At 63.9% G+C, this 112,691-nt stretch carries 112 protein-coding genes (1 of these 112 running past the window's edge); 67 read left to right on the top strand and 45 right to left on the bottom strand.

All coding sequences use genetic code 11. The features are described from left to right. From pqqC to AWB82_RS10315, 8 genes are all read right to left on the bottom strand, one after another. A protein-coding gene (pqqC, locus tag AWB82_RS10350; protein ID WP_086967037.1) for a pyrroloquinoline-quinone synthase PqqC crosses the window boundary here: on the bottom strand, positions 1-539 show its 5' portion. The gene continues 208 nt to the left of window position 1, outside the view; the window shows 539 of its 747 coding nt (coding positions 1-539); it begins with the start codon at positions 537-539; its stop codon lies off the left edge, out of view. 32 nt (positions 540-571) lie between these two features. Continuing rightward, complete coding sequence (pqqB, locus tag AWB82_RS10345; protein WP_086967036.1) at positions 572-1,492, bottom strand: pyrroloquinoline quinone biosynthesis protein PqqB; 921 nt, start codon at positions 1,490-1,492, stop codon at positions 572-574. Then, the gene (locus AWB82_RS10340; RefSeq protein ID WP_086967035.1) at positions 1,489-2,061 is read right to left on the bottom strand and encodes a cytochrome b; all 573 of its coding nucleotides are present in this window, start codon (positions 2,059-2,061) and stop codon (positions 1,489-1,491) included. The genes pqqB and AWB82_RS10340 overlap by 4 nt, the downstream gene beginning before the upstream one ends. 46 nt (positions 2,062-2,107) lie before the next feature. Beyond that, on the bottom strand, positions 2,108-2,929 hold the full coding sequence (locus tag AWB82_RS10335) for a formylmethanofuran dehydrogenase subunit C (RefSeq protein WP_086967034.1): 822 nt from the start codon (positions 2,927-2,929) through the stop codon (positions 2,108-2,110). Continuing rightward, positions 2,926-3,867: a formylmethanofuran--tetrahydromethanopterin N-formyltransferase gene (gene fhcD, locus AWB82_RS10330; protein WP_086967033.1), complete on the bottom strand. Its 942-nt coding sequence runs from the start codon at positions 3,865-3,867 to the stop codon at positions 2,926-2,928. Before fhcD ends, AWB82_RS10335 begins: the two co-directional genes overlap by 4 nt. Before the next feature lie 3 nt (positions 3,868-3,870). Next, a complete protein-coding gene (locus AWB82_RS10325; RefSeq protein WP_086967032.1) occupies positions 3,871-5,565 on the bottom strand; it encodes a formylmethanofuran dehydrogenase subunit A in 1,695 nt (564 codons plus the stop codon). Continuing rightward, a complete protein-coding gene (locus tag AWB82_RS10320; RefSeq protein WP_086967031.1) occupies positions 5,562-6,830 on the bottom strand; it encodes a molybdopterin-binding domain-containing protein in 1,269 nt (422 codons plus the stop codon). Before AWB82_RS10320 ends, AWB82_RS10325 begins: the two co-directional genes overlap by 4 nt. Positions 6,831-7,042: 212 nt before the next feature. Further along, positions 7,043-7,777: a HisA/HisF-related TIM barrel protein gene (locus AWB82_RS10315; protein ID WP_086967030.1), complete on the bottom strand. Its 735-nt coding sequence runs from the start codon at positions 7,775-7,777 to the stop codon at positions 7,043-7,045. A 13-nt stretch (positions 7,778-7,790) separates the two neighbouring features. Between AWB82_RS10315 and AWB82_RS10310 the strand changes: the two genes are divergently transcribed. The 3 genes from AWB82_RS10310 to AWB82_RS10300 all read left to right on the top strand — a co-directional run bounded on the left by AWB82_RS10310 (position 7,791) and on the right by AWB82_RS10300 (position 10,623). Then, entirely contained in the window at positions 7,791-8,831 is a 1,041-nt protein-coding gene (locus AWB82_RS10310) for an ATP-grasp domain-containing protein (RefSeq protein ID WP_086967077.1), read from the top strand. Then, on the top strand, positions 8,828-9,964 hold the full coding sequence (locus tag AWB82_RS10305) for a hydantoinase/oxoprolinase family protein (protein WP_086967029.1): 1,137 nt from the start codon (positions 8,828-8,830) through the stop codon (positions 9,962-9,964). The genes AWB82_RS10310 and AWB82_RS10305 overlap by 4 nt, the downstream gene beginning before the upstream one ends. A gap of 71 nt (positions 9,965-10,035) precedes the next feature. Continuing rightward, positions 10,036-10,623, top strand: a complete 588-nt coding sequence (locus AWB82_RS10300) for an amino acid kinase family protein (RefSeq protein ID WP_086967028.1) — start codon at positions 10,036-10,038, stop codon at positions 10,621-10,623. A 12-nt stretch (positions 10,624-10,635) separates the two neighbouring features. Here the strand turns inward: AWB82_RS10300 and AWB82_RS10295 are convergent, their stop codons facing one another. The 3 genes from AWB82_RS10295 to pqqA all read right to left on the bottom strand — a co-directional run bounded on the left by AWB82_RS10295 (position 10,636) and on the right by pqqA (position 12,084). Next, positions 10,636-11,325: a (5-formylfuran-3-yl)methyl phosphate synthase gene (locus AWB82_RS10295; protein ID WP_086967027.1), complete on the bottom strand. Its 690-nt coding sequence runs from the start codon at positions 11,323-11,325 to the stop codon at positions 10,636-10,638. Positions 11,326-11,361: 36 nt separating this feature from the next. After that, positions 11,362-11,928, bottom strand: coding sequence for a DUF447 domain-containing protein (locus tag AWB82_RS10290; RefSeq protein ID WP_086967026.1), 567 nt, complete (start codon positions 11,926-11,928; stop codon positions 11,362-11,364). A gap of 81 nt (positions 11,929-12,009) precedes the next feature. Continuing rightward, positions 12,010-12,084, bottom strand: coding sequence for a pyrroloquinoline quinone precursor peptide PqqA (pqqA, locus tag AWB82_RS10285; RefSeq protein ID WP_008354335.1), 75 nt, complete (start codon positions 12,082-12,084; stop codon positions 12,010-12,012). 396 nt (positions 12,085-12,480) lie between these two features. Here pqqA and AWB82_RS10280 point away from each other — a divergent pair, with 396 nt between their 5' ends. The 7 genes from AWB82_RS10280 to fba are packed head-to-tail and all read left to right on the top strand — an operon-like array spanning position 12,481 to position 20,560. Continuing rightward, the gene (locus AWB82_RS10280) at positions 12,481-13,974 is read left to right on the top strand and encodes a form I ribulose bisphosphate carboxylase large subunit (protein WP_086967025.1); all 1,494 of its coding nucleotides are present in this window, start codon (positions 12,481-12,483) and stop codon (positions 13,972-13,974) included. Positions 13,975-14,029: 55 nt separating this feature from the next. After that, on the top strand, positions 14,030-14,446 hold the full coding sequence (locus AWB82_RS10275) for a ribulose bisphosphate carboxylase small subunit (protein WP_086967024.1): 417 nt from the start codon (positions 14,030-14,032) through the stop codon (positions 14,444-14,446). Positions 14,447-14,458: 12 nt separating this feature from the next. Further along, positions 14,459-15,388 carry a CbbX protein gene (gene cbbX, locus AWB82_RS10270; protein ID WP_086967023.1) on the top strand — a complete coding sequence of 310 codons (930 nt, stop codon included), beginning with the start codon at positions 14,459-14,461 and terminating at the stop codon, positions 15,386-15,388. Between the two features lie 10 nt (positions 15,389-15,398). Further along, positions 15,399-16,493, top strand: coding sequence for a class 1 fructose-bisphosphatase (locus AWB82_RS10265; RefSeq protein ID WP_086967022.1), 1,095 nt, complete (start codon positions 15,399-15,401; stop codon positions 16,491-16,493). Between the two features lie 47 nt (positions 16,494-16,540). Next, positions 16,541-17,413, top strand: coding sequence for a phosphoribulokinase (locus AWB82_RS10260; protein WP_086967021.1), 873 nt, complete (start codon positions 16,541-16,543; stop codon positions 17,411-17,413). A 37-nt stretch (positions 17,414-17,450) separates the two neighbouring features. Then, the gene (gene tkt, locus AWB82_RS10255) at positions 17,451-19,493 is read left to right on the top strand and encodes a transketolase (protein ID WP_086967020.1); all 2,043 of its coding nucleotides are present in this window, start codon (positions 17,451-17,453) and stop codon (positions 19,491-19,493) included. 29 nt (positions 19,494-19,522) lie between these two features. Then, the gene (gene fba, locus AWB82_RS10250) at positions 19,523-20,560 is read left to right on the top strand and encodes a class II fructose-bisphosphate aldolase (protein WP_086967019.1); all 1,038 of its coding nucleotides are present in this window, start codon (positions 19,523-19,525) and stop codon (positions 20,558-20,560) included. 39 nt (positions 20,561-20,599) lie between these two features. On the opposite strand, the gene AWB82_RS10245 is transcribed toward fba, so the two are convergent. Together AWB82_RS10245 and AWB82_RS10240 are read right to left on the bottom strand one after the other, a co-directional pair. Beyond that, positions 20,600-20,980 (bottom strand): type II toxin-antitoxin system VapC family toxin, encoded by a 381-nt coding sequence (locus AWB82_RS10245; RefSeq protein WP_086967018.1) that lies wholly within the window; start codon positions 20,978-20,980, stop codon positions 20,600-20,602. Then, positions 20,977-21,276 carry a hypothetical protein gene (locus AWB82_RS10240; protein ID WP_086967017.1) on the bottom strand — a complete coding sequence of 100 codons (300 nt, stop codon included), beginning with the start codon at positions 21,274-21,276 and terminating at the stop codon, positions 20,977-20,979. Before AWB82_RS10240 ends, AWB82_RS10245 begins: the two co-directional genes overlap by 4 nt. A gap of 98 nt (positions 21,277-21,374) precedes the next feature. Between AWB82_RS10240 and AWB82_RS10235 the strand changes: the two genes are divergently transcribed. Continuing rightward, entirely contained in the window at positions 21,375-21,923 is a 549-nt protein-coding gene (locus tag AWB82_RS10235) for a thioredoxin family protein (protein ID WP_086967016.1), read from the top strand. Here AWB82_RS10235 and AWB82_RS10230 read toward each other — a convergent pair. The 3 genes from AWB82_RS10230 to AWB82_RS10220 are packed head-to-tail and all read right to left on the bottom strand — an operon-like array spanning position 21,920 to position 25,952. Next, on the bottom strand, positions 21,920-23,320 hold the full coding sequence (locus AWB82_RS10230) for a DUF6513 domain-containing protein (RefSeq protein ID WP_086967015.1): 1,401 nt from the start codon (positions 23,318-23,320) through the stop codon (positions 21,920-21,922). The genes AWB82_RS10235 and AWB82_RS10230 overlap by 4 nt on opposite strands. Beyond that, positions 23,299-23,898, bottom strand: a complete 600-nt coding sequence (locus tag AWB82_RS10225; protein WP_086967014.1) for a flavoprotein — start codon at positions 23,896-23,898, stop codon at positions 23,299-23,301. The genes AWB82_RS10230 and AWB82_RS10225 overlap by 22 nt, the downstream gene beginning before the upstream one ends. Next, on the bottom strand, positions 23,895-25,952 hold the full coding sequence (locus AWB82_RS10220; RefSeq protein ID WP_086967013.1) for a sigma-54-dependent Fis family transcriptional regulator: 2,058 nt from the start codon (positions 25,950-25,952) through the stop codon (positions 23,895-23,897). The genes AWB82_RS10225 and AWB82_RS10220 overlap by 4 nt, the downstream gene beginning before the upstream one ends. 340 nt (positions 25,953-26,292) lie before the next feature. Here AWB82_RS10220 and AWB82_RS10215 point away from each other — a divergent pair, with 340 nt between their 5' ends. Beyond that, positions 26,293-26,784 (top strand): dihydroneopterin aldolase, encoded by a 492-nt coding sequence (locus AWB82_RS10215; protein ID WP_235023253.1) that lies wholly within the window; start codon positions 26,293-26,295, stop codon positions 26,782-26,784. Between the two features lie 67 nt (positions 26,785-26,851). Here AWB82_RS10215 and AWB82_RS10210 read toward each other — a convergent pair whose 3' ends face one another. The 9 genes from AWB82_RS10210 to AWB82_RS10170 form a co-directional block, all read right to left on the bottom strand. Continuing rightward, positions 26,852-27,250, bottom strand: coding sequence for a hypothetical protein (locus AWB82_RS10210; RefSeq protein ID WP_086967012.1), 399 nt, complete (start codon positions 27,248-27,250; stop codon positions 26,852-26,854). An 80-nt stretch (positions 27,251-27,330) separates the two neighbouring features. Next, entirely contained in the window at positions 27,331-27,840 is a 510-nt protein-coding gene (gene fae / locus AWB82_RS10205) for a formaldehyde-activating enzyme (protein ID WP_086967011.1), read from the bottom strand. Between the two features lie 172 nt (positions 27,841-28,012). Continuing rightward, positions 28,013-28,870, bottom strand: coding sequence for a triphosphoribosyl-dephospho-CoA synthase (locus AWB82_RS10200; RefSeq protein WP_086967010.1), 858 nt, complete (start codon positions 28,868-28,870; stop codon positions 28,013-28,015). Further along, positions 28,857-29,786 (bottom strand): ATP-grasp domain-containing protein, encoded by a 930-nt coding sequence (locus tag AWB82_RS10195; protein WP_096031426.1) that lies wholly within the window; start codon positions 29,784-29,786, stop codon positions 28,857-28,859. Before AWB82_RS10195 ends, AWB82_RS10200 begins: the two co-directional genes overlap by 14 nt. Next, positions 29,783-30,781 carry a methenyltetrahydromethanopterin cyclohydrolase gene (gene mch, locus AWB82_RS10190; RefSeq protein ID WP_086967008.1) on the bottom strand — a complete coding sequence of 333 codons (999 nt, stop codon included), beginning with the start codon at positions 30,779-30,781 and terminating at the stop codon, positions 29,783-29,785. Before mch ends, AWB82_RS10195 begins: the two co-directional genes overlap by 4 nt. Continuing rightward, the gene (locus AWB82_RS10185) at positions 30,778-31,962 is read right to left on the bottom strand and encodes an ATP-grasp domain-containing protein (protein WP_086967007.1); all 1,185 of its coding nucleotides are present in this window, start codon (positions 31,960-31,962) and stop codon (positions 30,778-30,780) included. The genes mch and AWB82_RS10185 overlap by 4 nt, the downstream gene beginning before the upstream one ends. Continuing rightward, on the bottom strand, positions 31,959-32,888 hold the full coding sequence (locus AWB82_RS10180; protein WP_086967006.1) for an NAD(P)-dependent methylenetetrahydromethanopterin dehydrogenase: 930 nt from the start codon (positions 32,886-32,888) through the stop codon (positions 31,959-31,961). The genes AWB82_RS10185 and AWB82_RS10180 overlap by 4 nt, the downstream gene beginning before the upstream one ends. A gap of 59 nt (positions 32,889-32,947) precedes the next feature. After that, a complete protein-coding gene (locus AWB82_RS10175) occupies positions 32,948-33,991 on the bottom strand; it encodes a beta-ribofuranosylaminobenzene 5'-phosphate synthase family protein (protein WP_086967005.1) in 1,044 nt (347 codons plus the stop codon). Positions 33,992-34,500: 509 nt separating this feature from the next. Then, entirely contained in the window at positions 34,501-34,881 is a 381-nt protein-coding gene (locus AWB82_RS10170; protein WP_086967004.1) for a 4a-hydroxytetrahydrobiopterin dehydratase, read from the bottom strand. 364 nt (positions 34,882-35,245) lie between these two features. On the opposite strand from AWB82_RS10170, the gene AWB82_RS10165 reads away from it, so the two are divergent. From AWB82_RS10165 to AWB82_RS10125, 9 genes are all read left to right on the top strand, one after another. Continuing rightward, entirely contained in the window at positions 35,246-37,057 is a 1,812-nt protein-coding gene (locus tag AWB82_RS10165) for a methanol/ethanol family PQQ-dependent dehydrogenase (protein WP_086967003.1), read from the top strand. 103 nt (positions 37,058-37,160) lie between these two features. Further along, positions 37,161-37,583 carry a c-type cytochrome gene (locus AWB82_RS10160; protein WP_086967002.1) on the top strand — a complete coding sequence of 141 codons (423 nt, stop codon included), beginning with the start codon at positions 37,161-37,163 and terminating at the stop codon, positions 37,581-37,583. A gap of 61 nt (positions 37,584-37,644) precedes the next feature. Beyond that, positions 37,645-38,556, top strand: coding sequence for a substrate-binding domain-containing protein (locus tag AWB82_RS10155; RefSeq protein ID WP_086967001.1), 912 nt, complete (start codon positions 37,645-37,647; stop codon positions 38,554-38,556). After that, positions 38,553-39,311: a hypothetical protein gene (locus AWB82_RS10150; protein WP_086967000.1), complete on the top strand. Its 759-nt coding sequence runs from the start codon at positions 38,553-38,555 to the stop codon at positions 39,309-39,311. Before AWB82_RS10155 ends, AWB82_RS10150 begins: the two co-directional genes overlap by 4 nt. 63 nt (positions 39,312-39,374) lie before the next feature. Then, positions 39,375-40,349: a LysR family transcriptional regulator gene (locus AWB82_RS10145; protein ID WP_086966999.1), complete on the top strand. Its 975-nt coding sequence runs from the start codon at positions 39,375-39,377 to the stop codon at positions 40,347-40,349. Continuing rightward, positions 40,346-41,278 carry a quinoprotein relay system zinc metallohydrolase 2 gene (locus tag AWB82_RS10140; RefSeq protein ID WP_086966998.1) on the top strand — a complete coding sequence of 311 codons (933 nt, stop codon included), beginning with the start codon at positions 40,346-40,348 and terminating at the stop codon, positions 41,276-41,278. Before AWB82_RS10145 ends, AWB82_RS10140 begins: the two co-directional genes overlap by 4 nt. Before the next feature lie 19 nt (positions 41,279-41,297). Then, positions 41,298-42,164, top strand: coding sequence for a quinoprotein dehydrogenase-associated SoxYZ-like carrier (locus AWB82_RS10135; RefSeq protein WP_086966997.1), 867 nt, complete (start codon positions 41,298-41,300; stop codon positions 42,162-42,164). Beyond that, complete coding sequence (locus tag AWB82_RS10130) at positions 42,161-43,093, top strand: MBL fold metallo-hydrolase (protein WP_086966996.1); 933 nt, start codon at positions 42,161-42,163, stop codon at positions 43,091-43,093. Before AWB82_RS10135 ends, AWB82_RS10130 begins: the two co-directional genes overlap by 4 nt. Before the next feature lie 51 nt (positions 43,094-43,144). Further along, the gene (locus AWB82_RS10125) at positions 43,145-43,453 is read left to right on the top strand and encodes an EthD family reductase (RefSeq protein ID WP_086966995.1); all 309 of its coding nucleotides are present in this window, start codon (positions 43,145-43,147) and stop codon (positions 43,451-43,453) included. A 45-nt stretch (positions 43,454-43,498) separates the two neighbouring features. On the opposite strand, the gene AWB82_RS10120 is transcribed toward AWB82_RS10125, so the two are convergent. The 3 genes from AWB82_RS10120 to AWB82_RS10110 all read right to left on the bottom strand — a co-directional run bounded on the left by AWB82_RS10120 (position 43,499) and on the right by AWB82_RS10110 (position 47,091). Next, entirely contained in the window at positions 43,499-44,218 is a 720-nt protein-coding gene (locus AWB82_RS10120; protein WP_086966994.1) for a Pr6Pr family membrane protein, read from the bottom strand. An 89-nt stretch (positions 44,219-44,307) separates the two neighbouring features. Continuing rightward, positions 44,308-45,612 carry an MFS transporter gene (locus tag AWB82_RS10115; RefSeq protein ID WP_086966993.1) on the bottom strand — a complete coding sequence of 435 codons (1,305 nt, stop codon included), beginning with the start codon at positions 45,610-45,612 and terminating at the stop codon, positions 44,308-44,310. 99 nt (positions 45,613-45,711) lie between these two features. Beyond that, positions 45,712-47,091: an NAD(P)H-dependent oxidoreductase gene (locus AWB82_RS10110; RefSeq protein ID WP_086966992.1), complete on the bottom strand. Its 1,380-nt coding sequence runs from the start codon at positions 47,089-47,091 to the stop codon at positions 45,712-45,714. A 122-nt stretch (positions 47,092-47,213) separates the two neighbouring features. Between AWB82_RS10110 and AWB82_RS10105 the strand changes: the two genes are divergently transcribed. Further along, the gene (locus AWB82_RS10105) at positions 47,214-48,107 is read left to right on the top strand and encodes a LysR family transcriptional regulator (RefSeq protein ID WP_086966991.1); all 894 of its coding nucleotides are present in this window, start codon (positions 47,214-47,216) and stop codon (positions 48,105-48,107) included. A 42-nt stretch (positions 48,108-48,149) separates the two neighbouring features. On the opposite strand, the gene AWB82_RS10100 is transcribed toward AWB82_RS10105, so the two are convergent. Then, a complete protein-coding gene (locus tag AWB82_RS10100; protein ID WP_086966990.1) occupies positions 48,150-49,538 on the bottom strand; it encodes a dihydrolipoyl dehydrogenase in 1,389 nt (462 codons plus the stop codon). Between the two features lie 228 nt (positions 49,539-49,766). Between AWB82_RS10100 and phnC the strand changes: the two genes are divergently transcribed. From phnC to phnE, 3 genes are all read left to right on the top strand, one after another. Further along, entirely contained in the window at positions 49,767-50,588 is an 822-nt protein-coding gene (phnC, locus tag AWB82_RS10095; protein WP_086966989.1) for a phosphonate ABC transporter ATP-binding protein, read from the top strand. 33 nt (positions 50,589-50,621) lie between these two features. After that, positions 50,622-51,593 (top strand): phosphonate ABC transporter substrate-binding protein, encoded by a 972-nt coding sequence (gene phnD, locus AWB82_RS10090; protein ID WP_086966988.1) that lies wholly within the window; start codon positions 50,622-50,624, stop codon positions 51,591-51,593. An 84-nt stretch (positions 51,594-51,677) separates the two neighbouring features. After that, positions 51,678-52,412, top strand: coding sequence for a phosphonate ABC transporter, permease protein PhnE (gene phnE / locus AWB82_RS10085; RefSeq protein ID WP_235023252.1), 735 nt, complete (start codon positions 51,678-51,680; stop codon positions 52,410-52,412). Between the two features lie 62 nt (positions 52,413-52,474). On the opposite strand, the gene phnN is transcribed toward phnE, so the two are convergent. Genes phnN through phnF form a run of 3 tightly spaced genes read right to left on the bottom strand, consistent with a single transcriptional unit; the run spans position 52,475 to position 54,479 of the window. Beyond that, complete coding sequence (gene phnN / locus AWB82_RS10080) at positions 52,475-53,035, bottom strand: phosphonate metabolism protein/1,5-bisphosphokinase (PRPP-forming) PhnN (protein ID WP_086966986.1); 561 nt, start codon at positions 53,033-53,035, stop codon at positions 52,475-52,477. Next, positions 53,032-53,724: a DUF1045 domain-containing protein gene (locus tag AWB82_RS10075; RefSeq protein ID WP_086966985.1), complete on the bottom strand. Its 693-nt coding sequence runs from the start codon at positions 53,722-53,724 to the stop codon at positions 53,032-53,034. Before AWB82_RS10075 ends, phnN begins: the two co-directional genes overlap by 4 nt. Continuing rightward, positions 53,721-54,479, bottom strand: a complete 759-nt coding sequence (gene phnF, locus AWB82_RS10070) for a phosphonate metabolism transcriptional regulator PhnF (protein WP_086966984.1) — start codon at positions 54,477-54,479, stop codon at positions 53,721-53,723. Before phnF ends, AWB82_RS10075 begins: the two co-directional genes overlap by 4 nt. Before the next feature lie 163 nt (positions 54,480-54,642). On the opposite strand from phnF, the gene phnG reads away from it, so the two are divergent. The 10 genes from phnG to AWB82_RS10020 all read left to right on the top strand — a co-directional run bounded on the left by phnG (position 54,643) and on the right by AWB82_RS10020 (position 64,241). Beyond that, on the top strand, positions 54,643-55,131 hold the full coding sequence (gene phnG / locus AWB82_RS10065; RefSeq protein WP_086967075.1) for a phosphonate C-P lyase system protein PhnG: 489 nt from the start codon (positions 54,643-54,645) through the stop codon (positions 55,129-55,131). Next, a complete protein-coding gene (phnH, locus tag AWB82_RS10060; protein ID WP_086966983.1) occupies positions 55,128-55,751 on the top strand; it encodes a phosphonate C-P lyase system protein PhnH in 624 nt (207 codons plus the stop codon). The genes phnG and phnH overlap by 4 nt, the downstream gene beginning before the upstream one ends. Beyond that, positions 55,751-56,851 (top strand): carbon-phosphorus lyase complex subunit PhnI, encoded by a 1,101-nt coding sequence (locus AWB82_RS10055; protein WP_086966982.1) that lies wholly within the window; start codon positions 55,751-55,753, stop codon positions 56,849-56,851. Before phnH ends, AWB82_RS10055 begins: the two co-directional genes overlap by 1 nt. After that, the gene (locus AWB82_RS10050; protein WP_086966981.1) at positions 56,848-57,702 is read left to right on the top strand and encodes an alpha-D-ribose 1-methylphosphonate 5-phosphate C-P-lyase PhnJ; all 855 of its coding nucleotides are present in this window, start codon (positions 56,848-56,850) and stop codon (positions 57,700-57,702) included. Before AWB82_RS10055 ends, AWB82_RS10050 begins: the two co-directional genes overlap by 4 nt. After that, entirely contained in the window at positions 57,699-58,469 is a 771-nt protein-coding gene (phnK, locus tag AWB82_RS10045) for a phosphonate C-P lyase system protein PhnK (RefSeq protein ID WP_086966980.1), read from the top strand. The genes AWB82_RS10050 and phnK overlap by 4 nt, the downstream gene beginning before the upstream one ends. A gap of 10 nt (positions 58,470-58,479) precedes the next feature. Further along, positions 58,480-59,253 carry a phosphonate C-P lyase system protein PhnL gene (gene phnL, locus AWB82_RS10040; protein WP_086966979.1) on the top strand — a complete coding sequence of 258 codons (774 nt, stop codon included), beginning with the start codon at positions 58,480-58,482 and terminating at the stop codon, positions 59,251-59,253. Next, a complete protein-coding gene (locus AWB82_RS10035; protein WP_086966978.1) occupies positions 59,247-60,380 on the top strand; it encodes an alpha-D-ribose 1-methylphosphonate 5-triphosphate diphosphatase in 1,134 nt (377 codons plus the stop codon). Before phnL ends, AWB82_RS10035 begins: the two co-directional genes overlap by 7 nt. A gap of 261 nt (positions 60,381-60,641) precedes the next feature. Next, on the top strand, positions 60,642-62,006 hold the full coding sequence (locus AWB82_RS10030; RefSeq protein WP_086966977.1) for an MFS transporter: 1,365 nt from the start codon (positions 60,642-60,644) through the stop codon (positions 62,004-62,006). A 233-nt stretch (positions 62,007-62,239) separates the two neighbouring features. Further along, positions 62,240-63,778, top strand: a complete 1,539-nt coding sequence (locus tag AWB82_RS38955; protein WP_086966976.1) for a methyl-accepting chemotaxis protein — start codon at positions 62,240-62,242, stop codon at positions 63,776-63,778. A gap of 178 nt (positions 63,779-63,956) precedes the next feature. Continuing rightward, a complete protein-coding gene (locus AWB82_RS10020; RefSeq protein WP_086967074.1) occupies positions 63,957-64,241 on the top strand; it encodes a hypothetical protein in 285 nt (94 codons plus the stop codon). 57 nt (positions 64,242-64,298) lie between these two features. On the opposite strand, the gene AWB82_RS10015 is transcribed toward AWB82_RS10020, so the two are convergent. Next, positions 64,299-64,733, bottom strand: a complete 435-nt coding sequence (locus AWB82_RS10015) for a VOC family protein (RefSeq protein WP_086966975.1) — start codon at positions 64,731-64,733, stop codon at positions 64,299-64,301. Between the two features lie 117 nt (positions 64,734-64,850). Here AWB82_RS10015 and AWB82_RS10010 point away from each other — a divergent pair, with 117 nt between their 5' ends. Further along, positions 64,851-65,789, top strand: coding sequence for a LysR family transcriptional regulator (locus AWB82_RS10010; protein WP_086966974.1), 939 nt, complete (start codon positions 64,851-64,853; stop codon positions 65,787-65,789). A 35-nt stretch (positions 65,790-65,824) separates the two neighbouring features. Next, positions 65,825-66,955 carry an FUSC family protein gene (locus AWB82_RS10005; RefSeq protein ID WP_096031425.1) on the top strand — a complete coding sequence of 377 codons (1,131 nt, stop codon included), beginning with the start codon at positions 65,825-65,827 and terminating at the stop codon, positions 66,953-66,955. Between the two features lie 6 nt (positions 66,956-66,961). Here AWB82_RS10005 and AWB82_RS10000 read toward each other — a convergent pair whose 3' ends face one another. Continuing rightward, entirely contained in the window at positions 66,962-68,845 is a 1,884-nt protein-coding gene (locus tag AWB82_RS10000) for a hybrid sensor histidine kinase/response regulator (RefSeq protein WP_200818079.1), read from the bottom strand. A gap of 373 nt (positions 68,846-69,218) precedes the next feature. Between AWB82_RS10000 and AWB82_RS09995 the strand changes: the two genes are divergently transcribed. After that, the gene (locus AWB82_RS09995; protein ID WP_086966972.1) at positions 69,219-69,440 is read left to right on the top strand and encodes a hypothetical protein; all 222 of its coding nucleotides are present in this window, start codon (positions 69,219-69,221) and stop codon (positions 69,438-69,440) included. Positions 69,441-69,494: 54 nt separating this feature from the next. On the opposite strand, the gene AWB82_RS09990 is transcribed toward AWB82_RS09995, so the two are convergent. Next, positions 69,495-71,012, bottom strand: coding sequence for an MDR family MFS transporter (locus AWB82_RS09990; RefSeq protein WP_086966971.1), 1,518 nt, complete (start codon positions 71,010-71,012; stop codon positions 69,495-69,497). A 460-nt stretch (positions 71,013-71,472) separates the two neighbouring features. Here AWB82_RS09990 and AWB82_RS09985 point away from each other — a divergent pair, with 460 nt between their 5' ends. Further along, complete coding sequence (locus AWB82_RS09985) at positions 71,473-72,822, top strand: ATP-binding protein (protein WP_086966970.1); 1,350 nt, start codon at positions 71,473-71,475, stop codon at positions 72,820-72,822. Between the two features lie 166 nt (positions 72,823-72,988). Continuing rightward, entirely contained in the window at positions 72,989-73,672 is a 684-nt protein-coding gene (locus AWB82_RS09980; protein ID WP_086967072.1) for a response regulator transcription factor, read from the top strand. 23 nt (positions 73,673-73,695) lie between these two features. On the opposite strand, the gene AWB82_RS09975 is transcribed toward AWB82_RS09980, so the two are convergent. Continuing rightward, complete coding sequence (locus AWB82_RS09975; protein WP_086966969.1) at positions 73,696-73,890, bottom strand: DUF3563 family protein; 195 nt, start codon at positions 73,888-73,890, stop codon at positions 73,696-73,698. Between the two features lie 277 nt (positions 73,891-74,167). Between AWB82_RS09975 and AWB82_RS09970 the strand changes: the two genes are divergently transcribed. The 6 genes from AWB82_RS09970 (at position 74,168) to AWB82_RS09945 (ending at position 79,783) form a co-directional block, all read left to right on the top strand. Continuing rightward, positions 74,168-74,533 (top strand): hypothetical protein, encoded by a 366-nt coding sequence (locus AWB82_RS09970; protein WP_061120756.1) that lies wholly within the window; start codon positions 74,168-74,170, stop codon positions 74,531-74,533. A gap of 167 nt (positions 74,534-74,700) precedes the next feature. Beyond that, positions 74,701-75,879: a DNA polymerase IV gene (dinB, locus tag AWB82_RS09965; protein ID WP_086966968.1), complete on the top strand. Its 1,179-nt coding sequence runs from the start codon at positions 74,701-74,703 to the stop codon at positions 75,877-75,879. A 134-nt stretch (positions 75,880-76,013) separates the two neighbouring features. Then, entirely contained in the window at positions 76,014-76,925 is a 912-nt protein-coding gene (locus AWB82_RS09960) for a TauD/TfdA dioxygenase family protein (protein WP_407642988.1), read from the top strand. 27 nt (positions 76,926-76,952) lie between these two features. Next, positions 76,953-77,975, top strand: coding sequence for an ABC transporter substrate-binding protein (locus AWB82_RS09955; RefSeq protein WP_086966967.1), 1,023 nt, complete (start codon positions 76,953-76,955; stop codon positions 77,973-77,975). Between the two features lie 108 nt (positions 77,976-78,083). Next, the gene (locus tag AWB82_RS09950) at positions 78,084-78,908 is read left to right on the top strand and encodes an ABC transporter ATP-binding protein (RefSeq protein WP_086966966.1); all 825 of its coding nucleotides are present in this window, start codon (positions 78,084-78,086) and stop codon (positions 78,906-78,908) included. Further along, positions 78,905-79,783, top strand: a complete 879-nt coding sequence (locus tag AWB82_RS09945) for an ABC transporter permease (protein WP_086966965.1) — start codon at positions 78,905-78,907, stop codon at positions 79,781-79,783. The genes AWB82_RS09950 and AWB82_RS09945 overlap by 4 nt, the downstream gene beginning before the upstream one ends. A gap of 16 nt (positions 79,784-79,799) precedes the next feature. On the opposite strand, the gene AWB82_RS09940 is transcribed toward AWB82_RS09945, so the two are convergent. Beyond that, positions 79,800-80,693: a LysR family transcriptional regulator gene (locus tag AWB82_RS09940; protein ID WP_086966964.1), complete on the bottom strand. Its 894-nt coding sequence runs from the start codon at positions 80,691-80,693 to the stop codon at positions 79,800-79,802. A 109-nt stretch (positions 80,694-80,802) separates the two neighbouring features. Here AWB82_RS09940 and AWB82_RS09935 point away from each other — a divergent pair, with 109 nt between their 5' ends. Then, positions 80,803-81,807, top strand: a complete 1,005-nt coding sequence (locus tag AWB82_RS09935) for an aldo/keto reductase (protein WP_086966963.1) — start codon at positions 80,803-80,805, stop codon at positions 81,805-81,807. A gap of 17 nt (positions 81,808-81,824) precedes the next feature. Here the strand turns inward: AWB82_RS09935 and AWB82_RS09930 are convergent, their stop codons facing one another. Next, the gene (locus AWB82_RS09930) at positions 81,825-82,010 is read right to left on the bottom strand and encodes a hypothetical protein (RefSeq protein WP_235023247.1); all 186 of its coding nucleotides are present in this window, start codon (positions 82,008-82,010) and stop codon (positions 81,825-81,827) included. 35 nt (positions 82,011-82,045) lie between these two features. On the opposite strand from AWB82_RS09930, the gene AWB82_RS09925 reads away from it, so the two are divergent. Beyond that, positions 82,046-82,864, top strand: coding sequence for an exodeoxyribonuclease III (locus AWB82_RS09925; protein ID WP_086966962.1), 819 nt, complete (start codon positions 82,046-82,048; stop codon positions 82,862-82,864). Here the strand turns inward: AWB82_RS09925 and AWB82_RS09920 are convergent. Together AWB82_RS09920 and AWB82_RS09915 are read right to left on the bottom strand one after the other, a co-directional pair. Continuing rightward, positions 82,861-83,685 (bottom strand): alpha/beta hydrolase, encoded by an 825-nt coding sequence (locus AWB82_RS09920; protein ID WP_086966961.1) that lies wholly within the window; start codon positions 83,683-83,685, stop codon positions 82,861-82,863. The genes AWB82_RS09925 and AWB82_RS09920 overlap by 4 nt on opposite strands. A 53-nt stretch (positions 83,686-83,738) precedes the next feature. Then, positions 83,739-85,109 carry a nucleobase:cation symporter-2 family protein gene (locus AWB82_RS09915; protein ID WP_086966960.1) on the bottom strand — a complete coding sequence of 457 codons (1,371 nt, stop codon included), beginning with the start codon at positions 85,107-85,109 and terminating at the stop codon, positions 83,739-83,741. A gap of 374 nt (positions 85,110-85,483) precedes the next feature. Between AWB82_RS09915 and AWB82_RS09910 the strand changes: the two genes are divergently transcribed. The 16 genes from AWB82_RS09910 (at position 85,484) to AWB82_RS09835 (ending at position 103,685) form a co-directional block, all read left to right on the top strand. Further along, positions 85,484-86,401, top strand: coding sequence for an STAS domain-containing protein (locus AWB82_RS09910; protein WP_086966959.1), 918 nt, complete (start codon positions 85,484-85,486; stop codon positions 86,399-86,401). Positions 86,402-86,463: 62 nt separating this feature from the next. Continuing rightward, positions 86,464-86,823, top strand: a complete 360-nt coding sequence (locus AWB82_RS09905; RefSeq protein ID WP_086966958.1) for an STAS domain-containing protein — start codon at positions 86,464-86,466, stop codon at positions 86,821-86,823. 21 nt (positions 86,824-86,844) lie between these two features. Further along, positions 86,845-87,285 carry an anti-sigma regulatory factor gene (locus AWB82_RS09900; protein ID WP_086967070.1) on the top strand — a complete coding sequence of 147 codons (441 nt, stop codon included), beginning with the start codon at positions 86,845-86,847 and terminating at the stop codon, positions 87,283-87,285. Next, positions 87,270-88,334 (top strand): ATP-binding SpoIIE family protein phosphatase, encoded by a 1,065-nt coding sequence (locus AWB82_RS09895; protein ID WP_086966957.1) that lies wholly within the window; start codon positions 87,270-87,272, stop codon positions 88,332-88,334. The genes AWB82_RS09900 and AWB82_RS09895 overlap by 16 nt, the downstream gene beginning before the upstream one ends. Beyond that, on the top strand, positions 88,334-90,070 hold the full coding sequence (locus AWB82_RS09890; protein WP_086966956.1) for an ATP-binding response regulator: 1,737 nt from the start codon (positions 88,334-88,336) through the stop codon (positions 90,068-90,070). The genes AWB82_RS09895 and AWB82_RS09890 overlap by 1 nt, the downstream gene beginning before the upstream one ends. Next, a complete protein-coding gene (locus AWB82_RS09885; protein WP_086966955.1) occupies positions 90,067-91,986 on the top strand; it encodes a hybrid sensor histidine kinase/response regulator in 1,920 nt (639 codons plus the stop codon). The genes AWB82_RS09890 and AWB82_RS09885 overlap by 4 nt, the downstream gene beginning before the upstream one ends. Positions 91,987-92,182: 196 nt before the next feature. Beyond that, a complete protein-coding gene (locus AWB82_RS09880) occupies positions 92,183-92,836 on the top strand; it encodes a GntR family transcriptional regulator (protein WP_086966954.1) in 654 nt (217 codons plus the stop codon). Between the two features lie 26 nt (positions 92,837-92,862). Then, positions 92,863-93,669 (top strand): SDR family oxidoreductase, encoded by an 807-nt coding sequence (locus tag AWB82_RS09875; RefSeq protein WP_086966953.1) that lies wholly within the window; start codon positions 92,863-92,865, stop codon positions 93,667-93,669. A 15-nt stretch (positions 93,670-93,684) separates the two neighbouring features. Continuing rightward, positions 93,685-94,617 carry a BKACE family enzyme gene (locus tag AWB82_RS09870; protein ID WP_086966952.1) on the top strand — a complete coding sequence of 311 codons (933 nt, stop codon included), beginning with the start codon at positions 93,685-93,687 and terminating at the stop codon, positions 94,615-94,617. A gap of 14 nt (positions 94,618-94,631) precedes the next feature. Then, positions 94,632-95,405 (top strand): N-acyl homoserine lactonase family protein, encoded by a 774-nt coding sequence (locus AWB82_RS09865; protein WP_086966951.1) that lies wholly within the window; start codon positions 94,632-94,634, stop codon positions 95,403-95,405. A 40-nt stretch (positions 95,406-95,445) separates the two neighbouring features. After that, on the top strand, positions 95,446-96,573 hold the full coding sequence (locus AWB82_RS09860) for a sugar ABC transporter substrate-binding protein (protein ID WP_086966950.1): 1,128 nt from the start codon (positions 95,446-95,448) through the stop codon (positions 96,571-96,573). A gap of 21 nt (positions 96,574-96,594) precedes the next feature. Further along, on the top strand, positions 96,595-98,106 hold the full coding sequence (locus tag AWB82_RS09855; RefSeq protein WP_086966949.1) for a sugar ABC transporter ATP-binding protein: 1,512 nt from the start codon (positions 96,595-96,597) through the stop codon (positions 98,104-98,106). Positions 98,107-98,116: 10 nt separating this feature from the next. Then, entirely contained in the window at positions 98,117-100,216 is a 2,100-nt protein-coding gene (locus tag AWB82_RS09850) for an ABC transporter permease subunit (protein ID WP_086966948.1), read from the top strand. A 26-nt stretch (positions 100,217-100,242) separates the two neighbouring features. Next, on the top strand, positions 100,243-101,187 hold the full coding sequence (locus AWB82_RS09845; protein WP_086966947.1) for a 3-hydroxyacyl-CoA dehydrogenase: 945 nt from the start codon (positions 100,243-100,245) through the stop codon (positions 101,185-101,187). Positions 101,188-101,202: 15 nt separating this feature from the next. After that, on the top strand, positions 101,203-102,105 hold the full coding sequence (locus tag AWB82_RS09840) for an SMP-30/gluconolactonase/LRE family protein (protein ID WP_086966946.1): 903 nt from the start codon (positions 101,203-101,205) through the stop codon (positions 102,103-102,105). Positions 102,106-102,155: 50 nt separating this feature from the next. Then, positions 102,156-103,685, top strand: a complete 1,530-nt coding sequence (locus AWB82_RS09835; RefSeq protein WP_086966945.1) for a class I adenylate-forming enzyme family protein — start codon at positions 102,156-102,158, stop codon at positions 103,683-103,685. Here AWB82_RS09835 and AWB82_RS09830 read toward each other — a convergent pair. From AWB82_RS09830 to AWB82_RS09810, 5 genes are all read right to left on the bottom strand, one after another. Next, positions 103,678-105,117 carry an efflux transporter outer membrane subunit gene (locus tag AWB82_RS09830; protein WP_086966944.1) on the bottom strand — a complete coding sequence of 480 codons (1,440 nt, stop codon included), beginning with the start codon at positions 105,115-105,117 and terminating at the stop codon, positions 103,678-103,680. The two genes, AWB82_RS09835 and AWB82_RS09830, sit on opposite strands and share 8 nt — an antisense overlap. A gap of 10 nt (positions 105,118-105,127) precedes the next feature. Beyond that, a complete protein-coding gene (locus tag AWB82_RS09825; protein WP_407642985.1) occupies positions 105,128-106,288 on the bottom strand; it encodes an ABC transporter permease in 1,161 nt (386 codons plus the stop codon). Further along, the gene (locus AWB82_RS09820) at positions 106,285-107,229 is read right to left on the bottom strand and encodes an ABC transporter ATP-binding protein (RefSeq protein ID WP_086966943.1); all 945 of its coding nucleotides are present in this window, start codon (positions 107,227-107,229) and stop codon (positions 106,285-106,287) included. Before AWB82_RS09820 ends, AWB82_RS09825 begins: the two co-directional genes overlap by 4 nt. Further along, positions 107,226-108,182 (bottom strand): HlyD family secretion protein, encoded by a 957-nt coding sequence (locus AWB82_RS09815; RefSeq protein ID WP_086966942.1) that lies wholly within the window; start codon positions 108,180-108,182, stop codon positions 107,226-107,228. Before AWB82_RS09815 ends, AWB82_RS09820 begins: the two co-directional genes overlap by 4 nt. Before the next feature lie 117 nt (positions 108,183-108,299). After that, a complete protein-coding gene (locus tag AWB82_RS09810) occupies positions 108,300-108,629 on the bottom strand; it encodes a hypothetical protein (protein WP_143756697.1) in 330 nt (109 codons plus the stop codon). A gap of 169 nt (positions 108,630-108,798) precedes the next feature. Between AWB82_RS09810 and AWB82_RS37915 the strand changes: the two genes are divergently transcribed. The 3 genes from AWB82_RS37915 to AWB82_RS09800 all read left to right on the top strand — a co-directional run bounded on the left by AWB82_RS37915 (position 108,799) and on the right by AWB82_RS09800 (position 112,355). Then, positions 108,799-108,969, top strand: coding sequence for a hypothetical protein (locus AWB82_RS37915; RefSeq protein WP_200818078.1), 171 nt, complete (start codon positions 108,799-108,801; stop codon positions 108,967-108,969). A 227-nt stretch (positions 108,970-109,196) separates the two neighbouring features. Next, the gene (locus AWB82_RS09805; protein WP_096031424.1) at positions 109,197-111,620 is read left to right on the top strand and encodes a penicillin acylase family protein; all 2,424 of its coding nucleotides are present in this window, start codon (positions 109,197-109,199) and stop codon (positions 111,618-111,620) included. A gap of 360 nt (positions 111,621-111,980) precedes the next feature. Further along, a complete protein-coding gene (locus AWB82_RS09800; protein WP_086966940.1) occupies positions 111,981-112,355 on the top strand; it encodes a DUF4148 domain-containing protein in 375 nt (124 codons plus the stop codon). Positions 112,356-112,691 lie beyond the last annotated feature (336 nt).

The following is a 112,691-nucleotide window of genomic DNA, read 5'->3' as shown; positions in this document are numbered from 1 at the left end:
TCGGGCCAGGTCGCGAGCCGATCCTTGTGAATCTGCGGCGCGAACATCTCCGTGAGCGACGAGCACACCGACTCCTGCCACGGCGCGCGCCGCGCGAAGTTCACGTAGGCATCGACGGCGAAGCGCACGCCCGGCGTCACGAGCCGGAGCGACCATAGATCGTCGCGCGAGAGACCGACCGCGTCGCCGAGACGCGCCCATGCCTCGATGCCGCCCGGCTGATCGCCGTGGCCGTCGTGATCGAGAATGCGCAGCACCCAGCGGCGGCGCGTTTCGCGATCGGGACAATTCGACATCACGGCCGCATCCTTCAGCGGAATGTTGATCTGGTAGTAGAAGCGGTTCGCGACCCAGCCGCGAATCTGCTCCTTCGAACAGCCGCCGCTATTCATCTTCACGTTGAACGGATGATGAATGTGGTACGCCGTGCCCTTCGCGCGCAACTGCGCTTCGAATTCATCGCGCGTCCATGCGGGGCCTGCGTCGTTCACCTTCGTGAAGATCGGGCCTGTGCTCGGGTTGAGCATCGGATCGAACATCGAACGGTCTCCAGTGCCTGATGCGGAAATAGTCATAGCTCGAAGGTCATGCCGTCGTGCGCGACTTCGATGCCGTGCTCCGACAGAATGCGTCTTTCGGGTCCATCCTCGATGAGGATCGGGTTCGTGTTGTTGATGTGGATCAGCACGCGGCGCACGCCCGCGCGTTCGATCGAATCCAGCACGTCGATCATGCCGCCCGGACCGTTTTGCGCGAGATGGCCCATGTCGCGGCCGGTCTTCTTCGTGAGACCGAGGCGGATCATTTCATCGTCGGTCCACACGGTGCCGTCCACCAGCAGCAAGTCCGCTTCACGCATTGCATCGAGCACGTGCGGCTCCAGCGCGCCAAGTCCGGGCGCATAGAACGCGCGCTTGCCCGTAGCGGTATTCGTGAACATGAGGCCGATGTTGTCGCCCGTCTCCGGTGCATCGCGATGCGGCGAATAAGGCGGCGCCTTGCTCGACAAAGGCAATGCGTCGATGCTCACGCGCGGCAGTTCGGGCACGGAGAACGATGCGCCATGGAGCGCGATGCGCCTGTGCTCGACGCCACAGTAATGCGAAAGAATCGACGTGATGGGAAAGCCCGTCGAGAGGTCTTGCCACACGGCGTCGGTCGTATAGAGCGGCAAGGGCGTGCCGCGCTCGCGCAACATCAGCAGACCGGTGACGTGATCGATCTGCGCGTCCATGGTCACGACGGCCGCGATGCCGGTGTCGCGCACGCGGCGCGCGGGCTGCAATTGCGGATTCGCCGCGATCTGCGCGAGAATGTCCGGCGACGCGTTGACGAGCAACCAGTCCTCGCCGTTATCGGTAACAGCAATGGACGACTGCGTGCGTGCGCGCGCCGAAATGGTGCCGCGCCGCACGCCGTCGCAATTGCGGCAGTTGCAGTTCCATTGCGGAAAGCCGCCGCCCGCCGATGAACCGAGCACGCGAATCTTCACGGCAGCATCCTCCGCAGGAGACCGTCGCGATCGATCAGTTGATGCTTCATCGCGCCGAGAAAATGCAGGACGATCAGCGCGGCCATGATCCACGCAAGATATTCGTGTATGCCGAAAAATATCTGCCGCATCGGCTTGTCGTCCCAGCCCCATTGCGGCAGCGCAATGCCCCAGAACTTCGTGCCGAACTTGTTGAACGACGAGCCGAGATAACCGGTGAGCGGCATCGCCACCATGCCAACGTATAAAAGAGCCTGCGTAATGCTCGCGGCGGCGCGTTGCCACGTTCGCATCGGCGGCAAAGGCGGCCGGCCGTAAGCCAGACGTGCCAGGATGCGGAGCAGCACCAGCAGGAAAACCGTGATTCCAAGCGATTTATGGAAGTTGACGAGATCCGACTTGAACGGCAGCCCGCGCGGCAGGCCGACCATATAGAAGCCGATGCACAGCATCGCGATGATCGCGATCCCGATGAGCCAGTGCAATGCGATCACCGGACGAGCGTAACGCTCGCTTGCGGCATCGATGCCGCGTTCGCGCGACGTGGCGGATGTCCGCGCGGTGCTCATGGCGTGTCTCCCGTGAAGTGCCAACTGTTCATTGTTCATCTCCCGCCTACGAATTGGCGATCAGCAATTCCCCCCGGCCGTCCACCGCGAGGTCCCCGGCGTAGCGTCGCGGCAACGTCGTGCCCGCTAGCTGCGAAAAGGGCGCGATCTCGCGCGCGAGCATGCGCGTGAACAGCAGCCAGAACACGTCGAAGCCGCGTCCGCCTTCGGTGAAGGTCGGCGGAATGCGAGATGGCGGGTTTGCCAGCAACACCGTGCCGCGCCGCATGCCGTATCCGAAGTGTGCGCCCACTTTCCCGCCGACGCAGACCGAACCGGCGACGAGCCGCGACGCGGCGAAATCGCCCGCATCGCCCGCGACGAGCACCGTGCCGCGCCGCATGCGATCGGCGAGGCGCGCGCCCGCGTTGCCGTGAATCGTGAGCGTGCCGCCCGTCATGCCTTCCATGTCGCCGGGCAGCGCGCTCGCGGCGAAATCGCCCGCGTCGCCGTGAATCGACAAACGTCCGCCTTGCATCTCGCATGCGGCGAACGCACCCGCATCGCCTCGTATGTCCAACTCGCCGCCGAGCATCTTCATGCCCGCATGATCGCCCGCGTCGCCGTGCACCGTGAGCGTGCCTTCGGTCATGCTCGCGCCAATGCGATCGAGCCACGGCGCGTCGCCTTCGATCGTGAGCGCGGGCGTGTCGCTTTGTTCCAAGGCGATATCGAAGAGATCGCCGAGCGCGCACGTTTCGCCCGCGCCTTGCAGCACGATGCGCGGCAACTCGGTGCGCGACATGGCCGCAAGCGTGGCGGGCAGTAATTTCGACCCATCGACGCGAAAGCCCGGCGCATGTTTTACGCGCAACGTGATCGCGTTCATGCGCGGCTCCCGTCGATATCCTTCGACAATTCATGCAGCTTGAAGTGATACGGCCCGAGCTTGCCGCCGTAATTGCCCGCGGAAATGCGCAGCACGCCGCCCGCGCGTCCTATCTTCGTCGCGCTGGCGATGCCCGCTGTCATCGCCGCGCCGACATCGGCATCGGTGAGGCCGTCGATCACGATCTCCAGCACGCACGCGATGTCCGGCGTCAGCTCGCTTTTCTTCGACAGACCGACGAGCGTGGGACAGAATGCATCGTTCGTGGATGCCGTCGCGCCCGCGTACTTCGATCCGATCTTCGATCCCGAGCGCACGACGCCGCCCGGAAACGGCGTGATGATGTTCGGCAATTCGTGCATCGCGGCGACGGCGGATTCGGCGGCATGCAACGCGCTGTCGATGTCGCGCGCGAGAAACAGCAAGTTGCCGCCGCCGACCGCTTTCACCGTCGCGGTGAATTCCTCGCAGACGAATTCGCCGTCCATCACGGGCACGCGCCAGTAACGCGTGCCGTCGAGCACTTTCGATATCTGATAGCCGTCGCCGAAGAAGCGCAATCCCGCGCCGAGCGGCGCGTTGTCGGAAAGCGGCGCGCGCGCGTTCGCGGGATCGATGCCGCCGAAGACCGCCGTCGTCGGGCATGTCAGCACGCATTGCCCGACGCGCCGCGCGATCTGTTTGGCCAGTTCCTTCGACGATATTGCGAAGATCAGCACCGCGACGCCCGGTCTGCCATCGGGCGTTTCGTCGCCGGCGAGATCGCGTTCGATGCCCGCCTCGCAGCCGCAATCGATGACGGACGTCGCGAACCCCGTCAGCGAATTGGCCGCATGCCGCGCCCACGTCGACGTATGCGCGGTGATGACGAGGCGCGTCGCTTTCATCGGGAAGGCTTCGGCGAAGGTGTCGTCGATCTGCGTGTCGTTGATGCGCATGCGTCAGCCTCCGCTCGTCGCGAAGCAGGCCACGGGCAAGAGCCGCCCGCCGTTGCAGCATGCGCAGATTTCGTCGTCGCCGATGGCGATGTTCTCGAAGCGCGTCGCGAGATGCTGTTGCGCGAACTCGCGCACGCGCGTTTCGATGGCGCGGTCGTATTCGGGGCGCACGTAATGAATGCCGCCCGTGGGCGTGGCGAGCAACGTGCCGTCGCGCGCGATCAGTTCGCCGTCCTTGAACACGTAGGCGGGCGATGTGAACATGCGCTCGCGATCGGCGTCGTCGCGATACACGGCGATATCCGCCGCCGCGCCCGCGCCGAGATGGCCGCGATCCTTCAGGCCGAGCAGCCTGGCGGGACCGGCGCGCGTGATGATCGCGATGTCGTAAAGCGAAAACTCGCGCGTGATTTCGCTCAGGGCGCTCGCGGTCTTCGCGTCGGCGTGAAGCTTGTCGAGTTGCTCGTCGCGAAAGGACTTGTCCATCAGCAAGCGGATCAGATGCGGATAGCTCGTGAAGGGCGCGCCGTTCGGATGATCGGTGGTCATCGACACGCGCCACGGATCGTCGACGAGCAAAAAGATTTCCAGCCCGATGATCCATTGCAGCGCGTTCACGAAGCTCTCTTCGCGATACTTGAACGGCACGACGCCGCAACCCGCATCGCATTCGATATCGCCGAGCACCCATTTGCGCGGCCGGGCCATCGGCGCGTTTTTGAACTGCATCATCGTGTCGCCCGATGCCGTGACCGTCTGACCGAAGATGATCTGACCGACGTCGATGGTCACGTTGGGCCGCGCGTTCACCGCTTCGGCAATCGCGCGTGCGCCCGACGAAAACTTGCGCGGGCCTTCGACGCCATAGCTGTGGAACTGGATATGCGTCAGATGAATGGGCAGGCCTTCCGCCGTGTCCATTGTCCTGATCGTCGATTCGAGGTTGCCCGGCACGCCGAGATTGCTCGCGTGAACATGCAGCGGATGCGGCACGCGCAGATCGGTGAGGGCGCGCGTGAGCGTCTTCAATACATCGCGTGGCGTGATGCCGTAATGCACGTGCTTTTCATCGACATCGAGCGAACGCTGATTGAACTTGAACGCCGAAATGCCGCCCGGATTCACGACCTTCACGCCAAGCGCCTTGCTCGAATCGATGGTCCATCCGACGTAATCGCGCAGCCGCTCGAAGTCCTCGCTGGCGGCGAGCATTTGCAGGAAGAGTTCGTCGTTGCCCATCATCACGTAGGCGCCGTGATCGATGATCGGCGTGTCGCCCATTTCCAGATGCGCATGGCGTGCGTTCGACGCGATCATCGCCGGCTCGAACGCGGCCGTGTAGCCCATTTCCGCGTAGCGATAGCCGGCGGCGAGCGTGCCCGGCGCGCACACGCCGCACGACGGCAGGCGCATGTAGCGGCCCTCGTTCGGACGATCGGGCACGGCGCGCGGATCGTCGCGATGATCTTCGGGCAACAGGAGGCGCGACAGATTCGTCTTGCCGCCGCCGATGTGCGAATGCAGGTCGATGCCGCCCGCCATCACGATCATGCCGCTGGCGTCGAAATCGCGATCGATGCGTTCGTTTGCAGCACCATCGACGATGCGGCCATCGCGGATATGGATGTCGCGCCGCTCGCCATCGACGCCGTTCGCCGGATCGTAGAGCGTGCCGCCTTTGAGACGCGTGAGGCTCATGACGGCCTCCGCGCCTGCGCGAGTCGCGCCGCGATCGCTGCGAGCGTCGGCAACGCGTAATCGCGCGCGGCGGCGAGCGGCGCGACCACGGATGTATCGACGCGAAACAGATGCCCGCCGCAGTCTATGCCCGGCGTCGCGACCGGAATGAACACGGTCGGGCCTCGGCGCGCGGGCACGGTCGTCGCCGGATGGGCGAGGATGATCGCGGGCACGTCGTCATCGAGCGATGCGGGCAGCGGCTCGGGCGCGAAGCTCGACACCCACACGAGCGCATCGATTTCGTCGCGCTGCAACAGCGTTTCCGTGCGATAGCGATGCGCATCGTGATCGAGCGGCAAGCCATACGCGACGCGCGTGCGCAGCGGAAAGCCCGACAACCACGTGATCGCCTGATTGACGGACGCGGCGCCGTCGTCGCCGGTCAACGCGAGCGTGCCTGCGCGCGCGGTGCGGTTGATCGCCTTGACGATACGTTGCAGCGCTTCGATCGCGAGCGCGGCGTGTTGCGTCGGCAGTGTGGCTGGCTCGTAGACGAACGCGGTGTACTTCGCGAGGCCGACGCGCTCGGTCAGCGCGACGAGTTCGGCCGCTGGAATCGAACGCCCGCCTTCGACGAGCGCGGACCACAGCGCGAGCGTATCGAAGGGATCGGCGTTCGGCAGGATCGATTCGGCGCGCATGTTCGCGGCGGGATCGATGTCACATCCGACGAATACGACGCTTACGTCGCGACCGACGCCCGCAATGCGCTCGAAGAAGCGCGGATAGCGCCGCGACGGCTCGCACGCGAACACGACGATGAGATCGGCGCGCGAGCGGACTTCCGAGAGCGTCGTGAAGAACGAGCCGCGGTCTTGCAGCGCGCGATTGCTGTCGGCGAGCGTGTCGCCGTGCAGATGATCGAGGATCGCGCCGCACTGCGCGGCGAGTTCATAGAGCGCGCGTGCGCCGGCCACGTCGGTCGCGAGTCCGCCGAAGAGCGGCCGATGCGCGCCCGACAGGATCGACGCGGCTCGCGAGAGCGCCGCTTCTGGATCGGTGATTTGCCCGTCGATCGTGGGCTTTCGGTTTGCATCGTTCGGACCGAAGCGGGCAAGCGAACCCGCCAGACGCGGGCAGTCGGTGTGCGGTGCCGCGAGGCGCTGATCGGCGCCTGGCGCGAGCGTGATGTCGTCGCATAGCAGGGGGCAGAACGGGCAGGTCCAAGCGTTCGGGGCTGCGGCCTGGGCGTTCGATGTCGTGAGCGTGGGTGAATCGTGCATGGTCGTGCTTGCGAGCAAGGTCTATGCCGGTTTTCTTTGAAGCTTGCTGCGCATCTGGCGAAAGCCGAAGAAGCGAGAGCAGAAAAAGAAGCCACGGAAAACTGCTCCGCAATGCAACACACTGTCACCCGTGAATCACCCGATGCAACACCTGCTAACCAAACGATTACACCGCGAGCAAAGCCCCAAAGCCCTTGGCACAGATATTGAGTTCATCCCTCGAAAACTCCGCGATGCACATCGCGCCGACTCACGGTCCCATCGTGAATCGCGGAGGCGACGAGCCACGCATGAGCGCCGCTTTCACCGGCGAGCGCGAGATCGGCGTCATGGCGGATTCCGCCCGCGCCCACCAACTCGCGCGCACCGGCGAGCGCACGCACGGCGGCAAACGTGTCGAGATCGGGTCCGGCATTCGCGCCCACGTGATCCAGCGTCATCACGATCACGCGCGACGGCCACGCGTCGCTCTCGACATGCGCCGAACCGAGCGCGCGCCCACCGCGATAGTCGAGCGACAGAATCGGCTCGAAGCCGCAAGCGGACGCCTCGGCGATCGCGCCGATGTCGACGAGCGTCTCGGTGCCGAACACGGGCACGATCGCGGCGGGCGCAGCGGACTGCGTCAGCCGGGCGATGCGCTCGACGAGCGCGCGCATCGGCGCGAACGCGGTGAAGCCCGCGTCGAGCCAGATGTGGAAGCCGCCGCCGAGGGCGTCGCTAAGGGCGGCGAGTGCGTGGTCGTGCGCGCCGCGCGAAAGGATCGCGCCCAGATCGGCGACGTACAACGTGCGCGCGCCGGTCGCGGCGACGAGCGCGCGGGCGATCTCAACGGGATCGCTCGTCGCGCACAACGAGGACTGGATCGGCCGATAGCGCGAACGTTCGCCGCATACCGCGTGCACCGCGTGGCCGTCGAGCAGATCGAGAACGGGTATCACCTGCATGGATGGCTTTCCTTTGACCAAGATCTTCGTATTCGAGTATCTCACCGGCGGCGGCATCGATCCGGAAGCGGCGGGCGCTGGCAGCCTCGCCGACCTCTCCGCGCTGATCGTCGAGGGCCGCGTGATGCGCGACGCCATCGCCGCCGATCTGCGCGCGCTGCCGGGCATCGACGTGAGCGTGGCGAGTTCGCGCTTCGAGCAAGTCGACGACGACCGCGCCTACGTGCGCGCGCAGCCGGGCGAATCGGTCATACGCTTCGTGGCCCGCGTGGCGCGCGAGCACGACTATGCCTGCATCGTCGCGCCCGAGTGCGACGGACTGCTGCTCAAGCTCTACGATGCCGTCGGCCAGGCGCGCTGGCTCGGCTGCGCGAAAGAAGCGATCCGCGCGGCGTCGAGCAAGAGCGCGACGGCCGCGTGTCTCGCCGCGCGCAGCATCGCCGCGACGCCCGCGCTCGAACCGGAAAACGCGAGCGCCGCAATCGGGCGACGCTGGGTCGTCAAGCCCGACGACGGCGCGGGCGGCCTCGACACCTACGTCTACGACGACCTCGCCGCCGCGCGCGCCGAATATGCGGCGCGCGCGGAAGCGGGCCGCAATCCCGTGCTGCAGGAATGGATCGATGGCGAGCCGCTGAGCCTTTCGCTGATCTGCCGCGACCGGCTTTCGCGGCTCGTGAGCATCAACCGGCAGCGCATCGGATTGTCGGATGCGGCGGGTTCGGGACGCCGCGAGCGCATCGTTCAGTTCGACGGCGTCGATGTCGATCGCATCGACCGGCATGGTCCGCAAGGCCGCGCGCTCGAACGGCTCGCGCTGCGTGTCGCCGAAGCGTTTCCGGGTCTGCGCGGCTTCGCGGGCATCGACGTCGTGTGGCATCCGGAACGCGGGCCGGTCGTGATCGAGGTGAATCCGCGTCTGACGGTCGCGTATGCGGAACTGAGCCGGCGCGGCGGCAGGAATCTCGCGGCGGAATTGCTCGCGGCGCATCGCGTGCCCGGCTTCGACGGCGACGCCGGATTGCTGCGCGCGTGCGGCGGAGCGTCGTCATGACGACATCGACATCGACATCGAACGATGCGCCGGTGTTCGGCTGGGACGTGGGCGGCGCGCACGTGAAGGTGTCGATGGCGACGCGCGCCGGCATGCTCGTCGATGTCGCGCAATGGGCGTGTCCGCTGTGGCAGGGCCTGGCGCACCTGGAACGCGCGATCGACGCGATGTTCGAGCGCTGGCCCGCCGCCGCCGATGCAAGCGCGCGCCACGCCGTCACGATGACCGGCGAAATGGTCGATCTCTTCGCCGATCGCGCCGAGGGCGTGCGCACGTTGACGCGCACGCTCGCGCATCGGCTCGGGCCGCGCACGATGTTCTTCGCCGGCGATGCGGGCTGGCTCGCGCGTTCGGCGTGCGCGGAGCATTGGCGCAAGGTCGCATCGGCGAACTGGCTCGCGAGCGCGCAATGGGTCGCGGCGTGCATGCCGAATGCTGTGTTTATCGATATCGGCAGCACGACGACGGACATCATTCCTATCGTCGGCGGACGTGTCGCGGCGCGCGGTTCCAGCGACGCTGAACGGCTCGCGAGCGGCGAGCTTGTTTATCAGGGCGTCGTGCGCACGCCGTTGTGCGGGCTCGCGCATCGCATCGCGTTTCGCGGCGAGCCGACCGGCGTGATGAACGAATGGTTCGCGACGACCGCCGATGTCTATCGTCTGACGGGCGAGCTGTGGCCCGAGCACGACCAGCATCCGAGCGCCGACAACGGGCCGAAGACGCAGGCCGCGAGCCGCGTGCGGATCGCACGGATGATCGGCCGCGACGCCGTCGAAGCGAGCGATGCCGAGTGGCGGCGCTTCGCGCAGGGCTGGCGGCACGAACAGTTGCGCGCGCTGGAGGCGAATCTCGCGCGCGTTGTGGCGCGGGATGCGGCGCTGGCGGCGGCGCCGATAGTCGGCGCCGGATGCGGACGCTTTCTCGCGGCGGCGCTGGCGCGGCAGGAGGCGCGCAGCTATGTCGATTTCGCGCGTCTCGCGGGTGTCGCCGACGACGATGCGACGCGCGCCGAGTGGGTATCGACGTGCGCGCCGAGCGTGGCGGTCGCGCTTTTGGCGTCGGCGATGATGAAGGGCGCGGGAAGCAACGAAGCGCATCGGTTGAACGATGCATCGGCGCGGGCCGCGTGATAGCTTGCGCAATACAGCGGTATCGGAAGCGGGTGCGTGGCCCGTCGGCTTGATCGAACGAGGACAGGAATATGTGGGTGGTCAAGATCGGGGGAAGCCTGAGTCACGACCCTGCGCTGCGCGAATGGTTGACGCGGCTCTGGGAAGTGGGCGGCGGGCGCGTCGTGATCGTGCCGGGCGGCGGCGATTTCGCGGACGCGGTGCGGCAGTATCAGCAGGAATGGCGTTTCGACGATCTCGCGGCCCACAACATGTGTCTGCTCGCGATGGCGCAATACGCGATTCTGATGCAGGGCGTGGTGCCGGAACTCGTGCTGGCGTCGAACGAGGATCGCATTCGGCGCGCATTGCGCGATGGGCGCGTGGCGGTCTGGGTGCCGACCGATCTGATGCGCGCGACGCCCGACTCGATGACCAACTGGGACACCACGTCCGATAGCCTCGCGGCCTGGCTTTCCAGTTCGCTCAACGCGGAGCGGTTGATGATCGTGAAGTCGTGCGAGGTCGAGGCGAATGCGCCGCTCGAATCGCTGGCCGCGAAGGGCATTCTGGACCGGCGCTTTCCGGCTCATGTGCGGGATGCGAACTATATCGTCGAGATTTTGAGCAAGTCGGATGTGTCGGTTATGCGGGATCGATTGTTGAATGTGACGGTTTGAAACCCCAAACCCTTAGCGAGCAACATGCAGCGCCCGAACCCACTTCTCCACGCGCCTGGGATCGAGCCTTCCGCCGCGCCCGTCACGCTCATCGCAAAGCGCGCCGCGAAACCCGGCGATATCCGGCGCAAGCAAACGAATCCTGTCGAGATCGTCCCAACCCAACGATCCGGCAACGGCGATCATCATCCCGCGTGTGCGTGCATCGCTCATGCACGAGGCGAGCATCCGCACATCGACGCAATCGAACAACGTGCGCCCGTTCTTGCTCGCCGTATCGAACACGATGCCGACAAAGCCCAGTTGCGCCGCGAGCGCGGCCAGTTCGCGATCCACGCCATCGTCCGATAGCAACACCGGCACCACGGCGGCGGGCAAACTCGCCAGATGCCGCAAGCACGCGAAAGCGCCCGCGCCCGGCGACACACCGACCTTCACATAATCGACGCCCGTGGCCGCGACATCGAGCACGCGCGCGGTCATCTCGTCGAGTGCGTCGTTGGGCAAATCGCCGATGGTCGCGCTGATCGGCCGCAACGCATACCGCGCGCGCAACTCTCGCACGATCCGCGCGATATCCCCGATCGCAACCGCGCCCAGCGCGCCCGCGCCCGGTTCCTTCAGGTCGATCAGTTCGGCGCCGGCGTTCGCGGCATCGAAGGCTTCATCCGCCGAGCGAACGCTCGCGAGCAATGCGGTCATCGTCGAAACTCCAGAGGGAGGGCTACGGAACGAGCATCAGGTGACGGCCTTCGCGCGATGCGCCTCGATCGCCTGCAAAAGCCACTGCCAGGCTTCGCGCTCGGCGTCGCCCGCGGTCTTGTCGATGGCGATCCGCAGATAAGCCACCTCGCTGTCCACTTTTTCCGGCGGCAACATGAACAGCCGGCTCACGAGAATCGCGCCTTCGACGACCGCCGCCTGCGCGCGATTGAAGCCCGGAAAAGGCGCATGCGTCTCGCGATGTACGCATTCCATGCGCAGCGTCGGACGCGCTTCGTCATCGAGTAATTCAGCGAGACGCAACTCGATATGCGCGAGCGTCGATGCGAGCCGCACGCTCGGCACCGTGCTCGCCGCGAGCGTCGGCCAGTCGTGCGCGATGCCTGTCACGCAGCCCGCGAACACGCGCACGTCCGTCGTCAGATTGATGACGGCGCTCTTCGTCGCGAGGACGTTGTCGAGCGTCGTCGACGGACGGAACGGCGCGAGAATCGCGAGGCCTTCTTCGAAGCGCACGCCCATCGGCGCGATGTGCGGCCGGCCATCGCGATCCGCGGTCGTGACGATGGTCTCGTAAATCATGATGGTCGGCGAAAGTATTCGTAGCCGCACGAAAGAGCCGCGATCGCTTCGATGCGGCTTCGTGCGGGTTCGGTCCGCGTGTTAGCGGGTGGCGATATACATCGTGATTTCAAAACCAAAACGCATATCGGTGAAGCTTGGCGTGGTCCATTGCATGCGCGTTCCTCCATACGAGTTGAGTTGATGCCTCGATCACCGCTTCGATGACTTGCCGATGCGGACGAATCCGACAGGCGGCCGGGAGGGGGCCGGCGCTAGGGCGATGCAAGCGTCATGCCAATGACATGAAGCGGATGCCGAAGAGCGCGACTCGCCCATCACGCGTGCCGAGTGTGACGAAATCAGAACAAAGTGTCCCATTCGTTCGTCCATAAACGCATCAGGGCTATTCCCGACTAAGGCATCGTTTAAGCCAGGGCAAGTAATTCGTGAATTCCTTTCTGTGCGCCCCGTGCTTACTCTGCAATCACAGCAGGGCGCAGCACACCAGCGCGGCGGTCGCTTCGAGCAGCAGGGCGGACGTCACTCTCATCTCACTGTCGAGGAAACGGAATGAACGACTTCAGCAAGGCCGCCGTCGAGGCGGTGCGCAATCCGTCCGATCCGCGCTCGCGCTATGCGGCCGGCGTCATGAAGTATCGCGAGATGGGCTACTGGCAGCCCGACTACACGCCGAAGGACACGGACGTGATCGCGCTTTTTCGCATCACGCCGCAAGCGGGTGTTGAGCCGGAGGAAGCGGCCGCGGCCGTGGCGGGCGAGTCGTCGACCGCGACGTGGACCGTCGTGTGGACCGACCGTCTCACCGCATGCGACATGTATCGCGCCAAGGCGTATCGCGTCGAGCTTGTGCCGAACGCGCGCGCCGACGAGCCGCAGTACTTTGCGTATATCGCCTACGAACTCGATCTGTTCGAGGAGGGATCGGTTGCGAACCTGACGGCGTCGATCATCGGCAATGTATTTGGCTTCAAGCCGCTCAAGGCGCTGCGTCTCGAAGACATGCGCATTCCGATTGCCTATCTGAAGACGTTCCAGGGACCGCCGACGGGCATCGTCGTCGAGCGTGAGCGGCTCGACAAATACGGGCGGCCGTTGCTCGGCGCGACAGTCAAGCCGAAGCTCGGCTTGTCGGGCAAGAACTATGGTCGCGTCGTGTATGAAGGGTTGAAAGGCGGACTCGATTTTCTGAAGGACGACGAGAACATCAATTCGCAAGCGTTCATGCACTGGCGCGATCGTTATCTCTTCGCGATGGAAGCGGTGAACCGCGCGCAGGCCGAAACCGGCGAAGTGAAGGGCCATTACCTGAACGTGACGGCCGGCACGATGGAAGACATGTACGAGCGCGCCGAATTCGCGAAGGAGCTCGGTTCCTGCATCGTGATGATCGATCTCGTGATCGGCTGGACCGCGATTCAGTCGATGTCGAAGTGGGCGCGCCGCAACGACATGATTCTGCATCTGCATCGCGCGGGACACGGCACTTATACGCGGCAGCGCAATCACGGCATCTCGTTTCGCGTGATCGCGAAGTGGCTGCGCATGGCGGGCGTCGATCATGCGCATGCGGGCACGGCGGTCGGCAAGCTGGAAGGCGATCCGCTCTCGGTGCAGGGCTATTACAACGTGTGCCGCGAGGCGCGCAACGAGCCGGACCTGTCGCGCGGCATCTTCTTCGATCAACCGTGGGCGGGACTGCGGAAGGTTATGCCGGTGGCATCGGGCGGGATTCACGCGGGACAGATGCATCAACTGCTGGACCTGTTCGGCGACGACTGCATTCTGCAGTTCGGCGGCGGTACGATTGGGCATCCACAAGGCATTCAGGCTGGTGCGACGGCCAATCGCGTCGCGCTCGAAGCGATGGTGAAAGCGCGCAATGAAGGGCGCGATATCGCGAACGAGGGACCGGAGATTCTGGAAGCCGCGGCGCGATCGTGTACACCGTTGAAGCAGGCGCTCGATATCTGGCGCGATGTGACGTTTAACTATGCCTCGACCGATACGCCGGATTTTGCCGTGACGGCGACCGCGGCGGTTTAGGTTTTTCGCCACGATTTCATGGAATACATATCCAATAAAAGCATAGGAAACCGAAATGAATATCACGCAAGGAACGTTTGCCTTCCTGCCGCCATTTACCGACGACGAGATATCGGCGCAGATCAACTATGCGCTAGACCAGGGCTGGGCCTGCTCGGTCGAATACACCGACGATCCCCATCCACGCAACACGTACTGGGAAATGTGGGGCCTTCCCATGTTCGATCTCCACGACGCCGCCGGCGTGCTGATGGAAGTGAACGAGTGCCGCAAAACGTATCCGAATCATTACATCAAGGTGAATGCCTTCGACTCGGTGCGCGGTTTCGAAACGATGCGTCTGTCGTTCATCGTGAATCGGCCGGCGCAGGAACGAGGTTTCCGTCTCGAACGTCAGGACGACAGAAGCCGCATCCAGCGCTACGCGATGCGCACCTACGCCACCGATCGCCCGAGCGGCGAGCGCTATTGATGAGGAGCGTTCATGAGCGCCGAAGCCACGCTGGAAGAAGCACCTCTTCAAACGAAAGCGACGCACGCCGACCTGATGGCGCTCTACCGCGAATCGCGCATCGGCGAAGTGCTGGCGGAGCTGGATCGCGATCTGATCGGCCTCGCGCCGGTCAAGACGCGCATCCGCGAGATCGCCGCGCATCTGCTCGTGGAGCGCGCCCGCGAGACGCTCGGTATCGTGTCGGGTGCGCCCACGCTGCACATGTGCTTCTCGGGCAATCCCGGAACCGGCAAGACCACGGTCGCGCTGCGCATGGCGCAAGTGCTGCACCGGCTCGGCTATATCCGGCGCAATCATCTCGTCTCGGTGACGCGCGACGATCTCGTCGGCCAGTACATCGGCCATACCGCGCCCAAAACGCGCGAAGTGCTCAAGCGAGCGATGGGCGGCGTGCTGTTCATCGACGAGGCTTATTACCTGTATCGCCCCGAGAACGAACGCGATTACGGGCAGGAAGCGATTGAAATCCTGCTGCAGACGATGGAGAACCAGCGCGACGATCTCGTCGTGATTTTGGCGGGATACGCGTCGCGCATGGAGACGTTCTTCCACAGCAATCCGGGCTTTCGTTCGCGCATCGCGCATCACCTCGTGTTTCCGGACTATGCGCCCGGTGAGCTTCTGGAAATCGCCGAGCACATGTTGGCCGACATGCACTACCGCTTCGACGACGACGCGCGACACGCCTTCGAAGCGTACCTCGCGCGTCGTATCGGGCAACCGAACTTCGCCAATGCGCGCTCGGTGCGCAACGCGCTGGACCGCGCGCGCTTGCGTCAGGCCAACCGGCTTTTCGCCGCGGCCGAAAGCGGCAGTGGCGTAGCCGATGCCGCTGCGCTGATGCAACTCGACGCCAGCGACATCCGCGCGAGCCGCGTGTTCACCGATCCACAAACTTAAGGAGAGCGCGATGCAGGATGGACGCACGACCTTAGCGAAGTTCCTGATCGATACGCTGGATCGCAAGCCCGGACCGGAGGCGGCGAGCGGACTGTCCGCGTTGCTGATCGACGTCGCCGCGTCGATCAAGACCATCGCGGCCGCCTTGACGCGCGGCGCGTTGAGCGGACATCACGGCTCGGCGCAATCGATCAATACGCACGGCGAGGAACAGAAGAAGCTCGACCTCGTGACCAACGATATCTTCCTTCAGCATTGCGAGTGGGACGGCTTGCTCGCGGGCATGGTCTCGGAAGAGATGGACGATGTCTATGCGATTCCCGAGCCGTATCCGCGCGGCGAGTATCTGCTTGCGTTCGATCCGCTCGATGGCTCGTCGAACATCGATATCAATGGCGTGGTCGGCTCGATCTTCTCGGTGCTCCGACGCGCGAGCGACGACGACGGTCCCGCCGACGAAGCATCGTTCTTGCGCCCGGGCCGCGAGCAAGTCGCGGCGGGCTACGCGATTTACGGCCCATCGACGATGCTCGTGCTCTCGGTCGGCAACGGCACGCACGGCTTCACGCTCGAACGCGATGTCGGCAACTTCGTGCTCACGCATTCCGATATCCGCATTCCCGAGGATTCGTGCGAGTTCGCGATCAACGTATCGAACGAACGCTTCTGGGAACCGCCCGTGCGCCGCTACGTGCAGGAATGCAAGGATGGTCGCACCGGATGCCGCGCGCACGACTTCAATATGCGCTGGATCGCGTCGATGGTCGCGGAAGTGCATCGCATCCTCATGCGCGGCGGCGTCTTCATGTATCCGCGCGACTTCAAGACGCCCGAGATGGAAGGACGTCTGCGTCTGCTGTATGAAGCGAGCCCGATGAGCTTCATCGTCGAACAGGCGGGCGGACTGTCGATTACCGGACGCGAGCGCATTCTCGATGTCGAGCCGAAGGCGCTGCATCAACGCGTACCGGTGATTCTCGGTTCACGCAACGAAGTCGATCGCATTCAGCGCTATCACGGCGAATACGATCGCGGCGAGGACAAGCCGTTCACGTCGCCGTTGTTCAAGGAACGCTCGTTGTTCCTGCCGGAAACGCAGGCGTGATCGCATCTGAAACAGCGCTCACCAAATAGATAAAGGGAGACAAGCGCATGTCAGTCAAACATCCGATCGTCGCGGTGACGGGATCGAGCGGCGCCGGCACCACCACCGTCATGAAGAGCTTCACGCATATCTTCAGGCGCGAGAAAATCAATGCGCATATCGTCGAAGGCGATGCGTTCCATCGATACGATCGCCTCGGCATGCGCGAGGCGTTGAAGCAGAGCGAGCGCGATGGCCTCGTCAATTTCAGCCACTTCGGCCCGGAAGCGAATCTGCTGCACGAACTCGAAACGTTGTTCGAAAACTACGGCGAAACGGGCGGCGGCAAGTTTCGCCACTACGTGCATGACGAAGGCGAAGCCGTGCATTACAAGCAGGACGCGGGCACTTTCACGCCGTGGGAAGACATCACGCCCGGCACGGACATGATGTTCTACGAAGGCTTGCATGGCGCGGCCGTCACCGGTCAAGTGGACATCGCGCGTCATGCGGATCTGCTCGTCGGCGTCGTGCCGATCATCAATCTCGAATGGATTCAGAAGCTGCATCGCGATCAGACGATGCGCGGTTATTCGCATGAGGCAGTCGTCGATACGATCCTGCGCCGCATGCCCGATTACGTGAATTACATCTGTCCGCAATTCTCGCGCACGCACGTGAATTTTCAGCGTGTACCGACCGTGGATACGTCGAACCCGTTCACCTCGCGCGAGATTCCGCAGCCCGACGAGAGCTTCGTCGTGATCCGCTTCGCGAAGCCGAGGGGCATCGACTTTCCGTATCTGCTGACAATGCTGCACGACTCGTTCATGTCGCGGCCGAACGTGATCGTCGTGCCCGGCGGCAAGATGGGTCTCGCGATGCAGCTCATCTTCACGCCGATGATCCTGCAACTGCGCGACCGGCGCGCGCGCGCCTGAAAAAAGCTTTCTCATCATCGTATGGAAGGAGGCATTTATGAATGCCGTCGCTGAAGCTTTGCCCCGACTTCATCGCTCGCCCGACACGCGGGAGATGGCGAACGCGCTGCGCATGCTCGCCGTCGATGCCGTGAGCCGGGCCAACTCCGGTCATCCCGGCATGCCGATGGGTATGGCGGAGATCGCGGTCGCGTTGTGGGGACGTCATCTGAAGCACAATCCCGTCGATCCCGACTGGCCCGATCGCGACCGCTTCGTGCTGTCGAACGGTCACGGCTCGATGCTGCTGTATGCGCTGCTGCATCTCACTGGCTACGACCTGTCAATCGACGAGATCAAGCGCTTCCGGCAGATGGGCAGCAAGACGCCCGGGCATCCGGAAGTGGGCGTGACGCCCGGCGTCGAAACGACGACCGGACCGCTCGGGCAAGGCCTGACGAACGCCGTTGGCATGGCGCTCGCCGAGGCCTTGCTCGCGCGCGAGTTCAATCGGCCGGGGCATGAGATCGTCGATCATCGCACGTATGTTTTTGTGGGCGATGGCTGTCTGATGGAAGGCGTGTCGCATGAAGCGGCGTCGCTCGCGGGCACGCTGCGGCTCGGCAAGCTCACCGTGCTCTACGACGACAACGGCATCTCCATCGACGGCCATGTCGACGGCTGGTTCACCGACGACACGCCGAAGCGCTTCGAGTCATACGGCTGGAATGTCGTGCGCGCGGTGGACGGCCACGATGTCGACGATGTATCGCATGCGTTGCAATTGGCGCGCGAGTCGGATCGCCCGACCTTGATCTGCTGCAAGACGGTGATCGGGCTCGGCGCGCCGAAGATGGCCGGCACGCACGACGTACACGGCGCGCCGCTTCCCGCCGACGAAGTGGACGCGACGCGGCGCGCGCTCAGCTGGACGCATGCGCCTTTCGAGATTCCATCGTCGATTCGTGCGCTGTGGGACGCGCGCGAGGCGGGTGCGGCGGCGCAGGAGGACTGGAATCGCCGCATGCAGGCGTATCGTCGCGTGTTTCCGAACGAGGCCGCCGAGTTCGAGCGGCGCGTGCGCGGCGCGTTGCCCGCGAACTGGCGCGACATGGCGCATGCGCTCGTGCGCGACGCGGATCGCGCGCGGCAGACGCTCGCGACACGAAAGGCCTCGCAACTCGCGATCGAGGGACTGGCGCGCGCGTTGCCCGAACTGCTCGGCGGATCGGCGGACTTGACCGGCTCGAATCTCACGCGCTGGAAAGAGGCGGTGGACGTGAGCGCCGCGCCGGAAAAGGGCAACTACATCCACTTCGGCGTGCGCGAGTTCGGCATGAGCGCGGTGCTCAACGGCGTCGCGCTGCATCGCGGTTATCTGCCGTTCGGCGGCACGTTTCTCACGTTCTCCGATTACTCGCGCAACGCGCTGCGCATGGCCGCGCTGATGAAGACGCGCGCGGTGTTCGTCTTCACGCACGATTCGATCGGTCTCGGCGAAGACGGCCCGACGCATCAGCCGATCGAGCATGCCGCGACGCTGCGCATGATTCCGGGCCTCGACGTGTGGCGTCCGTGCGATACGGTCGAGACGATGCAGGCGTGGGTAAGCGCGGTCGAGCGTGACCGGCCTTCGTGCCTGCTGCTCTCGCGCCAGAATCTGCCCTTCGTGCCGCGCGACGAAGCGCAGATCGACGGCATCGAGCGCGGCGGCTACGTGCTCGCCGACTGGCCCTCGACTTGCGAGCGCGATGCGCGCCGCGTCGTGCTGATCGCGACCGGCTCGGAAGTCGCGCTTGCGCTAGCCGCCGTCGAACCGCTGAAGGAAGCGGGCATTCTCGCGCGCGTCGTGTCGATGCCCTCGACCACCGTGTTCGATCGGCAGTGCAACGCGTGGCGCGAACGCGTGCTGCCCGAAGGCGTGCCGCGCGTCGCGATCGAAGCCGGCGTCACGGCGTTCTGGCGGCAGTACGTCGGATTGAATGGCGGCGCGGTCGGCATCGACCGCTTCGGTGAATCTGCGCCCGCGAGCGAGTTGTTCGCGCATTTCGGCGTGACGACCGAGGCGCTCGTCGAAGAAGCGCGCCGCGTGGCCGTCTGATTTTTCGCACCCTGCATGGAGACATCACGATGGCTTTCATCGCCTTGAGGCAGTTGCTGGATCACGCGGCGGAGCACGGCTACGGCGTGCCCGCGTTCAACGTCAACAACATGGAGCAGGTGCAGGCGATCATGCAGGCGGCCGAGGCGACCAAGAGCCCGGTCATCCTGCAGGCGTCGGCGGGCGCGCGCAAGTATGCGGGCGAGCCGTATTTGCGGCATCTCGTGCTCGCGGCGGTCGAGGCTCATCCGGATATTCCCGTGGTGCTGCATCAGGATCACGGCGCGAGTCCGTCCGTGTGTCAGCAGGCGATTCGTTCGGGCTTCACGTCCGTGATGATGGACGGCTCGCTCATGCCCGATCAGAAAACGCCCGCCGAATACGAGTACAACGTCGATGTGAGCCGGCGCGTGGTCGAGGCGGCGCATTCGGTGGGCGTGTCGGTGGAAGGCGAGCTGGGTTGTCTCGGATCGCTGGAGACGGGGCGCGCGGGCGAGGAGGATGGCGTCGGCGCGGAAGGCACGTTGAGCCGCGATCGCTTGCTGACGGACCCCGACGAAGCGCGCGCGTTCGTCGAGGCGACGGGCATCGATGCGCTCGCGATCGCCATCGGCACGTCGCACGGCGCGTACAAGTTCAGCCGTCAGCCGACCGGCGATATTCTCGCGATCGATCGCATCGCCGAGATTCACGCGCGCATTCCCGATACGCATCTCGTGATGCACGGGTCGTCGTCGGTGCCGCAGGAATGGCTCGCGATCATCCGCGAGCATGGCGGCGAAATTGCCGCGACGTTCGGCGTGCCCGTCGATGAAATTCGGCGCGGCATTGCGAGCGGCGTGCGCAAGGTGAATATCGACACGGATATCCGGCTCGCGATGACGGGCGCGATGCGGCGGGCGATGGCGTCGGCCAGGTCGGAGTTCGATCCGCGGCACGCGCTGAAGGCGGCGACGGCGGCGGCGCGGGATTTGTGTGTCGAGCGATTCGAGGCGTTCGGCTGCGCGGGACATGCGGATCGTATAAGGCCGATGGGATTGGAGGCGATGGCGAAGCGGTATCACTGAGGGAGGCGCCGCTCGGTGTGCGGGACGGGCGGCGCGGGCTCAGGCGGGGGTTGCGACATTGAGATATCCGGCCAGTTCGCTGTCGACGGTCAGGAACTTGAGCACTTCTGTTCGCGCCTGCGCAACCAGCAAACGATCGAATGGATCGCGATGCAGATCGGGCATGTCGCGCACGGCTTTCGCATGCTTCAGTCGAACGGGAAGCACGATGAACGGATGTTCTTCCAACTCGTCGATGGCACGCGCGGCGCGCGGTTCCAGCTTGCCGCGCGCCGCCTTGATCGACAGTTCCCAGATGGTGGCGGTGCTGACGTAGACCTGCTCCGCCTTATCGATCGATTCGCGAATGTGCGCCGGCAGCCGGCGATTCCCCGACACGCGCCAGATGTAGATGTGGGTATCGAGTAGTACGCGCATCATCGGCGCTCGATTGCGGCGCTGACGTCTTCTGGAAATATCGGGCCATAAAACTCTTCGATCATTTCGTCGGACAGCGGTTTGAAGACTTCGTCCTCAAGCAAGCTTTCATCTTCGGGATCGAACACGATGATCGAACCGCAAGACTCGGGGTTGCCGTTTGCGAAGTTTCCGACTGACTTGACTTTGAGCAACAACGCCGGATGTTCACCGTCAATGGCTACGTCTTTCCCCTGTGCCACTAATTCGAGCACTTTAGGAAGATTCTTCTGCGCTTCTTCGACACTAAAGATATACATGAATACTCCGGATAACTAAGAAGAGATTGCATGCTATCCGAGTCCGGTCCCCCCGCCAATATGCCGAACAGCCAATCGAAACAATTGGGAGCTATCTCATGCCCACCGAATCACCCAGCGCCGAACTCGGCGCGATCGCATCCGATTTCACGCTCCCCGCGACCGACGGCAGCACCTTCACGCTCGATTCGCTGAAGGGCGCGAACGGCCTCGTGATCGTCTTCATGTGCAATCACTGCCTTTACGTGAGGGCGGCGATTCCCAACCTGATCCGCGATGCGCGCGCGCTGAAGGAGATCGGCGTCAACGTGGCGGGCATCAATTCGAACGATGCGTCCATCTATACCGACGACGCGTTCGATCGCATGATCGCGGTCGCCCACGAATGGAGCCTGCCGTTCCCATATCTCCACGATGAAACGCAGGACATCGCGCGCGCATACGGCGCCGTCTGCACGCCGGAATGCTTCGGCTTCGACCGCGATTTACGCCTGAAATATCGCGGCCGGATCGACGCATCGCGCAAGCAAGCCTTGCCGGATGCCCGCCGCGATCTCCTCGAAGCGATGCGCGCAATAGCGCAAAACGACGATGCGCCCGAAGCGCAACATCCGGCGCTAGGCTGCTCGATAAAATGGAAGCCCTAGCTCTTCTTCTTCGTGCTTCCGGGCGCATGCCACGCCATCAAATCCTCGTCCGGGCGATCGACTTCGCATCCCCAATCGAGTGGCTGATCCTGATCGAAGCGCTTGCCGAGTTGCCACGCGATTTCCGCGCGCGCGAGCTGCACGCCGAGATAGAACGCGTGCCCGCCGTCGTGCTCGACCTTGAGCCCGGGATAGAGCGCGAACGGGTCGGTCGCGACTTGATGCCCGTCGCGGTTATAGACGTGAATGCCGTCCGCCGAGACCTGCACGCGAAAATTCGGATCGCGCACGGCGGCGGCGAACACGCCGATCTCTTCGGCGTCGTAGGGAAACGGCCGCTTTGCATGCAGCGCGGACAAATCGGCGGAAATGCCTTTGGGCAACGTCTGCGTTTCGCGCGCGGCATGCATCACGCGGCGCGCGACATCGGCTTCGCGAACGGCGCGCCGCGCATGCAGGCTCACCGAAGTCGTCAGCACGGCGGCGATGCGCAATTCCGCGGCCATGCCGAACAGCACCGCGTTGATGCCGCTCGTATCCGCCTCGGTGAGTTCGGTCACGTTGCCGACGCCCATCATGATCGCCACGTCGGGATAACGCTCGCGTAACGACACATATCGCGCGATGGACTTCGCGAGTCCGAACGGAATCGGATCTAGAATCGGATCGGCGAGAAAGGCGCGGCCGCGCTTCGTCATCGCATCGATCGCGGCATCGAGGGATGCGGTGTCGGCGGGCTCGCGCGGCACGAGAATCGGCGTCGATGCGATTTCATCAGTAATCCATAGCGTATCGACGTTGAGACTCATCACATAGTCCGCGCCCGCGCGCCCGCCGCGCACGAGTTCGTCTTCACGCATCGAATCGACGCTCACGCGATAGCCTTGTTCCTTCAGCATCGCAACGGCGTCTTCGAGATGCGCGAACGGCGTTTCCGGCAGGCAGCCGATATCGATCACATCCGCGCCCTGACGCTTGTATTCGCGTGCGCGCGCCGCGATGCCCGCGAGATCGAGACGCGGCGCATCGACAATCTCCGCGAAGATCTCCGTCTCGTAGCGCGACAGATCGACATGCCGCGCCTCGCGCCCAAAAAACTGCGGCAAGTCCTTCACCTCTTCGGGACCGCGCTCGACCTTCACGCCATAGTGCGCGGTGAGGGCATCGAGGTCGCCGCGGCATCGGCCGGGCACGATCATGCGGCTCGTTCCGTCGCTCAACGGCGTTGGAACGCGCCGGCGGATCATGTCGGCGGTCATCAGCCCCGCGACCTGAAGACCGATCTCGCGCACTTCCCACGTGAACGGCAATCCCGCGGCGGCCGGCGCGATGCTTTCGAGCACTTGCTGAAGGCTCAATTGCGCGAGCCGCCCCGTCAGGAAGACGATGTGTTCCATGCAAGCTTCAGGTCCGACAGGCGTTGATCGAGCGCGGCCCTGAGGTCGTCGAGCGAGCGGGCCACGGTGGTATGCGCGAAGCGCGCGAGCCGCTCGACGTTCTCGAACTCGATCGCGCGCGGCCTCACTTCGACCCATTCGTGCGGGGTCTGCGTGATGACGCTCGGCGCGGTATCGCATGCGAACACGATGCCCGGCACGCATTGCTTGCCGGCTTGCGCATAGAGGTTGGTGGGCAAGGTATCGGAGATGCCGAACGCGCATTTGGCGACGGTGTTGCTCGTCGCGGGCGCGATGACGACCGTGTGATATTCGCCGTTATAGACCATGCCGACGGGCACGCTGCTCGCGCTGTTGTCGCGCAAAACCTTGAAGTGCTCGCGCAGCTTCGCGATGGTCCAGCCGTAGAGCGGCAGCACTTCCTCGCCGGCGGCGGAAAGAAACAGATCGACGCCGGGCAGTTGCCGCGCGAGTTCGATCGACTCTTCGAGCATATGACCCGAGCCTGTCACGCACCACGCAAAGCGCGCGTCGGGCTTGAACTCGTCGAGCCGGCGGGCGGGCGTGGGTTGCGTCATGCGTCGGATGCGCCCGGCGTATCGTGCGACAGGCGAATATGCAGGCGATGCATCTTCCGGTACAGCGTGTTGCGGCTGATGCCGAGCACCTTCGCGACATTGCTCACGTTCCAGCGATGCTCGTCGAGCAACAGGAGCACGGTCTCGCGCTCCTTCACCTGGATCGCGTTGAGCGACGAAGTATCGGCGTCATCGGCGAGATGCGGCGGCGGAGAAACGGGCGCGCGCACGGCGGCCTGCGTAACCGGCGCGATGCCGTTCGCGATCTCCGGCGGCAGATGCGCGCAGCGAATCTCGGGGCCATCGCAGAGCGCGATCGCCATCTGCAGCACGTGACGCAACTGGCGGATATTGCCCGGCCACGGATAACTCAAGAGCGCCTGCTTCGCTTCGGCGGAAAGCGTGGGCGGCTCGTCGGATTCGGTTTCGAGAATATGGCCGATGAGCGCGAGCGCATCCGCGCGTTCGCGCAGCGGCGGCAGATTGATCTCGATACCGTTCAGCCGGTAATACAGATCCTCGCGGAACATGCCCGTCTGCACGAGTTCGATGAGATTGCGGTGGCTCGCGCTGATGAGCTGAAAGTCCACCTTCACCGTGGTTTCCGCGCCGAGCGGCGTGACTTCGTGTTCTTCGAGCACGCGCAAGAGACGCGCTTGCAAAGCGAGCGGCATGTCGCCGATTTCATCGAGGAAAAGCGTGCCGCCGTTCGCCTGCACGATCTTGCCGCGCCGTCCTTCGCGCTGCGCGCCAGTGAACGCGCCCGCGCGATAACCGAAGAGTTCGCTTTCGATCAGATTCTCCGGCAGCGATGCGCAATTCACCGCGACGAACGGACCCGTGCCGTTCGGGCTGATGCTGTGCAGCGCATTGGCGAAGACTTCCTTGCCGGTGCCCGTCTGCCCGCGCAGGATGATCGGGATTTTGCGCTGGATCACGCGCGCCGCAAGCTGGATCTGCGAAGCCACGCGCGGATCGCCGAATTCCAGATGCGCGAGCTTGTCGAGGCGGCCGGTCGAGGCCGGCTCGCGCGCGTCCTTCTTCGGCGCTTTCGGGCGCGCGCCGGGCGCGGAGAGATCGCGCGATGCGGGGTCGTTCATCAGGATGCGCGTCGCGCCTTTCGCGCCTTCGCGCGAGGTCTGCGCGGTGAGAAAGAAGCGGCTGTTCGCCTTCGCGCTATAAACCGTCACCGGATGGAACGAGCCGCGGATGCTGCGCGCGATCATGTCTTCGAGCGATGCATTGAACGCTTCCTCGATGCGCTTGCCGCACAACTCGGCGGGCGAGCGCAGATCGAGCTGGAACAGCGCGCTGCGGCTCGCGGCGAGCACGACGCCATCGTCGCTGACGGCGAGCTTGCCCGCATGCAAGGTGCCGACGAACTCGGGCCGGCTATGAAAGTGGATCATGTTCGCGTGCCGGTAGCGCGCATCGATCAGACGATTTTCGATCATCTGCCGCGACATGCCGACGAGCACGAGCGAATGCTGCTGCAAAAGCTTCGAGCGGCTCGTGACGTCGAGCACGCCGACGACCGTGCCGCGCTCGTCGAAGATCGGCGCGGCCGAGCACGTGAGCGACGTATAGCGCGGATAGAAATGCTCGTGCTGGCATACCGCGATGCAATCGCGTTCGATGAGGCACGTGCCCATGCCGTTGGTGCCGGCCTCGCGCTCGCTCCACATCGCACCGACGCGCAGGCCGTCGGCGGCGACCGCTTCGCCGAACGGCACCGACGACACCTGATGCACGATGACGCCGTCCGCATCGACGAGCACGACGGCAAGTTCGGGATCGGCGAGTTGCTGATAGAGCGTCGTCATTTCGAGCTTCGAGCACGCGATGAGATCGCTCGCGGCCTCGCGGCGCTCGTTGAGCTCGTGCTGCGCGAGCACCGGCGGCATGACGAAGCGGCCCGGATCGAGCCTGAATTCCGTGAGGCACCGCAGCCACGATTGCGCGACCGAATCGCTGGCGCGGCGCGCGGCCAGCGGATTATTGACGATGTTCAGCACTTCCCGGACATGCGTGTCTACGTCAGCAAGCGACGACATGGGGGCAAGTCTCCATTGCGTCGCATTCCGGTGCGCGGAGAATCGCGCGGCCGTTCGACGCCGAATCTGTTGTGTTTTACGCTGGCGCTGCGGCCGTCCGTGCCCGATCCGTTTCTTCGCTTGTGTTTCGATCGCAGGCGCGCCTCGTGGCCGGACGATCGGATAACTTCCCGAACGACCGGTTCTCAAAAACTTTACATCCTTAGTCGCGTAGGTTCAATAAGTAGTCGCATAGAGTAGAACAAACGCGCCCGTTTTTTGCTTGCTACTCGTGAGTGAATTCGGCGATGGGCGCCGGGTATTTCTCTATAAAGGGCCGCTTTCGCGCGGCGACGAACATATGGGCCGATTCGAACCGATTCGCGAAACTGTCTATGTTGCGCCGCAACCTGCCGCCGTAGGGTCGCGCGCCGCGATGGATATCGTTTATATCGAAGGACTCACGGGGCAAACCGTCATCGGCATCGACAAGACCGAGTTGCACGATCCGCAAACGGTGCGCATGAGTCTTGCGATCGGAGTGCCATCGTTGCGCGCCTGCGTGACGGACCGGATCGAGGACACTGTCAATTATGCGGCGGTGCGGGAGGCGATTCACGGCCTGCTCGCGTCGCACGGATTGCAGTTGCTGGAGGCGCTGGCCGAGCGCATCGCGCAGATGGTTATCGCAGATTTCGGGGCGCATTGGGTCAGAGTTACGCTAGCCAAGCCAGCGAAGTTCGATGATGTCGATGCTGTCGGTGTTGTGATCGAGCGGCATCGAAAGGTCGAGGAACGGGGTGGCGGTCCCGTTAGCCTTGCGTGGATCGGGCGGGGGTATGTACCGGGATAACTTTGCTGTTCTTGTTAGTGTTTTCGTCGAACTCGGGGAAAACACTAACAAGCAAAAAAACATAACATCACTTCGCCGCGGACTTCTGCTGAATCCCACAAGCCTTATACGCATCCTTCTGTAAATCCCGATACTTCTTCGTCTGCGCCTTCGCGCGATCCACCCGAAACTCGGCCCCGCCTTCTCCGCCTAACGTGGCGTATTTCGAAAACGTGGATTGCTCGACGTAATCGTCATAAGTAAGCACCTGCGCGATCTTGTCGATCGCGCAAGAGCACTTGTACACGTTGGCGAAATCGTGCCCGTTATCGTCCATGCATCCGAGCACGTATTCGACGCGGCCTTCGGTCGGATAGTTGTGAGTCTTCGCGGGCGCGGCGCCCCCGGTTCCCGTCGCGGCGAACGAAAGCGGCGAAATCAGCGAGAGGCAAGTGAGCACCGTCAACGCGCAGCAACGTGGGGTCATGCGAAGAGCCTCGAAGTTATCGAATGGAGAGCGTGCAGGCCGGCGCGCGCTCAAAAAACCCGCGCCGGCCAGACGCCGAATTAACTCGGCGAGAACGGATGCGACATCGTGCTCTTTTTCGATACTACATCCTTGGCCGAGGGCTCGCCCGCCACCGCCCGCGCGAGTGCTTCCTTCGTCGCCTGATAGTTGAAGTCGTGAATCTTCTGGTCGTCGTTCGCGTCCCAGTGGATGAACACGCCGACGCAAATGAACACGTCGTCGGCTTCGTCGGCGGGAATGACGCCGGCTTCCACGCTGTCGGCGACAGCCATCGCCACCGCGCGCTGCGCCGGGCCGAACATCTGCACGGCCTGTTTCGCGCCCTTGATCGTCACCTTGTTGAAGAGAATCGTGTTCGGTTTGGTGAGCAAATTCGGCGCGACCACGGCGAGCAGCGACGTGAAGCCGTCCTTGTTGTTCGTGAGCGCGTTGCAGAACGCGGTTTCGGCAGCGGAACCTCGCGGTCCGACGATCAAGTCGATGTGTGCGACCTCGTTGCCATCGCCGACGAGCGACTCGCCTACCAGGACGCGGTTGATCTTGGCCATGCTGTTCCTCCAGTGATGTGTGGTTCCAGGGACTAGCGACTTGCTCTCGACTCGCGACGGTAAGACTCAAAGCCGCGCAAGGCTCGCGATTCGACCGGATTGCCGGTGCGACCGCTCAACCGAGAACTTCCTAACATGTTCCGTGCCAATTTTTTGTTCGCGCCGGCAGACTTCATGCATTTGCCGATGACATCATCAGCGCGACGAAAAGCGTCGCTACCGCGAGGTCCGCGCTCGTGCCCGGATTGATGCCGCGCGCCTTCAGTCCGGCGTCCCATTCATCGAGCGCCGAAGACTCGACGGGACAGCCCGCCGCGCGCCAGTTCGCGCGATGCATCGCCGCATCGCGCGTGACACTTTGCGCCACCGCCGCGCCCTGCTTGCGCACAATGTGCGAATCAGGCCAGCCAGCAAGAAACGTCAGGAAGACGTCGAGCATCGCGCGATGTTCCGTCGCCGCGTTGAGCGCGCCCGCCGCATCGAGGCCCGCGCCGAAGACATCGGCGAATCCGTTTTCGTATTGACGCGCGATGCTGTCGCGATCCGCCGCGAGCGTCATCGCCTCGCGCAGGGTCACGGTCGGCGGCGCGTGCACGGGCTGCTCGGGCGCATCGCCGAGGCCGCCCGGATTGGCGAGCGCGATCGCGCGATAGGCGAGGCGCGCATCGTCTACGTCGAGTTGCGCGAGCACGTGTTGCGTCGCCGCGTGCCAGCGCGATGCATCGACCGGATCGCCCGCATCGAAACGTTCGAGCGCGGCGCACAAAGGCGCGGCGAGCAAGACGATGCCGAGATTCGTATTGCAGCCGACCGCGTCGAAGGTGCGCCGCACGGCGTCGAGAATGCGCGCGCCCACGCGTGCGCGAGGCGCGAAGAGGCCCGCCGCCGCCGTGCCCGCGCTCGCGATGAATTGCGCCGACGTCATGTTGTGTCCCGCGCTCGCGACGCTCACGTTGCCGGGCTTCTTCGTCTCGACGTCGAGCCGGCACGCGCGCAGAAACGCGGTGCGCGCGAGCTCAGACGCGCTCATCGCCGCTGGCGAGCGCGAGCGTGCCTTTCGATACGGCCAGCTTGCGATCGAGAAAATCGTCGACGAGCAGCGCCGCGATATCGAGCGGCGTCACCGATTGCAGACCGCGCCACGCCGCGACGCCATTCACTTCGAGCACGACCGGCCGCCCGCCCTCCGCCGGAATCAAATCGACGCCCGCGTAATCGAGCCCGAGCGCCGCCGTCGCGCGCACGGCGGCTTCCGTCAGCGCGGGCGTGAGTTCCGCCGGCTCGCATCTCGCACCGCGCGCGAAGTTGTGAATCCAGTCCTCGCCGCCCACGCGCTTCATCGCGGCGATGGCCTTGCCGCCGATCACGAGCACGCGCCAGTCGAAGCCGGGCGTGCCCGTGTCGACATAGCGTTGCAGATACGCGACCTGGCTGAAGGCTTTGAGCGATGGCAGCCTCACGCCGGGTTTCTTCAGTCCCTTGCCCTGCGAGCCGAAGAGCGGCTTCATCACGACCTGCCGGCCCGCCGCCGTCTCGCGCATCAGCACGCGTTGCGCATGCGCCGTCGATTCGGCGGCCCACGTCGCGGGCGTCGGCACGCCGTAGCGGTTGAGCAGAAAGCTCGTCATCGACTTGTCGACGCTGCGCTCGATCGCGCGTGCATCGTTATAGACGGGCACGCCGCATTCGCGCAGCGCATGCAGAATGCCGAGCCGCAACGTCACCTGTTCGAAGGTGCCCCCCGCGATGCCGCGCACGAACACCGCGTCGGGCAGCGCGTGGCCGAAGCCGGGGATCGCGAGACCGTGCGGCCGCCAGGTCGTGTCGATGCGGCAATCGGCGAGATCGACGCAACGCGCTTCCACGTCGCGCACGCGGAACGCCTTTTTCAGGCGGCCGGTGTGCCAGCCGGTTTCGTCGGTCATGATGGCGACGCGAAAGCTCATGACGCGCTCCATTGCGCTTCGAGCAACGCGCGATCGACCTTGCCGCCGTGATACGTCGCGCCGCTTTCCAGACTCGACACCCACGCTTCGGCGGGCGCGAAGAGCGCCGGGTCGATCTGATAGAAGTCGTAGTTGAACGACGTGAAGATGTCCGCGAACGGACGCCCGTAATCGCGCGCGTTCGACGACGGCAGTTCGGCGGCGAGACGCTTCGCAATCGCATCGCTTTTCACGGTGAGATGCACGCGGCCGCCGTAGAGAATCGCGTCGTTGGTGCGGCCCATCGCCTGAACGCCGTCGGGCGCGGGCGGCGGAAGCGGCGCGCTGCCGCTGCCTTCGACGATCTCGGCGAGATCGACGCCCAGCACATGCGTCTTGTGCAGCGCGACTTCCACGACACGCGCGACGACCTGCACCGTGCCCGCGACAGACTGTGTCGGCGTCACGGCGATCACGAGCTTGTCCGGCGCGAGGCCGCAGTCGTTAAGCACCTTATCGATGACGACCTGCGGCGGCAGGCGATCCACTTCCATCACGAGCGCGCCGCGATCGTGGCGGTCGCGATAACCGAGTTCGTCGAAGAGCGGTTCCTTGCACGCGAGCGCGCGCGCCGGGCCCGAGCCGAGCGAGAAGAACTTCTTGCCGCCCGTCTGCTCCTTGGTCGCCGACAGGCTCCAGCCCGCGTACTGGCTCGCGAGGCACGCGAGCACCGGATTGCTCGTATGCACTTCGACGAAGCCCGGCCAAAGCGGTGCGTCATCGAAGGCGATGCGCCGCGCCACGCGCCCGAGCCCGCCCATGCAGATGCGCGCGATGAGCACGCCCGCGTCGGCGCTGCCTTTGGCGTTCACGCCCGCATCGACGATGACGGTGCCGCCGTCCGTGCGCGTGATCTCGACGTGCAGGCGCGCGGCATCCTCGATGAGACGCGCGACGAGCCGCTCGCTAGACGCGTTGACGCTCAGCGCGGCATCCGCCTGAAAAGTTGAAGTCATGGTCTCGACAAGGTTTCGATGCGTTGCAGAAGGCGCGCGTGCTCGCGGTCCAGCGCGTCGCGCAGATCGGAGAACGCGGGCGCGGACACGGTCATCGTGCAGACCGGCTGGCCCGCTTCGATGCGCGCGCCGACGAGCGGCACGTCGTGGCACGCGGGATCGTCGAAACATGCGTCGCTGAACGCGCGCGATGCGCTGAAGCCCTCATGCGCGAACACCACGCGCTGCCCGGCATAAAGCGGCGGCGTTTCCGTGGCTGCATCGGGCGTGTGCGGCGTGTGCGGCAGCTCGCCGTGCAGACACGCGTCCAGATGCGCGCCGATCAATCCGCGCGGCCACGCGTCGGGCCAGGCGGCTTCGTAGAGCGCCATCGTCGACGACGGGCGCGTGTTGATTTCGAGCACGCTGAAGGTATCGCCGTCGAGCAGAAAGTCGATGCTGTTCAGGCCGGTCAGATCCGTTTGCCAGACGATTCGCTCGATGGCTTCGACGATACGCGCCGCAATCTGCGCGGGCAATCGCACCGGCCCGAGCGAGCCCGCGTGGACGAAGGGCAGGCGTCCCGCTGCGACCGTCAGTTGCTCCGCGAAGCCGATCACCGCCGCCTCGCGATGCGCGGCGACGAAGAGCGCGGACATCGAACGGCCCGTCGCGAGCCGCTGAAAATAAGCGCAGCCGGGCGCGCGCTCGACCTCGCCGGCCCATTCGATATGCGTGCCGCCGCATCCGTCCGAACGTTTCACGAGCCACCCGTCCCGATCGGCGGGCGGCGTGTGACGCACTCCCGGATGCGCGATATGCGCCTCGTCGAGCAGCGCGAAGAAACGACGCGGATCGCGCACCGCCGCCGCCTGCGCGCCGTTGCCGATGAAGCGCGGCACGCGCGGCGCGCGGCTCAGCTCGCCCGTCAGCGGCTCCAGTCCGCTCGTCACGATGAGGCCGAGCATGCGCGGCAGGCGCGCGGCGTGTTCGAGCGCATCGTAGAGACGCGCGCGATCGATCGACAGACCCTTGCCGCCGATATCGAACCACATGCCCGCGTGCTCGCGCGTGTCGCGGTCGCCGAAGATATCGAGCGCGACGACGTTCAGCCCGGCGCGCGCCGCGGATTGCGTCAAAAGCCGCGCCGACAATCCCGCGACGGCAATGCGCGGCGCGCGGGACAGTTCGCTCGCAATCATGAGCTTTGTCCCGCGACGATCGCGCGGGCTTCGTCGAACGCTTCGGGAAAGCCGAGATAGACCGGCTTGCCGCCGGTGCGCATGCGCACGAAGAGCCGATGCTCCGCCTGATATTTGACGTTGCCGATCGCGAGCGCGCCGATGCCCACGGCGTCTGCGCGAGCGGCGCCCGCGAGCGGCTTGCCGTCGTCCATCACGTTGACGCCGGCGATGCCTTCGGGCGGCACGGCGTTCACATCGGCGGCGATCAGGAGGTTCTTCGCGTGCGCGATATCGGCGGACGTCATCACCTGCACGCCCGCCACCGCCGTCGCGAACACGACTTCGGCGCGTGCGAGTTCGCGATGCAGTTGATCGGGCGAGCCGGTCGCGACGCCCGAGGTCGCGATATCGAAGCGGCGATTGATCTCGTCGCTCACTTGCGTCGCGCGCGACTGGCTCGAATGGCTCGCGACGACGACATCCGCGCCGAGCGATGCGGCCATCGCCGCCGCCACGCGTCCGACCGCGCCCGTGCCGCCGAGTATCAGCACGCGCTTGCCGCCGAGATCGACGGAGTGCGCGGCGCGCAGATGTTTTTCCGCGAGCGCGACGAGCGCGGCGGCGGTCGTGTACGCGCCGCTCGGATCGGCGAAGACGGAGACTTCGAAGGGCGGGACCATCGCGTTGCGGGCTTTTTCGAGCATGTCGGCGGCGAGCATCACGTCGCGTCCGCCGATGAAGATGCCGGTGCGCGACACGCCTTTCGGCCCGCGCGAGAAGATCGCGTCCTGCGTGAGCTGCACGACGCTGTCCTCGTCGACGTTGCAGTAAGGCACGAGGATCTGATAGCCCGCGTCGGCTGCCATGTTCACATCGAACGGACTCATTTGCGGCGTGCTCGTGAACATGTGCAGGACGTAGGGTCTTTCGGTGGCTTCGGGCATGGCGATGGACTCGTTTGGCGTGGTGATGGCGATTGAATCTGTCGATGTACGCTCGGTGCTCAGGCCGCGTTCGCGTCGGGATGACGCAGACCTGCCGCCCGCCATGTCGCGCCGCGATTGCGTCCCGCGGCCACCGTGAACGTGAGCGGTGCGCCCGGCGAGACGCGCTGCGCGGCGGCGAGCGCGCGTTCGGCGTCCAGTGCGCTCGCGACGAACGCGAAGCCGACCGGACCCCACGACGTCTGTCCGATGCCCGCCTTTTGCTCGGCGGCGACGGCTTCGAGCGCGCGCGCGACGGCGGGGCTCGCGAACACGCCGCCTTGCACGGGCGCGAAGTATTCGCCGATGGTTTGCTGCAGATCGCAGATGGCTTCGGCGTAGGTGTCGAAATCGTTTTCCGCGACGGCGGGAAGAACGCGCATCAGCACGAGATGGGAGAGATGCGCGGCGAGCGCAGCGGGGAAGGGCGCGAGCGACGCGAGGCCGCGCTTTTCTTCGTCGCCGTGCAGGCCTTCGCGCGAAGTGTCGTCGATGAGCAGGACGCGCCATGCTTCGGGGAACGGCTGGCGCGCGATCAGCGGCGGCAGGGTCGTGATGGACGGGTTGCGCGCATCGCGGCCGCCGTCGACGATCAGGCCGCCGTGATCGAATCCATGTATGCCGATGCCTGAGCGCGCGCCGCGTGTGAGTATTTTTGCGATATCGGCGGTGGTGGCCTCGTGGCCTCGGACGCGTGCGAATGCGGTGCCGAGCGCGAGCGCCAGTTGCGTGCCGGAGCCCAGGCCCGTGTGGGCGCGCGGTGTTTCATGTATCTCGATGTCGATGGCCGGGCCTTTGCCTAGCGCGGCTTCCAGTTGCTCGATGTGTCGCTCGATGCGCTCGCGTTGGGTATCGGTTGTCGCGCCTTCGACGATCGCTTTGCGTCGCGATGCCGGTGCCTGGCGGGCAGTGATGCGCGTGCCGTGGGCATCTATGGCCAAGCCTACGCTGCCGAAGACGCGGCCCAGCGAGCCGTTCGGGTCGATGAAGCCAAGATGCAGGCGCGCAGGCGATTCGACTGTGATCGCCGAGGACGGCGATATGCGTGCGGGGGAGGTCGGCATCGGGGGTGGCTTCCTATGGGCGGATCTTTTTATAGGGCCTTGGAGTTAGGCAAATCCTGTACCAGGCGAGGGGTTTTTATGGTTTGTCGCCGGATCCCGTATTCGTGTCGGTCTATTGGCGCTGCCCCTGTGCGGGGCGGCAGTCACTTTCTTTGCCGCTGCAAAGAAAGTAACCAAAGAAAGCAGCTCGTCACGCCCGCAGTCATACGCACGTTGGCCACTTTTCTCGTTCAAGGCGGCACTCGCCTAAGTGTCGCCCTCATAGGGCTATCCCGGCTTGGCTCGCGCACGGTCTGACTAGCTAGAAGTTATGGCGCGCTGGTTCAGCACCAAATAGCTTCGGCACAGCGCTGCGCGCTGCCGTCGGGTCTGCTACGGAAACCAGCCGGCCTGAAGTGTTTTCGTTGGGGATAGCTCTTTTTCTTTGATAGCCAAAGAAAGCGGTTGCCCCGCATCGGGGCAACGCTAATAAACCAATGACAAACGCGGCGCTAAAAGCAGACCCCCGATCAAGCCTCGTCATACTTGATATAGCGGAATCGCTGATCATCCGAAGGCGTGCCATCCAGAGGTCCATCTTCTTTCCCAGGCTGCCACTGGATAACATCCTCTATCTTCGAAGCCAGCGCAAAGTCCTTATCGGTGATGCCCTTGGCGGAATGGGTCTTCAGTTTGACGATCACAAACGCATAAGAAACCGTGAGATCCGGATGGTGCCACGCGGCTTCCGCTAGATGTCCCACCGTATTGACGACCATGAGCGTTCCTTTCCAGCCCTCGGTCTTGAACTTGCGTCTGAGCCAGCCATCCTCGACATACCAATGCTTGAGCGCGCCGGTCAAACGTTGCTGGATCTCCTCGTCGGAATAGACCTTTTCGGCTTGAGCCATGGCGAAGCCTCCAAATAAGAATCGACGGAAACAACCAGTATGCGCCAAAGAAAACATGCTGCATCGCGTCATGTCACGCGCGCCGCTTCGGTGTTCCACGTCGTGCACTTTTTCGCGTATTTGACACAGTATGTGTCGCCACACGACAGGAACCCGTCCGCTTGCGACAGCATCTTCCGTCAAATTCCCGATTTGAAGCAGCAGAAGTTAAACCGGCATGGAATATGCAATTGGCCTCTCTACGCAAGAGTCCGGCTATGTACCGGGCGAGGCGCAACTCGTTACCTGCATTTGAAGGCGCGCACGATGCAACCTGGTAGCGTAGTCATCCCTGGGTCGGAGGCATCACCATTCTGGAGGAGACATGAACTTACGCACCCTGGTTCTTGGACTGGCGGTGGTCGCGACGGCTGGCCTGAATTCTTATGTGGCCCAGGCCGACTCGCAACTGGATAGCCTGATCAAGAATCCCTCGAACTGGGCGGCGCAAGCGGGCGATTATTCGAATCACCGCTATAGCACGCTCAAGCAAATCAACGAAAACAACGTCGGCAAGCTACAGGTTGCCTGGACCATGTCGACGGGTGTGCTGCGCGGCCATGAAGGCTCGCCGCTCGTCATCGGCGACACGATGTATATCCACTCGCCGTTCCCTAACAAAGTTATCGCCATCAACCTGAAGGATCAGACCTTCATCTGGCAATACCAGCCGAAGCAGGACACGCAGGTTATCTCGGTGATGTGCTGCGATACGGTCAACCGCGGCCTTGCATATGGCGACGGCAAGATCTTCCTCCAGCAAGCCGACACCAAGCTCGTCGCGCTCGACGCGAAAACAGGCGACGTCGTATGGACCGCGCAGAACGGCGATTCGAAGAAGGGCGAAACCAACACCAACGCGCCGCACGTTTTCGGCGACAAGGTGCTGACCGGCATCTCCGGGGGTGAGTTCGGCGTTCGCGGACGGCTCATCGCGTACAACATCAAGGACGGCAAGGAAGTCTGGAAGGCCTACAGCACCGGCCCCGACAACGAAATGCTGATGGACCCGCAGGCGACCATGACCTGGACCGACGGCAAGATGGCGCCCGTCGGTGCGGACTCGTCGCTCAAGAGCTGGCAGGGCGATCAGTGGAAATACGGCGGCGGCACCACGTGGGGTTGGTACGCATGGGACCCGAAGCTCAACCTTGTGTACTACGGCTCGGGCAATCCGGGCACGTGGAACCCGACGCAGCGTCCGGGCGACAACAAGTGGTCGATGACGATCTTCGCGCGTGATCTCAACACGGGCACCGCGAAGTGGGTCTATCAGATGACGCCTCACGACGAATGGGACTACGACGGCGTCAACGAGATGATCCTCTCCGACCTGAACATCGGCGGCAAGACCGTGCCGGCGATCGTTCACTTCGACCGCAATGGCTTCGGCTATACGCTGAATCGTCAGACCGGCGAACTGCTCGTCGCGCAGAAGTACGACCCGGCGGTGAACTGGGCCGATAGCGTCGATCTGAAGAGTGGCCTGCCGATTCGCAATGCGAGCTACTCGACGCAGAAAGCCGGTCCCGATCACAACGTGAAGAACATCTGCCCCGCGGCGCTCGGCTCGAAGGATCAGCAGCCGGCCGCATTCGACCCGGGCTCGAAGTTGTTCCTCGTGCCGACGAATCACGTCTGCATGGACTACGAGCCGTTCCAGGTCGATTACGTGTCGGGTCAGCCGTTCGTCGGCGCGACGCTTTCGATGTATCCGGGTCCGAACGAGAAAGGCGCGATGGGTAACTTCATCGCTTGGGATGCCGCGAAGGGCAAGATCGTGTGGTCCAAGCCGGAGAGGTTCTCGGTGTGGTCCGGCGCGCTCGCGACCGCCGGCGGCGTCGTGTTCTACGGCACGCTCGAAGGCTATATCAAGGCAGTGCGCATCAAGGACGGCAAGGAACTGTGGAAGTTCAAGACGCCGTCGGGCGTCATCGGCAACGTGTTCACGTACCAGTACCAGGGCAAGCAATTTGTCGGCGTGTACTCGGGTATCGGCGGCTGGGCCGGCATCGGCATGGCGGCGGGTCTCGAAAAGTCGACGGAAGGCCTGGGCGCGGTCGGCGGCTACAAGGAGCTCGCGAAGTACACGGCTCTCGGCGGCACGCTCTTCGTGTTCGCGATTCCGGGCGGTTGATCCTCCCGTTCGATGTGCGTAGTCGATGCATGAAGCGCGGCGGCTGCAACGGCCGCCGCGCCGAAACACCCCATATACAAGACATGTTCAAGGAGTCAGACGTATGAAAGGCCGATCACTCTTGCTGCTGACGATGACGCTCGCCGCCTCGTCCGCTTCGTTTGCGCAGACACCGCCCGCGATGCCTGCACAATTGAAGCCGGTCGCGTACAAGGTCGTCGATGGCAACAAGGTAGACAGCGACACGCTGCAGGGCTGGAAGACCTGGCGCGCGCTCGCGTGCGAACGCTGTCACGGGGCGAAGCAGGAAGGGATGGTCGGCCCGTCGCTGATCGATGCTTTCAAGTCGCTCGACAAGAACGAGTTTCATCGGACCGTATTCGGCGGACGCGTGGACAAGGGCATGCCCGACTTCAGCGCGAGCCAGATGATGCAGAAGAACTGGGAGAACCTCTACGCGTATCTGAAGGGGCGCTCCGACGGCAAGATCAACCCCGGCGATCTGCAGGCAATCGATGCAAAATGACGACGTTGCATGGCCGATATACGGCTGACGTCTGATGATTGCTCTCATACCGGAGGTGTCGATGTCTGATCGTAATGCAAGCCGCGCCGCTTCGTTCCGATTCGTAGCCGCGTTCTTCGCGGCGTTTGCGACGTTCTCGGCGCAACAGGCGCTCGCGCAAGGTGCGGGCGGCCCGCCCCCCAATCTGCCGAACAACGATGGGGCGGACGGCATTCTGCGCGTGTGCGCCGATCCGAACAACATGCCGCTTTCGAACCAGAAGGGCGAAGGCTACGAGAACAAGATCGCGAGCCAGATGGCGAGCGATTTCGGCTACAAGCTCGAATACACGTATTGGCCGCAACGTATGGGTTTCGTGCGCAATACGCTGCGCGAAAAGGTGCCGCAATCGGAGCGCTTCAAATGCGATCTGATCATCGGCGTGCCGAAAGGTTATGAACTGACTGCCACGACGCGTCCGTATCTGCATTCCACTTACGCGATGGTGTTACCGAACAAGCCCGAATACGCGAGCATCAAAGCGCCTTCGGACCTGATGAATCTTCCGCCCGATCAACTGAAGAAGATGAAGCTCGGCATCTTCGTGAAGAGTCCGGCGGTAGACTGGCTGCTGAGTCATAACCTGATCCAGCAGGCCGTGTCGTATCAAGGACAAAGTGGCGATCCCGAAGCCTTTCCCGGCGAGATGATCGAACGCGATCTGGTGCAGGGCAATGTCGATGCAGCCTTCGTATGGGGGCCGATCGCGGGCTATTTCGCCAATCGCTCGGATAACAAGGTGCGCCTCGTGCCGTTCCCGGCGGGTCAGCCGATCCGCTTCGACTACGAGATTTCAATGGGCGTGCGTTATGGCGAAAAGGCATGGCGCGATAAGGTCGATAACTGGATAGCCTCGAATCAGCCGAAGATCGATCAGATCTTGTCGAGCTATCAGGTTCCATTGCTGCCGTTGCAGCCGGTAAGCGCGCAATGAAGCGCTTATATGGGGGCTTTCTTTACGCATGCGTAGTCGCGCTGGGCAGCTCGATGCCGCTTTACGCGATAGCCGCGGATGCGCCCGCGGCTTCCACGCCATCGGCCGACATCAAGCCGGCCGAGCAGTTGCTATTCATGCAGCAGCATTTGAACGGTGTCGAACCGCAGACCGAACTCGACTACGCGGTGGATTACTCCGGTCCGCCGTCGAAGGTGAACGACACGCTGCGCGTGCTCGTCGTGAGTCAGGGCAACAGCAAGAACGACGCGAAAGTGACCGATCGCACGGGCAATGTGAACGTCCCGGGCGGCTTGCCTTGCAATCCGGCGATCATCTATTTTCTTGAGCATGACGTCGCGGAGATGGCGCAACTGACGGGCGGTCAGCGGCGCTATTTCCAGCAACGCGTGCGCATGGCGCTGGCGGCGGGGCCCGCGATAACCCCGGTGTCGAGCGAATCGCTCGGGCTCGGCAAGCATGCGAAGGCGCAGCAGATCGTCATTCAGCCTTATTTGAACGATCCGAATGCGGAGCGCTTCACCAAGTACACGGCCAAGCGCTATACGTTCGTCATGGCCGACGACGTGCCCGGGCGATTGCTCATGATCCGCACCGAAGTGCCCGGCGATGGGAACGATTTTGCGCATCCGTTGCAGAAGGAGACGATCGCTTATCGAGGGACGCTGAAGAATATGACTGCGCCGGGGAGTGCGCCGGTGAAGCCCTCGAATGCGCCTCGGGCTAGCCGGTGATTTCTTGGGCGCCCGATCCCGGTTTGTTATTGGCTTATTAGCGTTGCCGCGCCGAAAACCCACGTGAACTTCATCCGTTCCCTGACGCTGCGCCAGTTGCAGATCTTCGTGATAGCAAGCCGCTGTCCGAGCTTCGCGCGCGCGGCCGAGGAATTGCATCTCACGCAACCGGCGGTATCGATGCAAATCCGGCAACTGGAAGAAGCAATCGGTCTGCCGCTGTTCGAACGCGTCGCGCGGCGTCTCTCGCTGACGGAAGCCGGTGAAAGGTTATCGCATCACGCAAGCCGCATACTCGGCGAAATCAAGGACGCCGAAGACGCAATGATGTCGCTCACGCAGGCCGATAGCGGCTCGATCGCGGTGAGCATCGTCAGTTCGGCGACGTACTTCGCGCCCAAGCTTCTCGCGCTCTACAGGCAACAGTATCCGAAGGTCGATGTGCGTTTCTCCGTCGGCAACCGGGAAACGCTTTTGCGTCTCTTGCAGGACAACGCGACCGATCTCGCGATCATGGGGCGTCCGCCGCCCGAACTGGGCACGACGGCTGAACCGCTCGCCTATCATCCGCATGTGATCGTCGCGCCGCTGTCGCATCCGTTGCGTCACGCGAAGGGTTTCGATCTGCAGGAACTCGCGAACGATACTTTCCTGCTGCGTGAGCCCGGCTCGGGCACACGCGCGGTCGCCGAGCATGTATTCCGGCAAAACCTTTTCGTGCCCGCGCACAGCGTCACGCTCGGCAGCAATGAAACCATCAAGCAGGCAGTGATGGCGGGCATGGGCGTGAGCCTCATCTCGCTGCACACGCTGTCGCTCGAATTGCGCACCGGCGAAATCGCCGTGCTCGACGTGAACGGCACGCCCGTCGAACGGACGTGGCAACTCGTGCATTCGCGCTCGAAGCAACTTTCGCCAACCTGTCTCGCGTTTCGCCGCTTCCTCCTCGAACACGCCGAGCCGTTTCTGGAGCGCGAATATGCGCAGTTCGGCTTGCGCAGACCGAGGCGTCTCGCCGAGGCAAGTGCCGTCCGATGAACGTCGCATCGGCCTGGCATTTTGTCGCGTTCCTCATACTATTTGCATCTGCAACTATCGCGCGTGGCGAGACCGTGCTTTCGGTGACGCGGATCGCACCGGGCAACTATGCGCATCGCGGTCACGACGATGTCGCCACGCGCGAGAACGGCGGCGATATCGCGAACGTGGGCTTCATCGTCGGCGCGCGCTGCGTGGCGGTGATCGACACCGGCGGCACGCTCGCGGAAGGCCGCGCGTTACGTGCCGCGATACGCGCGGTCACGCCGCTGCCGGTTTGCTATGTCATCAACACGCATATGCATCCGGATCATATTTTCGGCAATGCGGCTTTCAAGGCCGATCATCCGCAATTCGTGGGCAGCGCAAAGCTCGCGCAGGCGGAAGCGTCGCGCGCGGACAACTATATGCGCGCGTTGAATCGCGAGTTGGGCAGCGCGGCGGCGGGCAGCGAGATCGTCGCGCCGACCAGGACGATCGACGGCACGGGCACGCTCGATATCGGCGGACGCACACTCACGCTGCGCACATGGAAAACCGCGCATACCAACAACGATTTGACGGTATACGATGAGAAGACTGGCACGTTATGGACCGGCGATCTTCTCTTTGTGCGCTGCATTCCCGTGATCGACGGCAGCGTGCTCGGCTGGCTCGACGACATCGCGCACATTCGCCAGATGAATCCGCGTCACGTCGTGCCGGGACACGGTCCGCTCGATCCGCCCTGGCCGCAATCGCTCGACGCCGAAGCGCGTTATCTCGCCGATCTGGCGCGCGACGTGCGTGCGGCTATCAAGCGAGGCGAAACGATCCGGCAAGCGGTCGACAGCATCGGTCTCGATGAGAAGGACAAGTGGCTTCTGTTCGATCTGTATCACCGTCGCAATGTGACGGCCGCGTATGCGGAGCTCGAATGGGAGCAGTAGTGCAGCACTGGAGGACATCATGAAGACAGCATGGTCCGGCGTTCGCGCGATGACGATCGCGAGCCTCGCCGCCGCGGCGCTCGCGCCCTATGCCGCGCAGGCGGCGCAGCCCGGCGATGATCCCGACAAGGTGGCGCGCTGGCTCGACTTCAAGGAAGGCACGTTCAAGGGCCGCACGATCGACACGCACGGCGATGCGGTTATCAAGCTCGATGCACCCGCGCGCGCGGCGGATGCCGCCGTCGTGCCGATCGCGATCAACGCGCAATTCCCGCAGACGCCCGCGCGTTACATCAAGAAGCTATATCTTTTCATCGACGAGAATCCGGAACCGTTCGCGGGATCGTTCGAACTCACGCCGGAGTCGGGCCTGGCGACGATCGAAACGCGCGTGCGCGTGGAGGACTACACGTTCATGCGCGTGATCGCGGAGACGAACGACGGCAAGCTCTATAGCGCGGTTCGTTTCGTGAAGGCGTCGGGTGGCTGTTCCGCGCCCGCCGACAAGGACGAAGACGCCGCCGAGCGTTCGGCGGGACAGGTCCGGATTCAGGCCGAAGGAAAGGCCGTGACGGGCAAGCCCGAACTCGCGCAATTGATGGTGCGTCATCCGAACCGGACCGGCATGGCGATGAACCAGGTCACGCGCAACTACTCGTCGGCGTATTTCATCCGCAAGGTGTCCGTCACGTATGCGGATAAGCCGGTGATGACCGCGAACGTCAATTTTTCTATCAGCGAGAATCCGAATTTCCGCTTCTATTTCGTGCCGGGCGGGAGCGGCGAGTTGAAAGCGTTTATCGAGGATACGAAGAACAAGCATTGGGACGGCGCCGTGGCGGTCGAAGCGCAACCGGGCGGCGCGCAAACCTCGGCGATGAAATGACGGCGCGCCGCTTGCGAGCGCTGTTCTGCACGCTGTTCTTTGCTGCAAGCACGCTCGCGCACGCGGCGATGAGCGGCATGCCCGTGCCCGTTGCAATTGCGCCGGGCGTGTACGCGTTTATCGGCGACAACGATGCCGTCGCGCCCGCGAATCACGGCATCGTCGCGAATAACGGTTTCATCGTCGGGCAGGACGGCGTGACGGTGATCGACACGGGCTCGTCGTATCGCTATGGCCGCGCGATGATCGAAGCGATCCGCAAGGTCACGCCGTTGCCGGTGAAGCTCGTCATCATCACGCATCAGGCGCCCGAGTTCGTGTTCGGCGCGGCCGCGTTTCGCGACGACGACGTGCCGATCCTCGCGCACGCACGCGCCGCGCAATTGATCCGGGAACGTTGTTCGATCTGTCTCGCGAATCTGCGCAAGACACTCGGCGAAGATGAAATGGCCGGCTCGCGCGTGACCGTGCCCGATCAAACGGTGAACGGCACGACAGAGATCGAAAGCGGCGGGCGCAAGCTACAACTGCTGCACTTCGGAGCCGCCAGCACGCCCGGCGATCTCGCGGTGCTCGACACGCAAACCGGCGTGTTGTTCGCGGGCGGGCTCGTGTCGAATGGACGCATACCCGAGTTGCGCAACGAACAGATTGCCGGCTGGCTCGCCGCGCTGGAGAACCTGCGCGGACTCGATTTGAAGACCGTTGTGCCCGGATTCGGCGCGCCCTTGCGCGGCGACGACATCATGCAGACCGGCGTGTATTTGCGCCAACTCGAAGCAGCGGTGAAGCGTGCGTACAAGAGCGGCGTCGGCCTTACCGAGGCGATGCACACCGTGCAGGTGCCCGCGTTCAAGAACTACAAGCTCTATACGATCGCGCAGCCGCAGAACGTGCAGCGCATCTATCTGCAACTGGAAAAGCAGTAGCGTTGACGCAATGTTCCTTCTAACGCCGTACAACCACCAGGAGACAAGAAGATGGCCCAGCTCGTGGCGCTATACAAGAACCCGTCCGACCCGAAGGCATTCGACGACTACTATGCTTCGACTCACGCGCCGCTAGCGAAGACGCTGCCGGGCCTGCGGCGCTATGAGATCAGCGCGGGGGCGGTTTTGGCGGCATCCGGGGAGTCGCCGTATCACCTCGTCGCGCTGCTGCAATTCGATTCGCTGGAAGCAATCAAGACCGCGTTCAACTCGCCCGAAGGCCAGAGGACCGCTGGCGATCTCGCCAATTTCGCGCAGGCCGGCGTCGAGTTGCTGATGTTCGATTCGAAAGAAGCCTGATCGTCATTGATGCCTTCGGAGATGCATTCGCACCTCCGAAGCGCTTCATCTTTCCTCGGTTTCCGGATCGGCCACGCTCAAGTCTTCGCGCCGATGATTGATCACGAGAAACACGCTCATTAGCACGAGAAACGCGACGACCAGCATCGCGGCATTGACGAGAACGCGCTCATAACCGAGCTTCGAAACATTGATGAACGGATAGGGATAGAAGTCGGAGAGACGTCCGCGCCATAGCGTGATGGAGAGATAAGACAGCGGATAGACGAGCCAGAGCGCGCATCGTTGCAATGAAAGATGAAAGCGCGGCACGAACAGGAACCAGTACAAAGCCGCGAGCGCGGGCACGACGGTATGCAGCGATTCGTTGACGAGCGCGCGATAGCCCGATGGCGTCCATAGATAGCGCAGCAACGCGTTATACGCGATCCCGACGAACACGATGTACACGACGACCGCCGTCACGACGGTCGGCTTGCGAAAGAAGCGCGCCAGCGGAAACTGCGCGCGCGTCGCGACGCAGGTGAAGCAGAACGCGGTCAGCAGCACGGTCAGATTCGTGAGATAGCTGCTCATGCGCGCGATGCCGTCGAACACGGTGAAGCCGCGACCAACTACGCGCGCGATGGTGATGTCCGTCTGCGCGGCGAACGCGAGCCAGGCGATCATCGCGATGGCCGCCGCGATCGCAAGCGATGCGGTGCTGGGCGTATGGAGCGGCAACTCGGGCTCTTGCCGGGGAGATTTGCGGGATACGTTCGACATGACGCCATTTTACGTGCGCGCGATCATGATCGACAAAGCGGAAGCGGCCGCATTGAAAGCGGCCGCTTTTTGCATCGGGAAACGCTACATCAACGATCCGCGAGCTTCCCCGAAATCGTGCGCACCGCGAACGCGCCGACAATCATGAAAGCCGCGACCGCATACAGCCCGATGCTGTTGTTATGCGTCGTCACGTTCAGCCAGCCGACCATGTAGGGCGACACGAAGCCCGCGAGGTTGCCGACGCAATTGATACCCGCGATGCCCGCGGCCGCCGACGTGCCCGCGAGAAACGCGGCCGGAATGCCCCAGAACAACGACAACGCCGACAGAATGCCCGCAGCCGCGACGCTGAGCGCGATAACCGCGAGCAGCGGTTGATGTCCGACATAACCACTCGCCGCAAAGCCGATCGCGCCGATCACGAGAGCGATCGAAAAGTGCATGCGACGCGAGCGGAAGCGGTCGGCGCTCATGCCGGTGAAGATGATCGCGGGAATCGCGACGACATACGGCACCGCCGAGAGCCAGCCGATTACTTCGACATTCGTGAGCCCGCTGTCCTTGATGATCGAAGGCAGCCAGAAGCTAATGCCGTAAAGCCCGATGATCTGGCAAAAGTACACGCCGCATAGCTTCCAGATATTGACGTCGGAGAGGAAGTCGCGCGCACTGTGATGCGCGGTCTTGTCCGCTTCCTCGCGTTCGACCGCGTGCGTGACGAGACGCTTCTCGTCTTCACTGAGCCATTTCGCCTGGCTGGGTTTATCGACCATCAACCACAGCACCATGATGCCGACGATGAACGCGGGAATCGCTTCGATCAGGAAGAGCCACTGCCACGCGGCCATCACGCCGGAATGCCTGAACGAGGAGAGAATCCATCCCGAAAGCGGTCCGCCCACGATGCCCGCGAGCGGAATCGCGATGTAGTACACGCCATAAGCGAAGCCGCGCTTCTTCGCGGGAAACCAGTACGTGAGATAGAGCATGATGCCCGGCGAGAAGCCCGCTTCGGCGACGCCCAGCAGAAAGCGCACGGCATAGAACTGCGTGGGCGTTTTCACGACGAGCGTGAGCGCGGAGACGATCGCCCACGTGATCATGATGCGCGCGATCCAGCGCCTCGCGCCCACCCGATGCAGGATAAGATTGCTCGGCACTTCGAAGATGAAATAGCCGATAAAGAAGATACCCGCGCCGAGGCCATAGACCGCATCGGAGAAGCCGAGATCGGATAGCATTTGCAGCTTCGCGAAGCCGACATTCACGCGATCCAGATAATTGCAGAGATAGCACAGCACGATGAACGGCATGATGCGCCACGTGATCTTGCGGTACACGTCCGACGTGCCGGACTGTGCAACACCTAGCGTTTCGCTGATTTGGCTCATGTCTCCTCCGTCGCCCTTTGGCGGGCGTTGAGAGTGCGAAGCGCCCGAACCATCGAATGGGCCGGGCGCAAAAGGGATCAAAGAACGGTCATGTCGTTATTAGCTGGCGAGCTTTTGCGCAGGCACGTCGAGCTTCATTTCGGCGCGGAAGATACCTTCCATTTCGCGTCGCACGCGCACCGATTCCTTGTTCGCATCGAAGGCGACATCGGTCCAGCGCACGGGCTGTCCGGCGGCGACCGGACGTTGCAGCACGACGTTATGCGCGAGGCCGATAGGCAATGCGCCGTGGATCAGCGAATCGGCGGCGGGCATCAGCTTGCCGTAAACGGTGTGGCCGCCTTCGCCGTCGAGCCGCTCGCCCGCGCGCAGATCGCGCTTCGCGGTAGCGGCGACATCGCCATGAAAGCCCGAGGTCGCGCCGGTCGCTTCGCCGCGCACGGCGATACTCGCGATCGACAGCCCGAGTTCGAGGCCGATCAGGTGATACGGCTTGTACATCGCGGCGAAGCGGCCCGTGCTGTCCGTCTTGAGGCCATATTGCGCGAAGCAGTCGCGCACGTAATCGGTGGGCGCTTCGAAGACGGCGTACACGCCCCAGCGCAGATCGCGGAACACGGGGCGTCCGTCGCGTTCGAGCGACGACACCACTTCGACGCTGCCGCGATGCGGAAGAATGCCGCCATCGGATGCGGGACGCAGCAAGGTGGGCAGATCGTCGACGCCGCACGCGGGGAACGCGAGACCGTCGGCGGGCGGACGCAGATCGCAGGCATTGGAGACCGCCGCCATTTCGAGCGCGGATTTCGTGCCGTCGAGGAACGAGTTGAACATCTGCGCGTTGAAGTCGCCCGAGCCGACCTGCTCTTCGGTAAAGCCGTAGTGGCCCCACACCGTATCGGGCGTCGATTGATGATAGATCGGCAGATACTTCGTGCCCTTGCCCGCGCAGATCACTTCCATGCCGATGGTGCGCGCCCAGTCCACCAGTTCCGCGATGAGCGCGGGTTGATCGCCCGAGGCCATCGAGTAGATGATGCCGGCTTCTTGCGCGCGGCGCGCGAGCAGCGGACCGGCGAGCACGTCCGCTTCGACATTGACCATCACGATGTGTTTGCGATGTTTGCAGCACAGAAGCGCGTGATGAATGCCGGCGGCGGGGCTGCCCGTCGCGTCGATGACGATATCGACGTGATCGCTTGCGATCATCGCGTCGGCGTCGTCGGTGATGAAGGTCGAGCCGTTGGCCCGCGCCTCGCTCCACGAACGCGCGGAATAACGCGCCTCGTCCCAGCCGACACGTTTGAGCGACGCACGCGCCCGGTCCGGCGACAGATCCGCGACGCCGACGAGATGAATGCCCGGCGTGCGCGGCGCCTGAGACAGATACATGGAGCCGAATTTTCCTGCGCCGATCAGACCGACCTTGACCGGCTTGCCTTCCTGCGCACGGGCCTTGAGTTTCGCGATGAGCGACATGCTGTGTGTCTCCTGAATATTCGCGGCGGCATGCTCTGCTTGTGCAGAGTCCAGAAAAAGATAGCAGTGAGTTTCTTGCAATAGAATGGGCAAATCGACAATCGCCCTGTGCAAAAATCCCCATGCGCGGCTTCGACTGGGACGACATTCAGGCTTTCCTCGCCATCTCGCGTTTGGGCCGGCTCACGGTCGCCGCGCAGCAATTGGGCGTCGATCATTCGACCTTGAGCCGGCGCGTGGCCTCGCTGGAAAAAGCGCTGGGCGTGAGGCTTTTCGATCGCAGCTCGCAAGGGTTTGTGCTGACGCCCGAGGGCGAGCGCGTGTTGAGCGATGCGGAAGGCATGGAAAGCCTCGCAATGCGCATGCGTCATCGGCTGGAAGACGCGTCGATAGGTCTGACGGGAAGTGTGCGCATCGGCACCCCGGAAGGGTTCGGCACGTATTTTCTGGCGCCGCGCATCGCGCAGATATCGGCGCTGCATCCGCAGCTCGAAATCGAATTGATTGCGAATCCGCGCATGTTCAGTCTTTCGAAGCGCGAAGCCGATCTCGCGGTGAGCATGACGCGGCCCGCGCAAGGGCGCGTGTACGCGCACAAGCTGACGGATTACGCGTTGGGCGTCTATGCTTCGCGCGATTATCTGGCGCGGCATCGCGGAATCGAATCGCGGCGCGAATTGCTCAAGCATCCGTGGGTCGGGTATGTCGAGGATCAGATGTGGTCGGCGGAGTTGAACTATCTCCCGCAGATTTCGACTTCGCTCGTGCCGGCGATCCGCATTTCCAATGTCATCAGCCAGGCGGCGGCGGTGTCGGGCGGCGTCGGGCTCGGCGTATTGCCATGCTTCATCGCGCGTACCGATCCGAATCTCGTGCGTCTGTTCCCCGATGAAATTACGCTGTCGCGGTCTTACTGGCTCGTGACGCTGGCGGAGACGCGCGATGTCGCGCGGGTGAAGTGGCTCGCGGATTTCATCCGCAGCGAATGTGCGGGACGGTGGTTTCTGGAGGACTGAAACCCGCGCCGGCCGAATTACGATTCGGCCGGCGCGACAAGCTTATGCAAGCTTTCCGGCCGCATCCCGCAACGCCGTCCGCAGGCCTTCCTCGACCACCGGATGATAGAACGGCATCCGCAACATTTCATCGACCGTGAGCTTCATCTGCAAGGCCCACGCGAGCAGATGCGCGATATGTTCCGCATCCGGTCCGATCCATTCCGCGCCGACGAAGCGGCGGCTCGCGCGATCGACATACACATGCATCAGGCCGCGATTCCTGAGCATCACGCGGCTGCGGCCTTGATTCTCGAAACTCACTTCGCCGGTCACGAAAGACTCGGGCTTCAGGTCGACATGCCGCGCGCCGACCATCGCGATGCCCGGATCGGTGAACGCAATCGCGATCGGCGCACGGCGTTCGAGCGCCGCGACTCGCGGATACCGCGCCGCATTCGCGCCCGCCGCGCGGCCTTCATCGGCGGCTTCATGAAGCAAGGGCAGCACGCCGTTCGCATCGCCCGCGATGAATACCGGACGTGCGCCCGCCTGCAACGTCAGCGGATCGTACTTCGGCAAGCCATCGTCATCGAGTGCGAGCGATGTGTTGTGCAAAGCCAGCCCGCCGACATTAGGCTTGCGTCCAGCGGCCACCAGCACGTAATCGAACGTGTCTTCGATCGTCTCGCCCGCACCGGACACGTAACGCAAGCGCACTTCGTCGCCCTCGCGCACGGCCGCCTGCACCTGCGCGTGCGGCTCGAAGCGGAACGCTTCGGCGAACACGCGCCCGGCATAGTCGCGCACTTGCGGATCGCTCAAAGGCCCGACGCGCCCGCGCGCACCCAGCACCGACACGCGCACACCGAGCCGCGCCAACGCCTGACCGAGTTCCAGTCCGATGACACCCGCGCCGATCACCGCGACACGCTTCGGCAAATCGTCCCACGCGAACACATCGTCGTTGATGATGGCGCGTTCGCCGAGCGCGCGATACATCGCCGGCATCACGGGGCTCGATCCCGTCGCGATGACGACGCTCTTCGCCCGCACGTGCGTATCGTCGCCCACTTGCAGCAGGTTATCGTCGATGAAGCGCGCGTAGCCCGTGAGCTTGGCCGCCTCGGGCATCGCATCGACATCCGCGACGACGAAGCCCACGAAGCGATCGCGTTCGCGCTTCACGCGCGCCATCACCTCGCGCCCGTCCACGCGCACCGCGCCGTCGATATGCACGCCGAATGCCGCCGCATGCGTCGCGTGATGCGCGGCCTCGGCCGCCGCGATGAGAAGCTTCGACGGCATACAACCGACGCGCGCACAGGTCGTGCCGTGCGCGCCGCCTTCGATGAGAATCGCCGAAGCGCCCGCCGCCTTCGCCGCGCGATACGCGGAGAGTCCCGCGCTGCCCGCGCCGATGATGGCGACATCCGTATGGATCGTGTTCATGATGAAGTCCCGAATGGTTGTTGCATTTGCGGATCATCATGAAGCGCGGCGCTGAAAACGTGAATGCTCGTTCGGATCGGTTTTCTGCTCGATCGTCTCAAACGGCGGCGCGTCCAAGTCATGTATTCATCTAGACGTCTCATCCGCGTCACTCTCTCGTCATGTTGGCTTCCTAGAATCTCCCGAACGTTTCAGCGCGCCGTTCAAGCGCGCTCATCGAGGGAAGCTATGGACGCAATTCGCATCGAGCGTCTCACCAAGACGTTCAGGAATGGCCGCAAGGCGCTCGACTCGATCGACCTGCGCGTGGAGGAGGGCGAGATGGTCGCGCTCATCGGCGCGTCGGGATCGGGCAAGTCGACGCTCTTGCGGCATATCGCCGGCTTTACGGCATCCGACCCCGCGCCGTCGCACGTCACGCTGCTCGGCCGGCCGATTCAGCAGAACGGCAGGATCGTGCGCGAAGTGCGCTCGATTCGCCGCGACGTCGCGTTCGTGTTTCAGCAGTTCAATCTCGTCGGGCGTCTCTCCGTGCTGACCAACGTGCTCATCGGCGCGTTGTCGCGCGTGTCGCTGTGGCGTCGTCTCACGGGACGTTTTCCGCGCGGCGAACGCTCGTTCGCGATGGAGTCGCTCACGGCGATGGGCATCGGCGAACATGCTTTCGAACGCGCGAGCGATCTGTCGGGCGGTCAGCAGCAACGCGCGGCATTGGCCCGCGCGCTCGTGCAGCGTGCGCGCATCGTGCTCGCCGATGAGCCGATCGCATCGCTCGATCCCGAATCGGCGCGTCGCGTGATGGAGCTGATGCAGACGCTCAATCGCGAGCACAAGCTGACTGTCGTGGTGTCGCTGCATCAGATCGATGTCGCGATGAAGTACTGCCCGCGCACGATCGCGTTGCGCGATGGCCGTGTCGTTTTCGATGGCGCCAGCGAGCGTCTCACGCCCGCGGCGCTGCAGAAGTTGTACGGCGCGTCCGCGGACGAACTACTCACTCATCACGGGGCGCAGGCGCACGACGAGGAACCCGCGTTCGCCGCTTCCTGAATCTCGACCCAACATCAACCCCTGGATCACAACATGAAAACAGCCCGTTTCTTCCTGGCTGGCGCCGCGCTCGCGTCTTGCCTTCTGACGCAGTCCGTCCTTGCCGAGACGATCAACTTCGGCATCATCTCGACGGATTCGTCCGCCGCGCTCAAGCAACGCTGGCAACCGCTCATCGACGATCTGAACAAGCAAACCGGCCTCGACGTCAAGGCGTATTTCGCGACCGACTACGCGGGCATCATCGAAGCGATGCGCTTCAACAAGGTGCAGCTCGGCTTCTTCGGCAATGCATCGGCGATCGAAGCGGTCGATCGCTCGAATGGCGAAGTCTTCGCGAAGGTGAAGTACAAGAACGGCGAAGCGGGCTACTACTCGCTGCTCATCACGAACGCGAACAGCAAGTGGAAGTCGCTCGATCAGGTGCTGAAGAACACGAAGGACGTCAACCTCGGCTTCGGCGATCCGAACTCGACTTCGGGCACGCTCGTGCCTTCTTACTATCTGTTCGCGAAGAACGGCATCAACGCGAAGTCCGCGTTCAAGAGCGTGCTGCCGTCGAGCCATGAAGCGAACATGCTCGCCGTCGTGAACGACAAGATCGATGTCGCGACCAACAACACCGACATGCTCGACACGATCAGGACGCAACATCCGGAGCTGTATCCGAAGGTGCGCGTGCTGTGGAAATCGCCGTTGATTGCATCGGACCCGCTCGTGTGGCGTCGCGATCTGCCGCAAGCGACGAAGGACAAACTGCGCAACTTCTTCGACCATTACGCGGAAAAAGACCCGCGCGAACAGGCCGTGATGACCGCGATCTCGGGCTATTCGGGCTTCGCGGATTCATCGGACGCGCAACTCGTGCCGATTCGTCAGATGTCGCTCTTCCAGAAGAAGGAGCAAGTGCAGAACGACGCGCATCTCGACGCCGCCGACAAGAAGGCTCGGATCGCGGCGCTCGATCAGAAGATCGCCGCGCTCGACACGCTGGCTGCGAAGTAAATGAGGCCGCTCGACGTAACCACGTTCGAGGCCGGCATCGTCCGGCCCGTGCAAACGAGCGCGCCAAAACGCAGCTGGACGTCGATGCTCGGCTGGATCGTCCTGATCGCGGTGCTCGGTTTGTCATGGACGAGCGCGGACATGCGCCCGCTCGATCTGTTCGGCGCATCGGGCAACATGAGCCAGTTCGCGCGCGACTTCTTTCCGCCCGACTTCACGGAATGGCGCACGTATGCGCATGAAATGATCGTGACGCTCGCGGTCGCGGTGTGGGGCACGGCGCTCGCGCTGATCTGCGCGGTGCCTTGCGGACTCTTGTCGGCGCAGAACATCGCACCCGCGTGGATATCGCAACCCGTGCGCCGTTTGATGGACGCGTGCCGCGCAATCAACGAGATGGTCTTCGCGATGTTGTTCATCGTCGCGGTCGGCCTCGGGCCTTTCGCCGGCGTGCTCGCGTTGTGGGTACACACGACGGGCGTGCTCGCGAAGCTCTTCGCCGAAGCGGTCGAAGCCGTCGATGCGAGACCGGCAGAAGGCGTGCGCGCGACCGGCGCGAGCAGTCTGGATGAAATCGTCTACGGCGTGCTGCCGCAAGTGCTGCCGCTATGGATTTCGTTCGCGCTGTATCGCTTCGAATCGAACGTGCGTTCCGCGATGGTCGTCGGCATGGTCGGCGCGGGCGGGATCGGCGTCGTGCTGTACGAAGCGATTCGCTCGTTCGATTATGCGCAGACGTCGGCGGTGATGTTGATTGTCATCGCGATCGTCTCGCTGATCGATCTCGCGTCGGCCTGGGTGCGCGAGCGCGTGATCTGAGCTGTATCGTGACGTCGTGAAGTTTTGCTGGCGGGCGCCTCATTCGGGCGCCCGCGCCGTTTTCAGGCGCGCTCCGCGAGCGTGAGCGCGTTGAGCAGTTGCGCGCCGGCGTCGGCGAGCATGCCCGAATTGTCGATCGTCACGACGTGCGCATGCGACGGCAATTCGAACGCTGGACGGCGCGCGAGACGTGCTTCGATCTGCCGGGCGTCTTCGCGTCCACGACGCGCGAGGCGGGCGGCCAGCACCGAAGGCGTCGCATCGATATGCACGAAGCGCGCGTCGGGATAACGTTCGAGCGCGCGTTGCGCATGTTGACGCGAGCCGTTCACGACGACCGGCATGCCGCGCGCGAGCCATGCATCCAGCTCGATGCCGATGCCGTAGCGCAGCCCCAGACTTTCCCAGTGCATCGCGAAGAGGCCGTACGAAATCCTCGTGGCGAATTCGTCATGCGAAAGGGCGATGTGATTCTCGCCGTCACCGACCGCGCGCGTGATGTAGCGATGCGCGAACATCACCTGTGCGCCAACGCGTTCGCGCGCGAAGCCGAGCAGCGAGTCCTTGCCCGCGCCCGACGGTCCCATCACGTAGATCAGTTTCGTGCTGTCCACTTCCGTCATGCCCCATCCTGTGCGTTGTTGAACGGCAGGCGCCGCCATAGCGTGAACGGCGCGCCCGGCAGCGGTTCGATGAAAAGCGCGGCGCCGTGCACCGGCAACGGGCCGAGCGTGTCGATGCGCGCCTTCCAGTCCGACACGATCGCCGCACGCGCGTTCGCGTCGTCGAGCGAATCGGAGAGCGTCATATGGAAGCGATATTCGTCGAGGACATACGGATAGCCCCATTCGCGCAGCAATTCGATTTGACGTGCGCTCATGCCGTCGACGACGCGCCGCTCGATGCTTTCCCGAGACGGCATTCTGCGCAGCGCCGAGAGCGCCGTCAGTGCGCTTGCCGCCAGTGCGCGAAGATTCGCGTCGCCGGTTTGCGTCGCGGGGCGCAGCGCGACGAAACGGCCCATTTGCGCGGGGCAGACGGTCGTCTCGAAGCGAGACACCGAGCTTGCCCAGGCGCGCGCGCAGGCGAACACGTCCGCCAGTTCGACGCCCGGGGTCATATGGAACGGCGCGACGAGCGTCGCATGCCAGCCGTATCGGCGCGGCGCGTGCGTCACGGCATGCGCGGGCGTGGCAATTTCCAGTCCGCTTTCGGGATCGCGGCCGAGCCATTCGCAACCTTCGCGCCACCACGCGGAAGACGCGGGCGGCGCATAGTAGAGCGCCACGCGCGGATGGACGGCGGCGCTCATAGATCGTGCTCGACCATCAATTGCACGCGGTCCGCCGCGAAATGCGTGATGCCGTACTTGATCGGCACGCCTTTCTCGTCGACGTCGACGTTCTCGACCCACAGCACCGGCTGTTGACGATTGATCTGCAAGCGCCGCGCCACGTCCGACGAAGGCAGCACGCTGCCGATCCGGCTCCATTTGCGCGTGTAATCCTTTACGCCGAACTTCTCCAGCGCGGCGCTCACGCCGCCCGCCGCCTCGATGGCCGCGGGCAGATCGCTAAAGCGCGCGGCCGGAAACCAGTTGCGCGCATAGGTCATCGGAATGCCGTCGGAGTCATGGCGCGTTTCGATCTGATAGACGAGCGTGCCCGCGCGCACGCCGAGCGCCTTCGACACGGCCGGATCGGCCTTCACGCGCTCCGAGCTCAGCACGACGCCCGCCGATGCATGCTTCTGGCGCCGCAGGTTTTCGGTGAAGCGCGTGCGCCGCCCGATCTGATAGTCGATTGCGCCGGGCTGCACGAACGTGCCGCGCCCCTGCTCGACGCTGACGAGGCCGGTCGCGGCGAGCCGCAGCATCGCGCGGCGTACCGTATGACGATTTACGTCGAAGCGCCTGGCGAGTTCCGCTTCGCTCGGCAGACGGCCTTCGTCGCCGAAGCTCTTCGCGGCGATCTCGGCGGCGAGAATCTGCTCGATCTGCCGCCAGATCGCGACCCCCGCGCCGCGCTCGACGATCACGCCAGGCGCCGCATTTTCGTTGGATGTCATTGCGCTGTCATTCCTGTCGGTTTGAATATCGTTCTTCGGGATTGTAGTTCGCCGAGCGTGATGAAAATGTGAAAGCCTCACTACATGACCAAACGTCTAGACGACTAGATCAAACAACGAGTAGCATGACGACGACCGGATGCTTCAAGACTTGGGAAAAGCGATGAGTACTTCAACGGAGCCGCGGCCAGCGCGAGGCCGCCGCGAATGGATGGCGGTGCTCGCCCGCACGCCGCGCGACGCGCTGCAACACGCACTGGACACGGCGCTCGAAGGCGCGAAGGTGCCCGACTACGAGTGGCTGCGCGCGCCGGACATCGGGCTTGCGATGGTGCGCGGACGTATCGGCGGCACGGGCGATGCGTTCAATCTCGGCGAAACGACCGTCACGCGCGCCACGCTGCGATTGCGCACTGGCGATGGTGACGGCAGCGCGGCCGTCGGCGTCGCGGTGCACATGGGCCGCGACAAGGAGCGTGCGACGCTCGCCGCGCTTGCGGACGCGCTCTTGCAGACGCCGCGTTTCGCCGACACGTTGCAGACACAGCTCATCGAGCCGCTGGCCGCGCGCATCGCCGATGAAACGCGTCGCAAAGAGGCCGAAGCGGCGGCGACGAAGGTCGAATTCTTCACGATGGTGAGAGGCGAATGATGCGAATCGACATGACCAAGCTCGTGCCCGGCTTCAACGACACGGTGCACGACGCGCAGCGCGTGTTCCGCGCGTTGCTCGATGCGCTGTCGCGCCCGGGCAGCATCGTCGCGATCGACGCCGCGCTGCCGGACAACCACGCGATGCGCGACGGCCTCGCCGGGCGCGTGCCGCTCGCGGCGTTCGCGTCGCTGCTCGCGCTTACTGATTATTCGACGCCGGTCTTCATCGAGCGCGAAGACAACGTGCTCGGCGACGCGCTGCGCTTTCACGCGAGCGCGCCTGTTACGCGCGATCGCCGCGAGGCCGCGTTCGCTTATATCGACGATACGCGCGACATGCCTTCGCTCGATGCGTTCTCGCACGGCGAGCCCGAGTCGCCTGAGCATGCCGCGACGCTCTTCATCCGCGTGCCGTCGCTGACCGAAGGCGAGCCGCTCGAATGGCGCGGTCCCGGCATCGCGCAATCGCGCAGCGTCGCCATCGCGGGGCTGTCGCGCGAGTTCTGGCGGCAGCGCGCGGCGCTCACCGCGCTCTTTCCTTGCGGCATCGATTGCTACTTCGTCGCGGGCGGCGCGCTCGTCGGCCTGCCGCGCACGACGCATGTGGAGGTGAGCTGATGTACGTCGCGGTCAAAGGTGGCGAACGCGCCATCGAACGTTCATGGGACGTGCTCGCGAAAAAGCGTCGCGGCGATGTCCGCGTGCCCGAGTTGTCCGTTGCGCAGATTCGCGAGCAGATGCGCCTTGCCGTCGCGCGCGTGATGACCGAAGGCTCCGTCTACGACGAAGACCTCGCCGCGCTCGCGATCAAGCAGGCGGCGGGCGATCTCGTCGAAGCCATTTTCCTGTTGCGCGCGTATCGAACGACATTGCCGCGCTTTGGCTACACGCTGCCGATCGATACGGAAGCGATGTGCGTCGAACGCCGCATCTCGGCGGCCTTCAAGGATATTCCCGGCGGACAGATGCTGGGCGGCACCTACGACTACACGCAACGCCTGCTCGACTTCACCTTGCTCGCCGAAGGCCAACCAGTTAGCGATGCAACTATCGAGGCGAAGGCGGCGGAAGAGAGCGCCATGCCGCGCGTGTTGTCCATGCTCGACAGGGAAGGCCTGATCGAGCAGGAACGCGCGCGAGAGAACGCGCCGGAACCGGGCGATCTGTCGCGCGAGCCGCTCTCGTTTCCCGTGGATCGCTCGACGCGCCTGCAAAACCTCGCGCGCGGCGACGAAGGCTTTCTGCTCGCCGTCGGCTATGCGACGCAGCGTGGCTATGCGCACAGCCATCCGTTCGCGGGCGAGATCCGTCACGGCGAAGTGGCGGTGGAAATGGTCGTCGATGAATTGGGCTTCGCCGTCGAGATCGGGACTATCGACATTACCGAGTGTCAGATGATCAACCAGTTCGCGGGTAGTGGCGACGTGCCGCCAACGTTCACGCAAGGCTATGGCCTCGCATTCGGCCATTCCGAGCGCAAGGCGATGGCCATGGCGCTGGTGGATCGCGCATTGCGCGCGCAAGAACTCGGCGAATCCGTCGGCTCGCCAACGCAAGACCCCGAGTTCGTGCTGTATCACAGCGATAACGTGGAAGCGTCCGGTTTCGTGCAGCACCTGAAGCTGCCGCACTACGTCGATTTTCAATCCGAGCTTGAATTGCTGCGTCGTTTGCGCGCCGCGCATGGCTCGGACGGCAACAAGGAGAATGCGACATGAGCGCACTCACCGAAGGCTATAACTTCGCGTATCTCGACGAGCAGACCAAGCGCATGATTCGCCGCGCGTTGCTCAAGGCGGTCGCGGTGCCGGGTTATCAGGTGCCGTTCGCGTCGCGCGAAATGCCGTTGCCGTATGGATGGGGCACGGGCGGCTTGCAGGTGACATCGGCGATCATCGGGAAGAGCGATACGCTGAAGGTCATCGATCAAGGTTCCGACGAGACCACGAACGCGGTGAACATCCGCCGCTTCTTCGCGCGCACGGCGGGCGTCGCGACCACCACGCGCACCGCCGATGCGAGCATCGTGCAGACGCGTCACCGCATTCCCGAGACGCCGCTCACGGACAGGCAGATCATCGTCTATCAGGTGCCGATGCCCGAGCCGCTGTTTCGCCTCGAACCGCGCGTCACGGAGTGCAGGAAGCTCCACGCGCTCGCGGACTACGGCCTCATCAACGTGAAATATTATGAGGATATCGTGCAGCACGGCAGCATCGCGACGACCTACGATTATCCGGTGCTCGTGAACGATCGCTACCTCACGTCGCCCTCGCCGATCCCGAAGTTCGACAATCCGAAGATGCACATGAATCCCGCATTGCAGCTCTTCGGCGCGGGTCGCGAACGGCGCATCTACGCCATTCCGCCTTATACGAAAGTGAAGAGCCTCGATTTCGAGGATCATCCGTTCAGCGTGCAGAAGTGGGAGCATGCATGCGCGCTGTGCGAATCGCGCGAAAGCTTTCTCGACGAGATGATCGTCGACGATGAAGGCACGCGCATGTTCGTCTGCTCCGACAGCGATTACTGCCATAGCCGTCGCGACGACGAAGAGGTGGCGCAATGAACGCACTGCTGAAAGCGACGCGCCTCACGAAGCGCTATGACGGACGCGGCGGTTGCGTCGATGTCGATCTCGATGTTCATCCTGGCGAAGTGCTGTGCATCGTCGGGGAATCGGGATCGGGCAAGTCCACGTTGCTGAACGCGCTCGCGTTGCGCGGCGAAGTGGACGGCGGCGCGCTCACGTACACGACGCGCGAAGGCGAAGCGCTCGATCTTCTGACGCTCGCCGAGCCGCGCAAACGTCTACTGTCGCGCACCGAATGGGGCTTCGTGCATCAGAACGCGCGCGATGGCCTGCGCCGCAACGTATCGGCGGGCGCGAACATCGGCGAACCGCTCATGGCGATCGGCGCGCGTCACTATGGCCGTCTGCGCGAAACGGCCGCCGACTGGATGAGCCGCGTCGAACTGGATGCCGCGCGCATCGACGAATTGCCCGCCGCGTTTTCGGGCGGCATGCAACAGCGTCTGCAGATCGCGCGTAATCTGGTGACGGGGCCGCGCCTCGTGTTCATGGACGAACCCACCGCCGGCCTCGATGTCTCCGTGCAGGCGCGTCTGCTCGACCTGCTGCGCACGCTCACGAGCAAGCTGCATCTCGCGGCGGTGATCGTCACGCACGACATTGGCGTCGCGCGGCTGCTCGCACATCGGCTGATGGTGATGAAGGACGGGCGCGTGGTCGAAAGCGGCCTGACGGATCAGGTGCTCGACGATCCGCAACATCCTTATACGCAGACGCTCGTCGCGTCCGTGCTGCCCGTTTGAGGTGCGACTGATGACCCACGATTGCTTTGTCACGAACGACAAGCTGATGTTGCGCGCGCGCGGCATCGAGAAAACTTTCACGCTGCATCAGCAGGGCGGCGCGCGTATCGCCGCGCTTTCGGGCGTATCGCTCGATGTCGAGCGCGGCGAATGCGTTGTGCTCGCGGGCGCGTCGGGCGCGGGCAAGAGCACGTTTCTGCGCTGCATGTACGGCAACTATCTCGCGACGCGCGGCAGCATCGCGATTCGCGACGACAGCAAGCCGTCGCGTCATACGATGCTGACCGACGCCGCGCCGCACGAGATCATCCGCCTGCGCAACACGACGATGGGCTACGTGAGCCAGTTCCTGCGCGCGATTCCGCGCGTGTCGTCGCTCGATCTCGTGGCGGAGCCGCTCGTGTCGCGCGGCGTCGATGAAAACGAAGCGCACGCACGCGCGAGCGCTTTGCTCGAACGCCTCAACGTGCCGCGGCGTCTCTGGACGCTCGCGCCCGCGACGTTCTCGGGCGGCGAGCAGCAACGCGTGAATATCGCGCGCGGGTTGATCGCGGCGCATCCGTTGTTGCTGCTCGACGAACCCACCGCGTCGCTCGATGCCGAAAATCGCGACGTGGTCGCCGACCTGATCGTCGAGGCGGGCGAGAAGGGCGCGGCGATCGTCGGCATCTTCCACGACGAAGACACGCGCGAACGTGTCGCGACCCGCATCGTGCGGCTCGCGTCGGCCGCCGCCGCCGTCGCCACTCATCAAACCGATTCCGGAGTGTTGCAGACATGCTGATCAAGAATGCGCGCATCGTGACGCGCGACGAAGAGTTCGTGGGCATCGTGCGTGTCGAGGATGGACGCATCGCGGAGATCGCGCCGGGCAATACCGCCGCGCGCGATGCGCACGACTGGGACGGCGATTATCTGCTGCCCGGTTTCGTCGAGTTGCATACGGACAACATCGAGAAGCATCTCGCGCCGCGTCCGGGCGTGCTGTGGAATCACGAAGCGGCGATCATCGTGCATGACGCGCAAGTGGCGTCGGCGGGCATCACGACCGTGTTCGATGCACTCGGCGTCGGTTCGCGTCCCGAAGACGGCGTGCGCGGCCGCGAGCTTCAAGTGCAATGCGCGAAGTCGATCGGCAAGTTCGTCGAGCGCGATCTGCTGCGCGCGGATCACTTCCTGCATCTGCGCTGCGAAGTGGGCACGACGGATGTCGTAGAAGTGTTCGATTCACTCTCGTCCGATCCGCTGTTCAGGCTCGCCTCGGTGATGGATCACACGCCGGGCCAGCGTCAATGGCAGGACCACGAGAAGTGGCGCAAGTATCAGGAGCGTCATGGCAAGTGGAGCGACGAGCACGCGAACAAGATCCTCGCCGAACTCGCGGAACATCAGCGGCGTTATGCGGCGAAGCATCGCGCGGAAATCGTCGAGCGGTGCAAGGGCTTGAACATCTCGCTCGCAAGCCATGACGACACGCTCGTCGAGCACGTCGAGGAAGCGGCGCGCGACGGCATCGCGCTCGCCGAGTTTCCGACGAGGCTCGAAGCGGCGCGCGCCGCGCGCGAGCACGGCATCGCGACGATCATGGGCGCGCCGAACGTGGTGCGCGGCGGCTCGCATTCGGGCAACGTGTCCGCGCTCGAACTGGCGCGCGAAGGGCTGCTCGACATCCTGTCGTCGGATTACGTGCCGTCGAGTTTGCTGATCGCGGTGTTCGATCTCGTCGCGAAGGCGGGATGGTCGTTGCCGCGCGCGGTCGCGACCGTCTCGTGGGCACCCGCACACGCGGCCGGCCTCGCGGATCGCGGCGCGATCGCCACGGGCCTGCGCGCGGACTTCGTGCGCGTCGCTTCGATGGACGGCCTGCCGATCCCGCGCGAGACGTATCGCGCGGGACGGCGCGTGTCCTGAGCGCGTGTCCTGACAGCCACGCGTCAGCGCTGCGTCATACGCGGGTAAGCCCGCGTTGACGAAGCGCAAGCTTCTTCAGTACCCTCTCACGCGTGTTCGCTATGTGAATCGGTGTTCGTCTGACGAACTTTTCGCCGATTTCCATGCGTTCGACCGAGCTCCGCGCTCGCACGAAAACAACAAAAACGCCGGCGGGAAGCGGTTTCAGTTCCGGGATGCGCCCTTGCGAGGCGCGCGCCCAATCATCAAAGAGGGAATGAAGTGAGTAGAAGTCCTGCCGTGAACGTACAGACGTTCATCAACGAGCATCCGTTCTCGCCGTTTCAGTGGCTCATCTTCGTGATGTGCTTCGTCATCGTGCTGCTGGACGGTTTCGATACCGCCGCGATCGGCTTCATCGCGCCTTCGCTCGTCGCCGAATGGCATATCAGCCGTCCGGCGCTCGCGCCCGTGCTGAGCGCCGCGCTCTTCGGGCTCGCCGCGGGCGCGCTCTTGTCCGGGCCGCTCTCGGACAAGCTCGGCCGCCGCGTGTTGCTGCTCTCGTCGGTGCTGATTTTCGGCGTCGCGTGTCTCGCGTCGTCGTTCTCGGCGGACCTCACGCAACTGACGACGCTGCGCTTCGTCACGGGCCTGGGTCTCGGCGCCGCGATGCCGAACGCCGTCACGCTGATGAGCGAGTTCTGCCCCGACAATCGCCGGGCCACGCTCATCAATCTGATGTTCTGCGGCTTTCCGCTCGGCGCGGCGTTCGGCGGCTTTCTCGCGGCGTGGATGATTCCGCAATTCGGCTGGCGCAGCGTGCTAATGCTGGGCGGCATTGCGCCGCTCGTGCTGTCGGTGCTGCTCATTGCCACGTTGCCCGAGTCGGTGCGCTACATGGTGGCGAAGTCGAAGCCGGTCGAGAAGATTCGCGCGACGCTCGCGCGCATCTCGTCCGACGCGATGAACGCAGGCTCGTTCTTCATGACCGAAGCCGCGCCCGCCGCGACGGGGCAAAGCGGCATTAGCGTGGTGCTGTCGCGCTCGTACATCGTCGGCTCGATCATGCTGTGGCTCACATACTTCATGGGCCTCGTGATCTTCTACGCGTCGATCAACTGGATGCCGATCCTGCTCAAGGAGGCCGGCCTGACGCCGCAAAAGGCGACGCTGATCTCCGCGCTGTTTCCGCTCGGCGGCGTGGGCGCGGTGCTGTGCGGCGTGCTGATGGACAAGTTCAACGCGAACCGAATCATCGCCGCGTGCTATGCGCTGACCGCCGTGAGCGTGTATCTGATCGGCCAGGCCGTGGGCAACGTGGGCATGCTCGTGCTCGTCGTGTTCCTCGCGGGCGTGCTGATGAACACCGCGCAATCGTCGATGCCAGCGCTTGCCGCCGCGTTCTATCCGACGCAAGGGCGCGGCACGGGCGTCGCGTGGATGCTGGGCATCGGGCGCTTCGGCGGCATCGCGGGATCGTTCCTCGTCGCTGAACTGACGCGACTGCACTTCACCTTCGGCGGCATCTTCGCGACGATCGCGGTGGCGGGCATCATTTCGGCGCTCGCGCTGCTGGTGAAGCAGGCCGCGCATCCGCAAACGGCGATGGCCAGCGATCTCAAGGCGACGGAACCGGTCGGGCACTGATCGGCAGAAATACGGTGAGTAGCGCCCCGCGTGGCTTCGGCCGCGCGGGGCGTTTTGCTTTGCGCGGCACACGTCCTGGCTCAAGATTCAACGCGTCTTGCCGTTAAATTGCACGCAGCTTTCGATAACGACGCGACGTCGCACGCGCGCAGGCAAACGTAAAACCGTCCGCGCTCGAAAGCCGCAAAGCAAGCGCCTGTCCCGGCGCATCCATCGGCTCCTTCAACCAGATCGTGAATAAACTATCTTTCAAGACCAAGCTCATGAGCACCGTGGGCTTCGTATGGCTCAGTCTGATTCTTCTGTGCGCGCTCAACGCGATCTCCACCCAACATTCGCTGATGAGAAACCGCGAAGGCGCGCTCGCCGAGCAGGTTCAATCGGCGACGAGCATCGTGAGGTTTTACGTGAAGCAGGCGCAAAGCGGCGCGCTGCCCGAGGAAGAAGCGAAGAAGCTCGCCATCGCGAGCGTGCGCGCGATCCGCTACGGCGCGAGCGGTTATGTCGGCATTCTCGATTCGAAGCTGTTCCAGATCCTGAACCCCGTGCGCCCCGATACGGAGAACAAGATCAACGATTTCGTCGATAGCACCGGCAAGCATTTCACCGGCGAAATCGTGAAGCACGGGCTCGACGGCTCGCACATCACGACCTATCTCTATCCGAAGCCCGGCGAGACCGAGCCGCTGCAGAAGCTCACCTATGGCGATTACGTGCGCGAGTGGGACTGGCATGTCTACACGGGCGCGTATATCGACGATATCGACGCGGCCTTTCACGCGATCGTGCTCAAGTCGCTGCTGCTCATCGGCGTGATCGGCGCGGCGTTGACGTTCGCGATGACGCTCATCATTCGCGGCGTGCTGAAGAGCATCGGCGGCGATCCGCGCGATGCGGCGATCGTCTGCCAGCGCATCGCGGCCGGCGATCTCGCGCAGGCCGTGCACGTGCAGCGCGGCGACGATTCGAGCCTCATGCATTCGATGCATGCAATGCAATCGCGTCTCACGCAGACGATCGCGCAGATCAAGCTCGTCGCGGACGGCATCACGGCGGCGTCGCGCGAAATCGCGGACGGTCATCACGATCTTTCGTCGCGCACGGAAGAGCAGGCCGCTTCGCTCGCGCAAACGGCATCGAGCATGGAAGAGCTGACGTCGACCGTGCGCCTCAATTCGGACAACGCGGGCGAGGCGTGCCAGCTCGCGGCGAGCGCATCGTCGACGGTTGAAAGCGGCAGCGGCGTCGTGCTCGGCGTCGTCACGACGATGGACAAGATCGCGGGCAGCTCGGAGAAGATCGTCGACATCATCGGCGTGATCGAAGGCATCGCGTTCCAGACCAACATTCTCGCGTTGAACGCGGCCGTCGAGGCGGCGCGCGCGGGCGAGCATGGACGCGGCTTCGCGGTGGTCGCCTCGGAAGTGCGGGCGCTCGCGCAGCGTTGCGCGGCGGCGGCGAAGGACGTGAAGACGCTTATCGACGAATCGGTGACGAACGTGACGGCGGGGCAAGATCTCGCGCAGCAATCCGGCGACACGATGAAGCAGATTCTCACGTCTGTCTCGCGCGTGACGGACATCATGAACGAGATCTCGTCGGCTTCGTCGCAGCAGACGCAGGGCATCGAGCAAGTCGGCGTCGCGATCACGCAGATGGACGCCGTCACGCAGCAGAATGCCGCGCTCGTCGAGCAGGCGACGGCCGCCGCCAGCGCGCTCGCGGTGCAGGCGGAAGAGTTGAAACGCGCTGTCGCCGTGTTCAGAACCTGAACCTTCGGAATAGCCGCGTTCTTGTCGAAGACACGAAGGCGTTGGCGAATCGTCAGACCGTGGCATGTCGCGTGCTGACTCGTATCGTGCGACCGGCCGCTGCGTGAACCGCGGCGGCCAGCAGGCAGATCAAGCCGCAAGCATCGCATTTCGCCATCCGCCAACAGGAGTCTTCGACATGAAACGTTTCGCCCTTTCCACCGCTGCCGGCGCTTTCGCTCTCGTCTGCGCGTCCGCTTTTGCGCAGGACAATCCGCCGAGCTCGAACACGGGCATGCAGGCCGGCGACAACGCGCAAACCACGACGCAGCACGCGCAGCCGAATTCGCACGCGAACAAATCGACGCATACGAAAAAGACGCACACGAGCTCGATGAACGCGGGTCCGTCCACGCAACCCGGCGGCACCGCGACACCGAGCGGCCCGGGCGCACCGGTCAGCGCGAGCGGCTCGGGTCAGTAATACGCGCTGAAATGACGAACGGGACGCCGCGTGGCGTCCCGTTTTTTCTTGCGGCTCTTATTTTGCGAAGAGCGACGTCATGTCGGCGAACGCCTTGATCTCGACGGCATTGCCCGACGGATCGAGGAAGAACATGGTCGCCTGTTCGCCGACTTCGCCCTTGAAGCGCACATGCGGCTCGATGATGAAGCGCGTGCCGGCGGCGCGCAGCTTGTCGGCGAGTTCTTCCCATTGCGGTATCGACAGCACCACGCCGAAGTGACGCACGGGCACGGCGTCGCCATCGACCGCGCTCGTCGTGCGATGCCCGGCTTCCTCCGGCGCGAGATGCGCGACGATCTGATGCCCGTAGAAATCGAAATCCACCCAGGCGTCGGAGCTGCGGCCTTCCGGGCAGCCGAGCAGGTCGCCGTAGAACTCGCGCGCGGCGGCGAGGCTGTGAACGGGGAATGCGAGGTGGAACGGCGGCATGGCGTGTTGGGTCGTGCTCATGGCGGTGAATCCTTCAATCGACGTGAGTGGGAACGGAAGTCACAGTCTATTAATAAATATTTGTGCTGAAAAACGATATATTTCTGGAGTCAGTCCAAATATTTTCGATGAATCGACATGTTGCGCGAACTCCAGACTTTCATCGCGGTGGCGCGCCACGGGACCTTCGCGGGCGCGGGCGCGCAAATCGGCCTCACGCAATCGGCGGTGAGCGCGCAGATGCAGCGCCTCGAAGCGCATCTCGGTGTGAAGCTGTTCGACCGGACCGGCCGCTCCGCAACGCTCAACAAGGCCGGCAAGCGCACGCTCGAACTCGCCGATGAACTGATCGCGCTGTACGCGCGCCTCGCCGAGCCGGAGGGCGAGGACGGGCGCGGCGGCTCGCTCTCGGTGGGTGCGATCGCGTCGGCGCATGCGGCGCTTTTGCCCGATGCCATCGACGCATTCCGGCGCATGTTGCCCGCGTGGCGTATCCGGCTCGTGCCGGGCGTGTCGCTCAATCTGCTCGCGAGCGTCGACGCGGGCGAGATGGACATGGCCGTCATGATTCGTCCGCCGTTTTCGCTGCCCGCGGAGCTGCAATGGCGCACGCTCGTCGCGGAGCCGTTCGTGCTGCTCGCGCCCGCCGCGAAGAAGGGCGCCGACTGGCGCACGCTGATCGAGTCCGAACCGTTCATCCGCTACGACCGGCGCTCGTTCGGCGGCCGCCAAGTGGACACGTTTCTGACGAAGCGCCGCATCGCCGTGCGCGATTCGATCGAGGTCGATGAGCTGCCGGGCATCGCGCAATTGGTCGCGCGCGGACTGGGCGTGGCGCTCGTGCCGGTGTCGGATGGCATCGGTCCGTGGCCGCGTGGCGCGGTCGCGCTCGATCTCGGCGACGACACGTTTCATCGCGAGATCGGGCTCGTGGAGCGCGCGCGGCGCGCGGGCGCGAACGAGCCGGATGCGGCGGCGCGGCTTGCGGGCTGCATCGTCGAAGCGGCGCGGCGGGGCGGAACGCGAGTGCCCGTGGAACGTGCACGAAGACGAAACGCGCCGCGCGGCATCGCCTAGAATGCCTTGCAGGCCCGCTTCCTTCGGTGACGCCAATGGACGACGAGCAGCACATCGGCGACGCGAAAACGCGTCTCGCGGATTCGTCGCTGACGATCGCGCGAACGCTCGTGCATCGTGTGCAGGCGGCGCTCGCATGGCTCGACCGCGTGGACCCGGGCACGCATCGGCGCATCAAGGGTTTGCGGCTCGTGACCGCGTATGGACTCGCGGCGGCGCTCGGCGCGTTGCAGGACGTGACGCAGAGCGTGCCAGCCAGCGTGTCGGTGGGCGCGCTCGCGGGCGGCTTCGCGCTGTGGGCGAGCGTGTCCGAGGCGCGCACGACGCGTTTCGAGTCGAGCCGCGATCTCCTCGTCCTGTGCGTCGCGGCCGCGTTCGGCGCGTTCACTTTCACGCTTTTCGCGCCGATGCTTCGCGAATTCGGCCGCGGCGGCGCCGAGCTGATTCTCGTGACAGGCGCGTTTCTCGCGGGCTATCTGAAGCGCTTCGGGATGACCGGCGCGGGCGTCGGCTCGCAGCTTTATATCGGGCAGCTTCTCGCCTACGGAATGGATCTCAGGCCCGGCGACTCCTCGGCGATCCTGCTCGCGTTGCTGATCGGCATGCTCGCGGCCATCGTGCCGCGCGTGCTGAGCGGGCCGGCGGAGCATCCAGTCGTGCTGCCGGCGCTGGCGTCCGAACCTGCTTTCGGTCGCTACGGAATTTCGCCCGCGTTCGCGATGGGCCTGCAGGCGGCGTGCGGCGCGCTCGTCGTCGTGGCGTTGAATCGCGCGTTCGGGCTTGCGGAATCGGCGTGGGCGATCACGGCTTGCGTGTATGTCGTCGCGACTTCGGCGGTCGGGACGGCGGAGCGCGTGCGGCGGCGCATCTACGGAACGCTCGTCGGCGTGCCGATCGGCATCGTGTGTCTGCCGCTCGCCGAGCACTGGCCGCTCGTCGTCTGGATGCTGTCCGCGTTCGCGATGATCGCTTATGCGATGGCGCTGCCGGAGCGGTATGACATCGCGTGCGGGGCGTTCGCGTTCGTGCTTATCGTGACGCTCGCCGCCAGCGGCGTGCATTCGGTCGAACTGCTGACGGCGCGGGCGTGGGAGACGCTGCTGGGCGGGGCGCTGGGGCTGGTTGCGTCGCGCGTGGTGTTTCCGCTGCGGGTGGTGAGGGCGTGAGGCCGCTCACCGTTGCGCCACTTTCTCCAGCAAGCGGTCCAGCATGTCGAAATCCACCGGCTTCACCAGATGCGCATCGAAGCCCGCCTGCGCGGAGCGTTCCTTGTCGCTCTCCTGCCCGAATCCCGTCATCGCGACCACCGTCGCGCGCCCGATGAGCCGCTGCGAGCGCAACGTCCGCAGCACCGCGTGACCATCCATATCGGGCAATGCGAGATCGAGCAGAATCAGTTCCGGCGGAAAATGGCGGATCACGTCGAGCCCTTCCTTGCCGTGATACGCGATGCGCACGTCGTGCCCCTTCATTTGCAGCAGCATTGCGAGGCTGTCGGCGGAATCACGGTTGTCGTCGATCACGACGATGCGCAGACCGTCGCCCACGCTTTGTATCGCGCTCTGCGCGAGTACGCGATGCGGCCGTGGCGCGTCGTCGTCGGACGCATAAGGCAGGCGCACGGTGAACGTGCTGCCCTGATTCAGACCGCCGCTCGCCGCGCTGATCGAGCCGCCATGCATCTCGACGATCGACCGGCAGAGCGTGAGCCCGATGCCGAGGCCAGATTCGCCGGGATTGAGATAGTGATCCTCCTGCACGAACAGATCGAAGATGGACGTCAGGCCCTTTTGTGAAATGCCGCGGCCCGTGTCGATCACTTTCAGCAGCAGCCCCGTCGCCTCGGGCTCGACTTCGACGCAGATCGTGCTCGCGCGCGCCGAGAACTTCGACGCGTTGTTCAAGAGGTTCTGCACCACTTGCACAAGCCGCGTGCTGTCGCCCATGACATAAACGCGCTCTTGCGGCAGCTTCGCCACGACGCTCTGGGTGCGCTCGTCGGTGAACGGATGCACGAGTTCGATGCTGCGCGCGATGATGTCGCTCACGTCCACGCGCGCCATGCGCAGATCGATCTTGCCCGTGGTGATGCGGCCCATGTCGAGCAGATCGTCGACGAGCCGGCCGAGATGCGAAGTCTGTCTGTCGATGATGTCGCGGCACGCGGCGAGGCGTTGCGGCATGTCCGTTTCCATCTGCATCACGCCGACCGCATTGCGCACGGGCGCGAGCGGATTGCGCAACTCGTGCGCGAGCGTCGCGAGAAATTCGCTGATGCGCCGCGACGATACTTCGAGCTGTTCCAGGCGCTTTCTCTCGCTCATGTCGCGCGTGACCTTCGCGAAGCCGCGCAGCACGCGATGCTCGTCGTACACCGCGGTGATCACCACGTTCGCCCAGAACAGCGAGCCGTCCTTGCGCACGCGCCAGCCTTCGTTCTCCACGCGGCCCGCGCGGATCGCGGTCTGCAACTCGATCTCGGGAACATTCGCTTCGAGATCCTCGGGGCAATAGAAGGTCGAGAAGTGCTTGCCGAGAATCTCCGCCGGCTGATAACCCTTGATGCGCATCGCGCCCGTGTTCCAGCTCGCGATATGGCCGCTGGGGTCGAGCATGAAAATCGCATAGTCGCTCACGTTTTCCACGAGCAGACGAAAGCGCTCTTCGGACAGACGCAGCTTTTCTTCCTCGGCGCGTTTCGCGGTGAGATCGCGCGTGTATTTCGCGTAGCCGATGATCTCGCCCTTCGTATTGCGCGCCGCCGTGATGACCACGTTCGCCCAGAACAGCGTGCCGTCCTTGCGCACGCGCCAGCCTTCGTCTTCGAAGCGCCCGGTCGCGTAGGCCTGCTTCAGCTCGTATTCGGGCCAGCCGCGCGCTACCGATTCCGCCGTGTAAAAGCGCGACAGATGCTGTCCGACGATCTCGTGCGCCTCGTAGCCCTTGATCTTGCGCGCGCCCTTGTTCCAGCTCGTGATGCAGCCGTTCAGGTCGAGCATGAAGATCGCGCAGTCTTCGATCGCATCGACGAGCGCGTGATACTGCTGCTCGCCCATGACGGGCTCCGATGGCGTGTGGCGAGCGAGGTCGAGTGTCGTGGCGGCTTTGGATCGGGTCATGGTTCGGGTGGTCGGCGCGGCGGTGGACGATTCCTGGACAAGATGCCGCTGACGCCACAGTCTACCCGCAGCCCCGGCATCGCTGCCACGCCTTTGTATCAGACGTAGCTATCGGCGTGCCGCCACGCAAACGTCTGCCAAATTCCCGCATTTTCTGTGACGATCCACCCGTTTTCAGCCGTGCTTCTGGAGGGATTTCAAGCAACGGGCGCGCACGTACACTGCGTGCACATTTCGGAAGGTCGAGCCTGTGGCAGGCAGTGCGTCGAGGCCCATGAAGTGACCCTTGGACACCCTCAGGAGCACTACCATGACAGGAAGACTCATCGGCATCGTTCTGATTGCGGCGCTGGTCGTCGGAAGCTACGCGCTCGCGCGCAGCCACGGTCCCATGACGTACTACATGGACGACAACGCGCTGCTGTCGCGCTACCTTGCCGATTCGGCGACGCTCGCGAGCGACAGCGAGCCCGCGAGCGCGAGCGTGGCGACCGTGAAGCACGAAAGTCCGCTGCTCCAGTCGCAGGACTGAAGACACGCCCGGCGCTCGCCGTCGGGCACCATGCGTTCGGGTCGGCGCTTAGTTTTAGTGAAACGCCTGATTCGCGGCGTTTTTCGCATCGGTCGCGCCGACTGTCTCGACCGTTCCCCGCGCGTGCCCGATCTCGATCTTCGGCATGAACAGCATCGAAATCACGGTGCCGAGCGCGATCACGAACATCGCCGTAAAGGTCAGATGCAGCGAGTGATGCAGCACGAGGCGAATCTCGTTGTTCATCGCGAAGTCACCGGGCACGGCCGTAAGCAGTTGCTTCAACTGATCCGCGTGCACGGGCGGCAGGCCGTCCGCGTGCGTGAGGCCGTAGTTTTGCACCGCGCCGAACACGGCCGCGCCGAGCGTGTTGCCGAGATTGCGCGAAAACAGGTTCGACGCCGTTGCGCTGCCGCGTTCGAGCGGCTGCACGATTTCCTGGATCAGGATGAGGCACGAGACGCTCGTGATGCCCATGCCGAAGCCGAGCACCGCCGAGCCGACGCCCGCCCAGACGGGACTCGACTCCGGCCCGAGCAGCACGAACGGCAACGCGCCCAGCGGAATGAACACCGGGCCGATCATCAGAAGACGCCTCAGGCCGATGCGGCTGAACGTGCGCGACGTGAAGGTCGCGCCGCTCGGCCAGCCGATCATCATCATCGTGAGCGCGAGACCCGCTTGCACCGGCGTGCGGTGCATCACGCCCTGCACGTACATCGGCAGGAAAGTGGTGAGGCCCATCATCGCCATGCCGGCGAGCAGCGTCGCGACATTGCTCGCGGCGATCGGCCGATGCGACCACAGCTTGAACGAGATCATCGGATCGGCGGCGCGGCGCTCCTGCACCACGAAGCCGACGATGGCGAGCACCAGCACGCCGATCTCCGCGCCGACGCGCGCATTGCTCGCGTGGCCGGCATCGGTCAGCGCCATCATCAGCGAGGCGACGGCGGCGGTGAAAAAGAGCGCGCCCGCGAGATCGATCGCCGGACGGTCGTGGCGCTTTTCCTCGTGCAGATAGAGCGTGAAGAGCAGCGCGGCCAGAATGCCGATCGGCACGTTGATCCAGAAGATCCACGCCCACGAGAACTGGCGGATCAAAAGGCCGCCGACCATCGGCCCGAGCACGGCGGACACGGCCCACACGCTCGCGAGATAGCCCTGCACCTTGCCGCGCTCGCGCGCCGGATAGAGGTCGCCGACCACCGTCAGCGCGACCGGCAGGATCGCGCCTGCGCCCACGCCCTGAATCAGCCGGAAGACGATCATCGCGGGCATCGACCACGCGAAGCCCGCGAGCACCGAGCCGATCAGGAAGATCGCGATGCCCACGAGGATCGCAGGCTTGCGGCCGTAGAGGTCGGCGAGCTTGCCGAACACGACCGTGAGCGCCGTCTGCGTGAGCAGGAACGACGAGAACACCCAGCTATAAAGATTGAGGCCGCCGAGTTGCGTCGCGATTTGCGGCATCGCGGTAGAGACAATGGTGGCTTCGATCGCGACCATGGCCATCGAGGCCATCACCGCTGCAATGACGAGAGGACGGTTGGTTTTGCTGTTCTGTGACATGCGGTAAGAAGGCATAGCGCCCGCCGCGCGAACCGGAAGACGATGCGCGCCAGGCGGGCCATGCTCGAAAGATTGGAGATGCGGCGGTGACACCCCGGCTTGCGAATAGCTTGCAGCCGAAGCAATGTCGCCGATGAAAAAGCGCCGGATGCAATGTTATCCCGCCGCGCGAAACGGCGCTGGCTGCATCGTCGCGCGCTCATTCGGCGCTAATTCTTCGCGCCTACGCTTATTCACGTGGACGGGCGGCGCGCTTCCCCGAGCAATACGCGGTCCGTTTCACACATCTCCTCAGCCCTTGGCGCCGGCCGCGAATGGACCGGCGCTTTTTTTTTCTCTAAAGCGCCCACGCGCATCTGCCACGCACATGTCGTCTTTCAGACCGAAATCTCCGGGAATGTCGCCTAAAATCGAACGGCCGGCAGCGTTGCCCCGTTCCCTTCCGAAGCGGCGGACCCGAATGATCAAATCACTGAAGAATCAGCTGGTGCTCGCACTTGGGCTGCTCGTCAGCGTGATCGGCGTCGTGCAGGGCGTGAGTTCGTATCAGCTGACCCAGACCGGCATGAACGCGCTGCTCGACATGCGCCTCGAACAGGTGGCGGCACGTCTGCGCGACGGACTCGCCGAAAGTCTGCCGAAAAATCCCTCGCGCGGAACGCAAGACGAACGCGACGTGGTCGCCGTCGTGTGGAAGCCCGGCCAGGATCTGCCGTTTCGCACGACCGACCCGTCGCTGCATTTTCCGCGCGACGCGCACCCGGGATTCTCCGGCGTCGACGTCAACGACGAGCACTGGCGCATCTTCACACGTCAGGAGCCGACCATGACGATTCAGGTCGCGCAACGCTCGTCCATACGGCGCGAACTGACGCAGGAAGCCGCGACGCAAACGCTCTGGCCGATCGCCGTGCTGCTGCCGCTCGTGTGGATCGCGGTGGCGCTCGTCGTGCGGCGCTCGCTGCGTCAGTTGAATCAGCTCGGCGCGGAAGTCCGCGACATCGACATGGGGAATCTTCAGCCGCTGCCGACGGTCGGCGTGCCCACGGAGATCGCGCCCTTCATCCATTCGATCAACACGATGATCGAGCGCCTCGCGACATCGATCGAGAAGGAGCGCAAGTTCATCGCCGACGCCGCGCACGAACTGCGCACGCCGCTCACGGCGCTGCAGCTTCAGGCCGACAATCTCGCGCCGCATATCTATCCCGGCAATCAGGAGCGCTTTCAGGAGTTGCGCAAGGGCATTGCGCGCAGCGGCAAGCTCATCGCGCAACTGTTGCGGCTCGCGCGCGCCGATGCGCCGGCGAACGGCGCGCCGCTCGCGCGCGTGGATCTCTCGGAGGTAGTGACGAGCGCCGTCGCCGACGTGCTGCCGATAGCGCTCGCGCGCGGCATGGACATCGGCGCGGAGGAAATGGTGAACGCGCACGTGCGCGCCGTGGAAACCGATATCGGCATGGCGGTGAAGAATCTCGTGTCGAACGCGGTGCGCTATACGCCCGACGGCGGCACCATCGATCTGCACATGCGGCGCGACGGCGAACTGGTCTGGATCGATGTGATCGACAACGGACCGGGTATCGACGAGGCATTGCTGCCGCGCGTGTTCGACCGCTTTTTTCGCGCGAATCCGGACGTGGAGGGAAGCGGGCTGGGTTTGTCCATCGTGAAGGCGATCGCCGCGCGCTACGGCGGCGACGTGACGCTGAAAAACCGCGGCGACGGCCGCTCGGGCATCGTCGCTTCGATCGGCTTTCCCGTCGAGGAAGTGCGCGAAAACGCCGCCGCGCCCGCAATGAATCTATAGAGATTTGCGCGCGGTTTTACGCCGATTACAATGCATTCGCTGCGTGGCGCGAAGCGATCGTCGCCGGTCAGGAGAAATCGAAAAAGACCGGTCGTGCGTTTTGAATCCTTCGGGCCGCATTCCGGGCGCGTGGCGCGCGCCATTCTCGCGATGCGCGGGGTGGAACATGCGAATTCTTCTGATCGAAGACGACGTGCAGATCGGCACGAGCCTCATGCGTGCGCTCAAGGACGCCGACTACGCCGTCGACTGGGTGCGCGACGGCAACGCCGGCCGCGAGGCAATCAACGCCGCCGAATACACGGTCGTGCTGCTCGATCTCGGCTTGCCGGGCATGACGGGCATCGAGCTTCTGCGACAGGCGCGCAGCGCCGGCAACGCGACGCCGGTGCTGATTCTCACCGCGCGCGACGATCTCGATACACGCGTGCAGGGCCTCGATCTCGGCGCCGACGACTATCTGCTCAAGCCCTTCGACATGCCCGAGCTGCTCGCCCGCATCCGCGCGGTGCTGCGCCGCAAGGCGGGCTACGCGGTCTCGCGACTCGGCGACGATTCGATCTGCCTCAATCTCGATCAGCGCACGCTCACGTGCGGCGAGACTTCGGGCGTGCTGTCCGCGCGTGAATTCGCGCTGATGCACGCGCTGCTCGAACGTCCCGGCACGATCTTTTCGCGCGATCAGCTCGAAGACCGCCTCTACGGCTGGGGCAAGGAAGTGGAGAGCAACGCGGTCGACGTGCTCATCCATTCGGTGCGCAAGAAATTCGGCGCGGCCGTGATCCGCAACGTGCGCGGACTCGGCTGGACCGTGATGCTCGGCCAGGCGGGCCGCGAGGAAACGAAGTAGCGCGCGGGGCATCGGCGGCGCGTTCAATGCTCGTCGTAGCGGCGGCCGAGCGCGCCGCAAAAGTACATGCTGTAGTCGTGATCCTGCGTTTCGACCTGACGCATGCGCCGTTCGAGATCGGCGAGATCGCTCGACGACGCGAGATAGGTGTCGCGCGCTTCCTGCGCCGTGCGGATCGAAAAGAGATGCTCGATGGAGTGAGTGAGACGTTCAAACATGATGTGCTCCCGTCGTTGGTCGAAGGCCGATGAGTGGCCGACGAAAGCAGGTTATGCCCCGCGAATTAGCAGCGAATGAGAGCCGGAAGGCGCGCGTCGCGGCATGCGCGATGCTGCTCTTCGCATGACGAAGCGTTCGCCAGCGCACCGTGTTTTGGGTCGCGCCGCAGGAAGGCAGTGCCGCGCCGCACCATCCCGTGATATCGTCTTTGACAGGGTTTCATACGGAACGCCGTGCGCTGTTCGCATTCGTCGATCGTCTCTCGTGAAGGCCGCCATGAACGATGTGTCTCGTATCCTCAGTGCCCGCGACCGCGTCGAGTTGCTGTGCTGGCTCACGTGCGGCAGTCTCGGCGCGTACTACCTGAATGGCGACTGGCCGGCGGCCTCGTTTCACGTGCAGGCCGCGCACAAGTGGCTCGACCGGCATCAGCGGCTCGCGGACTGGCTCACGGTCGCGAAGCTCGCGGCCATCGCCCGCGAAATCGCCACGCAACATTGCGCGCTGCTCGAAGCGGACTGGGCGCGCGACGCCGTCGAGGAAATTCTCGACAGCGAAGACCTCAACTATCAATCGGATGTCGTGCGGCAGGTTTTCGACGACTGCCGCCGCGCGCTCGCGGAAAAGCGCACGCCTGAATGAATCCTTCATTGCGCGCGTGGGCGGCCTCTAGCGCGAATTACTGTATGGATGTACAGTAAGCCATTTTCTTGCCCTGGCGGCATTGCCTGAAGCATGTTCAGTGCGTTCGTTCCTGTCGATTTCGCTTTGAGCGCGTCTGTCCGCTCGGCGGCGTTCTGACCGCCGCGATGGACGCGCCGTCTTGCGCACCCGCGCCGCGCCGCATCGCGCATCTCGACATGGATGCGTTCTTCGCGTCGGTCGAACTCCTGCGTTATCCGGAATTGCGCGGCATGCCGGTCGTGGTCGGCGGCGGCCGCAGCGCCACGCCTGAAACGCTTCCCGACGGCACGCGCCGCTTCAGGCGCCTGCGCGATTACGCGGGACGCGGCGTCGTGACCACGTCCACCTACGAGGCGCGCAAGTTCGGCGTCTTTTCCGCGATGGGCATGATGAAAGCCGCCCAACTCGCGCCCGACGCGATTCTTCTGCCAACCGATTTCGAGTCGTATCGGCATTATTCGCGCGTCTTCAAGGCGGCCGTCGCGACGTTTACCGCGCAGATAGAAAATCGCGGCATCGACGAGATTTATATCGACGTGAGCGAACTGCCCGGCGAACCCGCCGAGATCGGCCAGCGGATGAAGGACGCCGTGCGCGACGCGACCGGGCTCACGTGCTCGATCTGCATCGCGCCGAACAAGCTGCTCGCGAAGATCGGCTCGGAGCTGGACAAGCCCGACGGCCTCACGATCCTCACGATGGACGACCTGCAAACGCGCATCTGGCCGCTCGCCGCGCGCAAGGTCAACGGCATCGGGCCGAAGGCGAACGAGAGGCTCGCGGCGCTCGGCATCGTAACCGTGGGCGACATCGCCGCCGCCGATCCCGGTTTCCTGCAGACGCATTTCGGCCACACCTATGCCGCGTGGCTCGCGCGCGTCGCGCAGGGGCAGGACGAGCGGCCCGTCGTCGTGGAATCGACGCCGAAGTCGATGAGCCGCGAGACGACCTTCGAGCGCGACTTTCACCCGAAGCAGGATCGCGCGACGCTGTCCGCCGAGTTCACGGGGCTGTGCACGCGCGTTGCCGAGGACTTGCGGCGCAAGGGCTATGTCGGACGCACGGTGGGTATCAAGCTGCGTTTCGACGACTTTCGCACCGTGACGCGCGATCTGACCGTGCCCGTCGCGACCGCAGATCCCGTCGAGATTCGCCGCGCCGCGACGGAATGCCTGAAGCGCATCGTGCTCGATCGCCGGATCAGGCTGCTCGGCGTGCGTGTGAGCGCGCTCGCCGGGCGCGATGAAAGCGGTTTTGTCGAGCCCGTGCAGGTCGAATTGCCGTTCGATATCGCCGGCGAGTGAGGCGCGCCTTATTTCGTTGGCGCATAAAGAAATCTCAGATGCTTCGTTGCCGCCCGGATCGCCGCGCGTTAGATTGATCGCTTCCCCGAAGTCATCGATTGTTATCCGATTGCTATCAGCTCGACCCCGTGACGATTCAGACTGCCCCCAATCCCGCCCTCGCTTCACTCGAATCATCCGACGAAGCCGCCGATCAACTCATCGAGATTCGTAGCTTCGATGCGCCGCTCGGCGCCGAAGTGATCGGGCTCGATTTGTCGAAGCCGTTATCGAAAGCCGATTTCGCACGCATCCACCGCGCGCATCTGGACCATCACGTGCTCGTGTTTCGCGATCAGCGCATCACGCCGGACGAGCAGGTTGCGTTCAGCAAGCGCTTCGGCCCGCTGCAGATTCACGTGTTGAATCAGTTCGGGCTCGCGGGGCATCCGGAAGTGCTGATCGTGTCGAACATCCTCGAAAACGGCAAGCCGATCGGTCTCGGCGATGCGGGCCATTTCTGGCATTCCGATCTCTCGTACAAGGACAAGCCGAGTCTCGGCTCGCTGCTGCACGCGCAGGAGTTGCCGGCGACCGGCGGCGACACGCTCTTTGCAAATCAGCATCTCGCGTGGGACACACTGCCCTCGCATTTGCGTACTGCAATCGAAGGCCGCGTCGCCGAACACACCTATCTCGCCAAATACGGCGAGCTGCAAAAGCGCAGTCCGTGGCGTCCCAATCTGTCGGCGGAGCAGATCGCGCAGGTCAAACCGGTGACGCATCCGATCGTGCGCACGCATCCGGAAACGCAGCGTCGCGCGCTCTTCGTGAGCGAACATTTCACGACGCGCGTGATCGGCCTGCCGGAGGACGAAAGCCGCGCCTTGCTCGCGGAACTGTTCGCGCATAGCACGAAGCCGGAGTTCATCTATCGGCATCGATGGGCGGCGCACGACATGGTCTTCTGGGACAACCGCTCGGTCATGCATCTCGCGGCCGGCACGCCCGACGATCAGCGCCGCAAGCTGTATCGCACGACCATCGAAGGCGACGCGCCTTTCTAAAAGCACAATTTCCACGGGGTTTCATCGATGCATTCTCGAACAGGGAAGGGCGCCGCACGCGCACTCGTCGCCGCGCTCGCGGTCTCGATCGGCCTTACGTCGGCGAGCGCGTATGCCGAGGGCACGTTGCGCATCGCCGAGCAATTCGGCGTCGTGTATCTGCTGCTCAATGTCGCGCGCGATCAGAAGTTCATCGAGCAGGAAGGCAAGAAGGAAGGCCTGGATATCAAGGTCGATTGGGCCAAGCTGTCGGGCGGATCGAGCGTCAACGACGCGCTGCTGTCCGGCTCGGTCGATATCGCGGCGGCGGGCGTCGGCCCACTGCTGACGATCTGGGATCGCACGCACGGACGGCAGAACGTGAAGGGCGTCGCGTCGCTCGGCAATTTTCCGTATTACCTCGTATCGAATGATCCGCGCGTGAAGAGCATTGCCGATTTCACGGACAAGGACCGCATCGCGGTGCCGGCGGTCGGCGTCTCGGTGCAGTCGCGCATTCTGCAATACGCGGCGGCCAAGCAATGGGGCGACAAGCAATACGACCGTCTCGACAAGTACACGCAAGCCGTGCCGCATCCCGATGCGGCGGCGGCGCTCATCGCGGGCGGCACGGAGATCAACGCGCACTTCGGCAATCCGCCGTTCCAGCAGCAGGAACTCGCGGGCAATCCGAAGGCGCATATCGTGCTCAATTCATACGATGTGCTCGGCGGCCCCAGTTCCGCGACCGTGCTCTACGCGACCGAGAAATTCCGCAACGAGAATCCGAAGACGTATCGCGCGTTCGTCGCCGGTCTCGCCGATGCCGCGCGCTACGTCACGCAGCATCCCGAGCAGGCGGCCGATATCTATCTGCGCGTGAACAACGCGAAGATCGACCGCGATCTGCTCATCAAGGTGATCAAGGATCCGTCCGTGCAATTCAAGGTCGCGCCGCAAAACACGTTCGCGCTCGCGCAGTTCATGCATCGCGTCGGTGTTATCAAGAACGAGCCGAAGTCATGGCAGGACTACTTTTTCAGCGATCCCGCAACGAAGGACGGAAGCTGAATGTAAGTGCGTGCTTATCGGCGAGCGCGAAATCGATATGCGCATTGATTGGTTAGCGCGGACGTTGCCCGCCGGTATCGTTATCGTTTGCAATCGAGCACATGGAACATGGCCGCCAATCCCCGAGCGCTTTATTCTCACGACGTAAATCGTGAGGCTTCCACGAGCGGCAAGCTTCTCAGCGCGAAGAACGTCACGCTCGAATACCGCACGCCCGAGCGTCTAGTGCGCGCGACGCACGATGTCAGCTTCGATGTCTACGGCGCCGATCGCTTCGTGTTGCTCGGGCCTTCGGGCTGCGGAAAATCGACCTTGCTCAAGGCCGTGGCGGGCTTCATCGAACCGGTCGCGGGCAGCATCGAAATCGGCGGCGAGCGCGTGCGCGGACCGGGCGCGGATCGCATCGTCGTGTTTCAGGAATTCGATCAACTGCCGCCGTGGAAGACCGTCGTGCAGAACGTGGCCTTTCCGCTGCGCGCCGCGCGCAAGCTCGGCCGCGCCGAAGCCCGCGAGCGTGCGCTGCATTATCTCGACAAGGTCGGTCTCGCTAAATTCGCCGATGCTTATCCGCACACGCTGTCGGGCGGCATGAAGCAGCGCGTGGCCATCGCGCGCGCGCTCGCCATGCAGCCGCGCGTGCTGCTGATGGACGAGCCCTTCGCCGCACTCGATGCGCTCACGCGACGCCGCATGCAGGAAGAGCTTTTGCGCCTGTGGAGCGACGAGCGCTTCACGTTGTTGTTCGTCACGCATTCGATCGAGGAAGCGCTTATCGTCGGCAATCGCATTCTGTTGCTGACGCCGCATCCGGGACGCGTGCGCGCCGAGTTGAACAGTCATCAATACACGCAGGAAAGCCTGGGTCGCGGCGAGTTTCAGCAGAGCGTCGCGCGCATTCATCGTCTGTTGTTCGAAGAGGAGGCTGCGCTTTGAGCACGCCGCATTTGATGGTGCCGCCCGTGCGGCCCGAATACGAAGTCGCGCCCGCCGCGAATGTCGCCGTCGAACATGTTGCGCCGCTGCCGCTTTCGAAGCGGCTCGCGGATCGCACGTGGCTGCGCAAGTCGATCATCGCGCTCGTGTTGATCGCGATGTGGGAAATCGCCGCGCGCGCTGTCGATAACGATCTCCTGCTGCCGACGTTCAGCGCGACCTTCGTTGCGTTCGTGCAAGGCATCGCGTCGGGCGAACTCATCGAGAAGATCGGCATTTCGATGTCGGTATTGCTGCGCGGCTATGCGCTCGGCGCGGCGCTCGCGTTCGCGCTGACATCGCTCGCGGTGTCGACGCGCATCGGCCGCGACATCCTGACGATGCTCACCGCGATGTTCAATCCGCTGCCGTCCATCGCGCTGTTGCCGCTCGCGTTGCTATGGTTCGGACTCGGCACGGGAAGCCTGCTGTTCGTGCTCGTGCATTCGGTGTTGTGGCCGCTCGCGCTCAACACGTATGCGGGCTTTCAGGCCGTGCCTTCGACCTTGCGCATGACGGGCCGCAACTACGGGCTCAACGGCATGCGTCATGTGATGCTGATTCTCGTGCCCGCCGCGCTGCCTTCGATTCTCGCCGGCTTGCGCGTGGGCTGGGCCTTCGCGTGGCGCACGCTGATCGCGGCGGAACTCGTGTTCGGTGCGAGCTCGGGCAAAGGCGGGCTCGGCTGGTACATCTTCCAGAACCGCAACGAGCTTTATACGGACCGCGTGTTTGCGGGGCTGGCTGCGGTGATCGTGATCGGGCTCGCGGTCGAGCATCTCGTGTTCGATACCATCGAGCGCGTGACCGTGCGGCGCTGGGGCGTGCAGCAGTAAGCGCTATAAGCGGCGCTCAATTCGCCGCGCGAATGAAGTCGATGAACGCGCGCAACGGCCCCGGCATGTGCGCGCGGCTCGGATAATAAAGACGCGGCCCGGTGAAGCTCTGCCACCACGGCTTGAGCACCGGCACGAGCGCGCCGTCGTCGATGGCGCCGCGCACGAACTCGTCGAACGTATAGACGAGACCCAAGCCAGCGATGGCCGCGCTTCGGCTGATTTCGATCGACGACGTGACGAGCGGCCCTTGCGGCGCGATGCGTATCGTTTCCTTGCCCCGCATGAATTCCCACACGGCCAGCACGCCGCTGTCGAAGCGATGCCCGATGCACGCATGATTCACGAGTTCGCGCGGATGCTTCGGCTCGCCGTGCGCCGCGAGATACGAAGGCGCCGCAACCGCGACGAAGCGCTGCGTGCGCGGCCCGATTGGCACGGCGATCATGTCGCGCTCAATGCGTTCGTCGTAGCGGATGCCCGCGTCGAAACCGGCGGCGAGCACGTCGATGAAGGTATCGGTCGCGCTGATCTCCAGCTTGATGCCCGGATGCGCCGTCAGAAAACGCGCGACGATCGGCGGCAATATTTCTCGCGAGACGATTCTCGGCACGTTCAGGCGCAGCGTGCCGGTCGGGCTGTCGCGAAAGCCGTTGACGGCATCGAGCGCGCCCGCGATTTCCGTGAACGCGGGCGCGAGCCGTTCGATCAGCCGCTCGCCCGCTTCGGTCGGCGTGACGCTGCGCGTCGTGCGATTCAACAGGCGCACGCCCAGACGCGTTTCGAGCCTGCGTATCGCCTCGCTCAGTGAAGATGCCGACACGCCGCGCAACAGCGCCGCCTGCCTGAAGCCGCGCGAACGCGCGACGGCCAGAAACGCGTGAAGATCCGACAGATCCGGTTCGCTCATGATTCGCCCCATTGTTCGCCTGGGCGCACAGCCCATTCGGATTGAGGCGGATTATCGCACGCGTGGTTTGCTCCCATAATCGTCTCCATCCCTTCAGGAGAGAACGAACATGGAACAGCGCAGACTCGGAAAGACCGGCCCGCGATCGTCGGCGATCGGCGTCGGATGCATGGGCATGTCGGGCATGTACGGGCCGTCGGATCGCGCGGAGAGCATCGCGACGATTCACGCGGCGCTCGAAGCGGGCGTGACGCTGCTCGACACAGGCGACTTCTATGGCATGGGCCACAACGAGATGCTGATCGGCGAGGCGTTGAGAAGCGCGCCGCCTTCGCGCCGCGATTCGGCGATTCTCAGCGTGAAGTTCGGCGGCATGCGCGATCCGGCAGGCAACTTCATCGCGTTCGATGGCCGTCCTGTCGCCGTGAAGAATTCGCTCGCGTACACGTTGCAGCGCCTGGGCGTCGAGCATATCGACATCTATCGGCCCGCGCGGCTCGATGCCGGCGTGCCGGTGGAAGACACCGTCGGCGCCATCGGCGAGATGATCGACGCGGGCTATGTTCGTCACGTCGGCTTGTCGGAAGTGGGCGCGGACACGATCCGCAAGGCCGCCGCCGTGCATCCGGTGTGCGATCTGCAGATCGAGTATTCGCTGATCTCGCGCGGCATGGAGGAATCGATTCTTCCGGCGTGCAGGGAACTCGGCATCGGCATCACGGCGTATGGCGTGCTGTCGCGCGGGCTCATCAGCGGACACTGGAACAAGGACGCCGCGCAGTCGGGCGACTGGCGCGCGAACAGCCCGCGTTTTCAGCAAGGCAATGTCGAACGCAATCTCGCGCTCGTCGATGCATTGCGCAAGATCGCCGATGCGAAAGCCGTGAGCGTCGCGCAGATCGCGATTGCGTGGGTGCTCGCGCAGGGCGACGACATCGTTCCCGTGATCGGCGCGCGGCGTCGCGACCGGCTCACGGAATCGCTCGGCGCACTGGACGTGACGCTCACGAAGGAGGAACTCGCCGCGATCGAAGCGGCGGTGCCGAAAGGCGCGGCGGCGGGCGATCGCTACGAGGCCGTGCAGATGGCGCACCTCGACAGCGAGAAGCGCTAGGCGTCAGGCGTTAAGCGTCAGGCGCCGATCTCGCGTGTGCGGTTCCTGTGCTGAGAACACCCACGCATTGAACGCGGCGCCGCGAACATCAGCATGCTCGTCATCGCGACGACGGCCGGCATGTCCGAATGCGCCGCGATGAAGCCGCCCGCGAGCGGTCCCGTCACCTGCCCGATGTATTGCGCCGACGATGCGGCACGCAAACTGCGACGCGTGTAGCATCGATTCCGATCCACCGATGGAGAGACGCCGAGTGAAAATCGCGACCTTCAACATCAACGGCATCCGTCCGCGGCTCGATGCGTTGCTGAAATGGCTCGAACGCGAATCGCCCGATATCGTCTGCCTGCAGGAATTGAAGGCGACGGATGCGCAGTTTCCCGCCGACGCGATCGCGAACGCGGGCTATGGCGCGCTATGGCACGGCCAGCAATCGTGGAACGGCGTGGCGATTCTCGCCAAGGATGCCGAGCCGGTGCTGAGCCGGCGCGGGCTGCCCGGTTTCGAGGACGATACGCATAGCCGATACATCGAAGCGGCCGTGGGCGGCGTGCTGATCGGTTGTCTCTATCTTCCGAACGGCAATCCGCAGCCCGGACCGAAGTTCGCTTACAAGCTCGACTGGTTCGCGCGTTTCAATGCGCACGCGAAGGCGTTGTTCGCGAGCGGTCATCCGGTCGTGCTCGCGGGCGATTACAACGTCGTGCCCACCGACGAAGATATCTACAACACGCGCTCGTGGCTCAAGGATGCCCTGCTGCAGCCCGAGACCCGCGCCGCCTATGCGGACTTGCTCGCGCAGGGCTGGACGGATGCGCTGCGCAAGACGTATCCCGATGAACGCATCTACACGTTCTGGGATTACTTTCGCAATCACTGGCAGACGAATTCGGGCCTGCGCATCGACCACATTTTGCTCAGCAAGGATCTCGCGAAGAAGCTGGACACGGCGGGCGTCGACAAATGGGTGCGGGGCGAGCCGCATGCGAGCGATCATGCGCCGACGTGGGTCACGCTCAAGCTCGGCCGCACTCGCAAGAAAGCGGCGGATGCCTAGGCTTGCAGCGTGTCGCGGGTCGGTTGCAGTGAAGCGAGAAATTGCATAACGTGTTCGCGGCCGCCCATCGTCCATACGTCGAGATGATCGGCGTCTTCGATTAGCGCGAGGCGCTTGTCGCCGCGAGCGGCATCGAAGAGGCGCTGGAAGTGCGCGGGCGGGATCACGCCGTCGTTCGTGCCGCCGTAGATCAGCAACGGCGCATCGATCGATGCAATTTTCGCGAGGCTTTCGTAGCGGTCGCGTGCGAGAAGCCGCACGGGGAAAAACCAGAAGCGTTTCGCGGCGACATCGACGATGCTCGTGAACGGCGCTTCGAGCATCAGCGCACGGACTTTCGCGACGCTTGCAAGCTGCACGGCGACGCCGGAGCCGAGCGAATAGCCGTGTAGCACGATGTTGCGCGAGCGTGCCGCGGCGTAGTTGTAGGCGGCGCGCGCATCGGCATGGAGGCCGGCTTCGTGCGGTCTGCCGGGATTGCCGCCGTAGCCGCGATATTCGGCGAGCAACACGCCGTAGCCCGCTTCGATCATCTCCAGCGCGATATGGCCGCGTTGGGCGAGGTCTTCGCCATTGCCGTGAAAGAGGATGACCGTCGGCGCGGTTTCATCGGGCGGCGCTTTATAGCGCATGGTCAGGTCGAGGCCGTCCGCGGTTCTTATGCTGACCGCTTCGGTGCGTGCTTCCAGTTCGGCGTTCTTGAAGGCCTCGATCTGTTCGAGCGGATAGACGAGCCGGCCTTGCAGCCAGTACAGGCCCGCTAGTGCGATGGAGTAGATCAGCGCTATGGCAAAGAGGGCGGTCCAGAGGACTTCGCGCATCGGAGATGTCGGCGGTTTGACGTTCCTCGTATGTTAGTGGGTTTGCGCTGTCCTCACTCCCGCACATCCACATCTCCCTGTCGCAAGCTCAAAGGCATCTCCGCGGCGATTTCCTTTTCCACCTCCGCCGAATCCCGCCCGCGATTGAAAAGCGCGTTGAGCAGAATCGCAAAGACCGCGGCCAGCGTGATCCCGCTGTGCGTCAGCGGTCCCGCCCACGGCGGCATATGCGCGAAGAACGTCGGCGCGGCAAGCGGAATCACGCCTACGCCAAGACTGATCGCGATGATGAGCAAGTTGTTCTTGCTGTCGAAATCGACCTTGCTCAGGATCTTCACGCCGGTCGCCGCGACCATCCCGAACATCGCGATGCCCGCGCCGCCGAGCACGACCACCGGTATTGAAGCAATCAGATTCGAAAGCTTCGGCAAGAGCCCGAGCAGAATCAGGATCACGCCCGACACCGCGACCACCCAGCGGCTTTTCACGCCCGTAATGCCCACGAGCCCGATATTCTGCGAGAACGACGAATGCGGAAACGTATTGAAGATGCCGCCGATCACGGTGCCGAGGCCATCGGTGCGCAACCCGCGCGTCGCATCGATACGCGAAACGGGACGCATCGCGAGGTCGCCGAGCGCGAGAAACATGCCGAGCGATTCCACCATGATGACGACCATCACGAGGCACAGAGATGCGATCGCCGCGATATCGAAGGTCGGCATGCCGAACGCGAACGGGCGCACCGGCGCGAACCACGCGGCCTGGCCCACGCCCGCGAAATCGACGAAGCCGAGCGGCAACGCGATCGCGAAACCGGCCGCCATGCCGAGCAACACCGAAATGTTCGCAAGGAAACCCTTCAGATACTTGTTGATGAGCAGAATCGCGAGCAGCACGATGGCCGCGATCATCAGGTTGCGCGGCTCGCCGAAATTCGCGGCGCCGCGTCCGCCGCCCGCCCAGTTGATCGCGACCGGAAAGAGCGTCATCCCGATCGTCAGAATGATCGTGCCCGTGACGATCGGCGGAAAGAAGCGCATCAGCCGCCCGAAGAACGGCGCGATCAGAATCGCGAACAGGCCCGCCGCGATCGTCGCGCCGAAGATCGCCGTCAGGCCCGCGCCGGACGACGCCATCGCGACCATCGGGCCGACTGGGGCGAAGCTCACGCCCATGATCACCGGCAGGCGGATGCCGAACTTCCAGACGCCGATGCACTGCACCAGCGTGACGAGCCCGCACGCGAAGAGGTCCGAGCTGATCAGAAACGCAACCTGTTCCTTCGGCAGCTTCAGCGCCGCGCCGATGATGAGCGGCACGGCAATCGCGCCCGCGTACATCACGAGCACGTGCTGGATGCCGACCGCGAGCATCTGACCGATGGGCAACACTTCGTCGACGGGATGAATCGTTTGGGCCATGTGCGCTCCGGCAGGTCGAAGGACGTTGAGTCGGTCGCCCGAGTATTGCATCGGGCGATGGCCGAAAAATAATCGAAACGCTATACATGGGATCGGACACGGGTGACGTTGATAAGGATAATTGACCGGTTTTTGTCGAGGATAAAACGAACGTCCGGCAGCAATTTCCGATTCACCGAACGCGCGATGGACGCGAGATCGAATAATTTCGAATCCCTTGCGCTATAAGGCTCGCCGTACTGTCGATTTTTGGGATGACGTGCTACATTCCGAGCGCTTCGCGTTCGCTTTATTTCGATAGCTCTCGCGGCAATGCAACAAACCAGCTTCCGGGCCGCGGCGCCCAATAACATCATTCGCACAGGAATCTCGGCATGGAAATGGTCGGCGGAACGCGGCTTGCCCAGTTGTTCACCAGCAATCAGGAGCAATTGCTCGCGGAGTGGTTCGCGCAGCAGCACGCCGTCGCGTCGCGGCGCGGGCTCGTTGGCGAGGCGGAATTGCGCAATCAGTTCACGCAGTTCGTCTCGCTTACGGCGACGGCGCTTCGCAGCTCCGAGCGGGTCGATGTCAAGTCGCCCGAATGGCAGGAAGTGCGGGCGTTTCTCGCAGAAATGTCCACGCAGCGCGCGCGTCAGGGCTTTACGCCGGTCGAGACCGCGATGTTCGTGTTCTCGCTCAAGCAGCCGCTCTTCACGCGCCTGCGCGAGTCGCTCGGCGACGACGCGGCCACGATCGCCGATCTCACGTGGACGATCAGCACGCTCTTCGACGGGCTCGGCCTCTTCACGATGGAAGTCTTCCAGGCGAGCCGCGAGCAGGTCATCGTGCGCCAGCAGCAGGAACTGCTCGAACTCTCGACGCCCGTCGTGCAGTTGTGGGACGGCATTCTCGCGCTGCCGCTCATCGGCACGCTCGATTCCGCGCGCACGCAGGTCGTAATGGAAAACCTGCTGCAGAAGATCGTCGAAACGGGCGCGGCCATTTCGATCATCGACATCACCGGCGTGCCGACCGTCGATACGCTCGTCGCGCAGCACTTGCTGAAGACTGTCGCCGCGGCGCGTCTCATGGGCGCGGATTGCATCATCAGCGGCATTCGTCCGCAGATCGCGCAGACTATCGTGCATCTCGGCGTGAATCTCTCGAACGTCACGACCAAGGCGACGCTCGCGTCGGCTTTCGTCGTCGCGCTGCAGCGCACCGGTAAGTCGGTGGCGACGGGGCTCGGGCACGACGCATCGCGTGGCAGCCGCGCGAGCGACGGCTTCGATTCGCAGCAACCGGAATGACGCCGCGTCCCGACATTCAAAGAACGCACAGAACGCAACGCGACTGAACGGGGTTTCAAGCGATGGAACGCATTCCGATTCTCACGATGGGCAAGCTCTTGCTCGTCACCATTCAGGTCGACATGCACGACCGGCTCGCGCTCGCGCTGCAGGACGACTTGACGGGCCGCATCGTGAAGGACGGTGCGCGCGGCGTGCTCATCGACATTTCCTCGCTCGACGTGGTCGATTCGTTCATCGGACGAATGATCGGCAACACGGCCGCGATGGCGCGCGTGCTCGATGCCGAGACGGTCGTCGTCGGCATGCAGCCTTCGGTCGCGATCACGCTCGTTGAACTCGGCCTCACGCTCTCGGGCGTGCGCACCGCGCTCAACGTGGAGAAGGGCATGGCGCTCCTTTCGAGGGGCGGCACGGCCTGAGTGCCGTATGCCAACGACTCCATGACGACCTTCAACTTCACAGCCGCGCCGGCGTCCTCGTCGCCGCCCGACACGCTGCCGATCCGCTCCGACGAGCAGATCGTGCGGCTGCGCCAGTTCGTGCGCGAGAAGGCGGTCGCGCAGGGCCTGTCTCTCATCGATCAGACGAAATTCGTGACGGCGGCGAGCGAGCTGGCACGTAACACGCTCATCTATGGTGGCGGCGGCGACGTGCATTGTTATCTCGTCGAGCGAAATGGCCGCCGCGGCCTCAAACTGGAATTCGTCGACAACGGTCCGGGCATTGCCGATATCCCGCGCGCGCTCTCCGATGGCTTCACGTCGGGCAGCGGTCTCGGGCTCGGTCTCGGCGGCGCGAAACGCTTGTGCGACGAATTCGACATCCGCTCGGCGCCAGGCGAGGGCACGCACGTTTCAATCACGAAATGGAAACCGTTTTGAAGGAATCGATGGCCGCGCAGCAGCGCCACGAGATCGCCGAGGCGAGTCAGATTGCCTATGCGCGGCGCTCGATCTGCGAACTCGCGCGCGGGCTCGGTTTCAACGAGACGGCCGTGGGCGAGCTTGCGATCGTCGTCACCGAATGCGGCACGAATCTTCTGAAACATGCAGGGCACGGCGAATTGCTCGTGCGTCCGCTCGCCGATGCCAGCGCGGGCGCGTCTTTGCGTTTCGGCATCGAAGTGCTCTCTATCGACAACGGGCCGGGCATTCACGATCTGCATCGCTGTTTCGAGGATGGCTACACGACGGCGGGCAGCCCCGGCAACGGCATGGGCGCGATCGAGCGTCTTTCCGACGAACTCGACATCTGGAGCGCGCCGGAACGTGGCACGGTGCTGCGCGTCGTGTCCTGGAATGCGCCGGGCGCGGCGAGCGCGCCTGCGCCGCGACTGATTTATGGCGTCGTGAACCTGCCGCTGCAAACCGAAATCGTGTCTGGCGATGCGTGGGCCGTGCATGCGCATGACGGCGAATTCACCGTGCTCGTCGCCGATGGCCTCGGTCACGGCCCGCTCGCCAATGTCGCGGCGATCGAGGCGGCAAAGTTGCTCGCCGCGAACGGCGATCAGGCGCTCGATCGCATCATGGAGGCCGCCAACCAGGCGCTGCGCCCGACGCGCGGCGCGGCGGTCGGCATCGCGCGCATGCCGGCGTTCGCGTCGGCGCCGGGCAAGGCGGTGAGCTTCGCGGGCATCGGCAATATCGCGGCGAGCGTGTGGACCGAAGACACGCACAAGCATCTGGTGTCGCACAGCGGCATCGTCGGGCATGCGGCGCGGCGCGCGCAGATCTTCGACGTGCCGTATCCGCCGCACGCGCTCGTCGTGTTGCATTCGGACGGGCTCACGTCGCGCTGGGATCTCGCGCGCTATCCGGGCCTCGCCATGCGGCATCCGGCGCTCGTCGCGGCAGTGCTGTATCGCGACTTTTCGCGCGGCCGCGACGACATCACCGTGTTCGTCGCCCGCGCGGCCGGGAGCGCATGATGACGCAGCCGCTCTACGCGATGCGTATCGATCACGAAAGCGATATCGTCGCGGTCCGCGTGAAGGCGCGCGATGCGAGCGCGGCGTTCGGCTTCTCGCCGCAGGACCAGACGCGCATTTCCACGTCCGTGCTCGAAGCCGCGCGCACCGTGCTGATCGCGGGGCGGGCGGCGCGCGCCGAATTTCTCGTCGATAACGACGCGCGCCCGCCGCGCTTCGTCGTGCGTTTTCTGGCGGGCGCCGGCGCGGGCGAGCGTCTGCGCGCGATGCGCCATGACGACTCGCAAGCGGCGCTCGGCCTGCTCGCGGCGCAGCGTCTGATGGACCAATGCGCGATCGCCGAGGAAGCCGACGGCGTCACGTCGATCTCGCTCGCGAAGGCCTTGCCCGATGGCGTGCCGTGCGACGTTCAGGCGGTGAAGGCCGTGCTCTCGCGTCAGCCGAGCCAAGACACGGCGGCGGAGCTGCAACGCCAGAACCGCGAATTGATCGCCGCGCTTGCCGATCTTCGCGAGCGTCAGGAAGAACTCACGCGTCTCACGCGCGAACTGGAGGACACCAATCGCGGCGTCGTCGCGCTCTATGCAGAGCTGGATGCGCGTGCGGATCATCTGCGGCGCGCGGATGAATCGAAATCGCGCTTTCTGTCGAACATGAGCCACGAGTTCCGCACGCCGCTTTCGTCGATCCGTGCGCTCTCGAAGCTTCTGCTCGAACGCATCGACGGCGATCTGACGGAAGAGCAGGAAAAGCAGGTGCGCTTCATCCGCAAGGCCGCGGAAGATCTGTCGGAAACGGTCGATGACCTGCTCGATCTCGCGAAGATCGAAGCGGGCAAGATCGAGGTGCGTCCCGCCGAGTTCGAAGTCGATACCTTGTTTTCCGCGCTGCGCGGCATGTTGCGGCCGCTGTCGCCGGGCGGCGCGGTGGAGCTTCTGTTCGAATCGTGCGAAGGCCTGCCGCCCATCCGCACCGATGAAGCGAAGGTCGCGCAGGTGCTGCGCAACTTCGTGTCGAACGCGCTCAAGTTCACCGAACGCGGCGAAGTGCGCGTCGCGGCGAGTTATGACGACGCGCGCCGGCTCATCACGTTTTCCGTGAGCGATACGGGCATAGGCATTGCACCGGAGCATCAGCAGGTCGTGTTCGAGGAGTTCGGGCAAGTCGAAAATCGGCTGCAGCAATACGTGAAGGGCACGGGCCTCGGTTTGCCGCTGTGCCGCAAGCTCTGCAAGCTGCTCGGCGGCGACGTGTCGCTCACGAGCGAAGCCGGGCGCGGCTCGACCTTCAGCGCGACGATCCCCGCGCATTACGGCGCGGACTTCGACGCCGCGCATCACGCCGCGAGCGATACGCGGCCCGCCGTGCTGATCGTCGCGAGCAATCCGATCGAGCGGCTCGACTGCGAGGCCGCGCTGCGCGATTCGCCGTATCGCGCGATGAGCGCCGCGACGCTCGACGAGGCCGGACGTCTGCTCGCGCGCACGCAGCCCGCGGCGTTGCTGCTCGCGGTGCGGCCCGCGCCGTCGGAAGCATGGATCTGGCTCGCCGCACTGCGCGCGCAGGCCGCGACACGCAGCATTCCGATCCTCGTGCTCGGCGAGGACGAGGATCGCCATGAAGCACATGCGCTGGGCGCGACCGCGTTCATCGAAAAGCCGGCGGGCGGCGGCAAACTGCCAGGCGTGCTGGATGCGGTGACGGGCGCGCGCGAGGGCGAGGGACGACCATCATGAGAAGCGACTGGAACGAGGTCCTGATCCTCAACGTCGACGACAACGACGGCGCGCGCTATGCGAAAACGCGCATCCTGTCGCGCGCGGGCTTCAACGTGATCGAAGCGCCGACGGGCACGACCGCGCTGGAACGCGTGCGCGCCGAAGCGCCCGATCTCGTGCTGCTCGACGTGAAGCTGCCCGACATCAACGGGCTCGAAGTGTGCAGGCAGATCAAGGCGTCGCCGGAGACGTCGGGCACGCTCGTGCTGCAGACATCGGCGGCGGCCGTGCATAGCCTCGATCGCATTCGCGGTCTCGAAGGCGGCGCGGACAGCTATCTGACCGAGCCTGTGGAACCCGCGGAACTGATCGCGCATGTGCGTGCGTTGTTGCGCGCGCGGCTCGCGGAGAATGCGCTGCGCGAGAGCGAGGAGCGCTTTCGCCAGCTCGCCGAAAATATCGACGACGTGTTCTGGATGCTCGATCCCGCATCCAATGAATTGCTCTATGTGAGCCCCGCCTACGCGCATCTCTTCGATACCGGCGGCGGCGCGCCCGCGCCCGTGCCCGGACCCGATCACTGGTCGGGCGACCTTCTTCCGCTCGATCGCGATCATGTTGCCGAGGCGTATCGGCAACTGCTCGCGAACGGTACGCCATACGAGGTCGAATACCGCATCGTGCGCGCGCACGGCGGGGCGCGCTGGGTGGCGGAGCGCGCGTTTCCGGTGCGCGGGGCGGCGGGTCATCCGGCGCGGCCGGATCGCATCGCGGGCATTGTCAACGACATCTCCGAGCGCAAGGCCGCCGAGCTGCTGTTGCGCGAAGCGGACCGCCGCAAGGACGAATTTCTCGCGATGCTCGCGCATGAGCTGCGCAATCCGCTCGCGCCGATCCGCAATGCGGTCGATCTGCTCGATCCCGATCGCGAGCCGTCCGTGCAGCACTTCGCGACGGTGCGCGCGATCATCGACAGACAGGTGCGGCATCTGAGCCGTCTCGTCGACGATCTGCTGGATGTCGCGCGCATCACGCAGGGCAAGATCACGCTGCGTCAGGAAACGGTCGATCTCGCGGTGGCGATCGCGGCGGCCATTGAAACCGTGCAACCCGCGCTCGAACGAAAGCGTCATGCGTTGACGGTGAAGCTGCCGGATGCGCCGCTTTATATCGTCGGCGACAACGTGCGGCTCGCGCAGGTGTTCGGCAATCTGCTGTCGAATGCGTCGAAGTACAGCGTCGATGAAGGCGAGATCGAAATCGACACGCAACAGTTCGGCGACGAAGTGCGCATCGTCGTGCGCGACAAGGGCATTGGCATCGCGCCCGACATGCTGCCGCATATCTTCGATCTCTTCGTGCAGTCCGAGACATCGCTCGAACGATCGGAAGGCGGGCTCGGCATCGGCTTGCCGCTGGCGAAGACGCTCGTCGAGTTGCAGGGCGGACGCATCGAAGCGTTCTCCGGCGGGCCGCAAACGGGCAGCGAGTTCATCGTGTGGCTGCCGCTCGCGAAAGATGCGCAAGTGGCGGCGCAGGGCGTCCCGCCGGAACCCGCGAGCGTGAGCGCGGGCAGGCGCGTGCTGCTCGTCGATGACAGCGTGGACGCGGCCACCGCGATGGCGCTCCTGCTCGAAGCGGACGGCTTCGACGTGCGCACCGCGCACGACGCGATCGAAGCGCTCGCGCTCGCCGAAACCTTCTTGCCGCAGATCGTGCTGCTCGATATCGGTTTGCCGGGCATGGACGGTTATCGTCTCGCGGCCGAGATGCGCACGCGCCCCGCAACCGCCGATGCATTGCTGATCGCGGTGACGGGATACGGTCAGGCGCACGATCGTCAGCGCTCGAAGGAAGCGGGCTTCGATCATCATCTCGTGAAGCCGGTGGCGTTCGCGGAAATTCAAAGAGCGCTTTCGGGCCGCCTCGAATGATCCGCCTCCGCGTTTTCACCTAGCAATTCAAGGTTGACTCACGCACTCGCGCGTCCGACACTTTAGTCATGCAGGTGTGATCACAGGTCACACCAATCGGAAGTATCGCAGCAGCCGAACGAAAGAACGGAGGCATAAGTTGGCGACACGCTCGACGACGGACTTACCCGCGCTCGAATTAGTTGCACGCGAAACTATGGCTGGCCGCGTCTATGCGCAGTTGAGGCAAGCGATCATGACGGGCCGCTTCGCGCCCGGACAGTTGCTCAGCTTGCGCAGCGTCGCGGAAGCGGTCGGCTCATCGACCATGCCCGTGCGCGCGGCGCTCACGCGCTTACAGGCGGAAGGCGCATTGATCGACGGTCCCGGCCGCGCGCTGATGGTCCCGCCGATGACCCTCGACCTGCTCGACGAACTGCGCGACGTGCGCATCGCACTGGAAGGCGCGGTCGCGAAACGCGCGGCATCGCGCATGACGCGCGCGCATCTCGACGCGCTGCAGGCGATTTTCGACACGATGGACGCGCATGTCGAAGCCGGCGACGTGCCCGCTTATCTGCGCAGCAACTTCGAATTCCACATCGCTATTTATACGCACGGCGCGAGCGATCTCACGCTCGCGACGATCCAGAACCTCTGGATGCGCATCGGCCCGTTTCTGAATCTCGTCGCACCCGACATCCCGCATATGCGCCGTTCGATGGCGGCGCATCGTCATATCGTCGAAGCGCTCTGGCGTGGCGATGGTGAAGGTGCGCGCGCCGGTATCGAGGAAGACATCGGCGATGCGGCCGCCGATCTGCAGGAGCGTTTGCAAAGCGGCGAACTGAGCAGTGAAGCGAGCGCCTGAGCCTTACAACAAAAACGGAGACATGCATGACGGTCCTTCAGATGCTGAAACCGCACGCGGGGTTGCGCGTGCTCATCACGGGCGGCGCATCGGGCATCGGGCTCGTGATCGCGCGCGCGTTCATCGATGCGGGCGCGCGGGTGCATGTCTGCGATGCGAGTCCCGAAGCGATCGATGAATTGACGAAAGCCGAAGCGAGCGCGGAGTGCAATGCGATCACGTCGACACTTGCCGATGTCTCGGACAAGGAAGCCGTCGAGCGCGTGTTCGTCGACGTGGAGCGCGAACTCGGCGGACTCGACGTGCTCGTGAACAACGCGGGCATCGCGGGGCCGACGGGCGGTATCGACGAGCTCGACGCGAACGAGTGGGAACAGACCGTCGACGTGAATCTGAACGCGCAGTTCTACTTCGCGCGCCGCGCGGTGCCGCTCTTGCGCGACGCGCACGACGGCGGGACGATCATCGCGCTGTCGTCGGTGGCGGGGCGGCTCGGCTATGCGTTTCGCACGCCCTATGCCGCGACGAAGTGGGCCGTCGTCGGCATGACCAAGAGTCTCGCGATCGAGCTGGGGCCGTCGAACATTCGCGTCAATGCGATACAGCCGGGCATCGTGAAAGGGCCGCGCATCGAACGCGTGATCGCGGCGCGCGCACAGCAACTGAACCTCTCGTATGAAGAGATGGAGAAGCAATATCTCGCGAAGATTTCGCTGCGCCGCATGACGACGCCCGAGGAAGTCGCCGCTACGGCGCTCTTTCTGTGCTCGCCCGCGGGCAGCGGCATCTCGGGTCAGGCGATCTCGGTCTGCGGCAACGTGGAAGTCCTTTAAAACAACGAGGCTCACATGGCAACGAAACGCAAGGTCATCATCACGTGCGCGCCGACGGGTGCGATCCATACGCCTTCGATGTCGCCTTATCTTCCGCTCACGCCGCAACAGATCGGCGATGCGGCGCTCGCGGCCGCGAAGGAAGGCGCCGCGATCCTGCATCTGCACGCACGCGATGCCAACGATGGTCATCCGACGCAGGACCCCGCCGTGTTTCAGGAGTTTTTGCCGCGCATCAAGGCCGAGACCGACGCCGTGATCAACATTACGACGGGCGGCAGTCCGCACATGACGGTGGCGGAGCGATTGAAGCCCGCGCATCATTTCAAGCCCGAAGTTGCATCGCTCAACATGGGCTCGATGAATTTCGGTTTGTATCCGATGCTGGAGCGCTTCAAGGAATTCAAGTACGAGTGGGAGCGCAAGCATCTGGAGAACAGCCGCGATCTCGTGTTCAAGAACACCTTCGCGGATATCGAATACATCCTCACGTCGTGCAGCGCGAACGGCACGCGCTTCGAGTACGAGTGCTACGACATCTCGCATCTCTACAACCTCGCGCATTTCGTGGATCGCGGGCTCGCGAAGCCGCCGTTCTTCGTGCAGAGCGTGTTCGGTCTGCTCGGCGGCATCGGGCCGCATCCCGAGGATCTCGCGCATATGAAACGCACGGCGGATCGTCTCTTCGGCGGCGATTATGTGTGGTCGATTCTCGGCGCGGGGCGCAACCAGATTCCGCTCGGCTCCATGGGCGTCGCGCAGGGATCGAACGTGCGTGTCGGCCTCGAAGACTCGCTGTGGATCGAGCCGGGCAAGCTCGCTGAATCGAGCGCGGCGCAGGTGCGCAAGATCCGCCAGGTGATCGAAGGACTCTCGCTCGATATCGCGACGCCCGCCGAAGCACGCGAGATGCTCAAGCTCAAGGGCGCGAGCGACACCAACTTCTGATAACGGAGGGCATCGTGAGCGCCAAGCTGAAAGTAGTCGCGATGCCGACGGGCTGGCTCACCGTCGATCGCTCGTCGCAAGTGTACGGCCGCTATTTCGGCCAGCAGATCAAGGTGCCGGTATGGTCCACGGCGATCGTCGGCGCGCAAAAGAAGATTGTCGTCGATACGGGCATACACGATCCGGGCTGGGTGTCGAACTTCGTGTGCCCGTGCGATCAGGCGCCCGAGGAGAAGCTCGAACGCGCGTTGAAGGAGTACGTCGGCTGGAGCGCGGATGACGTCGATATCGTCATCAACACGCATCTGCATTACGACCATTCCGGCGGCAACACGCTCTTCAAGAACGCGCGCTTTATCGTGCAGGCGGCCGAGTGGGAATACGCGGGGCATCCACTGCCCACGCAGGCCACGTACTACCAGGAGTTTCTGATCGGCCGCGAGCCGCTCGCGTATTTCCGCTGGCAGTTCGTGAACGGCGTGACCGATATCGTGCCCGGCGTGCGCGTCGTGCCGACGCCGGGTCATACGCCGGGGCATCAGTCCGTCGCGGTCGATACGGAAGAAGGTGTCGTGCTGATCGCGGGCGATTGCGCGAACTGCATGGAGAACGTCGTCGATCTCGTGCCCGTGGGCATCGTGTATGAAACGCTCGCGGAGATCGGCTCGCTTTCGCGCATTCGCCAGATCGCCGATTTCGTCATACCCGGACACGACCCGAATGTCGTGCCCGGCAGCGCGGGCATCGCTCTGCCCGCGAGCGCTCGTCTGCCGCACATCCGAAGTTAGAAGCGCTCGCTTCATAACCATACGAAGACCGGAGGAAGACATGAAAGCATTGACGCAGTCGATTCGTCATGCGGGACGGGCCGCGCTCGGCCTCGCATTCGCAGCGGCGCTCGCCGTCTCGGGCACGGCGCACGCGGCCGGCAAATACAAGATCTTCTTGTCGATGAGCTATGTCGGCAACGACTGGCAGACGGAAGCCGCGAACATGGTCAAGGCAATGGCCAATACGCCGGGCCTGAAGGACAAGGTCGATCTCGAAGTGCAGGTCGCGGGCACCGATGCGCAGAAGCAGATCCAGCAGATCAACTCGATGGTGCAGGCGGGCGCGAAGGCCATCGTCATCTATCCGATCTCGCCGACGGCGCTCAATCGCGCGATCAAGAACGCGTGCTCGAAGGGCGTCGTCGTCGCGGCGTATGACGGCGAAGTGACCGAGCCGTGCGCGCACAACGTGACGATCGATCAGCATCAGGCCGGCACCGTCACCGCCGAATGGCTCGCGAAGACCATCAACGGCAAGGGCAATGTCGTGATGATCACGGGTGTGCCGGGCACGTCGGTCGACCGCGCGCGCACCGAAGCGGCCAAGGCCGTGTTCGCGAAGTATCCGGGGATCAAGATCGTCGCGGAAGGAACCGGCATGTGGAGTCAGGCGACCGCGAAGACCGAGCTTTCGAAGATTCTCGCGACGAATAGCTGGGACAAGATCGACGGCCTGTGGATGCAGGTGGGCTGCTTCACGGCGGCGTCGATGCAGCTCGAAGCGGGCATCGCCGACGACAAGATCAAGCCGTGCGCGGGCGAATCGTCGAACGGGCATCGCGTGCAGATGCTGCCGCCGGGCGAAGTGAAGGGACAGGGCGGCTATCGCTCGATCGGCTATCGCTCGATCTCTTACGGCGCGCCTCCGTACTCCGGCGCAATGGCGCTCAAGATGGCCGTGAAGAAGCTCGACGGTGGCGACTTTCCGGCGCGCGTGACGCTCAAGCTGCCGCTCGTGCTGACCTCGGAATCGAAGCTTTGCAAGACCGGCAGCATCGACGAACTGAAGGCGGGCTGCACCGCGTTCCCGCCGGACAAGGTGCCGCCGGGCTGGTTCGCCGACATCTACTCTGAAGACACGAAGGAAGTGGGCTTCAACGCGGCGCTCACGGGCAATCAGGACTGAGATCGGGGCGGAGGCGTGACGATGAACGATGCATCATTGGCGATCGATCTGTCGAAGGTGACGAAGCGCTTCGGCGCGACCGTCGCGCTCGATGGCGCGTCGTTCTCGGTGAAGCGCGGCGCGGTGCATGCGCTGCTGGGCGAGAACGGCGCGGGTAAGTCCACCACGGTCAAGCTGCTGTCGGGATTGATGCAGCCCGACGCGGGCAGTATCCGCGTGATGGGCAGCGACGTGACGATGAAGAGCCCGAAGGACGCGCATCGCGCGGGCGTGCAGACCGCGTTTCAGGAGATGACGCTCGTGCGCGATCTCACGGTCGCGCAGAACCTGTTGCTGTCGTATGAGCCGACCGGCTTTCTCGGGCGCATCAAGAAGCGCGAAGCGCAGCGGCAAGCGGCGGAATGGCTCGACAAGCTCGAACTCTCCGACGTGCGTCCCGGCGCGTATATCCGCGATCTTTCGTTGCCCGTTCGACAGAAGATCGAGATTGCGAAGGCGATCGTGCGCGGCCCGAAAGTGCTGCTGCTCGATGAACCGACTTCGGCGTTGTCGGGTCGCGATGTCGCGTGGCTTTCGAGGCGCATCGACGAATTGAAGGCGAGAGACGTCACCTTCGTGTTCATCTCGCACCGCATGCAGGAAGTGCGCGAGTTCTGCGACAGCCTCACGGTGTATCGCAATGGCCGCGACGTGGGCGCGTTCGATGCCACCGATATATCGGACGACGAAGTGATCCGTCTCGTCATCGGCCGTTCGATGGAGGCGAAGTATCCGCCGAAGGTCACGTCGGTGCAAAGCGATGCGACGCCGGCGATCGAGACGCGCAACGTTCGCGTCGATGGCGTCGTCACCGATTTCGATCTCGCCGTGAAGCCGGGCGAAGTGCACGGCATCGCGGCGCTGCAGGGCATGGGGCAACGCGAGCTTTTCGAGGCGCTGTTCGGCGCGACCTACATCGACGATGGCGAGATTCGCATCGACGGCCGGCCGGTCACGCTGACATCGACGGCGGATTCGCTCAAGGCCGGCGTATCGACGAGCTTTCTGCCCGAAGACCGCAAGACCGAAGGCCTGTTCCTGCGCTTGCCCGGCGGCGAGAACGTATCGCTTCCGGTGATCGGCCGCTATGCGCGCTTCGGCCTCATCGATCGCCGTCGCGAGCAGGCCGCGATCCGTCGCGCGCTCGCGCAGATGGAAGTGAATCCGCGCGCGCTATACAAGCCGTGCCTGTCGTTTTCCGGCGGCAATCAGCAGAAGATCGCGATGGCCAAGTGGCTGCTCACGCAAAGTCGCGTGTGGCTCATGTTCGATCCGACGCGCGGCATCGACGTCGGCACCAAGCATCAGATCTTCGTGTTGATGCGCGCGTTCGCGGCGGCGGGCGGCTCCGTGCTTTTCTATTCGACGGACGTGCCCGAACTCGTCAACGTATGCGACCGCGTCTCGGTGATGTATCGCGGGCGCAATGCCGGCGAGTTGACCGGCGACGCGCTGACCGAAGAAAACGTGATGCGCAAGATGCTTTCCAGTTGAGAGGTTGCTCATGAAGATAGCCGTTGCGTCGCCCGATAGCGAGATCGTGCGGCCGGGCGCGCGCCTGGGATTGGGCGCGCGCATCGATCATCATCGCGGGCTCATCATCGCGATCAGCGCGTTGCTCGCGATGCTCGCCGGATGGGTCGCGCTGTCCGCGACACCCGTCGGGCTCTACGACATCGGATCGGTGATTTCGAGCTCGGCCACGCTCGCGCTCGCGGCGATCGGGCAGACCATCGTCGTGTTGTCGGGCGGCTTCGATCTGTCGGCGTCGGCGGTCGTGTCGCTCGCGAACGTGCTCGCCGTGCGCTTCGTGCAGGGATCGCCCGTCGAGCAATGGGGCGGCGCCGCGCTCATTCTCGCGATCGGCGGCGGCATCGGGCTCGTGAACGGCGCGTTGATCGCATGGTTTCGCCTGCAATCGATCGTCGTCACGCTCGCGACGATGTTCATGGTGCAAGGCCTCACGCTGCTGATTCAGAACAAGCCGGGCGGCAGCGTCGGCGACCAGTTCGGCGCGGTGCTCACCGCCGATCTCATCCCCGACAAGATGCCGATGTCGGCGGCCTTGCTGATTCTCGCGTTGCTGATCTGGTCGTTCATCAAGCGCACGCGTTTCGGCGTGGGTCTCTACGCGCTCGGCAGCGACCCGGACGGCGCCTACGCGAACGGCATGCCGGTCACGCGCTATCGCATCGCGACCTACGCGCTCGCGGGCATGTTCTACGCGGCGGCGGGTCTCTATGTATCGGCGCAGACGGGTTCGGCCGATCCGCTAGTCGGCCGTCCGCTTCTGCTCTCGATGTTCACGGCGGTCGTGCTCGGCGGCACGCTGCTCGGCGGCGGACGAGGCGGTTGCGTCGGCACCGTGTTCGCCGCCATGACGCTGATGATCACCGTGAACATTCTGCTCGTGCTGAACGTATCGGCGTTCTTCACAACGATTGCCGAAGCGGTGATCCTGATTCTCGCGGTGCTCGGTTCGTCGATCGGCAAGCAATCCGCGGCGCACGAATGCGCGCGTCACGCGGCGCAGTGGCTCAAGGCGGTGCGAACGGGCACGCGCGCACGCGACGACAAAAATGCCCGGCGCGTTGCGTTCGAAGTCGACGATTTTCGGCCGGTCGAGAACACGGAGCTTAAGGGCCGCCCGATTGCCGACTGGATCGAGCGCAATCGCGAATGGGTCAAATATGTCGTGCCGGCTTATGTGTTGTTCTTTGCAGTGGTGATCATCACGGGCTTCGTTTATGGCCCGGGCGTGCTCGTCAGCGCGAACTTCTATAGCAGCCTGCTCACGTTGACCTTGTTTCTCGCGATTCTTGGTCTGGGCCAGGGCGCGGTGATCCTGACGGGGGGACTCGACTTGTCGATGCCCTGGCTCATCACGCTATCCGGCGTGCTGTTGACGGGACTCACGCACGGCGTGAACGGCGCGGCCGCGTGGGCGGTGCCGCTGGTGCTCGTCGTCGGCTTGCTCGTCGGCGTGTTCAACGGCGTGGGCGTCGTGATGCTCGGCTTGCCGCCGATCGTCGTCACGCTCGCGGCGAACGGCTTGCTGCAAGGCCTGACGCTCATCTATTGCAACGGCTCGCCGCAGGGATGGTCGCCAGCGACGATCAGCGAATTCACCAATGAGCGCTTCGGACCGCTGTCGCTCGCGGCGTGGAGCGTGCCGGTGTTTCTCGTGATCGCATTGCTGCTGCTGCATCGCACGCCGTTCGGCCGGCGCGTGTATGCGCTCGGCAATTCGCCGGTCGCGGCGAAGCTGTCGGGCGTGCGAGTCGGCACGACGCTGATCGCCGTGTATTGCCTCTCGGGTCTGTGCTCGGCGATCGTCGGCCTGCTGCTCGCCGGATTTAGTTCGCAAGCGTTTCTCGGCATGGGCGATCCGTATCTGCTGCCGTCGATTGCCGTGGTGGTCGTCGGCGGCGCATTGATCACAGGCGGACGCGGGCACTATCTCGGCGTGTTCGGCGGCGCGTTGTTGCTCACCGCGCTCGGGACCTTGCTCGCGGGAACCACCGTGCCGCCGGCGGTGCGCGACATCATCAACGGACTCGTCGTGCTGGCGGCGGTCATCACGTTGCGGGACAAGAAGGGCTAACCAACTCGAACGAGGACCAGATACAGATGCAAGCGAAAAACATTGCGGTGATCGGTTCGGGCCGCATCGGCCGCGCGTGGGCGATCGTCTTCGCGAAGAGCGGCTTCGACGTGACGATCCACGATGCATCGAAGGCGATGCTCGACGGCGCGATTCCCGCGATCCGCGAGAGCGTGCAGGATCTAGCGTCGTTCGATCTGATCGATGAATCCGTCGATACGGTCGTGTCTCGCATCACCGCACGCGAACACCTCGCCGATGCCGTCGCCGAGGCCGATCTCGTGCAGGAGAACATCGCGGAAGTGGTGGAGGCGAAGCGCGCGTTGTTCATCGAACTGGACCGGCTCACGAAGCCCGATTCGATTCTTGCGAGTTCGACATCGGGTTTGCCGGCATCGATGTTCACGGAAGGCATCGACGGCCGCGCGCGCTGCCTCGTTGCGCATCCGGTGAATCCGCCGTCGCTCGTGCCGCTCGTCGAGTTGTGCGGCGCGCCGTGGACTTCGCGGGACACGATGGAACGCGCTCGCGCCGTCTACGAAGAAGCACGGCAAAAACCCGTGACCGTCAATCGCGAGATCTCGGGCTTTCTGCTCAATCGTCTGCAAGGCGCATTGCTCGACGAGGCGCTGAGTCTGTACGAGCAAGGTTATGCGAGCGCCGCCGATCTAGACACCGTGATACGCGATGGACTCGCGATGCGCTGGTCGTTCATGGGGCCATTCGAAACGATCGACCTGAACGCGCCAGGCGGCGTGGCCGACTACGCCGCGCGCTACGGCGGCACGTACAAGAGCATCGCTGCGGGACGCCTGCCGTTCGACTGGTCCGCCGAGACGCTCGGCAAGCTCGATGCCGAACGCCGCGCGGTGCTGCCGCGCGAGCAGATCGAAGAACGCAGCCGCTGGCGCGATCGCCGTCTGATGGCGCTGCTCGCGCATCGGCGCGATATCGAAGACGGTGAAGCCTGACCAAAGGAGACGACGATGGCCGAAGTACGCTTGCTGGTCGATGCGAACAATCACCTCGGCGAAGGACCGCTCTGGGACGTGAAGGAGGAACGGCTGTACTGGATCGACAGCACCGCCGCGGAAATCTATAGCTGCCGCGCGGACGGCGGCGACGTGAAGCGCTATTTCGTGCCGCGTCACATCGGCTCGATGGCGTTGCGCGAGCAAGGCGGCGCGGTAGTCGCGCTCGCGAACGGCCTGCATTTCTACGACTTCGAAGCGCAGACCGTGCAGTTCATCGCCGATCCCGAAAGCGACGATCCCGAGACGCGCTTCAACGACGGAAAGGTGGATCGACGGGGCCGTTTTATCGCCGGCACCATGGCTTACGACTTCGACCGCTACGACGCGGATCGCGGTCAGCGCTCGACGCGCAGCGGCGGGCTTTACCGGCTCGATACGGATGGCAGGGTCACGCGGCTCGACAGCGGCATCAGTTGCTCGAACGGTCCATGCTGGAGCCCCGACAACAAGACGTTCTACTTCACCGACACGTACAGCAAGGAGATGTACGCCTACGATTACGACATCGAAACCGGTGCGGCGACGAACAAGCGCCTGTTCGCATCCGCGCATGACATGGCGGGCACGTTCGATGGCGCGACCGTCGACGAGGAAGGCTATGTGTGGTCCGCGCTCGTGTTCGGCGGGCGCATTCTGCGCTTCGCACCCGACGGCAGGCTCGATCGCATCGTGCCGTTTCCGGTGCGCAATCTGACGAGCGTGATGTTCGGCGGGCCGAATCTCGACATCCTCTATGTATCGACGATGGGCCGCCCGATGTGGGGCATTCCGCAGAAGGAGCGCGACAAGGGCGGCCTGTTCGCGGTGACGGGCGTCGGCGTGCGCGGCATTCCCGAACCGCGTTTCGCGGGATAGCGCCTGAGCGTTATCATGCGGCCTTGGAGTCACGAACGATATCGCACGACATGGATACGAAACAGCTCATCGCGTCGCTGCCCGCGCGCATCGACGCGATCGTCTCGCGCGGCGCGAAGGCGCATCCCGATCACATCGCATTGCATGACGACGCGCATACGCTGACCTATGCGCAACTCGACGATGCCGTCGATGCGCTCGCCACGCGTCTCGCGGTAGCGGGTGTGCGGCCCGGCGATCGCGTCATGCTGATCGGCGAGAACGGCGTCGCGCTCGTCGCATCGCTCTTTGCCGCAAGTCGTCTCGATGCATGGGCGCTCATCGCGAACGCGCGATTGTCCACTGTCGAACTCGATGCGATCCGCGCGCACGCCAGGCCGCGCATCGCGCTCTATACCGTCGAAACCTCCGACGATGCCGCGCATCATGCGCAACGCGACGGCGCCCGCGTCGAATCGCTCGATGCGACGCCCATCGGCGCGTTTGCATTAGGCAAGATCGATGCAGCTTCCGAACAGGAGCCGCACGGTCTGCCATCGGACGAGCAATGCGCCGCGCTTATCTATACGACGGGAACGACAGGCGAGCCGAAGGGCGTGATGCTGTCGCATCGCAATCTTTTGTTTGTCGCGGCCGTGTCGAGCACGCTGCGTCGCGTCGTTTCCAGCGATCGCGTCTATGCTGTCCTGCCGATCTCGCATGTGTTCGGTCTTGCATCCATGTGTCTCGGTTCGCTGTATGCGGGCGCGACGCTGCGTCTCGCGGCGCGTTTCGACGCCGGACGCGCGGGACGCGTGCTTAGCGATGAACGCATGACGATCTTTCAGGGCGTTCCCGCGATGCATGCAAAACTGATCGACCATTTCACGCCGCGCGGTGGCTTGAATGCGCCATCGCTGCGCTTCGTCTATTGCGGCGGCTCGCCACTCGACATGTCGCTCAAGACCGCTGCCGAGGCGTTCTACGGCGTGCCCTTGCATAACGGTTACGGCATGACCGAAAGCAGCCCGACCGTATCGAACACGCTGCTCGATGCGCCCGCGCGCGATTCGTCTGTCGGTCCGTTGATTCCCGGCGTCGAGGCGCGCATTGTGCCGCTCGCGCATCAAGGCGGCGCCGACGATCCCGGCGAGCTATGGGTGCGCGGCCCGAACGTGATGCTCGGTTATTACCGCGATGCGGCGCAAACGGCGGCCACGGTGACGGAGGACGGCTGGCTCAAGACCGGCGATCTCGCGCGCTTCGAGAGCGGCAATCTGTATATCGTCGGGCGCAGCAAGGAGTTCATCATCCGCTCGGGTTTCAACGTGTATCCCGCCGAAGTGGAGCAGGCATTCAACAGTCATCCCGCCGTGTTGCATTCCGCCGTGATCGGACGAAGCGTGCAAGGCAATGAGGACGTGCTCGCGTTCGTCGAATTGAGGCGTGATTGCGCGGCGAACGAACGCGAACTCGCGGAGTGGGTCGGCGAGCGGCTCGCGCCCTACAAGCGTCCTTCTTCGATTCGCATACTCGACGCATTGCCTGTGTCCGCGAGCGGCAAGGTGCTCAAGCATCGGCTTGGACGGCTCGCTAATTAGTTGCAGATGCAACCGGTTTGCCTACGGCTTTCATATCTTCGCCCGCGCCGCCCAGCGACTGGAAGAGCGCGGCTGTATCCGAAAGACGGCTGGCTCGCGCGAGCGCGTAATCGAGTTGAGTCTGCAGCGCCTGACGTTGCGTGTCGAGCAGATCGAAGCGGCTCACGCCGCCTGCCGTGTAACGTGCGGTGGTCGTGTCGAGATTGGCTTGCGCTTCGTTCGCTGCGATTTCGCGCGCGCGAATTGCATCGGCGTCGTTTTGAAGCGCGGTCAGGCTGTCGGCGACTTGTTGCAACGCGTCCAGCACGGTCTGTCGATAGGCTTGCAGGGCTGCATCGTAGGCCGCTTCCGACGCTCGCTTCTTCGCGCGCAGTTCGCCGCCATGAAATAACGGCTGCGTCAAATTCAGGCCGACGTTCCACACGTTCAGGCTATTGAGCATGTCGTGAATGTTCGTGCGCTGAGTTCCCACGCCCGCCGAGAGCGAAAACTTCGGATAGAGATCGGCCGTCGCCACGCCCACATTCGCGCTCGCCTGATGCAGCAATGCTTCCGATGCGCGGATATCGGGGCGTTCGCGTGCGAGCGTCGAAGGCAAGGTGAGCGCAACGTCGGCGGGCAGATGAAGCGAGTCGAGCGTGATCGCATCGAAGTCGGCCTTGGATGGCTCGACGCCCAGCAACACCGCAAGCCGGTGATCGGCCTGATCGCGTTGCGTAACGAGCGACGGAAGGCTCGCGCGCGTTTGCTCGACGAGCGTGCGCTGGCTGCGCACATCGAAGGGCGCCACGCCACCCGCGTTCAGGCGGCCTTCCATGATCGACAGTTGTCGGGCTTGCGCATCGACGAGACGCTCGGTGAGCGTGATCTGCTGCTGCAGCGAAGCGCGCCGGATAGCAGTGGAAACGACATTGCCCGCGATCGAAAGCCGCGCCGCATCAAGCTCGAACGACTGGTAATCCACTTGCGCGCGCAATGCTTCGAGCGCTCGCCGCTCGCCGCCGAAAACGTCGAGCGTGTAAGACACACTCACGGATGCATCGTAAAGCGTGAACGGCCCGGGGCTCGGAATGGGCACGCCGAACGCGGCGGGGTCCACCTTTTGACGCGTGCCGGAGAGCGAGGCATCGACGGCGGGAAAGTACGTCGCGCCCGCTTGCGCACGATAGTCTTCGCGCGCCTGCACGAGCTTCGCGCGCGCTTGATCGAGCGTGGGACTGTCGCTCAATGCGCGATCGACGAGACGGTTCAGCGTGTCGGAGCCGAACTGCGTCCACCAGAGCGGCAACGCGTGATCGGCGGCTGGAAAGCCTTGCGCGGCCACGGGCGTCTTGACGTAAGTCTGCGTATCCGGTGGCGGCGGGGCGTGAAAATCGGGGCCGACAGTGCAGCCGCACAACACGAGCGCGCAGAGGGGAAGAATCTTGTTCATCGACGTTTCCCTAATCGAGCGTGCGCCGATAAAAGCGCAACGCAATACCCATCACGATGACGGTGAAGAGCGCCATCGGCCAGACCGAAGGCCACAGGTCCGCCCAGCCGTTACCCTTGAGAAGAATGCCGCGTATCAGGCGATTGAAGTACGTGAGCGGCAGCAAATTGCCGATGAATTGCGCCCATGCCGGCATGCCCGCGAACGGGAACATGAAGCCGGACAGAAGAATGTTCGGCAGGAAGTAGAACATGGTCAGTTGCATCGCCTGAAGCTGATTCTGCGCGAGCGACGACAGCGTGATGCCCACCGTCAGATTCGCGGCGATGAAAAGCAGCGCGGCCAGATAGATCGCGAGCGGATTGCCGACGAACGGCACGTGAAACACGAAGCGCGTGGCCGCGAGAATGATCGACGCCTGAATGAGACCGATGAACACGTATGGCACGATCTTGCCTGTCATCACTTCGACGGGGCGCACGGGCGTTGCGAGCAGATTCTCCATCGTGCCGCGCTCGCGTTCGCGCGTCATCGCGAGGCCGGTCATCATGACGAGCGTCATCGTGAGGATCACGCCCATCAGACCAGGTACGACGTTGTATTGCGTGATGCCTTCGGCGTTATAGAGGTTGTGGACTTGCACGTCGAATGCGGCGGGCGTCGCGTTCAAACGTGCGAGCGGGCCGGTCAAGTCCTTGTCAGCCACGGACTGCACGAGCGCGGCGAGCGAATTGCTCGCCTTGCTCACCGCATTCGGATCGGTGGCATCCGCCTCGACTAGCAGCGCGGGCCGCTCGCCGCGCAACAGCTTGCGTGAGAAATCGACGGGAATGTCGAGCACGAAAAGCACGCGGCCTTGCGCGAGGGCGCGGCGGCCGGCTTGGTCGTCGGGCAGTGTGCCGACGATATCGAAATAATCGGAGTGCTCCATCGCCGCGATGAAACTGCGCGAAAACGGGCTTTGATCGCCGACGATCACGGCCGTCGGCAGATGCTTCGGGTCGGTGTTGATCGCATAGCCGAAGAGCGCCAGTTGCACGATCGGCAAGCCGACGATCATGCCGAACGTGATGCGGTCGCGCCGCAGTTGCAGGAACTCCTTGATGACGATGCTCCACCAGCGCGTCACGGAGAAGCGCGCGAACATCGCGAACGGGCCGCGTGCCTTCATGACGTCACCTTGAAGTTATCGGTGGATCGGCTCATCAGATAGATGAAGACGTCTTCGAGGCTCGTTTCGATGGGCTCCGCGCGCGTTGCGCCGTCTTTCGTCGCATCGCGCACGGCCTGTTCGAGCGCGGCGTGATCGCTTCCGCTCACATGTAACGCAGAGCCGAACACGACCGTCTGATCGATGCCGGGCGTCTTGCGCAAGCGTTCCGACAGCGCGCTCAGATGCTCGCCATGAATGCTCCACGTAGCGAGGTTTTGCGATGCGATGACTTCTCTCGCGGTGCCCTGCGCCAGCAGCTTGCCGTACGCGATATAGGCGAGCTTGTGGCAACGCTCGGCTTCGTCCATGTAGTGCGTGCTCACGAGCACCGAGATGCCTTTCGCAGCAAGCCGATGCAGCTCTTCCCAGAAGTCGCGGCGCGCGGTGGGATCGACGCCCGCAGTCGGTTCGTCGAGCAAGAGCAGCTTCGGTTCGTGCAGCATGCATGCGGCGAGCGCGAGGCGTTGCTTCCACCCGCCCGAGAGCGAACCCGTCAGCTGATTCGCGCGGCTCTGCAAGCCGAGTGCTTCAAGCGCGCGATCCACTGTTTCACGGCGACGCGCCATTTGATAGATGCGCGCGACGAAGTCGAGATTCTCGCGAATCGTCAGGTCTTCCCAGTACGAGAAACGCTGCGTCATATAGCCGACATTGCGCTTGATCTCTTCGCTTTCGCGCACGATGTCGTAGCCGAGACACGTGCCGCTGCCGGAATCGGGCGTGAGCAGGCCGCACATCAGGCGGATGGACGTCGTCTTGCCGCTGCCGTTCGGACCGAGAAAACCGAAGATCTCGCCGCGCGCGACTTGCAGCGACACATCGTTGACGACATGCTTGTCGCCGAAATGCTTGTTGAGATTGTGTACGTCGATGACGTAAGGCGTGTCCTGCGCGCTCATTGCAACCTCACGGCGACGGGTTGGCCGGGATGAAGCTTCGACGCATCGGCCGGTTGAGGATGCGCCTCGACCATGAACACGAGCTTCGAGCGGCTTTCGTTGCTATAGATGACCGGCGGCGTGTACTCGGCCTGATTGGACACGTAAGTGATTTTCGCGGGCACGTCTTCCGCGCAGCCGTCGCAACGAATCGATACCGCGCGCCCCGTCGCGATGCTTCCCAGCACGCTCTCCGTCACGAAGAAGCGCACCTTCACGTTCTGCGGCGGCAACATCTGCACGACCGGACTGCCCGCCTGCACCCATTCCCCAACGCGATAGAGCGTGTCGTACACGAGCCCGTCCGCCGGCGCCGCAACGCGCTTCTGGTCGACCTTCCATTGCGCCTGAGCGACGAAGGCCTGCGCGGCGGCCACTTGCGCGCGTTGGGCCGCGATCTGTTGAGGACGGCCCGGCAAGCGCGCGATGTCGACCTGTTCGGCGAGGTCGCGCACTTGTGCGGCGGTGGCGTCGGCATTCGCGCGTGAGTCGTCGAGCTGCGCTTTGGCAATGCCGCCGACGCTGAACTGCGCCTCATCTCGACTCAATTGCAACGCCGCCTTGCGGGCGTTCGCTCGCGCCTGCGCAAGCTGCGCGCGCACCGATGCGACTTCCGGCGCGCGTTTGCCCGTGAGGATGTCTTCGAGTTGCGACTGTGCGGCCGTGAGTTGACGCTGGGCTTGATCGAGCGCGGCTGTTTCATCGACGGATTCGAGCGCGAAGGTGCTCGTGCCCGCTTTCACCGTTTGCCCGCGCCCGACGGACAACGCCGTGAGCTTGCCGGATTGCGACGAGCCGAGATACACGAATTCTCCCTCGACATAACCCTGATAGCTGTCGCGATCGTGGTGGGAGCATGCCGCGAGTGCCGTGGCGAAAAACAAGCAGATCGGGATGGCGATGATGCGGCTCATGGCGCGCTCCGTGAAAAGGGGCTTTTCCGTGTCTTGGTTGGTGTACCAAACAATACGTGAAATAAATCCGCGCTGTCAAGCGGAGCGTGCGTGAGTCGCACGCGCTTGGGCATCAAGTCAAGAATAGGAGAGGACGATGCCGTTGAGGCGTGGGCCTGTGAAAAGGAGGCGGCGCTCAGGCGGGAGTGTAGCGGCGCGCGTGAGGAACCATGCCGAGAGCGCGCCGATGGCCGAGCCGGCGATCACATTGTTCCGATAGGCTGCCAAAGGCGATCGCCATCTATATAGAGCGGCATGGGCGCTCCACATGCGCAGAAACCTGCCGGTCTCATCCGACCCTTTCGTCAGGTAAAAGCCGGCAGTTGAAGGGAGCGCATGAGTAAAAATGACGGACGTGGCGGCGATATGCACCGGCCAAGTCTGGATCGAGGCGTCCACGGCAATCACGCGACGCTTCTCCATCCATTTATGAACATTCGATGAAAAGCGCACGAGCGCAGGCGCGCATTATTCGTTCGCAGCCTCGCAGATTCAATTCAGTGCGAGATGAAAGCGCGACGAAAGCCGGGCAGGCATTACGTGTGCTGCGCCGATAGCGACACGAGGCGAAGACGACATGGATAAGCTTTTGAAGATCGCGCAGGATTGCGGCTTTTCGGTAGTGCTGGAAGGCCGGATCGGCAATCAGGAATACAACAGCGTGAGTGGCCCGCTGCAGGCGTTGGAGAAGTTTGCGGAAGTGATACGCGACACGGCTTTGCAGGAGCAGCCGCGACAGGACGAGTGATTGGGCCTTCGTCGGTCGGAGCGGCGCGTCGTGATCGGTGGGAACAAAGCCATCTTAGTGGATGTTATCCGCGAACGCGCTGCCTAATGATTCGTAATGCGAACAAAATATTCTCATACCGAGATTCATCACTAATCATCGGCCAGCCTTTGCGCGCGCTCCGCATTCGATTACAGTGCGATATCCGCGTGACTCGAATCGAAACCGATAATAACGGAGACGCCAAGATGAATCGAACGAAAAGACAACGCCTGCTTGCACTGACGATCGGCGCATCGCTGATCACACCGCTTTGCGCGCCAATGGCCTTCGCCGACACACCTGGCGACGAAACGATCGCCGTGGCGGGCTTGTCGCAACCGTCGGATATTCTCATCGACCGCTGGGGCGTGCCGCATATTTTCGCCGCCAACGATAGCGATGCGTTCTTCGTGCAAGGCTTCAATGCCGCGCGGGACCGTATGTTTCAGATCGATCTCTGGCGCAGACGCGGGCTGGGCGAACTTTCGGAAGTCTTTGGTCCCGCCTATGTGGAACAGGACAAGGCCACGCGGCTCTTTCTCTATCGCGGCGACATGGCGACTGAATGGCAGCGCTACGGTGCCGATGCCAAGCCGGCCGCGACGAGCTTTGCGGCCGGCGTGAACGCGTATATCGACTGGCTTGCCGCGCATCCGGACCGCATGCCCTATGAATTTCGCAAGATCGGCTATTGGCCCGCGAGATGGAACGCCGACGATATCGTGCGCATTCGCAGTCACGGTCTCACGCGAAATCTGACGAGCGAAGTGGCGCGTGCGCGCGTGGCGTGCAAGAGTTCACTCGACGCGGATACCGTGCGTTTCGGCCTGCAACCGCAGTGGAAAGCGCAGATGCCCGCGGGCCTCGATCCCTGCCTTCCCGACGACGTGCTCAGGGTCTTCACGCTCGCGACGCAAGGCGTGCGCGTGACGAAAGAGTCCATGAAGAGCGCGGATGCATCGACGACGATGATCGCCGCAGCCGAGAATCCCGAGGAAGTGACCGAAGGCAGCAACAACTGGGTGATCGCACCATCGAAGTCGGCGACGGGCCGCGCGATCATGGCCAACGATCCGCATCGCGCTTATGCCGCGCCGAGCCTTCGCTACATTCAACAGATCAGCACGCCGACGCTCGACATCATCGGTGCGGGCGAACCTTCAGCGCCGGGTATTTCGATCGGGCATAACGGCTCGATCGCTTATGGACTTACGATCTTCAATATCGATCAGGAAGATCTCTATGTGTATGAGTTGAATCCGGCGAATCCGCGCCAGTATCGCTATAAGGGCAAGTGGGAGCCGATGCGCGTCGTGCGTGAGCAGATCGGCGTGCGTAATGGCGCTCCTGTCACCGCCGATCTGCTTTTCACACGGCATGGTCCCGTGATTTACACGGAAGAGGGCAAGCATCGCGCCTTCGCGGTGCGCACGGCGTGGCTCTCACCTGGCATGTCGCCTTATTTCGATTCGATGCGCTATATGCGCGCAAAGAACTACGCGCAATTCAAGGCGTCGCTCGCGACATGGGGCGCGCCGACCGTCAATCAGGTCTATGCGGATAAGGAAGGCAACATCGGCTGGGTGCCGAGCGGCCTCGCGCCGAAACGCCCGAACTGGGACGGCCTCATGCCCGTACCCGGCGATGGCCGCTATGAATGGGCGGGTTTCTGGCCACGCGATGCAATGCCTTCGGTTTATAACCCGGCGCAAGGTTACTTCACCACGTCGAATGAAATGAATCTGCCCGCGAGTTATCCGTATGCGGAACGCAAGCTCGGTTTCGAATGGACCAACGGGTCGCGGCATCAGCGTATCGACGAGGTGTTGAAGTCGCTGCCCAAAGTGTCGATCGAAGACTCGGAGCGTTTGCAAAACGATATCGTTTCGATTCCGGCGCGAAGGCTCGTCGCATTGCTCGCTCCGCTTTCGAGCGACGATGACGACACGCGCGCGGCGCTCGCGATGCTCAAGGGCTGGGACGCGCACATGGGCGCGGATTCGCCGCAAGCCGCGCTCGAAGAAGTGTGGCTCTCGCGGCATCTCGGACGCACGTTCAAGGAAGCGGTGTTGCCGAAGAACGCGGCGGCCTCGTTCGGCCCTCCCGATACCGCGGTGATGCTCGATACACTCGAACATCCCGAGACGCGCTTCGGCGATAACGCGCCGGCTAAACGCGATACCGTCCTCCTGTCGAGCCTGCACGATGCCTATGCGGAAATGCGGCATTTGCAAGGCGGCGATGCAGGCCAGTGGCAATGGGGCAAGCTGCAAACCAACCTGAACGCGCATGCGTTGGCCGATGTCGTCGATACGGACATGCGCGCGAAACTGAATGTCGGGCCAATCGGAAAAGGAGGCAGCGCTTACACGCCGAATCAGTCGACGTATCGCGCGAGCGACTTCCGCGAGACGAATGGGCCGTCGTTCCGTGTGGTCGTCGATGTCGGCAACTGGGACAACTCGCGCGCGGTTAATCTGCCTGGCGAATCGGGCGATCCGGATAGCCCGCACTATCGCGATCTCGCGCGAATGTGGCTCGACGGGCAGTATTTCCCGCTGCTGTATTCACGCGCGGCCGTCGAAGCCGCGACCGAGAAACGCGTGCATCTCGTGCCGGACGCGCATTGAGCACCGGGCGCGCCGGCGTCATTGTTGCGGGATCGGCAAGGCATCTTCAACGCGAGCGTCGATGATCTTCACGTCGTCTTGCGTCACAATTCGATCGCGGTGGACGGGTGCTGGCTGGCGCCTTGCCGGATTCCTCATCCGGTTCGTCCTCCGCGCTTCCCGTCGTTCTCTTTCTCTTTCTCCTTGATGTTCTTCTCCGGCGCGGGAATAGATCGCCACGTGCCCGGGTTAACCAATCGAAGCCTCTACGCTTGAAACCTAGGTCGAGTGAGTCGAAGCCGCGCATGGGCCCTGTGCGTTCGATGAGGTTCGTGGATCGCGTGCGATCCGGTCAACCTTTTCTGTCGGAGTGTGAACATCATGAACGCCATCGCCAAATTCGTCGTGTCCCTCGCCGTGGTCGCAGCACCCACGTTTGTTTTCGCGCAGAGCCAGAACGCCCCGTTGACGCGCGCACAAGTAAAGGCCGAACTCGTTCAACTCGAACAGGCCGGCTATTCGCCGGCCACGGGCGAGCAAGCCAACTATCCCTCGGATATCCAGGCAGCGGAAGCGAGGGTCGCCGCGCAACAGAACACGAACGAGGCCAATGAAGCGTACGGCGGCACGCATGCCGGCGGCGCCGCTTCGGGCTCGGGCTCGATGCGCGCGCCTATGTCCATGAAGCATGGTTCGATGTCGACGTCGGATTGCGTCGGGCCGGCGAGTTTCTGCACCCCATTTTTCGGAAGCTGAGTCGCCGGACGGTTCTCAGGCGCGAGGAGATCGGTTCGCGCTCTTCGCGTCCGCTGCTTGCCGTCTCGATATTTGGCTTTCGGGATACATCCAGCGGACGCGAAAATAATTTGCGAAAGGGGCTTGCGAACGTGTCATCGGTTCTTCATAATCTCGTTTCTCTGCTGCTGATGCAGCGACGCAAGACGGAAGTTGATGTGGTTCTTGCGATGTGCTCTTTAAAAACTAACAGCCGATAAGTGTGGGCGCTTGATGACGGGTGCGGTTTCAGTCTTTCGGGGCTGAAGCAATAGCAAAAGTATCAAGAGTCTCACACGAAGTATCAGAGGAAGGTTT

The organism is Caballeronia glebae (assembly GCF_001545035.1).
In the GTDB taxonomy this organism is placed as follows: Bacteria; Pseudomonadota; Gammaproteobacteria; order Burkholderiales; family Burkholderiaceae; genus Caballeronia; species Caballeronia glebae.
The sequence above is the reverse complement of the archived record's forward strand: the minus strand, read 5'-3'. Positions and strand labels throughout refer to the sequence as shown.

Bases quoted from the DNA above. Each gene is read 5' to 3' on its own strand.
- AWB82_RS10340 (WP_086967035.1), bottom strand. From the start codon at position 2,061: ATGAGCACCGCGCGGACATCCGCCACGTCGCGCGAACGCGGCATCGAT.
- AWB82_RS10335 (WP_086967034.1), bottom strand. From the start codon at position 2,929: ATGAACGCGATCACGTTGCGCGTAAAACATGCGCCGGGCTTTCGCGTC.
- fhcD (WP_086967033.1), bottom strand. From the start codon at position 3,867: ATGCGCATCAACGACACGCAGATCGACGACACCTTCGCCGAAGCCTTC.
- AWB82_RS10325 (WP_086967032.1), bottom strand. From the start codon at position 5,565: ATGAGCCTCACGCGTCTCAAAGGCGGCACGCTCTACGATCCGGCGAAC.
- AWB82_RS10320 (WP_086967031.1), bottom strand. From the start codon at position 6,830: ATGCACGATTCACCCACGCTCACGACATCGAACGCCCAGGCCGCAGCC.
- AWB82_RS10315 (WP_086967030.1), bottom strand. From the start codon at position 7,777: ATGCAGGTGATACCCGTTCTCGATCTGCTCGACGGCCACGCGGTGCAC.
- AWB82_RS10305 (WP_086967029.1), top strand. From the start codon at position 8,828: ATGACGACATCGACATCGACATCGAACGATGCGCCGGTGTTCGGCTGG.
- AWB82_RS10300 (WP_086967028.1), top strand. From the start codon at position 10,036: ATGTGGGTGGTCAAGATCGGGGGAAGCCTGAGTCACGACCCTGCGCTG.
- AWB82_RS10295 (WP_086967027.1), bottom strand. From the start codon at position 11,325: ATGACCGCATTGCTCGCGAGCGTTCGCTCGGCGGATGAAGCCTTCGAT.
- AWB82_RS10290 (WP_086967026.1), bottom strand. From the start codon at position 11,928: ATGATTTACGAGACCATCGTCACGACCGCGGATCGCGATGGCCGGCCG.
- AWB82_RS10280 (WP_086967025.1), top strand. From the start codon at position 12,481: ATGAACGACTTCAGCAAGGCCGCCGTCGAGGCGGTGCGCAATCCGTCC.
- AWB82_RS10275 (WP_086967024.1), top strand. From the start codon at position 14,030: ATGAATATCACGCAAGGAACGTTTGCCTTCCTGCCGCCATTTACCGAC.
- cbbX (WP_086967023.1), top strand. From the start codon at position 14,459: ATGAGCGCCGAAGCCACGCTGGAAGAAGCACCTCTTCAAACGAAAGCG.
- AWB82_RS10265 (WP_086967022.1), top strand. From the start codon at position 15,399: ATGCAGGATGGACGCACGACCTTAGCGAAGTTCCTGATCGATACGCTG.
- AWB82_RS10260 (WP_086967021.1), top strand. From the start codon at position 16,541: ATGTCAGTCAAACATCCGATCGTCGCGGTGACGGGATCGAGCGGCGCC.
- tkt (WP_086967020.1), top strand. From the start codon at position 17,451: ATGAATGCCGTCGCTGAAGCTTTGCCCCGACTTCATCGCTCGCCCGAC.
- fba (WP_086967019.1), top strand. From the start codon at position 19,523: ATGGCTTTCATCGCCTTGAGGCAGTTGCTGGATCACGCGGCGGAGCAC.
- AWB82_RS10245 (WP_086967018.1), bottom strand. From the start codon at position 20,980: ATGATGCGCGTACTACTCGATACCCACATCTACATCTGGCGCGTGTCG.
- AWB82_RS10240 (WP_086967017.1), bottom strand. From the start codon at position 21,276: ATGTATATCTTTAGTGTCGAAGAAGCGCAGAAGAATCTTCCTAAAGTG.
- AWB82_RS10235 (WP_086967016.1), top strand. From the start codon at position 21,375: ATGCCCACCGAATCACCCAGCGCCGAACTCGGCGCGATCGCATCCGAT.
- AWB82_RS10230 (WP_086967015.1), bottom strand. From the start codon at position 23,320: ATGGAACACATCGTCTTCCTGACGGGGCGGCTCGCGCAATTGAGCCTT.
- AWB82_RS10225 (WP_086967014.1), bottom strand. From the start codon at position 23,898: ATGACGCAACCCACGCCCGCCCGCCGGCTCGACGAGTTCAAGCCCGAC.
- AWB82_RS10220 (WP_086967013.1), bottom strand. From the start codon at position 25,952: ATGTCGTCGCTTGCTGACGTAGACACGCATGTCCGGGAAGTGCTGAAC.
- AWB82_RS10215 (WP_235023253.1), top strand. From the start codon at position 26,293: ATGGGCCGATTCGAACCGATTCGCGAAACTGTCTATGTTGCGCCGCAA.
- AWB82_RS10210 (WP_086967012.1), bottom strand. From the start codon at position 27,250: ATGACCCCACGTTGCTGCGCGTTGACGGTGCTCACTTGCCTCTCGCTG.
- fae (WP_086967011.1), bottom strand. From the start codon at position 27,840: ATGGCCAAGATCAACCGCGTCCTGGTAGGCGAGTCGCTCGTCGGCGAT.
- AWB82_RS10200 (WP_086967010.1), bottom strand. From the start codon at position 28,870: ATGAGCGCGTCTGAGCTCGCGCGCACCGCGTTTCTGCGCGCGTGCCGG.
- AWB82_RS10195 (WP_096031426.1), bottom strand. From the start codon at position 29,786: ATGAGCTTTCGCGTCGCCATCATGACCGACGAAACCGGCTGGCACACC.
- mch (WP_086967008.1), bottom strand. From the start codon at position 30,781: ATGACTTCAACTTTTCAGGCGGATGCCGCGCTGAGCGTCAACGCGTCT.
- AWB82_RS10185 (WP_086967007.1), bottom strand. From the start codon at position 31,962: ATGATTGCGAGCGAACTGTCCCGCGCGCCGCGCATTGCCGTCGCGGGA.
- AWB82_RS10180 (WP_086967006.1), bottom strand. From the start codon at position 32,888: ATGCCCGAAGCCACCGAAAGACCCTACGTCCTGCACATGTTCACGAGC.
- AWB82_RS10175 (WP_086967005.1), bottom strand. From the start codon at position 33,991: ATGCCGACCTCCCCCGCACGCATATCGCCGTCCTCGGCGATCACAGTC.
- AWB82_RS10170 (WP_086967004.1), bottom strand. From the start codon at position 34,881: ATGGCTCAAGCCGAAAAGGTCTATTCCGACGAGGAGATCCAGCAACGT.
- AWB82_RS10165 (WP_086967003.1), top strand. From the start codon at position 35,246: ATGAACTTACGCACCCTGGTTCTTGGACTGGCGGTGGTCGCGACGGCT.
- AWB82_RS10160 (WP_086967002.1), top strand. From the start codon at position 37,161: ATGAAAGGCCGATCACTCTTGCTGCTGACGATGACGCTCGCCGCCTCG.
- AWB82_RS10155 (WP_086967001.1), top strand. From the start codon at position 37,645: ATGTCTGATCGTAATGCAAGCCGCGCCGCTTCGTTCCGATTCGTAGCC.
- AWB82_RS10150 (WP_086967000.1), top strand. From the start codon at position 38,553: ATGAAGCGCTTATATGGGGGCTTTCTTTACGCATGCGTAGTCGCGCTG.
- AWB82_RS10140 (WP_086966998.1), top strand. From the start codon at position 40,346: ATGAACGTCGCATCGGCCTGGCATTTTGTCGCGTTCCTCATACTATTT.
- AWB82_RS10135 (WP_086966997.1), top strand. From the start codon at position 41,298: ATGAAGACAGCATGGTCCGGCGTTCGCGCGATGACGATCGCGAGCCTC.
- AWB82_RS10130 (WP_086966996.1), top strand. From the start codon at position 42,161: ATGACGGCGCGCCGCTTGCGAGCGCTGTTCTGCACGCTGTTCTTTGCT.
- AWB82_RS10125 (WP_086966995.1), top strand. From the start codon at position 43,145: ATGGCCCAGCTCGTGGCGCTATACAAGAACCCGTCCGACCCGAAGGCA.
- AWB82_RS10120 (WP_086966994.1), bottom strand. From the start codon at position 44,218: ATGTCGAACGTATCCCGCAAATCTCCCCGGCAAGAGCCCGAGTTGCCG.
- AWB82_RS10115 (WP_086966993.1), bottom strand. From the start codon at position 45,612: ATGAGCCAAATCAGCGAAACGCTAGGTGTTGCACAGTCCGGCACGTCG.
- AWB82_RS10110 (WP_086966992.1), bottom strand. From the start codon at position 47,091: ATGTCGCTCATCGCGAAACTCAAGGCCCGTGCGCAGGAAGGCAAGCCG.
- AWB82_RS10105 (WP_086966991.1), top strand. From the start codon at position 47,214: ATGCGCGGCTTCGACTGGGACGACATTCAGGCTTTCCTCGCCATCTCG.
- AWB82_RS10100 (WP_086966990.1), bottom strand. From the start codon at position 49,538: ATGAACACGATCCATACGGATGTCGCCATCATCGGCGCGGGCAGCGCG.
- phnC (WP_086966989.1), top strand. From the start codon at position 49,767: ATGGACGCAATTCGCATCGAGCGTCTCACCAAGACGTTCAGGAATGGC.
- phnD (WP_086966988.1), top strand. From the start codon at position 50,622: ATGAAAACAGCCCGTTTCTTCCTGGCTGGCGCCGCGCTCGCGTCTTGC.
- phnE (WP_235023252.1), top strand. From the start codon at position 51,678: ATGCTCGGCTGGATCGTCCTGATCGCGGTGCTCGGTTTGTCATGGACG.
- phnN (WP_086966986.1), bottom strand. From the start codon at position 53,035: ATGACGGAAGTGGACAGCACGAAACTGATCTACGTGATGGGACCGTCG.
- AWB82_RS10075 (WP_086966985.1), bottom strand. From the start codon at position 53,724: ATGAGCGCCGCCGTCCATCCGCGCGTGGCGCTCTACTATGCGCCGCCC.
- phnF (WP_086966984.1), bottom strand. From the start codon at position 54,479: ATGACATCCAACGAAAATGCGGCGCCTGGCGTGATCGTCGAGCGCGGC.
- phnG (WP_086967075.1), top strand. From the start codon at position 54,643: ATGAGTACTTCAACGGAGCCGCGGCCAGCGCGAGGCCGCCGCGAATGG.
- phnH (WP_086966983.1), top strand. From the start codon at position 55,128: ATGATGCGAATCGACATGACCAAGCTCGTGCCCGGCTTCAACGACACG.
- AWB82_RS10055 (WP_086966982.1), top strand. From the start codon at position 55,751: ATGTACGTCGCGGTCAAAGGTGGCGAACGCGCCATCGAACGTTCATGG.
- AWB82_RS10050 (WP_086966981.1), top strand. From the start codon at position 56,848: ATGAGCGCACTCACCGAAGGCTATAACTTCGCGTATCTCGACGAGCAG.
- phnK (WP_086966980.1), top strand. From the start codon at position 57,699: ATGAACGCACTGCTGAAAGCGACGCGCCTCACGAAGCGCTATGACGGA.
- phnL (WP_086966979.1), top strand. From the start codon at position 58,480: ATGACCCACGATTGCTTTGTCACGAACGACAAGCTGATGTTGCGCGCG.
- AWB82_RS10035 (WP_086966978.1), top strand. From the start codon at position 59,247: ATGCTGATCAAGAATGCGCGCATCGTGACGCGCGACGAAGAGTTCGTG.
- AWB82_RS10020 (WP_086967074.1), top strand. From the start codon at position 63,957: ATGAAACGTTTCGCCCTTTCCACCGCTGCCGGCGCTTTCGCTCTCGTC.
- AWB82_RS10015 (WP_086966975.1), bottom strand. From the start codon at position 64,733: ATGAGCACGACCCAACACGCCATGCCGCCGTTCCACCTCGCATTCCCC.
- AWB82_RS10010 (WP_086966974.1), top strand. From the start codon at position 64,851: ATGTTGCGCGAACTCCAGACTTTCATCGCGGTGGCGCGCCACGGGACC.
- AWB82_RS10005 (WP_096031425.1), top strand. From the start codon at position 65,825: ATGGACGACGAGCAGCACATCGGCGACGCGAAAACGCGTCTCGCGGAT.
- AWB82_RS10000 (WP_200818079.1), bottom strand. From the start codon at position 68,845: ATGGGCGAGCAGCAGTATCACGCGCTCGTCGATGCGATCGAAGACTGC.
- AWB82_RS09995 (WP_086966972.1), top strand. From the start codon at position 69,219: ATGACAGGAAGACTCATCGGCATCGTTCTGATTGCGGCGCTGGTCGTC.
- AWB82_RS09990 (WP_086966971.1), bottom strand. From the start codon at position 71,012: ATGTCACAGAACAGCAAAACCAACCGTCCTCTCGTCATTGCAGCGGTG.
- AWB82_RS09985 (WP_086966970.1), top strand. From the start codon at position 71,473: ATGATCAAATCACTGAAGAATCAGCTGGTGCTCGCACTTGGGCTGCTC.
- AWB82_RS09980 (WP_086967072.1), top strand. From the start codon at position 72,989: ATGCGAATTCTTCTGATCGAAGACGACGTGCAGATCGGCACGAGCCTC.
- AWB82_RS09975 (WP_086966969.1), bottom strand. From the start codon at position 73,890: ATGTTTGAACGTCTCACTCACTCCATCGAGCATCTCTTTTCGATCCGC.
- AWB82_RS09970 (WP_061120756.1), top strand. From the start codon at position 74,168: ATGAACGATGTGTCTCGTATCCTCAGTGCCCGCGACCGCGTCGAGTTG.
- dinB (WP_086966968.1), top strand. From the start codon at position 74,701: ATGGACGCGCCGTCTTGCGCACCCGCGCCGCGCCGCATCGCGCATCTC.
- AWB82_RS09955 (WP_086966967.1), top strand. From the start codon at position 76,953: ATGCATTCTCGAACAGGGAAGGGCGCCGCACGCGCACTCGTCGCCGCG.
- AWB82_RS09950 (WP_086966966.1), top strand. From the start codon at position 78,084: ATGGCCGCCAATCCCCGAGCGCTTTATTCTCACGACGTAAATCGTGAG.
- AWB82_RS09940 (WP_086966964.1), bottom strand. From the start codon at position 80,693: ATGAGCGAACCGGATCTGTCGGATCTTCACGCGTTTCTGGCCGTCGCG.
- AWB82_RS09935 (WP_086966963.1), top strand. From the start codon at position 80,803: ATGGAACAGCGCAGACTCGGAAAGACCGGCCCGCGATCGTCGGCGATC.
- AWB82_RS09925 (WP_086966962.1), top strand. From the start codon at position 82,046: ATGGAGAGACGCCGAGTGAAAATCGCGACCTTCAACATCAACGGCATC.
- AWB82_RS09920 (WP_086966961.1), bottom strand. From the start codon at position 83,685: ATGCGCGAAGTCCTCTGGACCGCCCTCTTTGCCATAGCGCTGATCTAC.
- AWB82_RS09915 (WP_086966960.1), bottom strand. From the start codon at position 85,109: ATGGCCCAAACGATTCATCCCGTCGACGAAGTGTTGCCCATCGGTCAG.
- AWB82_RS09910 (WP_086966959.1), top strand. From the start codon at position 85,484: ATGGAAATGGTCGGCGGAACGCGGCTTGCCCAGTTGTTCACCAGCAAT.
- AWB82_RS09905 (WP_086966958.1), top strand. From the start codon at position 86,464: ATGGAACGCATTCCGATTCTCACGATGGGCAAGCTCTTGCTCGTCACC.
- AWB82_RS09900 (WP_086967070.1), top strand. From the start codon at position 86,845: ATGACGACCTTCAACTTCACAGCCGCGCCGGCGTCCTCGTCGCCGCCC.
- AWB82_RS09895 (WP_086966957.1), top strand. From the start codon at position 87,270: ATGGAAACCGTTTTGAAGGAATCGATGGCCGCGCAGCAGCGCCACGAG.
- AWB82_RS09890 (WP_086966956.1), top strand. From the start codon at position 88,334: ATGACGCAGCCGCTCTACGCGATGCGTATCGATCACGAAAGCGATATC.
- AWB82_RS09885 (WP_086966955.1), top strand. From the start codon at position 90,067: ATGAGAAGCGACTGGAACGAGGTCCTGATCCTCAACGTCGACGACAAC.
- AWB82_RS09880 (WP_086966954.1), top strand. From the start codon at position 92,183: ATGGCTGGCCGCGTCTATGCGCAGTTGAGGCAAGCGATCATGACGGGC.
- AWB82_RS09875 (WP_086966953.1), top strand. From the start codon at position 92,863: ATGACGGTCCTTCAGATGCTGAAACCGCACGCGGGGTTGCGCGTGCTC.
- AWB82_RS09870 (WP_086966952.1), top strand. From the start codon at position 93,685: ATGGCAACGAAACGCAAGGTCATCATCACGTGCGCGCCGACGGGTGCG.
- AWB82_RS09860 (WP_086966950.1), top strand. From the start codon at position 95,446: ATGAAAGCATTGACGCAGTCGATTCGTCATGCGGGACGGGCCGCGCTC.
- AWB82_RS09855 (WP_086966949.1), top strand. From the start codon at position 96,595: ATGAACGATGCATCATTGGCGATCGATCTGTCGAAGGTGACGAAGCGC.
- AWB82_RS09850 (WP_086966948.1), top strand. From the start codon at position 98,117: ATGAAGATAGCCGTTGCGTCGCCCGATAGCGAGATCGTGCGGCCGGGC.
- AWB82_RS09845 (WP_086966947.1), top strand. From the start codon at position 100,243: ATGCAAGCGAAAAACATTGCGGTGATCGGTTCGGGCCGCATCGGCCGC.
- AWB82_RS09840 (WP_086966946.1), top strand. From the start codon at position 101,203: ATGGCCGAAGTACGCTTGCTGGTCGATGCGAACAATCACCTCGGCGAA.
- AWB82_RS09835 (WP_086966945.1), top strand. From the start codon at position 102,156: ATGGATACGAAACAGCTCATCGCGTCGCTGCCCGCGCGCATCGACGCG.
- AWB82_RS09830 (WP_086966944.1), bottom strand. From the start codon at position 105,117: ATGAACAAGATTCTTCCCCTCTGCGCGCTCGTGTTGTGCGGCTGCACT.
- AWB82_RS09825 (WP_407642985.1), bottom strand. From the start codon at position 106,288: ATGAAGGCACGCGGCCCGTTCGCGATGTTCGCGCGCTTCTCCGTGACG.
- AWB82_RS09820 (WP_086966943.1), bottom strand. From the start codon at position 107,229: ATGAGCGCGCAGGACACGCCTTACGTCATCGACGTACACAATCTCAAC.
- AWB82_RS09815 (WP_086966942.1), bottom strand. From the start codon at position 108,182: ATGAGCCGCATCATCGCCATCCCGATCTGCTTGTTTTTCGCCACGGCA.
- AWB82_RS37915 (WP_200818078.1), top strand. From the start codon at position 108,799: ATGGATAAGCTTTTGAAGATCGCGCAGGATTGCGGCTTTTCGGTAGTG.
- AWB82_RS09805 (WP_096031424.1), top strand. From the start codon at position 109,197: ATGAATCGAACGAAAAGACAACGCCTGCTTGCACTGACGATCGGCGCA.
- AWB82_RS09800 (WP_086966940.1), top strand. From the start codon at position 111,981: ATGAACGCCATCGCCAAATTCGTCGTGTCCCTCGCCGTGGTCGCAGCA.